Annotated in this window: 93 protein-coding genes, 1 other RNA gene and 5 pseudogenes (2 of these 99 only partly in view); 43 read left to right on the forward strand and 56 right to left on the reverse strand. The window is 61.5% G+C overall.

Going from position 1 to position 115,343, the window contains the following annotated elements; translation table 11 throughout:
* From IMCC21224_RS16900 to IMCC21224_RS16970, 15 genes are all read left to right on the forward strand, one after another.
* Positions 1 to 258 carry the final stretch of a phage tail tube protein gene (locus IMCC21224_RS16900; RefSeq protein WP_047996334.1) on the forward strand. It extends 669 nt beyond the left edge of the window, so only the last 258 of its 927 coding nucleotides appear in the window; its start codon lies off the left edge, out of view; the stop codon is at positions 256 to 258.
* A 58-nt stretch (positions 259 to 316) separates the two neighbouring features.
* A complete protein-coding gene (locus IMCC21224_RS16905) occupies positions 317 to 691 on the forward strand; it encodes a hypothetical protein (RefSeq protein WP_047996335.1) in 375 nt (124 codons plus the stop codon).
* A gap of 53 nt (positions 692 to 744) precedes the next feature.
* Entirely contained in the window at positions 745 to 1,059 is a 315-nt protein-coding gene (locus tag IMCC21224_RS16910) for a DUF1799 domain-containing protein (protein WP_053079021.1), read from the forward strand.
* Positions 1,059 to 4,862, forward strand: a complete 3,804-nt coding sequence (locus IMCC21224_RS16915) for a phage tail tip lysozyme (protein WP_047996336.1) — start codon at positions 1,059 to 1,061, stop codon at positions 4,860 to 4,862. Before IMCC21224_RS16910 ends, IMCC21224_RS16915 begins: the two co-directional genes overlap by 1 nt.
* The gene (locus IMCC21224_RS16920) at positions 4,859 to 5,281 is read left to right on the forward strand and encodes a hypothetical protein (protein ID WP_047996337.1); all 423 of its coding nucleotides are present in this window, start codon (positions 4,859 to 4,861) and stop codon (positions 5,279 to 5,281) included. The genes IMCC21224_RS16915 and IMCC21224_RS16920 overlap by 4 nt, the downstream gene beginning before the upstream one ends.
* Complete coding sequence (locus IMCC21224_RS16925; protein ID WP_047996338.1) at positions 5,278 to 5,802, forward strand: hypothetical protein; 525 nt, start codon at positions 5,278 to 5,280, stop codon at positions 5,800 to 5,802. The genes IMCC21224_RS16920 and IMCC21224_RS16925 overlap by 4 nt, the downstream gene beginning before the upstream one ends.
* Positions 5,799 to 6,224, forward strand: coding sequence for an NlpC/P60 family protein (locus IMCC21224_RS16930; RefSeq protein ID WP_047996339.1), 426 nt, complete (start codon positions 5,799 to 5,801; stop codon positions 6,222 to 6,224). Before IMCC21224_RS16925 ends, IMCC21224_RS16930 begins: the two co-directional genes overlap by 4 nt.
* Positions 6,221 to 9,589 carry a hypothetical protein gene (locus IMCC21224_RS16935; RefSeq protein WP_053079022.1) on the forward strand — a complete coding sequence of 1,123 codons (3,369 nt, stop codon included), beginning with the start codon at positions 6,221 to 6,223 and terminating at the stop codon, positions 9,587 to 9,589. The genes IMCC21224_RS16930 and IMCC21224_RS16935 overlap by 4 nt, the downstream gene beginning before the upstream one ends.
* A 51-nt stretch (positions 9,590 to 9,640) precedes the next feature.
* Complete coding sequence (locus IMCC21224_RS16945; RefSeq protein WP_156178317.1) at positions 9,641 to 13,876, forward strand: hypothetical protein; 4,236 nt, start codon at positions 9,641 to 9,643, stop codon at positions 13,874 to 13,876.
* 4 nt (positions 13,877 to 13,880) lie between these two features.
* Positions 13,881 to 14,702, forward strand: coding sequence for a hypothetical protein (locus IMCC21224_RS16950; protein WP_047996341.1), 822 nt, complete (start codon positions 13,881 to 13,883; stop codon positions 14,700 to 14,702).
* Positions 14,703 to 14,772: 70 nt separating this feature from the next.
* Complete coding sequence (locus IMCC21224_RS27905) at positions 14,773 to 14,916, forward strand: hypothetical protein (protein ID WP_156178318.1); 144 nt, start codon at positions 14,773 to 14,775, stop codon at positions 14,914 to 14,916.
* Positions 14,913 to 15,326, forward strand: coding sequence for a hypothetical protein (locus IMCC21224_RS16955; RefSeq protein ID WP_047996342.1), 414 nt, complete (start codon positions 14,913 to 14,915; stop codon positions 15,324 to 15,326). Before IMCC21224_RS27905 ends, IMCC21224_RS16955 begins: the two co-directional genes overlap by 4 nt.
* Complete coding sequence (locus tag IMCC21224_RS16960) at positions 15,319 to 15,603, forward strand: hypothetical protein (RefSeq protein ID WP_047996343.1); 285 nt, start codon at positions 15,319 to 15,321, stop codon at positions 15,601 to 15,603. Before IMCC21224_RS16955 ends, IMCC21224_RS16960 begins: the two co-directional genes overlap by 8 nt.
* A gap of 129 nt (positions 15,604 to 15,732) precedes the next feature.
* Positions 15,733 to 16,512 (forward strand): hypothetical protein, encoded by a 780-nt coding sequence (locus IMCC21224_RS16965; protein ID WP_047996344.1) that lies wholly within the window; start codon positions 15,733 to 15,735, stop codon positions 16,510 to 16,512.
* Positions 16,487 to 18,418, forward strand: coding sequence for a 7-cyano-7-deazaguanine synthase (locus tag IMCC21224_RS16970; RefSeq protein WP_082135254.1), 1,932 nt, complete (start codon positions 16,487 to 16,489; stop codon positions 18,416 to 18,418). The genes IMCC21224_RS16965 and IMCC21224_RS16970 overlap by 26 nt, the downstream gene beginning before the upstream one ends.
* Here IMCC21224_RS16970 and IMCC21224_RS16975 read toward each other — a convergent pair.
* From IMCC21224_RS16975 to IMCC21224_RS17030, 12 genes and pseudogenes are all read right to left on the reverse strand, one after another.
* Positions 18,343 to 19,407, reverse strand: a complete 1,065-nt coding sequence (locus IMCC21224_RS16975) for a site-specific integrase (RefSeq protein WP_047996345.1) — start codon at positions 19,405 to 19,407, stop codon at positions 18,343 to 18,345. The two genes, IMCC21224_RS16970 and IMCC21224_RS16975, sit on opposite strands and share 76 nt — an antisense overlap.
* Positions 19,385 to 19,891: a helix-turn-helix domain-containing protein gene (locus IMCC21224_RS16980; protein ID WP_047996346.1), complete on the reverse strand. Its 507-nt coding sequence runs from the start codon at positions 19,889 to 19,891 to the stop codon at positions 19,385 to 19,387. Before IMCC21224_RS16980 ends, IMCC21224_RS16975 begins: the two co-directional genes overlap by 23 nt.
* Positions 19,891 to 20,094 carry an AlpA family transcriptional regulator gene (locus tag IMCC21224_RS16985; protein WP_047997233.1) on the reverse strand — a complete coding sequence of 68 codons (204 nt, stop codon included), beginning with the start codon at positions 20,092 to 20,094 and terminating at the stop codon, positions 19,891 to 19,893. Before IMCC21224_RS16985 ends, IMCC21224_RS16980 begins: the two co-directional genes overlap by 1 nt.
* Before the next feature lie 324 nt (positions 20,095 to 20,418).
* Positions 20,419 to 21,044, reverse strand: a pseudogene (locus IMCC21224_RS16990) (transposase); the annotation flags it as partial.
* 120 nt (positions 21,045 to 21,164) lie between these two features.
* A pseudogene (locus IMCC21224_RS28565) lies at positions 21,165 to 21,616 on the reverse strand (transposase); the annotation flags it as partial.
* Positions 21,617 to 21,715: 99 nt separating this feature from the next.
* Positions 21,716 to 28,990, reverse strand: coding sequence for a VWD domain-containing protein (locus tag IMCC21224_RS27230; RefSeq protein ID WP_047996347.1), 7,275 nt, complete (start codon positions 28,988 to 28,990; stop codon positions 21,716 to 21,718).
* 219 nt (positions 28,991 to 29,209) lie between these two features.
* A complete protein-coding gene (locus tag IMCC21224_RS17005) occupies positions 29,210 to 30,379 on the reverse strand; it encodes a site-specific integrase (protein ID WP_047996348.1) in 1,170 nt (389 codons plus the stop codon).
* 436 nt (positions 30,380 to 30,815) lie between these two features.
* Complete coding sequence (locus IMCC21224_RS17015; RefSeq protein ID WP_047996350.1) at positions 30,816 to 31,100, reverse strand: hypothetical protein; 285 nt, start codon at positions 31,098 to 31,100, stop codon at positions 30,816 to 30,818.
* Between the two features lie 87 nt (positions 31,101 to 31,187).
* Complete coding sequence (locus IMCC21224_RS17020; RefSeq protein ID WP_047996351.1) at positions 31,188 to 31,502, reverse strand: hypothetical protein; 315 nt, start codon at positions 31,500 to 31,502, stop codon at positions 31,188 to 31,190.
* Between the two features lie 135 nt (positions 31,503 to 31,637).
* The gene (locus IMCC21224_RS27915) at positions 31,638 to 31,799 is read right to left on the reverse strand and encodes a hypothetical protein (RefSeq protein WP_156178320.1); all 162 of its coding nucleotides are present in this window, start codon (positions 31,797 to 31,799) and stop codon (positions 31,638 to 31,640) included.
* Positions 31,800 to 31,976: 177 nt separating this feature from the next.
* Positions 31,977 to 32,240 carry a hypothetical protein gene (locus tag IMCC21224_RS17025; protein ID WP_047996352.1) on the reverse strand — a complete coding sequence of 88 codons (264 nt, stop codon included), beginning with the start codon at positions 32,238 to 32,240 and terminating at the stop codon, positions 31,977 to 31,979.
* Between the two features lie 285 nt (positions 32,241 to 32,525).
* Positions 32,526 to 32,942 (reverse strand): TniB family NTP-binding protein, encoded by a 417-nt coding sequence (locus tag IMCC21224_RS17030; protein WP_156178321.1) that lies wholly within the window; start codon positions 32,940 to 32,942, stop codon positions 32,526 to 32,528.
* A 325-nt stretch (positions 32,943 to 33,267) separates the two neighbouring features.
* On the opposite strand from IMCC21224_RS17030, the gene IMCC21224_RS17035 reads away from it, so the two are divergent.
* Together IMCC21224_RS17035 and IMCC21224_RS28970 are read left to right on the forward strand one after the other, a co-directional pair.
* Entirely contained in the window at positions 33,268 to 44,763 is an 11,496-nt protein-coding gene (locus IMCC21224_RS17035) for a cadherin-like domain-containing protein (protein ID WP_047996353.1), read from the forward strand.
* A gap of 461 nt (positions 44,764 to 45,224) precedes the next feature.
* Positions 45,225 to 45,344, forward strand: a pseudogene (locus IMCC21224_RS28970) (IS5/IS1182 family transposase); the annotation flags it as partial.
* 112 nt (positions 45,345 to 45,456) lie between these two features.
* On the opposite strand, the gene IMCC21224_RS17045 reads toward IMCC21224_RS28970, so the two are convergent.
* Positions 45,457 to 46,971, reverse strand: a complete 1,515-nt coding sequence (locus IMCC21224_RS17045; RefSeq protein WP_047996355.1) for a YifB family Mg chelatase-like AAA ATPase — start codon at positions 46,969 to 46,971, stop codon at positions 45,457 to 45,459.
* Positions 46,972 to 47,050: 79 nt separating this feature from the next.
* Positions 47,051 to 47,923, reverse strand: a complete 873-nt coding sequence (locus IMCC21224_RS17050; RefSeq protein ID WP_047996356.1) for a glutathione S-transferase — start codon at positions 47,921 to 47,923, stop codon at positions 47,051 to 47,053.
* Between the two features lie 227 nt (positions 47,924 to 48,150).
* Between IMCC21224_RS17050 and IMCC21224_RS17055 the strand changes: the two genes are divergently transcribed.
* Complete coding sequence (locus IMCC21224_RS17055; protein ID WP_047997235.1) at positions 48,151 to 49,029, forward strand: RNA polymerase factor sigma-32; 879 nt, start codon at positions 48,151 to 48,153, stop codon at positions 49,027 to 49,029.
* A 140-nt stretch (positions 49,030 to 49,169) separates the two neighbouring features.
* A complete protein-coding gene (coaBC, locus tag IMCC21224_RS17060) occupies positions 49,170 to 50,381 on the forward strand; it encodes a bifunctional phosphopantothenoylcysteine decarboxylase/phosphopantothenate--cysteine ligase CoaBC (RefSeq protein WP_047996357.1) in 1,212 nt (403 codons plus the stop codon).
* A 130-nt stretch (positions 50,382 to 50,511) separates the two neighbouring features.
* Here the strand turns inward: coaBC and IMCC21224_RS17065 are convergent, their stop codons facing one another.
* A complete protein-coding gene (locus tag IMCC21224_RS17065; RefSeq protein ID WP_047996358.1) occupies positions 50,512 to 52,164 on the reverse strand; it encodes an iron ABC transporter permease in 1,653 nt (550 codons plus the stop codon).
* A 129-nt stretch (positions 52,165 to 52,293) separates the two neighbouring features.
* Between IMCC21224_RS17065 and IMCC21224_RS17070 the strand changes: the two genes are divergently transcribed.
* Positions 52,294 to 53,175 carry a hypothetical protein gene (locus tag IMCC21224_RS17070; RefSeq protein ID WP_047996359.1) on the forward strand — a complete coding sequence of 294 codons (882 nt, stop codon included), beginning with the start codon at positions 52,294 to 52,296 and terminating at the stop codon, positions 53,173 to 53,175.
* A gap of 86 nt (positions 53,176 to 53,261) precedes the next feature.
* Positions 53,262 to 54,008: a YkgJ family cysteine cluster protein gene (locus IMCC21224_RS17075; protein ID WP_047996360.1), complete on the forward strand. Its 747-nt coding sequence runs from the start codon at positions 53,262 to 53,264 to the stop codon at positions 54,006 to 54,008.
* 128 nt (positions 54,009 to 54,136) lie between these two features.
* Here the strand turns inward: IMCC21224_RS17075 and IMCC21224_RS17080 are convergent, their stop codons facing one another.
* Both IMCC21224_RS17080 and IMCC21224_RS17085 read right to left on the reverse strand, forming a co-directional pair.
* A complete protein-coding gene (locus IMCC21224_RS17080) occupies positions 54,137 to 55,282 on the reverse strand; it encodes an alpha-D-ribose 1-methylphosphonate 5-triphosphate diphosphatase (RefSeq protein WP_047996361.1) in 1,146 nt (381 codons plus the stop codon).
* Positions 55,272 to 56,036, reverse strand: coding sequence for a triacylglycerol lipase (locus IMCC21224_RS17085; RefSeq protein WP_197089218.1), 765 nt, complete (start codon positions 56,034 to 56,036; stop codon positions 55,272 to 55,274). The genes IMCC21224_RS17080 and IMCC21224_RS17085 overlap by 11 nt, the downstream gene beginning before the upstream one ends.
* A gap of 63 nt (positions 56,037 to 56,099) precedes the next feature.
* On the opposite strand from IMCC21224_RS17085, the gene IMCC21224_RS17090 reads away from it, so the two are divergent.
* Positions 56,100 to 56,537, forward strand: a complete 438-nt coding sequence (locus IMCC21224_RS17090; RefSeq protein WP_047996362.1) for an NUDIX domain-containing protein — start codon at positions 56,100 to 56,102, stop codon at positions 56,535 to 56,537.
* Here IMCC21224_RS17090 and IMCC21224_RS17095 read toward each other — a convergent pair.
* From IMCC21224_RS17095 to IMCC21224_RS17115, 5 genes are all read right to left on the reverse strand, one after another.
* Positions 56,534 to 57,397, reverse strand: coding sequence for a DMT family transporter (locus IMCC21224_RS17095; RefSeq protein WP_047996363.1), 864 nt, complete (start codon positions 57,395 to 57,397; stop codon positions 56,534 to 56,536). The genes IMCC21224_RS17090 and IMCC21224_RS17095 overlap by 4 nt on opposite strands.
* Positions 57,398 to 57,617: 220 nt before the next feature.
* Positions 57,618 to 59,261 carry a chaperonin GroEL gene (gene groL, locus IMCC21224_RS17100; protein ID WP_047996364.1) on the reverse strand — a complete coding sequence of 548 codons (1,644 nt, stop codon included), beginning with the start codon at positions 59,259 to 59,261 and terminating at the stop codon, positions 57,618 to 57,620.
* Between the two features lie 47 nt (positions 59,262 to 59,308).
* Positions 59,309 to 59,620, reverse strand: a complete 312-nt coding sequence (locus IMCC21224_RS17105) for a co-chaperone GroES (RefSeq protein ID WP_047996365.1) — start codon at positions 59,618 to 59,620, stop codon at positions 59,309 to 59,311.
* Positions 59,621 to 59,863: 243 nt separating this feature from the next.
* Positions 59,864 to 60,304: an N-acetyltransferase family protein gene (locus IMCC21224_RS17110; protein WP_369796048.1), complete on the reverse strand. Its 441-nt coding sequence runs from the start codon at positions 60,302 to 60,304 to the stop codon at positions 59,864 to 59,866.
* Between the two features lie 96 nt (positions 60,305 to 60,400).
* On the reverse strand, positions 60,401 to 61,069 hold the full coding sequence (locus tag IMCC21224_RS17115) for a DUF2161 domain-containing phosphodiesterase (protein WP_047996367.1): 669 nt from the start codon (positions 61,067 to 61,069) through the stop codon (positions 60,401 to 60,403).
* A gap of 60 nt (positions 61,070 to 61,129) precedes the next feature.
* On the opposite strand from IMCC21224_RS17115, the gene IMCC21224_RS17120 reads away from it, so the two are divergent.
* Positions 61,130 to 62,116, forward strand: coding sequence for a TraB/GumN family protein (locus IMCC21224_RS17120; RefSeq protein WP_047996368.1), 987 nt, complete (start codon positions 61,130 to 61,132; stop codon positions 62,114 to 62,116).
* 5 nt (positions 62,117 to 62,121) lie between these two features.
* Here the strand turns inward: IMCC21224_RS17120 and IMCC21224_RS17125 are convergent, their stop codons facing one another.
* The 4 genes from IMCC21224_RS17125 to IMCC21224_RS17140 all read right to left on the reverse strand — a co-directional run bounded on the left by IMCC21224_RS17125 (position 62,122) and on the right by IMCC21224_RS17140 (position 66,981).
* Positions 62,122 to 64,143 carry a M3 family metallopeptidase gene (locus tag IMCC21224_RS17125; protein ID WP_047996369.1) on the reverse strand — a complete coding sequence of 674 codons (2,022 nt, stop codon included), beginning with the start codon at positions 64,141 to 64,143 and terminating at the stop codon, positions 62,122 to 62,124.
* A gap of 95 nt (positions 64,144 to 64,238) precedes the next feature.
* Positions 64,239 to 65,030, reverse strand: a complete 792-nt coding sequence (locus tag IMCC21224_RS17130) for an amino acid ABC transporter permease (RefSeq protein WP_047996370.1) — start codon at positions 65,028 to 65,030, stop codon at positions 64,239 to 64,241.
* Positions 65,031 to 65,077: 47 nt separating this feature from the next.
* The gene (locus tag IMCC21224_RS17135) at positions 65,078 to 65,869 is read right to left on the reverse strand and encodes a transporter substrate-binding domain-containing protein (protein WP_047996371.1); all 792 of its coding nucleotides are present in this window, start codon (positions 65,867 to 65,869) and stop codon (positions 65,078 to 65,080) included.
* A 71-nt stretch (positions 65,870 to 65,940) separates the two neighbouring features.
* Positions 65,941 to 66,981, reverse strand: coding sequence for a molybdopterin-synthase adenylyltransferase MoeB (locus IMCC21224_RS17140; RefSeq protein WP_047996372.1), 1,041 nt, complete (start codon positions 66,979 to 66,981; stop codon positions 65,941 to 65,943).
* 216 nt (positions 66,982 to 67,197) lie between these two features.
* On the opposite strand from IMCC21224_RS17140, the gene IMCC21224_RS17145 reads away from it, so the two are divergent.
* Both IMCC21224_RS17145 and IMCC21224_RS17150 read left to right on the forward strand, forming a co-directional pair.
* Positions 67,198 to 67,536: a hypothetical protein gene (locus IMCC21224_RS17145; protein WP_047996373.1), complete on the forward strand. Its 339-nt coding sequence runs from the start codon at positions 67,198 to 67,200 to the stop codon at positions 67,534 to 67,536.
* Positions 67,533 to 68,180: an HAD family phosphatase gene (locus IMCC21224_RS17150; RefSeq protein ID WP_047996374.1), complete on the forward strand. Its 648-nt coding sequence runs from the start codon at positions 67,533 to 67,535 to the stop codon at positions 68,178 to 68,180. The genes IMCC21224_RS17145 and IMCC21224_RS17150 overlap by 4 nt, the downstream gene beginning before the upstream one ends.
* Positions 68,181 to 68,192: 12 nt before the next feature.
* On the opposite strand, the gene IMCC21224_RS17155 is transcribed toward IMCC21224_RS17150, so the two are convergent.
* Positions 68,193 to 69,308: a class I SAM-dependent RNA methyltransferase gene (locus tag IMCC21224_RS17155; RefSeq protein WP_047996375.1), complete on the reverse strand. Its 1,116-nt coding sequence runs from the start codon at positions 69,306 to 69,308 to the stop codon at positions 68,193 to 68,195.
* Positions 69,309 to 69,538: 230 nt separating this feature from the next.
* Between IMCC21224_RS17155 and ffs the strand changes: the two genes are divergently transcribed.
* An RNA gene (gene ffs, locus IMCC21224_RS27235) (signal recognition particle sRNA small type) lies at positions 69,539 to 69,637 on the forward strand.
* A 359-nt stretch (positions 69,638 to 69,996) separates the two neighbouring features.
* Here the strand turns inward: ffs and IMCC21224_RS17160 are convergent.
* The 4 genes from IMCC21224_RS17160 to IMCC21224_RS17175 all read right to left on the reverse strand — a co-directional run bounded on the left by IMCC21224_RS17160 (position 69,997) and on the right by IMCC21224_RS17175 (position 75,300).
* Complete coding sequence (locus IMCC21224_RS17160) at positions 69,997 to 71,184, reverse strand: ABC transporter permease (RefSeq protein WP_047996376.1); 1,188 nt, start codon at positions 71,182 to 71,184, stop codon at positions 69,997 to 69,999.
* A gap of 5 nt (positions 71,185 to 71,189) precedes the next feature.
* Positions 71,190 to 72,872, reverse strand: a complete 1,683-nt coding sequence (locus tag IMCC21224_RS17165) for an ABC transporter permease (RefSeq protein ID WP_047996377.1) — start codon at positions 72,870 to 72,872, stop codon at positions 71,190 to 71,192.
* A 93-nt stretch (positions 72,873 to 72,965) separates the two neighbouring features.
* Positions 72,966 to 74,069, reverse strand: coding sequence for an extracellular solute-binding protein (locus IMCC21224_RS17170; RefSeq protein ID WP_047996378.1), 1,104 nt, complete (start codon positions 74,067 to 74,069; stop codon positions 72,966 to 72,968).
* A 124-nt stretch (positions 74,070 to 74,193) separates the two neighbouring features.
* The gene (locus tag IMCC21224_RS17175; RefSeq protein WP_047996379.1) at positions 74,194 to 75,300 is read right to left on the reverse strand and encodes an ABC transporter ATP-binding protein; all 1,107 of its coding nucleotides are present in this window, start codon (positions 75,298 to 75,300) and stop codon (positions 74,194 to 74,196) included.
* Between the two features lie 457 nt (positions 75,301 to 75,757).
* Between IMCC21224_RS17175 and IMCC21224_RS17180 the strand changes: the two genes are divergently transcribed.
* From IMCC21224_RS17180 to IMCC21224_RS17190, 3 genes are read left to right on the forward strand one after another with little or no spacing between them, the layout of a single operon-like run.
* Complete coding sequence (locus IMCC21224_RS17180) at positions 75,758 to 76,954, forward strand: M24 family metallopeptidase (RefSeq protein ID WP_047996380.1); 1,197 nt, start codon at positions 75,758 to 75,760, stop codon at positions 76,952 to 76,954.
* A gap of 34 nt (positions 76,955 to 76,988) precedes the next feature.
* Positions 76,989 to 78,152: an acetylornithine deacetylase gene (gene argE, locus IMCC21224_RS17185; protein WP_369796049.1), complete on the forward strand. Its 1,164-nt coding sequence runs from the start codon at positions 76,989 to 76,991 to the stop codon at positions 78,150 to 78,152.
* A complete protein-coding gene (locus IMCC21224_RS17190; protein ID WP_047996382.1) occupies positions 78,149 to 78,793 on the forward strand; it encodes a GntR family transcriptional regulator in 645 nt (214 codons plus the stop codon). The genes argE and IMCC21224_RS17190 overlap by 4 nt, the downstream gene beginning before the upstream one ends.
* Before the next feature lie 111 nt (positions 78,794 to 78,904).
* On the opposite strand, the gene IMCC21224_RS17195 is transcribed toward IMCC21224_RS17190, so the two are convergent.
* Positions 78,905 to 79,690 carry an MBL fold metallo-hydrolase gene (locus IMCC21224_RS17195; RefSeq protein WP_047996383.1) on the reverse strand — a complete coding sequence of 262 codons (786 nt, stop codon included), beginning with the start codon at positions 79,688 to 79,690 and terminating at the stop codon, positions 78,905 to 78,907.
* 232 nt (positions 79,691 to 79,922) lie between these two features.
* Here IMCC21224_RS17195 and IMCC21224_RS17200 point away from each other — a divergent pair, with 232 nt between their 5' ends.
* From IMCC21224_RS17200 to IMCC21224_RS17210, 3 genes are all read left to right on the forward strand, one after another.
* Positions 79,923 to 81,170, forward strand: coding sequence for a Na+/H+ antiporter NhaA (locus tag IMCC21224_RS17200; RefSeq protein ID WP_047996384.1), 1,248 nt, complete (start codon positions 79,923 to 79,925; stop codon positions 81,168 to 81,170).
* 207 nt (positions 81,171 to 81,377) lie between these two features.
* Entirely contained in the window at positions 81,378 to 82,037 is a 660-nt protein-coding gene (locus IMCC21224_RS17205; RefSeq protein ID WP_047996385.1) for an ABC transporter ATP-binding protein, read from the forward strand.
* Positions 82,015 to 83,772 (forward strand): capsule biosynthesis protein, encoded by a 1,758-nt coding sequence (locus IMCC21224_RS17210; RefSeq protein WP_047996386.1) that lies wholly within the window; start codon positions 82,015 to 82,017, stop codon positions 83,770 to 83,772. The genes IMCC21224_RS17205 and IMCC21224_RS17210 overlap by 23 nt, the downstream gene beginning before the upstream one ends.
* A 154-nt stretch (positions 83,773 to 83,926) precedes the next feature.
* Here IMCC21224_RS17210 and IMCC21224_RS17215 read toward each other — a convergent pair whose 3' ends face one another.
* Together IMCC21224_RS17215 and IMCC21224_RS17220 are read right to left on the reverse strand one after the other, a co-directional pair.
* Entirely contained in the window at positions 83,927 to 85,117 is a 1,191-nt protein-coding gene (locus tag IMCC21224_RS17215) for an MFS transporter (RefSeq protein WP_047996387.1), read from the reverse strand.
* A gap of 270 nt (positions 85,118 to 85,387) precedes the next feature.
* On the reverse strand, positions 85,388 to 85,819 hold the full coding sequence (locus tag IMCC21224_RS17220) for a MarR family winged helix-turn-helix transcriptional regulator (protein WP_047996388.1): 432 nt from the start codon (positions 85,817 to 85,819) through the stop codon (positions 85,388 to 85,390).
* 197 nt (positions 85,820 to 86,016) lie between these two features.
* Between IMCC21224_RS17220 and IMCC21224_RS17225 the strand changes: the two genes are divergently transcribed.
* The 7 genes and pseudogenes from IMCC21224_RS17225 to IMCC21224_RS17255 all read left to right on the forward strand — a co-directional run bounded on the left by IMCC21224_RS17225 (position 86,017) and on the right by IMCC21224_RS17255 (position 92,716).
* Positions 86,017 to 86,691 (forward strand): phosphatidylserine decarboxylase, encoded by a 675-nt coding sequence (locus IMCC21224_RS17225; RefSeq protein ID WP_047996389.1) that lies wholly within the window; start codon positions 86,017 to 86,019, stop codon positions 86,689 to 86,691.
* Entirely contained in the window at positions 86,688 to 87,446 is a 759-nt protein-coding gene (gene pssA / locus IMCC21224_RS17230; protein ID WP_047996390.1) for a CDP-diacylglycerol--serine O-phosphatidyltransferase, read from the forward strand. The genes IMCC21224_RS17225 and pssA overlap by 4 nt, the downstream gene beginning before the upstream one ends.
* Before the next feature lie 56 nt (positions 87,447 to 87,502).
* On the forward strand, positions 87,503 to 88,444 hold the full coding sequence (locus tag IMCC21224_RS17235; RefSeq protein WP_047996391.1) for an ABC transporter permease: 942 nt from the start codon (positions 87,503 to 87,505) through the stop codon (positions 88,442 to 88,444).
* A pseudogene (locus IMCC21224_RS17240) lies at positions 88,441 to 89,258 on the forward strand (ABC transporter permease). Before IMCC21224_RS17235 ends, IMCC21224_RS17240 begins: the two are co-directional and overlap by 4 nt.
* The gene (locus IMCC21224_RS17245) at positions 89,255 to 90,883 is read left to right on the forward strand and encodes an ABC transporter ATP-binding protein (RefSeq protein ID WP_047996392.1); all 1,629 of its coding nucleotides are present in this window, start codon (positions 89,255 to 89,257) and stop codon (positions 90,881 to 90,883) included. Before IMCC21224_RS17240 ends, IMCC21224_RS17245 begins: the two are co-directional and overlap by 4 nt.
* Before the next feature lie 28 nt (positions 90,884 to 90,911).
* Positions 90,912 to 91,652, forward strand: coding sequence for an SDR family oxidoreductase (locus tag IMCC21224_RS17250; protein ID WP_047996393.1), 741 nt, complete (start codon positions 90,912 to 90,914; stop codon positions 91,650 to 91,652).
* A gap of 56 nt (positions 91,653 to 91,708) precedes the next feature.
* Complete coding sequence (locus IMCC21224_RS17255; RefSeq protein ID WP_047996394.1) at positions 91,709 to 92,716, forward strand: P1 family peptidase; 1,008 nt, start codon at positions 91,709 to 91,711, stop codon at positions 92,714 to 92,716.
* 105 nt (positions 92,717 to 92,821) lie between these two features.
* On the opposite strand, the gene IMCC21224_RS17260 is transcribed toward IMCC21224_RS17255, so the two are convergent.
* The 21 genes and pseudogenes from IMCC21224_RS17260 to IMCC21224_RS17355 all read right to left on the reverse strand — a co-directional run bounded on the left by IMCC21224_RS17260 (position 92,822) and on the right by IMCC21224_RS17355 (position 112,317).
* Positions 92,822 to 93,619 (reverse strand): SseB family protein, encoded by a 798-nt coding sequence (locus tag IMCC21224_RS17260; protein WP_047996395.1) that lies wholly within the window; start codon positions 93,617 to 93,619, stop codon positions 92,822 to 92,824.
* A gap of 179 nt (positions 93,620 to 93,798) precedes the next feature.
* Entirely contained in the window at positions 93,799 to 95,289 is a 1,491-nt protein-coding gene (locus IMCC21224_RS17265) for a helix-hairpin-helix domain-containing protein (RefSeq protein WP_047996396.1), read from the reverse strand.
* Positions 95,286 to 96,602, reverse strand: coding sequence for a PP2C family serine/threonine-protein phosphatase (locus IMCC21224_RS26630; protein ID WP_197089219.1), 1,317 nt, complete (start codon positions 96,600 to 96,602; stop codon positions 95,286 to 95,288). The genes IMCC21224_RS17265 and IMCC21224_RS26630 overlap by 4 nt, the downstream gene beginning before the upstream one ends.
* On the reverse strand, positions 96,599 to 96,700 hold the full coding sequence (locus IMCC21224_RS28975) for a DUF3039 domain-containing protein (protein ID WP_156178323.1): 102 nt from the start codon (positions 96,698 to 96,700) through the stop codon (positions 96,599 to 96,601). Before IMCC21224_RS28975 ends, IMCC21224_RS26630 begins: the two co-directional genes overlap by 4 nt.
* Before the next feature lie 534 nt (positions 96,701 to 97,234).
* Positions 97,235 to 98,296, reverse strand: a complete 1,062-nt coding sequence (locus IMCC21224_RS17275; RefSeq protein ID WP_047996397.1) for a TerY-C metal binding domain-containing protein — start codon at positions 98,294 to 98,296, stop codon at positions 97,235 to 97,237.
* Positions 98,296 to 98,931 (reverse strand): VWA domain-containing protein, encoded by a 636-nt coding sequence (locus IMCC21224_RS17280; RefSeq protein WP_047996398.1) that lies wholly within the window; start codon positions 98,929 to 98,931, stop codon positions 98,296 to 98,298. Before IMCC21224_RS17280 ends, IMCC21224_RS17275 begins: the two co-directional genes overlap by 1 nt.
* 29 nt (positions 98,932 to 98,960) lie before the next feature.
* The gene (locus IMCC21224_RS17285; RefSeq protein WP_047996399.1) at positions 98,961 to 99,602 is read right to left on the reverse strand and encodes a VWA domain-containing protein; all 642 of its coding nucleotides are present in this window, start codon (positions 99,600 to 99,602) and stop codon (positions 98,961 to 98,963) included.
* 32 nt (positions 99,603 to 99,634) lie between these two features.
* Positions 99,635 to 100,657, reverse strand: coding sequence for a DUF4236 domain-containing protein (locus IMCC21224_RS26635; protein WP_053079026.1), 1,023 nt, complete (start codon positions 100,655 to 100,657; stop codon positions 99,635 to 99,637).
* 53 nt (positions 100,658 to 100,710) lie between these two features.
* The gene (locus tag IMCC21224_RS17295) at positions 100,711 to 101,871 is read right to left on the reverse strand and encodes a TerD family protein (RefSeq protein ID WP_047996400.1); all 1,161 of its coding nucleotides are present in this window, start codon (positions 101,869 to 101,871) and stop codon (positions 100,711 to 100,713) included.
* Between the two features lie 105 nt (positions 101,872 to 101,976).
* On the reverse strand, positions 101,977 to 102,555 hold the full coding sequence (locus IMCC21224_RS17300; RefSeq protein WP_047996401.1) for a TerD family protein: 579 nt from the start codon (positions 102,553 to 102,555) through the stop codon (positions 101,977 to 101,979).
* Between the two features lie 79 nt (positions 102,556 to 102,634).
* Positions 102,635 to 103,213, reverse strand: coding sequence for a TerD family protein (locus tag IMCC21224_RS17305; protein ID WP_047996402.1), 579 nt, complete (start codon positions 103,211 to 103,213; stop codon positions 102,635 to 102,637).
* A 62-nt stretch (positions 103,214 to 103,275) separates the two neighbouring features.
* Positions 103,276 to 104,229, reverse strand: a complete 954-nt coding sequence (locus IMCC21224_RS17310) for a calcium/sodium antiporter (RefSeq protein ID WP_047996403.1) — start codon at positions 104,227 to 104,229, stop codon at positions 103,276 to 103,278.
* 71 nt (positions 104,230 to 104,300) lie between these two features.
* Positions 104,301 to 104,750, reverse strand: coding sequence for a tellurite resistance TerB family protein (locus IMCC21224_RS17315; RefSeq protein WP_047996404.1), 450 nt, complete (start codon positions 104,748 to 104,750; stop codon positions 104,301 to 104,303).
* Positions 104,751 to 104,760: 10 nt separating this feature from the next.
* A complete protein-coding gene (locus IMCC21224_RS17320) occupies positions 104,761 to 105,402 on the reverse strand; it encodes a TerD family protein (protein WP_231582111.1) in 642 nt (213 codons plus the stop codon).
* A 37-nt stretch (positions 105,403 to 105,439) separates the two neighbouring features.
* Positions 105,440 to 106,156, reverse strand: coding sequence for a DnaJ family molecular chaperone (locus IMCC21224_RS17325; RefSeq protein WP_047996406.1), 717 nt, complete (start codon positions 106,154 to 106,156; stop codon positions 105,440 to 105,442).
* Positions 106,153 to 107,064, reverse strand: a complete 912-nt coding sequence (locus IMCC21224_RS17330; protein WP_047996407.1) for an HpcH/HpaI aldolase/citrate lyase family protein — start codon at positions 107,062 to 107,064, stop codon at positions 106,153 to 106,155. Before IMCC21224_RS17330 ends, IMCC21224_RS17325 begins: the two co-directional genes overlap by 4 nt.
* On the reverse strand, positions 107,064 to 108,164 hold the full coding sequence (locus IMCC21224_RS17335) for a cysteine protease StiP domain-containing protein (RefSeq protein ID WP_047996408.1): 1,101 nt from the start codon (positions 108,162 to 108,164) through the stop codon (positions 107,064 to 107,066). The genes IMCC21224_RS17330 and IMCC21224_RS17335 overlap by 1 nt, the downstream gene beginning before the upstream one ends.
* Positions 108,164 to 108,901 carry a hypothetical protein gene (locus IMCC21224_RS17340; protein WP_047996409.1) on the reverse strand — a complete coding sequence of 246 codons (738 nt, stop codon included), beginning with the start codon at positions 108,899 to 108,901 and terminating at the stop codon, positions 108,164 to 108,166. The genes IMCC21224_RS17335 and IMCC21224_RS17340 overlap by 1 nt, the downstream gene beginning before the upstream one ends.
* Complete coding sequence (locus IMCC21224_RS17345) at positions 108,898 to 110,112, reverse strand: phosphoribosyltransferase domain-containing protein (protein ID WP_047996410.1); 1,215 nt, start codon at positions 110,110 to 110,112, stop codon at positions 108,898 to 108,900. Before IMCC21224_RS17345 ends, IMCC21224_RS17340 begins: the two co-directional genes overlap by 4 nt.
* A gap of 6 nt (positions 110,113 to 110,118) precedes the next feature.
* Positions 110,119 to 110,766: a DUF1523 family protein gene (locus IMCC21224_RS17350; RefSeq protein ID WP_053079027.1), complete on the reverse strand. Its 648-nt coding sequence runs from the start codon at positions 110,764 to 110,766 to the stop codon at positions 110,119 to 110,121.
* A 289-nt stretch (positions 110,767 to 111,055) separates the two neighbouring features.
* Positions 111,056 to 112,317, reverse strand: a pseudogene (locus tag IMCC21224_RS17355) (RsmB/NOP family class I SAM-dependent RNA methyltransferase).
* Positions 112,318 to 112,410: 93 nt separating this feature from the next.
* Here IMCC21224_RS17355 and IMCC21224_RS17360 point away from each other — a divergent pair.
* Entirely contained in the window at positions 112,411 to 112,614 is a 204-nt protein-coding gene (locus tag IMCC21224_RS17360; protein WP_047996411.1) for a DUF1674 domain-containing protein, read from the forward strand.
* A 12-nt stretch (positions 112,615 to 112,626) separates the two neighbouring features.
* On the forward strand, positions 112,627 to 113,580 hold the full coding sequence (locus IMCC21224_RS17365; protein WP_047996412.1) for a serine hydrolase: 954 nt from the start codon (positions 112,627 to 112,629) through the stop codon (positions 113,578 to 113,580).
* Here the strand turns inward: IMCC21224_RS17365 and dapB are convergent.
* A complete protein-coding gene (gene dapB / locus IMCC21224_RS17370; protein ID WP_047996413.1) occupies positions 113,577 to 114,395 on the reverse strand; it encodes a 4-hydroxy-tetrahydrodipicolinate reductase in 819 nt (272 codons plus the stop codon). The two genes, IMCC21224_RS17365 and dapB, sit on opposite strands and share 4 nt — an antisense overlap.
* Positions 114,396 to 114,483: 88 nt before the next feature.
* Here dapB and rbfA point away from each other — a divergent pair, with 88 nt between their 5' ends.
* Both rbfA and IMCC21224_RS17380 read left to right on the forward strand, forming a co-directional pair.
* Positions 114,484 to 114,879: a 30S ribosome-binding factor RbfA gene (gene rbfA / locus IMCC21224_RS17375; protein ID WP_047996414.1), complete on the forward strand. Its 396-nt coding sequence runs from the start codon at positions 114,484 to 114,486 to the stop codon at positions 114,877 to 114,879.
* 3 nt (positions 114,880 to 114,882) lie between these two features.
* Positions 114,883 to 115,343, forward strand: the 5' portion of a protein-coding gene (locus IMCC21224_RS17380) for a phosphodiester glycosidase family protein (RefSeq protein ID WP_047996415.1). Its footprint extends 289 nt past the window's final position; the window shows 461 of its 750 coding nt (coding positions 1-461); it begins with the start codon at positions 114,883 to 114,885; its stop codon lies off the right edge, out of view.

The raw sequence follows: 115,343 nt of genomic DNA on the forward strand, positions 1-115,343 counted from the left end.
CAGAGCACCGGCACAGCCGTGCTCAAGGCGACGTCGCTCGCGACGATCAACTGGTTTGCCATCGCTCAGGCGCGCACGCGCGCGGCACTATCGATCGTTCATGGCACCACGGCTGGCAACATCGTCGAGATCACCGCGCCTGAGGTCGAGATCGGTCGTCCAACCCAGGGCGCGACCGACGGCATCGTCAACTATTCGCTGCCTCTGATGCTCTGCCCCGACACGGGCCTCGACGAGATGAAAATCGTCGTCCGCTGACCGGCTCCGGGCGTCAGCGCGCCCGGGGTTTCTGACACCCCTGATCCGGAGAATGTCCATGAATTTTGTCCTCACCGAACAGCAGCTCTACTGGTGGCCTGTCACCGTGCGCATTCCGGATCCCGATACTCCCGGAAAAATTGTCGAACAGCAATTCAAGATCCAGTTCGAGGCGCAGGACCAGGACGAGGCCGTTGCCCATACAGATGGCTACCAGGGACTGACGACCGCCGAAGCGCAAGCCGCACATGAGCGCGCTTGGCTGCGACGCATCAGCCGCAACTGGGACGACGTGGTCGGGCCGGACAAAGCCCCGATCCCGTTCAACGACGCGACCTTTGGCAATGCCTTGCAGCAGACCTGGTTCCGGATCGGCGTTTACGACGCCTATCGTCAGAGCATTAACGGTCAGGAAGTCCGCCTGGGAAACTGAAGGCGGCGGCGCGGGCCTGGGCCTTCGCGTCGCTGGGTCGAAGCGACCGGACTGTGCCGGTCACCGCCGACGACCGGGTGCTCAGTGACTTTGCCGCCATGGGTGTGGCGTTTGAAGCTGAGGCCCCCGGTGACGACGACGGCGACACCTTCGCCGTCTGGGCCTGCAACTGGGAGAGCGTGACCGCATTTCTCGGCTGCCAGACCCAGTGGCGCACCGCCCCACGGAACCGTGGTTACGTGCATCTGGGACTGGACTATGGCGCGGTCGATATCGTGCTGCGCCGAATGGGTGCGGCGGACCGGGTCTTTGAGGATCTGCAGGACATGGAGCTGGCCGCACTGGCCGCATTCGGGGAACTGGTGTAATGGCCGACAAGCAGCTTAACTACTCACTGGTGTTTCGCGGCGATACGTCTCAGGCCAAAACTGCGCTGGCCGATCTGAAGGGCGATGTCGACAAGGCCACGGGTCAGACCGGCAAATCGACCGCTGCGACAAAGTCCCATACCGACGGCCTGGAAAAGGACACTGCCGCCACCCGTGCCGCCGCTGAGGCCGCGCGGGATCTGGCCAGGGCCGAAGAAGAGGCCCGTGCGGCCGCGCATCGCGCAAACGGCGCGCGGCCGCAATCTCTGGCCGTACCGCCGGGTGCGCCAGGAGCCGGTCCCCAGCCCGGCTCGACGCCCGGCCCCGATCCGCAACAGATCGACGATCTGCGGGCCAAATACGCCCCGCTCTATGCTGCCCAGCGGGAATACGAGCGCGAGCTGGAAAACATCAACAAGGCTGAGCAGATCGGCGCGTTGAGCCGCCGGGAACACGCTGAAGCACTGGCGCGCCTGCAAACCGGCTACGAGCGCTCGGTGCAAAGCATCGACCGGAGTGATCGCGCACTGAAGTCCAGCTCGGGAACCATGAAGCTCACGGCATTTGAGGCGCAGAACCTGCGGTTTCAGCTCAGCGATACGTTCCAGTCTCTGGCGCTGGGAATGCCGCCCCTGCAGGTGCTGCTGCAGCAGGGTCCGCAGATCACTGACATTTTCGGCGGGCTTGGCCAGACTTTGCAGGCGGTCAGAGGTTTTCTGACACCGGCCCGTCTGGCCATCGGGGCCACGGCGGCGACCGCAGTGGTCGCGGCTACATCGTTCAACGGATACCTAATCTCGACCAAGGCCGTGACCACGGCCAGCGAGGGACTGGGCCGGGCGACGGCGGGCAGTGCGGCGGAAATGGAGGCGTCGGCGCGGGCGGCGGCAGCGGCGGCGGGCATCTCGATCAAAGCGGCGCGCGAAATGCAGGTCGGGTTCCTGAACACCGGTCGGATTGGATCGGACCATTTCAAAGATCTGATCGCCATGTCCGAAGATTTTGGTGCCACGCTGGGTCTCGATGCGGCGGCGGCGGGCGGTGCGCTCGCCGAGATGTTTTCCGATCCGGCCAAGGCGGCGGACGCGCTCTATCAGAAATACGGGCTGATCGATGCGGCCACCGCCCGCCATGCCCGCAACCTGGCGGCGCAGAACCGCGTCAGCGAAGCGCAGGCCGTTCTGCTTGAGGCGCTGCCAGGGCGGCTGGCTGATGCGTCCGAGGCCACGACGGCTCTGGGACGCGCCTGGCAGGATGTACAGGCCATGGCATCCAATGCAGGCGATGCGATTGGATCGACGATCAACACCGTATTGACCGCAAAAATATCACCAGAGGATCGGCTGAGAGGTCTGGACGCGGAAATCATTAGGGTCCGCAAAAAGGTCACCAATCAAAATACACGAGCCGAACTAGAACGCTTGCGCGCCGAGCGAGCCGAGTTGCTTGCCGAAATCAGCCAGGCTGAAGAAGATGTCCGAAAGAAAGAGGCAGCTGGGCGGGCGTTAGAACAGGCCCGCATTGGGGAAATGTCCCTCGACATTGCCGAAAAGTCTGACGTTAACAAAACTCCGATGCGCGAAGAGGAGCTGCGCAACCAGATCGCAGCGCTTCAGGCCGGGCGCGGAGCGCCGGGTCAGGACGGCACCCAGCGGTCGCGCATCGATGCCGCGATCGAAGGCAAGTCCAACGCGCTTCAGGGCCTGATCGACCGTCAGAAAATTGCGTCGGAACTGGACCGGATCGACATTGCCATCCAGAACGAGCGCAATCCGTTGCTGCGGGCCGAGCTGGAAGCACGGCGCGTCCGGCTTCAGATGGCAGGTGACGAGGTCTCGGCCGCCAAGATCGCAACCGAAGCCGACCGCGCCCGAAACCGGTCGCTTGGCGAAGCGCTGGGGGCAACCGAAGCCCGGATCCAGATGTCGCAGCAAGAGCTGGAAATCCGCCGTCAGCTGAATCGTCAGGTTGCAGCGGGAACGATGACGTCCGAACAGGCAAACCGCGCGCTGCAGCAGGAGCTTGAGCTGCGTCCTTTGATTGCCGCCGCCGCGTCCGCTCAGGGGGCAGAATTGGCCCGGTTGACCGGCATCATCGCGCAATTGCGCCAAAGCTACGCAGGTCTCACCGATCTCGAAAATCGCGCCGCCGCCGATGGCTTCATCCGGGGTCAGCGCGAAACCCTCGAACGGCTGCGGGTCGAGGCCGCGTTGCTTGGCGCCAGCGCCGAACAACGCACCCGCACCATCGCCCTGCTCGAAACCGAACGTGCCATCCGCGAGGCGGGTATTCCGGCCCGCAGCGCCGAGGCTCAGGGCATGCGTGACGCCGCCATGGCCATGGCGGCCGAGACCCGTGAGCTGAACCGCCAGATTGACGCCTGGGACAATGTCCGCTCGGCTGGCGAAAGCGCCATCGATGGCATCGTCGACAAGCTGAGCAACGGCGATCTCAGCGGTGCCTTGCAGGGTGTGGCAAATGATCTGCAGGGCATGCTGCTGGAGATGTCTGTCAGCAATCCACTGAAGAATGCCCTTTTGGGCACCGACATGGGCACCCTCGGCGATGTGGGCGGTTTGGGCGGCATCTGGGAGCGCCTGACCGGCGCATTCACCGGCGAGCGGGTGCCGCAAATCTCTTCGAAATCCATGGACGTCGGCGCAATGACCGTCACCGCCGCCAGCGTTGTCATCAATGGCGGCATGGCTCCTGGACAGGTGGCCAACGTCAACGGTGCAGCGCTTCAGGTGCCCGGCGTCACCTCTGGGCCGCTTCCGGGCAGCCAGGTTGTCCAGGATCAGGCATGGAAATTCTTCGCCGACAAGGGTCTGAAGCCACATCAGATCGCTGGAATCATGGGAAACATGAGCGCGGAAAGCGGGTTCAATCCAGCATCCGTTGGGGATGGTGGTACATCCTTCGGACTGTTCCAGCACCATGCAGGACGCGGCCAGGGGCTTCTCTCTGATATCGGCGGCAAGGGCAACCTGGGCGACGTCAACGCCCAGCTCGAATTCGCCTGGAAGGAGCTGCAGACCTCCGAGAACGGTGCCATGAAACGTCTCATGGCGTCGCAAAATGTGCGTGAGGCTACCGGTGCCTTTGTCGGGTTCGAGCGCCCGCAAGGCTGGTCTGCGGCGAACCCCGAGGGTGCTATGCATTTCGACAAGCGCCTGACGGCCGCCAATCAGGCGATGGAGAAGTTCGGGGCCACCACCACGGATGCGACCAACAACCTGGGCGTCCTGGGCAACGGCTTTGACGTGTTCGGCTCTGCCCTGTCCGGAGCCATCACCGGTGGCGGGGGCGGTCAGGGATTTCAGACCAACCTCTTGGGCGGCCTGGTCGCCGGGATTGCGGGGGCAGCGGGCTTGCCCGGGTTTGACGTTGGCGGTCAGACTGGTGGCACCGATCCTGCGCGCGTTGCAGGCTTCGTTCACGAGAAGGAATACGTCTTCGACGCCAAATCTACCGCGCGGATCGGCGTCAGAAACCTGGACGCCATGCGGCGCGGCGCGATGCGCGGATACCGCGACGGCGGATATGCCAGCGCCGGTCAGGTCTTTCCCGGTTTCAGCGGAAACCAGGCATCGGGCCAGAGCGGCGGGCTGACGGCGGTGAACGTCTACAATTTGACCGGTCAGGCCGTCGCCCAGGAGGAAACTCCTGACGGACGCGGCGGGCGGCAACTATCCATGACCATCGGCGCGCAGGGTGCCGCTGCGGTCAGCCAGCGCGGCAACCCGCTGCCAAGGGCGCTGGAACAGAAGTACTCGCTGCAGCAGCGGGGGCACTTGCGATGACCTATGCCGTTTGGCCCGAGGAGCTGCCCCGTCCGGAACGCAACAGCTGGAAACTCAGCTGGCAGGAGGCGCGGCTGAAGACCCAGAACGAAACCGGCCCGCCCAGTTACCGTCGCCGCTTCAGCAATCCGGCCCGGTCTATCGCCTTGTCGCTGATCCTGACGCGTCAGGAAAGGGCGGTCTTTGACAACTTCTTCGAGGTCACGACCGGCCATGGCAGCCTGCTTTTCTACATGCCTGACCCGACCACCGAAGGGTGGGGGCTGGCGACCGGCGACGGTGCGCCGCTTCTGACCGACGGCGATGTCCCGATTGTCCTGGCCGCGCGGTGGCTGTGCAGCTTTGGCGACACGATCCCCGCCCAAGCGGTCCAGGGCATCGAATTCCGCATGACGTTTTCACTCTGGGTGCTGCCATGAGACGCCTGTCGCTCAATGCCCGCCAGGCGCAGGATGCCCAAGGTTCCGGTCAGATCCACGTGGCACTTTTCGAGATCAGCCATCCCTCCCTCGACGCCCCGATCAGGCTCTCGACCGATAACACGGAACGGCTTTCGGACGAACCCCGGATGTATGGCACGCGATCTTCCTGGCGCGGCGCCAACCCGCTGACCGAACCCTATCACTGGGTTGTGGCATCGGCCCTTCTGCCGTCGGATCTGGAAGACGCGCCCTCCAGTGCCGCTATCGTGCTGGAAGATCTGGACGGCGAGATGGCCAGGCTCATGCGGTCCTTCGGAGATATGGCTTTCGTGCGCATGGCCGATGTTCTGGCATCGTCCCCGAATGAGATCGAAGCCGAATGGAGCGACATGACCATCCAGTCGTCCTCGATGTCTTCGGGGGAGGTGACCTTGGCTCTGGGCCGGGAGGAAATTGAGCAGGAACTGTTCCCGTCGCCTCGCATGTCCCGCACCCGCTTTCCGGGCCTGCACCTGTGACCCATTGGTGCAACAACTTTATCGGCCTGCCATTCGAGGATCGTGGCCGCGACCGGTCGGGTGCCGACTGCTGGGGTCTGACCACAGTCATTTTCCGCGAGGAGCTCAGTATCAGTCTGCCAGACTATCTGGGTTATGGCTCGGTCGAGGAGCATGGCGAAATTGCCAGCCTGATTGTCGGCGCCGAACAGACGCCGGTCTGGGTGCCGGTGTCTGGCAGCGCCGTCTCCTTTGACCTGGCCGTGTTCCGGCGCGGCAAGTTGCCGACGCATCTGGGTGTGGTCGTGCGCCACGGCCTGATGATCCACATGGCGGCGCGCGACTGTGCCAAGCTGGAGGATTACCGTACCGGCAAGTGGGGCAACCGCCTGGCCGGACATTACCGCCATGTCGAGATGATCTCTGCGGGAGCACGCGGATGACCGGTGCGCTCGAACGTCCCATGGTGCCGGTTCTGGTGGCTGCACTCTTTGATCCGGTCACCTGTCGGGTGCGGTTCGACATGCCGCACGGCGCCACCCTGGCCGAAATCGTTCGGCGGGCGCTGCCCGGTCTTTCTGAAGCCGAACTTGAGATGCTGCGGATCACCCTGGTCACCCCCTCTGGCATGCAGATGATCGAGCGGCGCTTCTGGCCGATTGTGCGACCCAATGCCGGTGTGCATGTGGTGCTGCGGGTGATCCCTGCGGACGATGGAGGCCGGTCGATCCTGGGCATTCTCGTCTCTGTGGCGGCGATTGCCCTCGGTGGCGTCTATGGTGCAGCCCTCGGGTCGGCGCTCGGGATCTCCGCCGAGCTGGCGGGCGGGTTGATCACGCTCGGCGTCAATGTTGTCGGATCCTTGCTGATTAATTCTCTGGTGCCTCCGTCCGAACCTGAGCAGGCCGAGAACCGCTATGCGATTTCTGGATGGCGCAACAGGCTCAATCCTGACGGTGCGGTGCCGGTGGTGCTGGGCACAATGCGGTATGACCCGCCATATGCGGCGACGAACTATACTGACATCGTCGGGGATCTGCAGCACGTGGTCAGTCTCTTCGCCTTCGGTATTGGTGAGGTGGAAATCACGGACATCAGGATCGGTGACACGCCGATCTCGGAGTACGAGGACGTCGAGACCGAACTGCGGCTCGGCCTGCCGGACGATTCGCCTGTCACGCTCTATCCGCGTCAGATTGTCGAGGAGGGCATCAACGCCGAACTGACCCGGCCCAAGGCGCGCGACGATCTCGGTGAGATCATCGACGACGCCGATTCGATCGAGACGCCAGTGACCCGGACCACGGGCCGCGATGCCTCGGCTGTCGGGATCGTGCTGGCCTTTCCCGCCGGTCTGTACCGCATGGATGGCGACAGCGAAGCCCAGATCCCCCAGATCCGCCGCGTGAAGATCAAGATTGAATATGCTGAGATTGGCAGTGACGACTGGACGCTGGTGCGCGAGATGTTGATCGGCGCCAAGAAGCTTGAAACCATTTACAGGCTGGAGCGTTTTGCCTTTCCGTCGCGGGGCCGCTGGCAGATCCGGCTGACGCGAATGACCAGCGAGAACACTTCGACGCAAGTCCAGGATCGCACCGTTTGGGCTGCGCTGCAGACCCTGCGTCCGGAATATCCGCTCAACACCGATCTGCCGTTGGCTCTGCTGGCTGTGCGGATGCGTGCGACCTATCAGCTCAACGGACAGCTCGACAATCTGAATGCCATCGTGAAGCGGGTTTGTCTGGACTGGGATCACGAGACCGAGACCTGGATCAGACGAGCGACCAGCAACCCCGCGTCGCTTTATCGCTATATCCTGCAAAGTCCGGGTAATCCTCGTCCCGTCGCGGATGCGGGCATTGACCTTGATCTGCTGGTTGACTGGCACGACTACTGCCGCCTGAAGGGCCTGCGGTATGACGGGGTTCTGGATGACGGCAGCACGACCCTGCGCCAGGCGCTGGCACAGGTCGCCTCAGCCGGGCGGGCTTCGCCGCGTCACGATGGCATGCTCTGGGGGGTGGTGATCGATCGTCCGCAGGAATTACCGGTCGATGAAATCAGCCCGCGCAACTCCTGGGGGTTTTCGATCGAGCGCAATTATGTGACGAGACCGCATGCTCTTCGTGTCAAGTTCCGCAATGCCGAAAACGACTACGAGCCAGACGAACGGCTTGTGCGCTGGCCAGGCTACGAGGGCGAGATTGACCTGACCGAAGTGATGGAGGCACCGGGGAAGGTCTATCCCGATGAGATCTACCGTGAATTGTTGCGCCGCGCCTATGAGATCATCCACCGCCCTGACACCTATCAGCTGAACCAGCTGGGTCCGGTCCGGGTGGCCACCCGAGGTGACCTGGTAAGGGTCAGCCACGGGGTCCTGGATGCGATTCAGAAGGCTGCGCGGGTCGTCGCGGTCGAGGGCACGCTGATCGAACTCGACGACATCATCACCATGAGCGGTGATCGCAGTTACGGCGTCAGGTATCGGGTGTTCTCTGACGCCTCTGATCCAGCTGACACGATTGGGACACCTCTGGTCAGGCAGGTCGTTTACCAAGAGGGGGAACAGACCCTCCTGCGTCTGACAGGTGCCGGGCCGATGCCCGCCGTGGGGTCGCTGGTATTCTTCGGTCTTGCGGGATCGGAGAGCGCACCGATGCGTGTACTGAGTGTGGAAAACGGCAAGGATGACAGCGTGCTGCTGCGCCTGATTGATGAGGCGACGATTATTGACGAACTGACCGACGCCGCAGTGATCCCGCCCTGGACCGGTCGGATTGGTGAGGCGCTCGATGACGATCTGACCGCTCCCGCCGTCCCTCGGATCGTTTCGGTCAGTTCCGGCTACAAAATCAGCATGCTCGAACCCGAGATTGTGCATTTCATCGTGGCACCGGGGTCCGGAGCGATCCCGGTCGAACGCTTTGAGGTTGAGCACCGCGAGACAGGAACGTCGGGCTGGAGCGTGATTGACGTGCCCGTAGCCGACGGAGGTGGCACTATCGAGGTGTATTCCTACGCCACCGGCCTCGATCTTCGGGTGCGGGCCCTGTCGCGGGCGTTAATCCCAAGCGCTTTTTCGGAGATCGTCACGTTTGCGATCGGCGAGCAGGACGAAGATGCGCCGGATTCGGGCGATCTCGCTTCGGTAGATGTTGTGGCGGGTCTCGGTCACGTGACGCTGACCGTGGCCATTGCTTTAGACGCGAGAACCAAGCAACTGCAGGTCTACCGGGTTCCAACCGGCGAGCCGTTGGACCGGGATCTGCACGCGGTTGGGGAGGTGTTCCCGGTCACCCCAGGGCGCACCTTCGTCCTCCGCGACGGCGACACCACGATGGTCAACCTGATCTCAAACGGCTCGCTCGACGACGGCACCGGTTGGGCGGCGACGGGCTGGACCTTTTCCGATGGGGTTGCAAACCTGGCCGCAGGGGTCAACGGCTATCTCAGCCAGACACCGTCGCTGGTTGAGGGTGCGACCTATCGGTTCGCCTACACCCAGGTCAATGCCGGAGGCCTCGGATCGACCGTGTTCCGGATCGTGGGCAGCACGACTGCGGGCAGCGCCAGTGCGCCAGACTCCGGGCTGCACTTTGGCACATTGACGGCACCTGCTGCGCCCGCGAGCGCCGGTATCTTTGGCGGTCTGCCCTTCGAGGGCACCGTCGATGACGTCGTGCTGTATCGGGAAAGCGCTGCCTGTCCTCCTGCGGGGACATACGATTATTATGTCGAGCCAAAGGTTTCAGTGGCCCCGCCCGGACCTATGTCCGGTCCCTTTACGGTGACGATCGTGTGATTCCTTACGAGGAAGCTTTGCCAGGGGCATCGCCAATCGCTTGAGGGCAGCATGACACAAACTCCCGTCCGTTCGACGTACGTGGCCGCAAGTACCTTTCTGGATGATGTCATAGGCAACCGGGACGGCAGCACAGTTCGTGTCAGCGCGGCAAATCTGGCGCAACAGATTGCCGGGACTGGCGCGGTCGCAGATATGCTTCATGCGCTGCAGGACCTGGTTGCGACTGATGCTGCACCGGCGGCAGGCGGTCCGGTCCGGGCGGCGTTCAACCAGAACTCGGTCCTTTCTGGGGATCTCAACTGCGACGGGGTCACGGATCTGGAGGACGGCGACCGGATTCTCGCGCCGCAGCAGACCGACCCTGCCGACAATGGCATCTATGTGGTTAACACTAGTGGGGCCTGGACGCGCGCGAGCGATATGGATAGCGCGGGCGAGGTTGCGGGGACCATCGTCTATGTTTCGGACGGGGTTCAGAACGGCGGCAAGACGTATTTTACACAAAGCGTGGTTGCGACCCTTGGTGCGGATGACATTCTGTTTGTTGAGCTGTCGAATCAGGCGGTTCTGCGTCAGCTGGTAGTGGACCTTTCAGCATCTCTGGCCTTAGTCGCGACATCGGGGGAATACGGTGATCTGACCGGAACACCGTCGCTCGGCACAGCAGCGGCCACCGATGCGACAGCCTATGCCACGGTGGCACAAGGCACGACGGCGGATACCGCAGTGCAGCCCGGCGATCTTGCAGAGGTCGCAACATCTGGCGATTATGCGGACCTTACCGGCAAGCCGACGCTCGGGACAGCGGCGGCTACGGCTGCAACGGCCTACGCCACTGCCGCGCAGGGAGCCAAGGCTGACACTGCCACCCAGCCGGGGGATCTTGGCACCGCTGCCACCACAGCCGTGAGCGCTTATGCCACGGCAGCCCAAGGGGCAACGGCGGACAGCGCAGTCCAGCCCGGCGACATCGGAACGGCTGCCGCCACTGCTGCGACCGACTACGCCACAGCGGCACAAGGCGATAAGGCCGATACCGCCGTGCAGGCCGCCACATTGGAGGCCCGTGCCGCCCGCGCGCAACTCTTGAACATCAGCCGCGCGGAAATCAGGGAGGCATGGACAAGCGCCCTGACTGGTGAGCCGGGTGACAAAGCCGCGATCTCAGAAGGCACGGTAGAAATCACCGACGCAGGCGGCTCGGTTCTGGTCATTTCCGGCAATGAATATTCAGGTAGCATCGACATCGCGCCGCGTCAGGTCTGGGCGGTTGAGCCGGGTCGCGCCTATCAGGCGCGCATGGTCTGCCAGCGCGTCACTGATCCAATTGATCCGTCTGGCCACGCGGTTGAAGTGCGGATGCAGAACTTGTCCAAGACCAAGGCCAGTGTGTCTAACCTCGTGGTTGAGACCCTTGACGGCGATGATGTTACCGAGGCAGCGGGCCGGATCGAAACGGTGTTCACGTTCGGCCATGCCAGCGTTTCTGCGGATTATTCTGTGCCGGCGACCACGCGCTATGCCGTGCCGTTTTTTCGGGTGTACGGCGATGCCCACGAGTTGGCCGTCGAATTGGTGTCTGTCGAAGATGTGACCGGCCTGATCCTGAAAGCTGACGCGAGTGCCCTTGGCACAGCGTCAGCCGAGGACGTTGGGTATTTTGCCACGGCAGCCCAAGGGGCAACGGCGGACAGCGCAGTCCAGCCCGGCGACCTCGGAACAGCCGCAGCCACCGATGCCAGCGATTATGCCACGGCAGTGCAAGGGGCCAAAGCCGATACAGCCACCCAGCCTGACGACCTTGCGGATGTTGCGACTTCGGGAGATTATGACGATCTGACCGGCAAACCGACGCTGGGAACAGCTGCGGCAACTGCATCCAGCGCCTATGCGACTGCCGCGCAGGGCGTCCTTGCCGCCAGTGCGGTGCAACCCGGCGATCTGACGCCGGTTGCTGCGTCTGGCAGCTACGACGACCTGTCCGACAAACCCACGCTGGGCACGGCGGCAGCCACCGATGCCAGCGCTTACGCAACGGCGGCACAAGGGGCATTGGCTGACGCTGCGCCAGCGGCGCTGGTCGTCGAAACCGACGCCCGAACCGATGCCGATGCGGCCATTCGCGCGCAGATCGGCGGCGTAGAGCCGTTGCCGCGCGGTGTCGGTTTGCGCATTCGTGGCGTGGATGATCGCACGTTGCAGGATCTGAACTGGGATCGTGCATCCGAGCAGTATCGCTGGGACGGCCACGCCCTGAGCGGCGATGTGACCGGACTGACGCGTGATGTCGGCGGCGCGGCGCAACTTCCGCGCGGCGTTGCTCTGCAAGTGCGCGGGGTCGATGATCGCGTCGTGAGTCAGATGCTCTGGGATCGTGCATCCGAGCAGTACCGCTGGGACGGCCACGCCCTGAGCGGCGATGTGACCGGACTGACGCGTGATGTCGGCGGCGCGGCGCAACTTCCGCGCGGCGTTGCTCTGCAACTGCGTGGGGCCGATGATCGTGTCGTGAGCCAGATGCTTTGGGACAGAGATCTGGGCAAAGCGCGCTGGGATGGGCACGCCCTGAGCGGCGAGGATCAGGTTTATCGCGCTGGCGAGACGGTAGACGCTGACGTGACCAGCGTGCGTGCCCGGCGGGTTGATATCGACGTCAAGACCGACCCATCCGGCCTTGCCTGGGTGCCACTTCCGCCAGTGCGGACGCCTCATGTGTCTGGCATCAACAGCAGCGGCACTGAGCTCTCGTTCCGCCGCTCCTGGGGGTTGCCGATCAGAGGACGCGACAATGTCGGTGCCTACGATCCCGGGTCGACCGCATCCACGGCAAGCAAGGGCACCTTCACCGACACTCTGGCTGCGGCGGGTGACTACGCAGCGGGTGACTATTTCGAACAGTCAGCTGTCGCGGGCAACACCGTCAATGCCCTCACCTACGCGCAGGGTGATCTGGCAGTCTCGGACGGATCTGATTGGATCAAACAGGCCGCGCCAACCGTGAATCCGCTGTTTGCCGGTCAGTTCGCGACCATCACCGGAGCTGGGTTGTTCAAAGGTATCGCACTGACGGTCGGGGCGCGGCTGATCTTTGCAGGTCGACAGAAAAACAGCGGCGTAACGGATCAGCGGCACTGGTCACTTGCAGACGCTGATCGCGGCGATATCTGCTTGATGGGCGAAACAGCCACGCCGGATGCAGCTCCGCCAACATCGCCCCAGAATGGCGACTTGTGGTTTGTGACGGCCAGCGACGGCGATTTTGTCGCGGGCGACGGTCTACTGCGAGTTGACGGTGCATGGTCGAGACTGCCGGGGTCGCCGGTGACGACGGTTGCGGATGGCGCTGCGGTCTGGCTGTCGTGCGACCGGGCCAGTCAGATCGAAGTGCGGCGGGCCGACACCTCGACCACACAGGCGGCTGTTGCGCTCAAGGGCATGACCGAAACCAAGCGCCCTGTGGTGCTGTCGCGCGATATCTGGTGGGTGGGTGACAGCATGCCCGGATATGCATCTGCGGAGCTGATCGAGCTACTGTCCGATCGCACGGTCACAGTTCAGTCCATGTCAGGTGCAACGTCCTACGAAGTGCTGGCGCATGTTGAGCGCACAATTCGCGACCTTGGCGACCCCTATGCCAACCGGGTGCTGATATCCTGGCACGGCGAAAACAATGGCAACGACGTCGAGCAGGTCAATGAGGTCAACGCGCGGCTGGCTTCCATGTCTGGAACGGTTCAGCAGCGCTGCCTGCTGATGTCGAAGCTCGGTCAATATCAGATGTCGTGGACCGGATCACGGATCGCGGTTGTCTATCACGAGCAACAGATTTCCGCGATTAGCGGTGCCCAGACAACACGGATGCGCAATTTCATCCGCGACAATTACGTAGCCTCGCTCTTCGACACCCGCGCCGAATTGTGCGCGTCCGCAGGTTCGACACCGGACCTGATCCACCCCGGAAACACTGAGGCCGAAACAGCGGCGGCGTATGGCATCGTGCCGTTCTCCTACTTCTTCCCGCTCAATGACATGCCCTGGAAGGCGGCTGACCTTAATTTTGTCGGCTACCGCTCTGACGCGGGCCTGCCTGCGGGCGGGTCTGATCTGGATTACCACATCCGCTCAGTCGCGGATGGTTCGGACGGGGTAGGTCAGTTGATCGTCAAAGAGGACGGGACGTGGACCAAGCGCGACATCACCAACGTCACCCACATGGTGCCTGACGCGGGCAACGTCGCGCTGGCCAACCGCATCAATCTCAAACTCGCAGAAAAAGGATGGTAATCTGATGTCGAGCATTTTGAAACTTTCGGGGCCAGCAGGCCCAGGACTGGCGCTGAGCGCAAACACGGAAAGTGCGCTCAAGATCGCGGCGGTTGACGCAATGGTCGCGGGCGGGGTCAAGGGCTTTGTCTGTCCGACCTTCGGCAACGCGGACAGATTTTATAGCCGCACTGCCTACGCAGCGGACATTCAGGATGAGCTGTTCCCGCACATCTTCTACGAATTTCCCGTCGCGGCGGGTGCGCCAACGGCCACGGCAACCGGTACGGCACCGGCGCTGGCTTGGGATGGGTTGGACGTGCCAAACGGGGCGCGTTCCAATCAGGCGGCGCAAGTCAACGGCTATGATGGCGCTCAACATGTTGACCTCTGGATGATCGCTTGCGTGACGCCGGGCGATCAAGCCGCTGCATCCAGCTATCTTTCGGTGCTGGCTACTTCCGGATACGGCACTTCCATCATCCGTGCCACGTCCAGCAATGCGATCCAATTTACCGTCGACAGCGCTCACACGTTGCCGATCTATACCGAGACCGATCTGGCTAACCCGCACGTTTATTCGATGCGATATGAGCGCGCGACGGATTACGTTCGGACCTATCGGGATGGCGTTCAACAGATCAACCAGTATTTAACAGGCACCCACCCAGACGCTGAAATGCTGACCGGGCCGATTGGTATCGGGGGTGTGGGAGCGTCAGGAACGGGAGCGCCGTTTGCCAATGTAGACGGTCGGTTTCACGTTGGAATCGTCGGCAACGGCATCCTCACGAACACCCAGCACACCGCGATTGTCGATTGGCTCAAAGATACGTTCTCAATCTGAGAGCCCAGACCAGCGGACAGGGCGGCAGCCCTGCCTCACTGAGCAACCACGCCCATCGGAGATGATTTCCATGAGTTCTAACCACCTGAGCACGATCGAATACGCAGCACCGGTGCGCGAGTTTAAGGTCGCGACCAACTATGGCGCGGATGGCCGCTATGACGGTGAAACATTTACCGACCCGACCGACCCGACCGGCGTGATCTGGCCGTGAAGCCACTTCTTCTCTGGATCTGGCATCTCGATACGCGCCTTACCGAGATCGTCCTGGGCAGCGTGACGTTTGCCAGGGGGGCCACGCTGGCACTGCCGGGCGGCATGATGGCGGGAGAATCTTATCGTGGTTTCACCTTCCTGCCCGAAGCGATCTGGGCGGTTGTGTTCGCCGTCTTCGGCCTTGCGCAGCTCGGCGCGGTGGTGATCAACGGTCGCTGGCGTCGCTCCCCGGCAATCCGGGCGACAGGAGCGCTGTTCGGGGTCTGGTCCTTTGCGGCTCTCACAGCGGGATTTGCGGCTTCAAGTGGTCTGAGCCTGGCGTCGGGCCTCTACGGGATACTGACCCTCTGGTCTGCCTATTGCCTGATCAATATCTCCAGCAAGACGGCAAAGCGCACTGATGATTGAGTTTCTAAAGGATACGTTATCCCCGGAGCTGGTTGTGGCGTTCGGCTCAGCATTGGCCGCAGTCATTACGGCTCTGCTTGTGAGGGGAAAGGCGAATTCCACACCCTCGGCCGCGAGTATCGTGCAGCAGGCTATCCGACCGGAAACCGAAGCCGAGATCCGCGCGGCCGACGCCTTGGAGAAGATCGCAGCATCGACCACAAAGATGGCGGAGAGCGTTGATCGGATCGAGCGCCAGACGTTTGTGCTGGTCGATCGTGGCAACAGAAGTCGCTGAGGCGTCAGGAAATGGAGGCGGTTGGCATTTTCCTGACGCCTCAGTTCAGAATTGTTTGGCCAAAGCTGATGTCATTCTTGGCCAAAGCTGATGGCGCGCCACACCTGATCGGAAATTCGGGAGCGATGCATGGGCCACATTAGGCTCGGAACCTTGCCACAGTCCAGGAAATGGCGCGATGTGGTTCGGTTACTGGACTCGTCGGCGCCGCTGGAGGATGTGGCTCAAGCTGCTGCGAGAGCATCTGAGACAGATCTGCGCCGGGCGTCTGACGATCCCAACTTTCAGTTCGTGACGCAATTGCTTGTCCATTTGCCGTTGCTGGCACGCGCGCCGGGATACGAAGCTGCGATGGCGGACCTTGGGATCGCGGCGAGTTCGCTGGACTCGCTTACCGGGCTGCTGGCCGGTGTGAACGACGCCATCGGTCAACATGCATTTGAACAGGGCCGGTCCTCGGACGCCGGAGAGATGGCCAAAGCGGCCTTGATCGAGAGCCTGTCCGCACAGATGCGCGACCGCCTGCCGACGTTGTTTGATCCGACACCGCAGGAAATCCGCAAGGTTCTGGCCTCGTTTGCCAGCGGTCAGAACTTTGCCATTCTGGCACGGCATTTCTTTGCCCGGCTGAGCTATCGTTCACTCGACTATTATCTGAGCCGGGAGCTGGCGAACCATACCGGCGCGGGCAAACGGTTTGCCGACGATGCGCGCCGCACGGAATTCAGCCGCGCCCTGTCGCAACACACATTCGAGGCCTCCCGGACCGTTGAGACGTACGCAGGCGGCTGGTACGGCAAGACGGTCTGGAAGGAGCAAACCCTCAGTCAGGACAAGATCAACGACTTTACGCGCTATGCGTTCAAGAAAATGAGGTCCGAGCTTGGGCGGCGCCGCACCTCTGCCTGAGCTTGTCGTGACCTGCTTCGCGCCGCTCGCAGATCGCGAGGGCGACGAAAAGCTGCGGTTCGAGATTGACGGGAAGGTCAAATCCATCTCGCTGCGCATTAGCCAGATGAGCCGTCAGCTGGTGACGCATCTGCCGGATATGGCAATCGACTTGATCGAACTGGCGGCCTTTGTTTATGGCATCGATTCCAGTGTTAGCCGGGGCGGGCTCGCCGATCAGCAGATGGGCGCCAAATGGCACCGAAGTTTCTTGGTCGAAGTCCCGGTGCGCGCGCTCGACCGCTGGTCCGATCCTGATTTGAAGCGAGAGTTGGAGGAGACGTTGATGTTTCTTTCTGGCGACCGGTTTACGTTCCGGTTTGTTCAGATCCAGGGCGGCAGTTCTGGTCCGACAGGGTATTTCGATTTTGGCCCGAACTCTTCTTGGAAACCAGATTCGGTGCTGATGTTTTCGGGAGGGCTGGATTCCTTCGCTGGCGCGCTGGAGGAAATCATCGACCGCAGGCACCGGGTTGCCCTGATCAGCCACTTCTCGTCCACCAAGATCGCGCCGATCCAGAACGCGCTGCAGAAGCATATGGCCCAAGAACTCGGAACCGAGATGCTGAAACACATTCCGATGCGCGTTCAACTGGGCGGCGGAACCAACGCCGAAGGCACCCACCGCTCCCGGTCTTTCTTGTTCGCAGCCCTAGGCATGGCGACAGCCGTGGCATTTGGCAGGGAACGCGTGTCATTTTATGAGAACGGTGTTGTCAGTCTCAACTTACCGCCGGTGGGCAATGTGCTGGGCACGCGGGCAACGCGGACGACACATCCACAAACGCTGCAACGGTTTCAGAGCCTCTTCAGCCGGATTTTCGACGCCTCGTTGCGCGTCGACAACCCGTTCTTCTGGCGCACCAAGACAGATGTTGTCGAGACGATTGCGCGGCTCGGAATGGCGGACCAGATTGCGTTTACCCGCAGCTGTGCGGATGTCCACAATCAGACCAAGCAACACCCCCATTGCGGTCGCTGCTCGCAATGCATTGATCGCAGGTTCGCCATCATGGCTGCGGACCTCACAGCCTTCGATCCCGAGGAGGCTTACCGCATTGACCTGATGACCGGACGTCGGGAGCGTGTTCAGGACAAGGAGGTGGCGTTGTCCTACGTCCGCAGTGCGCAAGGCTATGAGATGATGTCAGGCACAGATCTTGTCGCGCAATATCCAGCGATCCTGAACGCCGTGGATCATCTTGGAGAACCACCGGACACCGCGCTCACACGGATGGCGTCACTCCTGCGACGGCACGGGCGATCCGTTTCAACGGTAATGCGCAAGGAGCTTGCGGCCCAACGCCCGGATCAGTTTTCCCTGGACAGCTTGGCTCGTATGTTCGGCGATTTGCAGCGGGCACAGGTTATGCCAGCAGAGCAAATAATTGTGTCGAATGTTGACACCATTGAACGTGGAGAACCTGCCTCTCTGGTGTTCGATCGCAAGCGCAAACTCGTTGTAATAAACGACGCGATTACGATCAAGGGTACCGCCTATCGCCTGCTGGACTGTCTTGCCAACGAATTTCTTGCCGGTGCTGGGAAAGGTCTTGATCTTCTGGACTACCCGATGACGGACGCATGGAAACTGGCGAAGTGCGCGGGCCTGTCGGACGATGCAGCCCTGCGTCAAGCTGTGAGCCGGTCCCGCAAGCAACTGGGACTTAAATTTTCCGCAGCGGGGTTCGAGGCCGCTGAAGGCGAAGCGCTGATCGAGAACATCCCATGGAGCGGTTATCGCCTGAACCCGGAACTGGCGAAGATCCGGATGCTTTCTGCAAAGGACAATCATTCGAAGACGTCAAAATCATCCTCCTCCGGCAGCGGCCCCCGCTTGCGGAAACGCGCCAGCAGATCGACCTGACGCCCGGGGGCAACAGATCCGTAGGATCGGAATGTTGTGAGAACGTCATCGTGTCCCATGTTCTGCGACCAGGCCTTGTAGTCCTCTGGCGTGCGGCAATGGTCCTTGGCCAATTCCGCAAGAGTGTCCCGGACGCGATGCGGCGAAAACGGTGGCAGACCGGCATCGACAAAGGCCTGCTTGAACACCCGGGCCGCCGACGAGGGCGAGGCCCAGGGCGCCCGGTCGATCCCGAGGGCAGAAAACTGCCGTGATGTGCCGACACCGACCCGCGTTTTGGGAAGCAGCGGATCGCTGTCCGAGAAGTGGTGCTGCGTCCTAAGTTCCAAGATCCAGTCCCGAACGAACTGCTCGCAGGGTGCGAGCATGGGAAAGAAGGCCGTGGTGAAGCTCTTGCCGAACTTCGTGTCAACAGAGCGCCCATCGAAATGCACGCAGGCATTGGCCAGATCGACATGACCCAGCCGCAACGTGATCGCCGCCCCCTCGCGGGACCCGGTGAGAAAGAGAAAGGCAACCAACGCCCGGTCCCGACGTTGCAACACCGTCTCATCCGGCATCCCGCTGAGCAGCCGAACAACCTGCGCAGGCGACGCGTGTGGTTTCCAGCAGGACGTGCGTCGCGCGTTGTCAGATTTGCGATCCGGACCAAGGAATTCGATGTCGGACCGCGAGATCCGGGACTTGTAGCCGGGCTGATCGGCGAGCCAACTGTAGAAGGTCTGGACTTCGCGCAGGACTCCGTTGACCGACGTCGAGGACAGTTTTGCGCCGGTGCGTTGATTTTGCTGAGAAGAGAGACGGCGCTTAAAACTGCGGGCGCGCTCCGAATGGAAGCTGCGGAAATCCTTGCCGTCGAGAAAGGACTCATAGGTCGAGATCGCGGCGGCGGATTTGTCGACCGAGGCATCCGACAGCCCCTTGGCGTCCTTGCGCCAGATCAGGTATTTGCGCTTAATGCGCAGGTTATCCGAGTTGCGTTTTGTCATGGGTCGAGGCCTCCGGTGTCGAGGTATCATTTGAACGGGGATCAAGCAGAGACACTAATCTTGGATTGGCCTGTTGCACTGCGACCTCAATCTTGGCGCGAATGACCTCCAGATCGGCCCGCTTTACCACCTTGTTAAGGATGCAGCCGCAGGCCGGGCAGAGCGCCTTCAGCATACCGGTGGTCGCCGTCTGCTGGGAGTATTCAGCAAATTTGCCATCCGGTTCCTGCGGTTCCTTGCAGCCGAGGCAATAGAGATGATGCAGCGCCAGACGCGTTCTGACCTTCGCCCGGCGATGGCCGAGGAAGTCCTTCAGATCCGCCCCCCGGATCAGCCAAGGCACGCGGGACTGATCCGCGATCAGCCCCTTGTCCTTGATCCAGCGGATCACAGTCTGGCGATGACGGCCCAGCGCCTCTGCTGCCTCCCAGATGGTGTAGATCTGATGCGTCTTGATCCGGTTCGGTGAGGGAACGCCTGCCATCACGCCCCCTCCACCGGCAGCGGACCAGAGGTGTTCTGGCAGACCTGCGCCGCCTCCCAAGCCTCCACATCCTCTTCGCGATACAACACCCGAGCCCCGATCTTCAGGAACCGAGGGCCCTTGCCCAGCCACCGCCACTGCTCCAAAGTACGCGGCGACATCTGCCACCGCGCCGCCAACTGCTGTTGTGTCATCTTGCCCATGCAAAACCTCTTTGGTTCGGCCCAGACCGAGTTGGTTCGATCCGGTTCGTCTGCAAAGGATGCGTCTTTCGATCCCCAAAGTATGTGAGTTCGGGCACGGAAGACGTGACCACAGAGCATGGTAAGCAACTGAAAACTCTCACTTAAGATCATCAAAGTGTGATCTTTTCCAGAAAAATTGTGATAGGGTTAAAATGAACTGATCTTCATAGCCTCGGCTGAAATTAGTGAATGGACAGGGCGAAAATTTCTGAAAATGCCCCCAAACTTCCATTTCAAGCCGACCGTGGCTTGCGTAATTGGCCAAACTGACTGCAAATGATCGCGGAGCGTTGGCGCATGGGCATAGCGCTCGACCTGTAGCGCAAGACGCGGTGCCAGGCGGTTGTAGTTCTGGCGCAGCGTGATCCCGCCTTCGTCTGCCAAGGCGACAAGCTGAAGACGAGCCTTCTCGTACAGGCGTGCATCGGTTGGGTGGGCGATGTTCTTTTCCATCACCGTCGTGTCCACGGATATACGCGACAGACTGCGGTCCTCGACTGTCCCCGACGCCCGCCCGGCCTCGATGGTCTTGGTGAGCAGCCACTCGGCCCCTTCCTCTCCGATCCGCTTGCGCCACCGTGTCAGCGAGGACGGATCGATCGGCGGGCGGTGCTGGAAGAAAACCTCGCCGGTAAAATGCTGATAATGGGGTTTTCGACCCAGGGGGCGACAACGCCTTCGTCGGAGAGGCGATAGGCGTGCTGGAGATACAGCAGCCCCGCGACCGGGCGCGGCGATGTGGCTGGCCGCCCAGTCGTGGAGGGAAAGAAACCAGCCCATTCCGTCTCGAAGAACTCCCAGTCGATCAGCTTTTCCAGCTTCGCCAATGCGTGGCGCAGATCGATCATGTCGGTCAGGCGGGGGCGCAGGAGGTCATCCTGCTCTTCAGCGCGGGGATGAGGCTTCATCACGGCTCCAGAATTTGCAAGGTTTCAGGATCCAGCATGCGAAATCCTGCAATTTCCCGCTATAGTTTTGGCGGGATCACCAAACAAATTCAGAGGATTGCGAGTTGTTCAGGCTGAACTATCAAGGGTCATCTTTGTGGGCAGGTGTGATCCCTCAATCGTGCGAATGATCTCAAGCTTCTCGGTTGCTGGATACCTCATTCCTCGAACCCCCCAGCCCCTATCATGCTTTTTTTGAGAAGGCGGTTTTCCAAGGCGAGGTCAGCCACGCATTCTTTCAGGGCCATAGCCTCAGATCGCAGATCCTTCACCTCAGGCGATGTCGCCTTACGCGCTGTGTCGCCGGAAAGACGACGCTTTCCAGCCTCAAGCAATTCCTTCGACCAAGTCTAATACAGGCTGTCATAGATACCCTAGCGGCGACATACCGCCGAGATGCTTTCCTCCCCGCGAAATCCGGCCAAAACAATGCGGATCTGCTCCTCTGCCGAGTGGGTCTGGCGGGTCTTGCCGTGGATGTTTTTGACCAGCTTGTCAGATGCGTCTTTCGATGTTCCGGGCTTCTTGTTCATCTTCGCTCCTTAAAGGCTACGATGAACCAGAAACACTCCGTTGTTCAAATCATCAAATCTGTCCCACAGGTGATGACGTCAAACACACCAACAACCCATTTAGCCGATGAATATGAAATCATCCACCGTTAGGTCAGCAGCAGCCACGCCTGTTACCTGAATAATATGGCCGTTGAAGCTCATTGTGACCCCCGTGGCAATTGGACCTGCCCCAACATCGATCAAGGCATCTGTGATGTCTAATGCATTGACACGCCCCTGAAGGCCTTGGCCAGTCACGCCCGTTAGCCTGATCTGGTCCAGCCCATCCTCGAAATCCAAGACAAGGTCGACTTCGCCGCCCGTCAGTTCATTAAAGATAAACAAATCCGCGCCAGCGCCGCCGTTCATAGTGTCATTGCCCGCACCTCCATTCAGGCGATCTTCGCCTCCCCGACCCAGGATCAGATCGTCGCGCCCGCCACCAGCAAGGAAATCGTCGCCGTCTCCACCGTCCACGGTATCGTCGCCTTCGCCGCCGCCTATGGCATCCGATCCGCTGCCGCCGTCGATGGAATCCTGCCCGGTACCACCACCGAGGCTGTCGTTGCCGCCTTCGCCGAGGATTGTGTCCTGTCCGAAGGAGGCGCCAATCGTGTCGTCACCCTCGCCGCCGCGAAGGAAATCGTTGCCATCCCCACCGGCGACTACGTCGTCGTCCCCGCCACCAGCTACGGAATCGTCACCTGCACCACCACCGATCGTGTCGGAGCCGCTCTGCCCCAGCAGGGTGTCGTTGCCGGGACCGCCACCGATATTGTCGCGTCCCGGGCCGCCCTCCACGCTGTCGTTTCCGGCGCCGCCCGAGATGTTGTCGTCTTCAGAACCGCCGAGCAGGGTGTCGTCGCCGTCCTGGCCGATCAGCCCGTCGTCGCCCGCAGCACCGTCGATCATGTCGTTGCCGTTGCCACCTTCGACCCGGTCTTCTCCATCGCCGCCGTTTAGGGAATCGTTGCCTTCACCGCCGACCAGTGTGTCGTCGCCTGCACCGCCCGACACTGTGTCGTCACCCGCGCCGCCGTCGATCAGGTCGTCGCGGTCGGTGCCACGAAGGCTGTCCGCTTCGTCAGCCCCGGTGAGTGTTTCAAGAACATCCGCCTCAGTCACCGGATCGACCTGTGGGTCCGTGGGGGGCACGAAGGCCGGAATATCCTGTGTTGCCTCGGCAAAGGTGACGTCGCCAGACAGAGCCACGTCGAGCACGGTCGCCTCGAAGGCAAAGGTGCCGGGCACCAGACCTGCATTCAGCGCGGCCTGTTCGGCTGCGGCGCGGACATCCGGGTCGAGATCGTCCAGCGTCAATGTACTGGCTGGGAAGCTGAGGTCGGTGAAGGTTGCGGTGCTTTCGCCGTCTTGGTAGTCAAAGAACGACGATTGCTGGTCGATCCGCCAGGCGTCGGCGAAGATTCCGTAGATTTCTTCGGCCACCACGGGTTGGGTCAACACGGTGCCGTCACGTAGCATAAAGTCGTTGGCCGGATCGCCATCGGCATTGCCAAAGATCCCCTCGACCCGCCCGCCGCGATCCGCGCCAAGGAAGTTCTGGATGGTCAGGAAATCGGTGAGGCCGGTGCGCACGCCGACCACCACGCCATCGCCGAATTCATTGGTGATGACGTAGGTGTTGAAGTCGCGGTAGATTGTGCCGTCGCCCAGCACCAGCGTTTCACCAAAGTCGAGCGTGACCGGATTGCCGTTGATGACCAGCGGGATCTCGCGGTCGGCGTAGATACCGACGGTGACGCCGTCGATCATGGTGGCGACGGCAGAATTGACCGACACCAGGTCGCTGCCGGGCAGTGGGGTCTGGCGTACCTGGAATTCGAAGGAGCCGTCGGCGCCCCGGAACATCACGAATTCGCCCACCGCCTGAAAGGCATAGCCAAGGCTGTCGAAGGTCTGGATATGCGGATCGCCAAAAGTGCGGGGAACGGGCGGGATGGCTTCTGGGGAGTTTGAGTCGCCGCCGAGTGGTGATGGTTCCAAAGGCGATTGATCAGACCCCCGAGGAGGTGTATCAGAATTTACTAATTCATCCAGAATTATCTTGCCGACATTTTTCGCTTTCTCGACCCAGCCCGGCACGCGTCCCACTTCTAAATAGCTCGGAGCCTCTAGACGTTCGCCTGAAACCGCCCCCACGGCCTCGTAAACACCTTGCTTTGCTAAGTATGCGCCACGTTCCGCTATCCCAAATCCAACACCCTTTGCACTCGTATTTACCAATGATGTTAGTGGAGTGCCTGCAACGATTGCAGATCCAACGGCTACCGCTCCATAACCCACGGCGTATTTTCCCACGCCAGCAGCGAAATCACCAGCACGCTCGCCAAATCCGTAATTCGCAGCATCTTGGCCAAAAGGATCATTCAGTAAAACTGGAATATTTTGAGCAAATCGATTCAAATTTGACATATCTCCAGTTAACCAAAGCGGATCTTCACTAAGAAACCGTCCTAGCTCGGTGTCATAGCTCCGCGCCCGCATGAACAGCAGGTCGTCTGCGTCTTCAGCCACACCCAGCGCGCCGTTGAACTCAAACACGTTGGCTAAACCCTCGACCTCCAGCAGCTCATCCCCAAAAGGCGTGTAGGCGTAGCTGTTGACCACGCCTCCACCAGCGCCGGTCATCGTTGTCACCGACCCTACCGCATCCGCATCGTAGAATGCCGTTGCGCCGCCGATCTCTGCCGATACCAGCCCTAGACCGTGGGCATACGTCGCGCTGACCGCCCCGCCGGTGTATTCGGCCACCACATTGCCCAGACCCAGCGGATCGACCAGATAGGCGGTCTCGACCCCGGCGTCGGTCTTTGACACCCGGTTGCCGAAAATGTCGTAACCGAACTCCATCACAGTTCCGTCCGGCCCGGTCACCGACACCAGACGGTTCTCTACGTCGTAGACATAGGCCGTCGTGCCCGCAGTATCGGTGCGCGAGATCATGTTGCCATCGGCGTCGTAGGCAAAGCTCGCATCCCCGACTTGGGTGTACTGGTTCAGCGCATTGGCGGAATAGAGCGTCGTCACCCCATCCTCGACCACCTGCGTGCGGTTGCCCGCCGCGTCGTATTCGTACTCCAAGCGGGTGTCGGATATCGCCGGATTGACCGAGACAAAATCTGCCGAGGTCAATTGGCCGATGGCGTCATAGTCATAGCTCCAAGTCCCGTCCTGACTCTGGTTCGTGACACGCTGGCCTGCATCGTCATAGGTGTAGGCGTTGAAGGAATGGATCGTGCTGTCGGCATCCAGATTGTCGATCCGCGTCAGGCGCCCGGCGGTGTCGTAAGAATAGGTCGAGACGGTGCCATTGCCATTTTCCTCTCGCATCAGATTGCCCGCCGCGTCGTAGTCATAGGAGACGATGGGGCCGTCGGCATTGCTCAGCCCGGTCAAGCGGCCCAATGCGTCGTAGGCATAGAACACCTCGTACCCGGCGCCGTCCGAAAGCGAGGCGCGCAGACCGGCGTCGTTGTAGGTGTAGATCAGCGACGTGCCGCCGGGATAGTCGATCTGAGTGACCCGCCCTGCTGAGTCGTAGTCCAGAGTCGTGGCGCCATCGGCCCCGGTGGCCGAAACAAGCAGTCCCGCGTCGTTGTAGCTATAGGACGTCGATCCCGCCGAGCTGTCGGATTCCGACAGCAGACGCCCGCGCGTATCGTAGGTGTAGCTGACATCATCGCCGCGCCGGTTGGTGTAACCGGTCAGGTTGCCTTGGGCGTCATAGTCGAATTCAAGCGCGGTGCCATCCGGCCAGGTCGCCGTTGTGATGCGCCCGCCCGTGTCGTAGGCAAAGCTGCGGGTGTTGCCGCCTGCATCTGTGAAGCTGCTAGGTGCGTCGCCAATGGCATCATAAGCAAAGGCCAGGGTCGCGCCGTTGGCATCCGTCAGTCCCACCAGCCGACCCAGATCGTCAAAGGCAAAGAGGGTTTCAGACCCGTCTGCAGCTCGAACGCCGGTCACACCGCCGGTGTCGTCGAACAAAAGCTGCGACGCCCCACCGGCGCCATCCGTTACCCGACCCAACAACCCGCCCGGTAGCAAGTCGATCTGGGTTGCGGTCCCGGCGCCATTTGTGATCGTCAAACCGCCGGCTGCATTGTAGGCAAAAGCTTCGGTCTGCAAACCGCTGCCATAGCTGGCCGAGGACAGCCGACCCGATGCGTCATAGCTGAACTCCGACAGGATGCCGCCCGGGGCCATATTTGTGACCATATCGCCCATCGTATCGTAGGCGAAGGTGGTCTGTCCCTCCGGTCGCGTTACCACCTGAAGCTGGCTGTTGGCATCATACGCAAAGGCGATGGATTGACCGTCCGCGTCCTCAATGCCGATCAGCGTGCCATCCGCCGCGCGGTCAAAGCTAAGCCCGGCACCATTCGGCCCAGTTAGATCAGTAATCTGCATGGCGCTGTCGTGGCTTGCCACGATCCGCTGTCCGTCGCTCAGATCCATACTCAGAAAGACGCCAGCGATATCGAATTGCAGCGCGCTGCCATTCTCCAACGTCAATGTATAGCCATTCGCCGTCTGTGACAGCGCACCATCAAAGCCTGTGGTGGCCGCGTAGCGCCCGTCAACCTGTCGCTCGAACGTCGCGCGCGCAGGAGAGGTTGCTCCTAGTACAGCGCCTGACAGTGATACCGACCGGTCGGCTGAGCTCGACAACGTGTAAAGTGCCGCAGAGCCCAGCGACAATGCTTGCAGCGCCGCTAGGTCGGTCAGCCCCTTCAATTGGACAGTACCGCCGTCAATGGCCAGTCCTATGTCCGCAACACTTGCCCAGCCCTGACCTAGTGACCCGACCGCTCCGCGTTCTGCCAGCGACCCGTAGTCACCCGCGGCATCAATTGCGTGAGCCAGAGCCGCCGTGGCGCTCGATCCGTTCAGTCCCAGCGACACCAAACCTTCGGAAAAGTTTGCTAGAGTCGAAACCAGACTGCCTACGCTTGACCCAAACTGCGTCGCGAAATTCGTCTCCATCCGGTCTAGAACGCTTGTTTCAACAAAGGCAGGAAGCAGGGCGATCGCCCGTTCCGCGATATCCGACACAGCACTCCTGTCGGCAATCTGAACCCGAGCGCCAAGCGTCGAACTAGGCCCTGCACTGCCACGAATTGAAACATCAAGCGTGCTGATTTGGCCTGTCGCCAAGTTATTAGCTAGCAGGAAAGCAGTCGGACCAAAGCTTTGCCCGAGAGAATCCGCAACGACACCGGCATCGGCGGTGACGGCCAGCAACAAAGGCGAGACGATGCCCGCAACGGGCGTTTCCTGCCCCGCGATTGCGCCAACGTCGATCGTTACACTTGCGACACCGCTTTGACCGGGTGTCAGGCTTTCCGGGAGCGTCAATGAAAGATCGATGGAACCTTGGTTCTCGACATCAAAAGTCGTCAAGTCGATGGACGTATCACCAGACGCAAAGTCGATCTGGCTGATGACGCCTCGGACATTACCGGCGCTGTCGTAAAAATCATCGATCCGGATCACGTCCGTACCGACCTGGACCAGCACATCCTGTGCATTGTTCAGATCCCGAACGATGGTCACACCACTGGACCTGATTGAGTTGTCGAACAGGATGCGCCCGCCGTCGGGACCTGTGGAGTTTTCGTTGATGACGTCGCTGCCGAAACCCGGCCCAAAGACATAGGTGTCAAAGCCGGTCCCGCCTGCAAGCGAGTCATTGCCCCCAACGCCGATCAGCGTGTCATCCAGTCCGAAACCGGTCAGCGTGTCGTCGCCTTCCGTGCCCAGGATCGGGATCTCCAGCGTCGTCAGGTCGATGGACGTATCACCAGACGCAAAGTCGATCTGGCTGATGACGCCTCGGACATTACCGGCGCTGTCGTAAAAATCATCGATCCGGATCACGTCCGTACCGACCTGGACCAGCACATCCTGTGCATTGTTCAGATCCCGAACGATGGTCACACCACTGGACCTGATTGAGTTGTCGAACAGGATGCGCCCGCCGTCGGGACCTGTGGAGTTTTCGTTGATGACGTCGCTGCCGAAACCCGGCCCAAAGACATAGGTGTCAAAGCCGGTCCCGCCTGCAAGCGAGTCATTGCCCCCAACGCCGATCAGCGTGTCATCCAGTCCGAAACCGGTCAGCGTGTCGTCGCCTTCCGTGCCCAGGATCGGGATCTCCAGCGTCGTCAGGTCGATGGACGTATCACCAGACGCAAAGTCGATCTGGCTGATGACGCCTCGGACATTACCGGCGCTGTCGTAAAAATCATCGATCCGGATCACGTCCGTACCGACCTGGACCAGCACATCCTGTGCATTGTTCAGATCCCGAACGATGGTCACACCACTGGACCTGATTGAGTTGTCGAACAGGATGCGCCCGCCGTCGGGACCTGTGGAGTTTTCGTTGATGACGTCGCTGCCGAAACCCGGCCCAAAGACATAGGTGTCAAAGCCGGTCCCGCCTGCAAGCGAGTCATTGCCCCCAACGCCGATCAGCGTGTCATCCAGTCCGAAACCGGTCAGCGTGTCGTCGCCTTCCGTGCCCAGGATCGGGATCTCCAGCGTCGTCAGGTCGATGGACGTATCACCAGACGCAAAGTCGATCTGGCTGATGACGCCTCGGACATTACCGGCGCTGTCGTAAAAATCATCGATCCGGATCACGTCCGTACCGACCTGGACCAGCACATCCTGTGCATTGTTCAGATCCCGAACGATGGTCACACCACTGGACCTGATTGAGTTGTCGAACAGGATGCGCCCGCCGTCGGGACCTGTGGAGTTTTCGTTGATGACGTCGCTGCCGAAACCCGGCCCAAAGACATAGGTGTCAAAGCCGGTCCCGCCTGCAAGCGAGTCATTGCCCCCAACGCCGATCAGCGTGTCATCCAGTCCGAAACCGGTCAGCGTGTCGTCGCCTTCCGTGCCCAGGATCGGGATCTCCAGCGTCGTCAGGTCGATGGACGTATCACCAGACGCAAAGTCGATCTGGCTGATGACGCCTCGGACATTACCGGCGCTGTCGTAAAAATCATCGATCCGGATCACGTCCGTACCGACCTGGACCAGCACATCCTGTGCATTGTTCAGATCCCGAACGATGGTCACACCACTGGACCTGATTGAGTTGTCGAACAGGATGCGCCCGCCGTCGGGACCTGTGGAGTTTTCGTTGATGACGTCGCTGCCGAAACCCGGCCCAAAGACATAGGTGTCAAAGCCGGTCCCGCCTGCAAGCGAGTCATTGCCCCCAACGCCGATCAGCGTGTCATCACCTGCAAGCCCGGAAATCGTATCTGCGTCGGGAGTTCCCGGAAGCTCCTCGGGAGAGGATGTGCCTGTAATATCCATTTGGAAGCCCTCTAAAAAAATAATCTCTACCGATTCTTTTGACTGTATTTCAGACAATCGCACGGGACAAACAATTTGAAGACAAGCAGCGTCTGCGGACATCTACGAGCAGACCTTTGGAATTAAAAAACTTAATTTCAGATACTTATGTTGAAAGTCAACGCTGATGAACCTTACGTACGTTTTTCGCGGGCAGTCGGTTAATTGTAAGTTGACGCATCAATCAATATTTGAGCCTCGAGAACTCAATTTTTCGGCCATTATCTCCGCTGCATCTCTCAGCGGATGATCTGCGATGTGTGCGTAGCGCTGTGTCGTCATCGGATTGGTGTGACCGAGCAGACGGCCAACGATTGCCAGACTCATCCCTCTGGATACAAGCTGCGACGCGTGGGTGTGCCGGTTGTCGTGGATGCGGTAGTCGGTGATGTCGGCCATGGTCAGCAGGGACCGCCAGAACTTCTTGAGGTCAACGATCGGTTTGTCAGCGGATCGGCCCGGAAACACGATATCTTCGGCAGCACTGCTTTGCCTGATCGCTTTCAGCAACGCCACCGCGGCCTTTGACAACGGGAGGTGTTCGGTCCGCTTTTGCTTTGTATGATGCGACGGCTTGGTCCAAACACCCCGCTCCAGATCGAAGTTCTCCCAATGGGCCGTCAGGACTTCGCCAATCCGCGCGCCGGTCAGCAGTTGCAGGCGGATCGCATTGGCCGCGGTCCGGTTGGGATGCTTTTCCAGAGCAACACTCAGACGAGTCAATTCGCCTTCTCCGAGCCAGCGATGCCGCTTTTCCTCGTGGAACTTTCCGACACCCTTTGCGGGATTGTCAGATCGCATCCCCCATCTGATCGACAGTTCGAACATCTTGGACAACAATGAGAGCGCGCGATTGGACTGATAGGGTGTGGCACTCAGGGAATTGTGGAAGGCCTGAATATCCTTGTGCCGGACGTCGGTCACCTTTTTCGAGGCGAATTTAGGCAGGATCAGGCGATCGAGCATGGAGCGGTCATTGGCGACGCTTTTGGGTCGCTTCTTTGGCACGGCGTGTACTTCGAGGTACTGATGGCAGAGATCCTGCATCGTTGGCGCATTGCGGACCTCCTTGGCTTCGGCGACCGGGTCAGCACCTCGAACCACGTCCGAGAGCAAACCTGTTGCGATCGCTCTCGCTTGGGCAAACGACATCAATGGTCCGTGCTGACCTATTGTCTTTCGCCGGGATTGCCCGGAGCTTCGGACCCTGTACTGGACGAGGTACGATTTGGAACCGTTTGGCTTCACTCGGACGCCGAAGCCGGGGAGCGATGCGTCCCAAAAGACTGTCTCGACTTTCGGGTTTGGTATCTTGTCGATGACTGACTTGGATAGACGTTGCTTGGGCATCTTTTGCTTACCTGTCAGACTTGGGTAAGCACAGGGTAAGCTTCAGACGCAGAAAATGATAGTAGGAAAAGTTGACGTCGAGGAGGTGGACCTGAGATTTTTACATATTTTCAGATATTTAAAGTACTGAACAGAAAATCCAAGAAATCTGTAGAAGCGCGGACCGTAAGACTTTTAATCAGTAGGTCTCGGGTTCGGATCCCGACGGGCTCACCATTAAATCTTTATAAATAAACAATTTTCCTAGAATTTACACGGGGCCCGTCCGAGCGTCCGAGTGCGTCCGTCTCGGACGCTACCAACAGCAGCGCTATGATGTATCTACCGTAGTGTTGTGGCGCGCCCTCAGCTTCTGGACGGAATGATATGACCTTCTGGACAAAAATTCTGAACTGAGGCGTCAGGAAAATGCCAACCGCCTCCATTTCCTGACGCCTCAGCGACTTCTGTTGCCACGATCGACCAGCACAAACGTCTGGCGATCGATCCGATCAACGCTCTTCGCCATCTTTGTGATCGATGCTGCGATCTTCTCCAAGGCGTCGGCCGCGCGGATCTCGGCTTCGGTTTCCGGTCGGATAGCCTGCTGCACGATACTCGCGGCCGAGGGTGTGGAATTCGCCTTTCCCCTCACAAGCAGAGCCGTAATGACTGCGGCCAATGCTGAGCCGAACGCCACAACCAGCTCCGGGGATAACGTATCCTTTAGTAACTCAATCATCAGTGCGCTTTGCCGTCTTGCTGGAGATATTGATCAGGCAATAGGCAGACCAGAGGGTCAGTATCCCGTAGAGGCCCGACGCCAGGCTCAGACCACTTGAAGCCGCAAATCCCCCTGTGAGAGCCCCAAAGGACCAGACCCCGAACAGCGCTCCTGTCGCCCGGATTTCCGGGGAGCGCGCCAGCGACCGTTGATCACCACCGCGCCGAGCTGCGCAAGGCCGAAGACGGCGAACACAACCGCCCAGACCGCTTCGGGCAGGAAGGTGAAACCACGATAAGATTCTCCCGCCATCATGCCGCCCGGCAGTGCCAGGGTGGTCCCCCTGGCAAACGTCGCGCTGCCCAGGACGATCTCGGTAAGGCGCGTATCGAGATGCCAGATCCAGAGAAGAAGTGGCATCACGGCCAGATCACGCCGGTCGGGTCGGTAAATGTTTCACCGTCATAGCGGCCATCCGCGCCATAGTTGGTCGCGACCTTCAACTCGCGCACAGGTGCTGCGTATTCGATCGCGCTCAGGTGGACATATTACCGGTTAGGCGAACCGATAGGTCGCACCCTCAACCAGCGACGGTGTCTGGCTGCGATAGCCGTTGACCCCAGCGGCCAGGCTTGCAACCCCAGCGGAAAAGGTCCAGCCCGTCGCCGCCCAACCGGTGCCGTCGTCGAGCGAGCCGTTTGAGATCAGGTTGACCATCGTGGTGTCGCCGTCGCGGAGGACGAAGGTGCGCCCTGTGTGACCGGGAATACCTCCCTAACCGCGTGCAGATCCCGGTCCAACGGCTCGCCGGTTGGAACCCAGTAGACCTGCAGTTGCTTGGTTCTCTCGTCTGTTGCTTGGTTTTCGCGTCTGAAGCAATGGCGACGGTCAGCGTCACGTGTACTTCTTGCGGCCTGTCACGTTGCAATAGAGCGCGAACCCCAGGCTGAGGTGGGTCGATTTTGACGAGCCACGCGGCGCGATGAACTGATCCCGCACACCTCTGTCGCTGGCAAGGATCTCAGGCACACGGGCAAAGGCGTGCTGGTGAAACAGGCTGTGTTCGCCCTTTACGTAGTGCGGAAGATAGGTCTCCATGAAAAACTGGAAGCCGGTGCCCGACCCGCCGGACACGCATTGCGCGCCACGCACGGGCACGAAAGCTGTTTCGGTGTTTGCGGGTGGACTTCAGCGGCCCGTTCGGCCCGGAGGTGATGACCCTGTTGCTGTCCAGCGCCTCGCGCCCGTGAAGACTAAGCTGATACTCGCCCGGCTTGTTGCGAACCAGATATCCACGGCGGACCAGGGCTGCAGCAGTGTCAGATACTGACTTGGTGGTGATGCCCAGGGGCTCGGCCAGGTCCGCCGTGCCGCGCACCGATGCGGCAGAAAACTGACGCAGCAGCCGCGTGGCCTTGCTGATATTGGGAGCGGCCTCCGACATCACGCCGCCTCCGGTACCACGATGGCATTGCCGGAATTACGGTCGCTCATGACAATCTGGCCCTGCATGTCGGCAAGCGTTACGCCGTCTGGCACAAAGTCGGACCTGAGACCAAACCGCTCGCTATGAGCGATGGCCTCAAGGATTTCCCGGTTGAAGCCTCGGCTGACCTTGCACACAAACCGCGCCAGATCGTCCGCCACAGGGACTTCACAACGTCCAGCAATGAGTGCCTTGGTGTCCTCGATCGACGCAGGCAGGAACCGCACCTTGCGCGGAGCGCGGCTTTCAATCTGGGGAAACCGGCGCAGGCTGTCCCGCAGTCGCCTCATGCCAACGAGGATCACCGGGATTTCGTGCCGGTCGGACAAACCGCGCAGGGTTTCCATGATTTCCTTACGGCTGACCGATGCCACGGGTCGTGTGTTGAGCCGCGAGATCGTGCTTGGGCGGTTTTATGTCGTTCGATGCCGCGCGTACATTTCGGCCTGGGGGCCGCCGCCACAACCACTGGCCTGACGATCCGCCGGGCCGACGCACTGTGACCGTCACCGCATGGCCTGATCTGCGAGACGCAGGACAGACGCCGGAACATGCGAAAAATTTGGTTCCGAATTTCGTCGCATCTTTCTGACACATCGGGCATATTCCACCCAGCATGTAGCGGATATTCCGCGTTCGAGGCTGCGGCCTCGTGTACCGACGACCCTGAATTCAGTTTATTTTCTAAAAGGAAACCTCATGACAAAACTCGCACCGGGTGGATTGGCGATACTTGGATTCAACACCACCGGCGAGGGGGCGGATTTTTCCTTTGTGCTGCTTTCGGGCGTGACTGCGGGCACCGAGATCTACTTTACCGATACCGGCACGAGGGACGGAACAAAATCGTTCGACAATACAAATTCTGCTGACGGCACGCTGCTCTGGACGGCGGCGTCCGACTATGCCGCCGGGACCGTCATCAACTTTACCGCAGACGCGGCGGAATTCTCGCAACCGTTTGTCCTGGGCATCGGCGGGACCAATCAACCGTTGGATCTGCGCATCGGTGGCGATCAGCTGATCGCATTCCAGGGTGATATCGTGGATTCCGAGATCCCGGATCCGAACTTTATCTATGCCGCCAGCACTTATCGCGACACCTTTCAGGGCACCGGCGATGGCCGCGAGGGCGATACCTCTTCGGTCAACCAGTCCGGTGTTCCTCTGGGGCTGACCGAGGGTAAGACAGCCATTGCCCTTGGTGGCAGTGCAACCAGCGTCGATTCGGTACTGTATACGGGGCCGACAACCGGTACCAAGGCAGAGCTGCTAGCCGCCCTGGCCATTGCCGGCAACTGGTCGGCAGTCGGCACCACACAGACCCAGATCACCGCCGATTTCACCGTCACCGACGCGGTCGCCAATGCCGACCCCGTCCTGACGCTGCCCGGGGCGGTGACATTGAATGAAGACAGGGGAGACGTGATTGGCGGCATTACCGTCTCTGACCTGGAAGGCGATACCGTCACGCTGGTCCTGACAGCAGAGGCGACGCTGCATGTGACGTCCGGCGGGCCGGGGACCGTCACCGGCAACGGGTCGGGATCGCTGACAATCGTCGGGTCGGCTGCGGATGTGAATGCCCGCGTGTCCAGTCTGTTCCTGGATCCGCCGCAGAATTCGTCCGAGGACATCACCCTGCGCGTCGTGGCCTCGGACAAGGACGGCACCTCGACCACCGGCACGGTGGCGATCACCGTCACGCCGGTCGATGATGCGCCGCAACTGGAACTGGCGGGCGATGCCGGAGGATCGGCGGATCGCAGCGTCACCGATACGGAACTGGCCACCGATCCGCTGGATTTCGCGGCGGATTATCTGATCACCGATCCGGACGGCCCGGCGCAATCACTGAACGGTTTCGACCTGACCGTGCGTTATGGCACGGGCGGCAGCGATGCGGGTGATCTGCTGCAGGTGGTCAACACCCTGGCCGATGACGGCGGGGCCGGTTTCGAGACCGGCATCGACACCGAGGTCAACGGCACCACCGGGCTGACGGATGTCTATATTACGGTGAGTGGGCCCAGCCGTTTTCTGCTCGGCACCATCGACGGGACGGAAAACGGGCAGGCGGGCGCCGATCTGACGATTACCCTGGGGGCCAATGCCGACACGGATCGGGTGCAGATTCTGCTCGATGCGCTGCGCTTTTCCAATCCGGCAGCGACACCCGGCATGCGGGCGCTGGAGATTCAGCTGTCGGGCACCGTCGACGGCGGTCCCGGGGCATCTGATCCGGATACCATCACGGTCACTATCACCGACGGCAATGCCGCACCGGTCCTGGCGGATGTCGTGACCTCTGTCACCTTCGATCCGACCGTGGTGGGCACGACGCCGCAGGTTGTCGATGCCGATGTCACGCTGAGCGACGTCGATTCCGCCGATTTTGACGGCGGCAGCCTGAACATCACCTTTTCTGACTTCCGCCCCGGCGCCTCGACCCTGGGCGAGGAACTGAGCTTTGATGTCTCCGGGCCGTTCTCGATCTCGGGCACCGATCTGTCGTTCTCCGGGGGCGTGATCGGCACCATCGCTTCGGACGGCGTTGACGGCATTGCGCTGAGCGTCGATTTCACCTCGGCCAATGCCACGCCTGCGGTTGTGGAACAGCTGATCGAAGCCTTGCGCTATCGCAACACCGCCAGTGCGCCCGAAACGACCCGCGAGATCAGCATCACGATCGCGGACGGAGATGGCGCGACATCCGTGGCGCAAACCGTGGCGATCAAGGTCGAAACGATCACGCCGCCGACGATCGACCGGGCGGTGACCTATGTCGAAGATCTGGGCGATGTGCTGATCGACGATCTGCAGCAATTCACCGCCGATGGCGCGGATGGCGACCAGACGGTCTATGCCGGCGGGACACTGGACATCACCATGACCGGGGACGCGGCCAGCGATGGCCTGACATTCCCAAGTTCCACGACCGGTGTTTCTGACGGTGACGTCCTTATTTCAACCACCGGAACGCTTGTTCTTCGCGAGAGCATTGCGCCGGGTGGGTATGTCCGTATCGGAACCGTTACGGGTGACGGAACGCGGTCCCTGACCATCACGTTCGAAACCACCGACGGCACCTTTTTCAATTCCGGCGACTTTGTGGGGTTTTCCCGCCGTCCCACAGCGGATGAAGTCGAAAAAGTTGTTCAGACGCTGCAATACACCAACAGTGAAGGCGATATCCCGACCGAAGGCACCCGCACCGTCGAGCTTGTCCTGACGGATGCCGCATTGACCGTGGAACCCACCGAAACCTTCACGGTCGAGGTCGAGGCCGTCGAGGATGATCCGGTCCTGTCGGGCGTCACCGCCACGATCGGGCTGGATTATTCGGGCGGCGTGCCGGTGACGCCTGCGACCTTCAACGCCAGCTTTTCCGTCACCGATCCCGACACCACCAATTTTGCCGGGGGCGAATTCCGGGTGTCGGCGCGGACCACAACCACCGAGGATAATTTCTCCATCATCGACGGCAATGGCATCACCGTTGCGGGCGACCAGGTCAGCTTTGCCAGTTCGGTGATCGGCACGGTTTCGGGCGGCACGGCGGGCAACGATCTGGTCGTGGCGCTGTCGGGCACTGTGTCGGACGCGGCGGTCAACGCGCTTGGCCTGCAGGTGGCCTACCTCAATTCCTCGGCCACGCCGCGACCCGAACGCGACATCACCTATAGCGTCACCGATGGCAACGGCGGTGAATCGGCGGTTGTGCTGCAGACGCTCCAGATCACTGGCGGCCCCACGCTGCAACCGCCGGTGATCGGCGACATCGACACGCCGGTGACCCCGCTAGCCTCGGCGCTGATCGCCGGGCCCGTGGTGCTGGACGCGGCGGTCGATCTGTCGGATGCGGATATGTCCGGCTTTGATGGCGGCAGCCTGCTGCTGAGCTATCAGGCGGTGCGCGGGGCGGTGACGGACCAGTTGTCGATCCTCAGCTCCGGCGTCCCTGCCGGCATCCAGGTATCGGGCGCAAATGTCAGTTTTAATTATGGCACCGTGTTCGGCACAATCGTTCAGGACGGTACAAACGGCGCCGATCTGGAAATCGCCTTTTCGGGCGGCGGCGCCGTGGGAACGGCGGTCGAGGCGCTGATCGAGGCGCTGCAATATCAATCCACCGCGACGGTTCCGACAGGGACTACGGGCCTGTCCCTCACAGTGACCGATGCCGATGGTCAGGTCAGCGACGAGGTGTCGTTTTCGGTCGAGATCATCGATGACGGCATTTCGTTCGACGACTCGGCCAGCACGCGCGAAGACAACGATCTGATCGTCTCTTTTGCGGATCTTCTGTCCAACGATGCCAATTTCGGGGATGGCGTGACGATCACCTCTGTCCAGGCGGCAGTCGGTGGCACGGTGCAGATCGTGGGCAGCAATGTGGTGTTTTCCCCCACCTCTGACACCAGTGGCGCGGCCAGCTTTACCTATACCGCCGGTGACGGGGTCTGGACATCGACCGCGACGGTCACGACCACGGTGACCCCGGTCAACGATGCCCCGGTCGAGAGCGGCATTTCCGGCGATGTCTCGACGGTCATTCAATCCGGTGCGGGGGCGCAGGCCCTGACAGGTCTGGCAGACGCCACCGTGACGGATATCGATTCCGCCGATTTCGACGGCGGCTTCGTGCGCATCGCACAGACCGGCGGGGTGGCCAACGGCACCTTCGGTCTGGGGGTCGGCGTCACCTCGGGGGGGGATTCCGTCCTTGCGGCGGGGGAAACCGTTTCGGTCGGCGGCACGGCGATCGGCCTTGTTTCTGGCACCGGAGCCGCGGGCGCGGCGCTTCAGGTCGATCTTGCCGCGACCGCGACGCCTGCCCTGCTCGAAACCTTTCTGCAATCGCTGACCTATGACATCCCCACGGCTGTCGAGACGCGGAATTTCCAGCTGACACTTGATGATGGCGATGGCTCGGCCGATGGCGGCATCTCGGCGGTGACGGCGACCTTTGCGGTCCAGGTGTCGCCCAATGCGCCGACCATTAACGGGCTCGACGGCGATGCGATCACTCTGGCCTTTGATGCCGCGGCGGCGGTTGCTGTGCTGGGCAATGCGGTAATCACCGATGCCGATGATGCCGATTTCGACGGCGGCGCGCTGGTCATCGCGCGCACGACGGCGCTGTCGGGCGACTTTTCGACATCGGGCACCGTCCTGTCGGGGGGCGATCAGACCTTTGCCGCAGGCCAGACGATCACGGTCGATGGCGTCGCCATCGGGACCGTGGCATCAGACGGTCAGGGCAGCAACGATCTTGAGATTACCCTGTCCGCAGGCGCGACTCAGGCCCGACTGGGCAGTTTTCTACAAACGCTGACCTACCGCTCCACCGATCCTGGCAGCCACGACTTTGACACCACGCTGCGCGATGCGCCCGCCGGGACTGCGGCAGGAACATCCGCGATTGCCAGCTTCTCTGTCGCCGTCGATGCCCCCCCGGTGCTGACCCTTCCGGTGGCGGTGATCCCGGCACCCGACAGCCAGGCGACCACGATCACCGGCATCAGCGTGGCCGATGCCGACAGCACCACTATGACCGTGACAATCGGCATCCCCACCGGACGCGGAGCGCTGGACATGACGGCCCAAGGCACCGCCGGGCTCTCCGGATCGGGCGGCACGACGGTCTCGGTTACAGGCACGCTCGCGGATGTCAACGCAACGCTCGCCACCCTGACGGTGACACCGACCGCCGGCAATGCGGCGGATGTCACCGTCACGGTGACCGCCAGTGATGGATCGTTCGCGATCTCCGGGCCAAACACCGACAGCGGCAGCGTGACGGTCGATGTGCTCAACCGGCCGGAAATCCTGGAGCTCTCCGGCGACACGCTAGCCTATACCGAAGCAGACGGCCCGCGCGTACTGGATCAGGGCACCGCCGCCTCGGTGATCGATCTGGATTCCGCAACCCTGCCCGGCGGTCGCCTGACCGCCAGCTTCCAGGGCGGCGGGACGGCTGATGAAACGCTGAGCTTTGGCGCCGGCGTGACCCTGTCCGGCGCGCAGACGGACGGGGCTGCGGTCCAGGTCGGTGGCGTCACGATCGGCACTCTGGTCGCAGGCCAGACAGGTGTTGCCGGGCAGGATCTGCAGATCCTGCTCTCCGCCGATGCCACCCCTGCCCTGCTCTCCACGGTGATCGGCGCCCTGACCTATGAAACCGCGCTCGAAGATGTTGCGACCACCCGCAGTGTCGCGGTGTCCATCTCCGACGGCGATGCCGGCCTGTCCACGACGGCCGTGGTAACGGTCAATGTCACGCCGGTGAATGACGCCCCAAGCCTGAGCGTGACCCCGGTGCTGAGCAGCCTGGCCGAAGATGCCGACACCTCGGCCCGGATCAAGGTCGCCGATGTCGCGATCAGCGACGATGCCCTCGGGCGCAATGATCTGAGCCTGGGCGGCGCCGATGCCGCCCTGTTCGAACTGGTCGGCACCGAGGTGTTCCTCGCCGCCGGGGCCGCACTCGACTTTGAGAGCCAGGCCAGCCTGGCGCTGCAGGTGATCCTCGACGATCCCGCCCTTGGCACCGGACCCGAGGCAAGCCTGCCGCTGAGCCTGAGCATCACCGACGTCAACGAGGCCCCAAGCCTGAGCGTGACCCCGGTGCTGAGCAGCCTGGCCGAAGATGCCGACACCTCGGCCCGGATCAAGATCGCCGATGTCGCGATCAGCGACGATGCCCTCGGGCGCAATGATCTGAGCCTGGGCGGCGCCGATGCCGCCCTGTTCGAACTGGTCGGCACCGAGGTGTTCCTCGTCGCCGGGGCCGCACTCGACTTTGAGAGCCAGGCCAGCCTGGCGCTGCAGGTGATCCTCGACGATCCCGCCCTTGGCACCGGACCCGAGGCAAGCCTGCCGCTGAGCCTGAGCATCACCGACGTCAACGAGGCCCCAAGCCTGAGCGTGACCCCGGTGCTGAGCAGCCTGGCCGAAGATGCCGACACCTCGGCCCGGATCAAGGTCGCCGATGTCGCGATCAGCGACGATGCCCTCGGGCGCAATGATCTGAGCCTGGGCGGCGCCGATGCCGCCCTGTTCGAACTGGTCGGCACCGAGGTGTTCCTCGTCGCCGGGGCCGCACTCGACTTTGAGAGCCAGGCCAGCCTGGCGCTGCAGGTGATCCTCGACGATCCCGCCCTTGGCACCGGACCCGAGGCAAGCCTGCCGCTGAGCCTGAGCATCACCGACGTCAACGAGGCCCCAAGCCTGAGCGTGACCCCGGTGCTGAGCAGCCTGGCCGAAGATGCCGACACCTCGGCCCGGATCAAGGTCGCCGATGTCGCGATCAGCGACGATGCCCTCGGGCGCAATGATCTGAGCCTGGGCGGCGCCGATGCCGCCCTGTTCGAACTGGTCGGCACCGAGGTGTTCCTCGTCGCCGGGGCCGCACTCGACTTTGAGAGCCAGGCCAGCCTGGCGCTGCAGGTGATCCTCGACGATCCCGCCCTTGGCACCGGACCCGAGGCAAGCCTGCCGCTGAGCCTGAGCATCACCGACGTCAACGAGGCCCCAAGCCTGAGCGTGACCCCGGTGCTGAGCAGCCTGGCCGAAGATGCCGACACCTCGGCCCGGATCAAGGTCGCCGATGTCGCGATCAGCGACGATGCCCTCGGGCGCAATGATCTGAGCCTGGGCGGCGCCGATGCCGCCCTGTTCGAACTGGTCGGCACCGAGGTGTTCCTCGTCGCCGGGGCCGCACTCGACTTTGAGAGCCAGGCCAGCCTGGCGCTGCAGGTGATCCTCGACGATCCCGCCCTTGGCACCGGACCCGAGGCAAGCCTGCCGCTGAGCCTGAGCATCACCGACGTCAACGAGGCCCCAAGCCTGAGCGTGACCCCGGTGCTGAGCAGCCTGGCCGAAGATGCCGACACCTCGGCCCGGATCAAGATCGCCGATGTCGCGATCAGCGACGATGCCCTCGGGCGCAATGATCTGAGCCTGGGCGGCGCCGATGCCGCCCTGTTCGAACTGGTCGGCACCGAGGTGTTCCTCGTCGCCGGGGCCGCACTCGACTTTGAGAGCCAGGCCAGCCTGGCGCTGCAGGTGATCCTCGACGATCCCGCCCTTGGCACCGGACCCGAGGCAAGCCTGCCGCTGAGCCTGAGCATCACCGACGTCAACGAGGCCCCAAGCCTGAGCGTGACCCCGGTGCTGAGCAGCCTGGCCGAAGATGCCGACACCTCGGCCCGGATCAAGGTCGCCGATGTCGCGATCAGCGACGATGCCCTCGGGCGCAATGATCTGAGCCTGGGCGGCGCCGATGCCGCCCTGTTCGAACTGGTCGGCACCGAGGTGTTCCTCGTCGCCGGGGCCGCCCTCGACTTTGAGAGCCAGGCCAGCCTGGCGCTGCAGGTGATCCTCGACGATCCCGCCCTTGGCACCGGACCCGAGGCAAGCCTGCCGCTGAGCCTGAGCATCACCGACGTCAACGAGGCCCCAAGCCTGAGCGTGACCCCGGTGCTGAGCAGCCTGGCCGAAGATGCCGACACCTCGGCCCGGATCAAGGTCGCCGATGTCGCGATCAGCGACGATGCCCTCGGGCGCAATGATCTGAGCCTGGGCGGCGCCGATGCCGCCCTGTTCGAACTGGTCGGCACCGAGGTGTTCCTCGTCGCCGGGGCCGCCCTCGACTTTGAGAGCCAGGCCAGCCTGGCGCTGCAGGTGATCCTCGACGATCCCGCCCTTGGCACCGGACCCGAGGCAAGCCTGCCGCTGAGCCTGAGCATCACCGACGTCAACGAGGCCCCAAGCCTGAGCGTGACCCCGGTGCTGAGCAGCCTGGCCGAAGATGCCGACACCTCGGCCCGGATCAAGATCGCCGATGTCGCGATCAGCGACGATGCCCTCGGGCGCAATGATCTGAGCCTGGGCGGCGCCGATGCCGCCCTGTTCGAACTGGTCGGCACCGAGGTGTTCCTCGCCGCCGGGGCCGCACTCGACTTTGAGAGCCAGGCCAGCCTGGCGCTGCAGGTGATCCTCGACGATCCCGCCCTTGGCACCGGACCCGAGGCAAGCCTGCCGCTGAGCCTGAGCATCACCGACGTCAACGAGGCCCCAAGCCTGAGCGTGACCCCGGTGCTGAGCAGCCTGGCCGAAGATGCCGACACCTCGGCCCGGATCAAGGTCGCCGATGTCGCGATCAGCGACGATGCCCTCGGGCGCAATGATCTGAGCCTGGGCGGCGCCGATGCCGCCCTGTTCGAACTGGTCGGCACCGAGGTGTTCCTCGTCGCCGGGGCCGCCCTCGACTTTGAGAGCCAGGCCAGCCTGGCGCTGCAGGTGATCCTCGACGATCCCGCCCTTGGCACCGGACCCGAGGCAAGCCTGCCGCTGAGCCTGAGCATCACCGACGTCAACGAGGCCCCAAGCCTGAGCGTGACCCCGGTGCTGAGCAGCCTGGCCGAAGATGCCGACACCTCGGCCCGGATCAAGATCGCCGATGTCGCGATCAGCGACGATGCCCTCGGGCGCAATGATCTGAGCCTGGGCGGCGCCGATGCCGCCCTGTTCGAACTGGTCGGCACCGAGGTGTTCCTCGTCGCCGGGGCCGCACTCGACTTTGAGAGCCAGGCCAGCCTGGCGCTGCAGGTGATCCTCGACGATCCCGCCCTTGGCACCGGACCCGAGGCAAGCCTGCCGCTGAGCCTGAGCATCACCGACGTCAACGAGGCCCCAAGCCTGAGCGTGACCCCGGTGCTGAGCAGCCTGGCCGAAGATGCCGACACCTCGGCCCGGATCAAGGTCGCCGATGTCGCGATCAGCGACGATGCCCTCGGGCGCAATGATCTGAGCCTGGGCGGCGCCGATGCCGCCCTGTTCGAACTGGTCGGCACCGAGGTGTTCCTCGTCGCCGGGGCCGCACTCGACTTTGAGAGCCAGGCCAGCCTGGCGCTGCAGGTGATCCTCGACGATCCCGCCCTTGGCACCGGACCCGAGGCAAGCCTGCCGCTGAGCCTGAGCATCACCGACGTCAACGAGGCCCCAAGCCTGAGCGTGACCCCGGTGCTGAGCAGCCTGGCCGAAGATGCCGACACCTCGGCCCGGATCAAGGTCGCCGATGTCGCGATCAGCGACGATGCCCTCGGGCGCAATGATCTGAGCCTGGGCGGCGCCGATGCCGCCCTGTTCGAACTGGTCGGCACCGAGGTGTTCCTCGTCGCCGGGGCCGCCCTCGACTTTGAGAGCCAGGCCAGCCTGGCGCTGCAGGTGATCCTCGACGATCCCGCCCTTGGCACCGGACCCGAGGCAAGCCTGCCGCTGAGCCTGAGCATCACCGACGTCAACGAGGCCCCAAGCCTGAGCGTGACCCCGGTGCTGAGCAGCCTGGCCGAAGATGCCGACACCTCGGCCCGGATCAAGGTCGCCGATGTCGCGATCAGCGACGATGCCCTCGGGCGCAATGATCTGAGCCTGGGCGGCGCCGATGCCGCCCTGTTCGAACTGGTCGGCACCGAGGTGTTCCTCGTCGCCGGGGCCGCCCTCGACTTTGAGAGCCAGGCCAGCCTGGCGCTGCAGGTGATCCTCGACGATCCCGCCCTTGGCACCGGACCCGAGGCAAGCCTGCCGCTGAGCCTGAGCATCACCGACGTCAACGAGGCCCCAAGCCTGAGCGTGACCCCGGTGCTGAGCAGCCTGGCCGAAGATGCCGACACCTCGGCCCGGATCAAGGTCGCCGATGTCGCGATCAGCGACGATGCCCTCGGGCGCAATGATCTGAGCCTGGGCGGCGCCGATGCCGCCCTGTTCGAACTGGTCGGCACCGAGGTGTTCCTCGTCGCCGGGGCCGCACTCGACTTTGAGAGCCAGGCCAGCCTGGCGCTGCAGGTGATCCTCGACGATCCCGCCCTTGGCACCGGACCCGAGGCAAGCCTGCCGCTGAGCCTGAGCATCACCGACGTCAACGAGGCCCCAAGCCTGAGCGTGACCCCGGTGCTGAGCAGCCTGGCCGAAGATGCCGACACCTCGGCCCGGATCAAGGTCGCCGATGTCGCGATCAGCGACGATGCCCTCGGGCGCAATGATCTGAGCCTGGGCGGCGCCGATGCCGCCCTGTTCGAACTGGTCGGCACCGAGGTGTTCCTCGTCGCCGGGGCCGCACTCGACTTTGAGAGCCAGGCCAGCCTGGCGCTGCAGGTGATCCTCGACGATCCCGCCCTTGGCACCGGACCCGAGGCAAGCCTGCCGCTGAGCCTGAGCATCACCGACGTCAACGAAAACGAGCTGATCGTGGGCAGCCCGGAGGCCGAGTTCATCGACGGCCGCGAGGGTGAGGACACATTGGCCGGGCTTGGCGGGCCTGACACCCTGATGGGGGGCACCGGCGACGACCGGATTTCGGGCAGTACCGGCGATGACGATATTTCAGGCGAAGACGGCAATGACACGATCGGCGGCGGCCCGGGCAAGGATTCGATCAGCGGCGGCTCGGGCAACGACAGCCTGCATGCCGGCATGGACGATGACACTGTCAGCGGCGGCGACGGCAATGACACGATCGGCGGCGGCCCGGGTCAGGACAGTCTTGACGGCGGCGATGGGGATGACCTGCTAAAAGGCGGGGATGGCGACGACACGATCAACGGCGATGCGGGCGATGATTACATCAATGGCGGCACGGGCGACGATGCTTTGACCGGCGGCAGCGGCAATGACACGTTGGGGGGCGGTATTGGCGCCGATACGATCGACGGCGGCGATGGCGACGACATCATCGGCGGTGGCGCCGGTCAGGATTTGCTGCGTGGCGACGCGGGCAGTGACACGATCGGAGGGGGCCTGGGCAACGACACGATCGAAGGCGGGCTGGATGACGACCTGCTTTATGGCGGTGGTCGGAACGATCTGCTGGACGGGGGGGACGGCGATGACATCCTGGTCGGCGGACGCGGGGATGATACGCTGACCGGGGGCGAAGGTGCGGACACCTTTGTGTTCAACTTCCAGAGATCAAACGATGCCGATGTGGTCACCGATTTCGACCATGGCGTCGACATGTTAAGTGTGGCCGGTGTCATGACCGCACCCGGAGCCGACGCACAGGACAGGTTCGACGCGCTGGACATCACGGATGTGACAGGGGGTGCCCTGATCTCGTATCAGGGCAGTACGATTCTGATCGAGGGCACCGCCGCCGCAGACCTGGAGATTGATGTGTTCCAGTTCATCTGATGGGGCCGCCGGGGGGGCGATGCTTGAAACGGCATCGTGATCCCAGCCTCGGAAAGGACAGATTTCCAGAACTCCTTGAGATCAACGATCGGCTTGTCTCCAGATCGGCCCGGAAAGACCTGGGAGTGATCGACTGCGTCAGTCCTGACCCCGATCAGCAATGCAACAATGTCCGTTGAGAGGGGCAGGTCTTCTAGTTACTTCTGCTTTGTATGACGTGAAGGCTTGACCCAGATAGCGCGATCCATGTCGAAATTGTCCCAGCCGGCCGTCAGGACTTCACCAAGCCGCACGCATCATCCATCTGATCGGAAACTCGAACATCTTGGACAAAAGTGATAAGGATGATTGGCTTGATAGAGCGTCGCACGCAGCGAATTATGGAATGTCGGGACGTCCTTGTCGCGGACATCGTCGTTGCGTTGCGGATTTCCCTTGCGTCTGCCACCGGGTCCGCGCCACGGACGCGTCCACGCGCAATCCTATCGGGATGGATCGCGCTTACGCAATACGGCCCGTACAAGACGCTGTACAACCGGTGGAAGCGATGGAGCTATAAGGACGTCTTCACCCAGATGATGATGGTGGGCAGAGGTCTTCCTCTCCATTGTCACTCTCGCCGCAACCATCATCAAATAGTTGCGAGCTCTGACGCTAAGCGTGACCAGACCTGATCTTGGCTGTGGCGGAAGGTCAGGCGTCTTTTGCCGACATCAGCCGATAGCTGAGCGCCTCTGCCACATGCGGGCGTTCGATATCCGGGGCGTTGTCCAGATCGGCAATGGTGCGGGCGACGCGCAACACGCGGTGATAGCCGCGCGCCGAAAGGCCGAGCCGTTCGGCAGCCCGTACAAGCAGGTCACGGCTTTCACTATCGAGCTGTGCGATCTCGTCAAGCTTGCGTCCGGTGGCGTCGGCATTTGTGCGCATCCCGGCATGCCCCTCAAAACGGTGGGACTGCACGGCCCGTGCGGCCGAGACACGGGCAGCCACTGTGGCAGAACTATCCCCCGAGGCGGGCAGATCGAGGTCTGAAAACGCCACTGGCGGCACTTCGACCCGCAGATCGAAACGATCCATCAGCGGGCCCGAGATCCGGCCCAGATAATCCTCGCCACAGATCGGCGCACGTGAACAGGCCCGCGCAGGGTCGGACAGATAGCCACATTTGCAGGGGTTTGCGGCCGCGATCAGCATGAACCGGCAAGGATAGCGGATGTGGGCATTGGCGCGGGCGACCATGATCTCGCCCGATTCGATCGGTTGGCGCAGGGTTTCCAGCACAGTGCGGGGAAACTCTGCAAACTCGTCCAGAAAGAGCACACCGTTATGGGCAAGGCTCACCTCGCCCGGTCGGGCACGTTTGCCTCCGCCCACAATGGCCGCCATTGACGCAGTGTGGTGAGGATCGCGAAAGGGTCGGATCTTGGAGATTCCGCCATCCTTGAGCAACCCGGCGAGCGAGTGGATCATCGAGGTTTCCAGCGCTTCGATAGAGGTGAGCGGTGGCAGGAGCCCCGGCAGGCATGCCGCAAGCATGGATTTACCCGAGCCGGGCGTTCCGATCAGCATCATGTGATGGCGACCCGCAGCGGCAATTTCAAGCGCGCGTTTGGCGCGTTCCTGACCTTTGACATCGCGCAGATCGCGGTCGGTTGGGGTGGCAAGCACCTCGCCCGCGACGCAGGGCGACAGCAGGGCGGCGCCGGTGAAGTGGCGCACGATATCAAACAACGTGTTTGCCGCGATGACAGTGCAGCTGTCGACCCAGGCAGCCTCGGCACCCGAGGCGCGCGGACAGAGCAGCATCCTGTCCTCTTGCGCTGCGGCCATGGCGGCGGGAAGCGCGCCGATCACTGGCATCAGGGTGCCGTCCAACCCCAACTCTCCCAGCGACACCGCCTCGGCCACCGCGTCACGGGGCAGCGCGTCGAGCGCCGCCAGCAATGCCAGTGCAATGGGGAGGTCGAAATGCGAACCCTCTTTGGGCAGGTCGGCCGGGGCGAGGTTCACGGTGATCCGCGACGATGGCAACGCGATGCCCATCGACGTCAGCGCACTACGTACACGGTCGCGGGCCTCGGACACGGCCTTGTCCGGGAGGCCGACGATCGAAAACGAGGGCAAGCCGGGCGTCACAGCGCATTGCACTTCGACCGGGCGGGCCTCGACCCCGTCAAACGCGACGGTATGGGTTTGTGTGACCATGCAGACCCCGTTTCTGGCGACGGGGCAGCTTGGGCACCGCGTGGTTAGTGAAAGGTTAACACGACCCGGTACGCATTAATTATTTTGCCAGCAGCGCCATAAAGGCAGGCCAAGCTTCGGGATCGGCAATGGTCTTGTCGCGGCAAAACGCATTGCAAAAGCCAAAGATGCGGCCCTGGATGGCCAGAAAATGGGTCACTGGATCGCCCGAATACGGGCAGGTGTCATTTTCAGGCGTTCCGTGTTCCGTTGCGCTGGCAGGCAGCGGTGTCGGTCCCGGCCAGGGCACCCGCGCATAAGGCTGCGCATAGCGGGCGAGGTCATCCCCCCGCACCAGCCCCATAGCACGCCAGCGCCGCAGCGCCGGATCAGTCAGGTGCGCCTGGACATAATCGCGCGCCGTATCGGACATGGGCAGATCATAGCCAGCAAGACGCATCGCCATCGGGGCAAAAGCCACATCAGCCACCGAATATGCACCGCAAAGCCATGGACCGGCGGTACCAAACCCCTCACGCGCATAGGTCCAGAGCTCTTCGATCCGCTGGATATCCGCCAGAACCGCGTCCGCAACATCCACCCCGGTATACGCCAGGCGCAGGTTCATCGGACACGCGCTGCGCAAAGCGCCAAAGCCTGAATGCATCTCGGCAGCGAGACTGCGGGCACAGGCGCGTGCCGCCGGGTCCGTCGGCCAAAGGCCCGCCTCGGGGTGGCGTGTCGCCAGCTCCTCGGCCATGGCGAGGCTGTCCCAGATCACCGACCCTTCGGGGGTGATCAGTGTCGGCACAGTGCGCGCGGGCCGGATCGCTGCCATCTGTTCGGCAACCGATCCGGCGTTGAAGTCCACCAGATGAATGTCGACGGGAATGCCAAAACGCCGGAACGACAGCCAGCCACGCAGAGACCAGCTCGAATACGAATAGTCGCCAAGATACAAGTGATAGGTCATGCCATGCTCGCTTTTGCACCAGATGGGTCAAGGTTTAGCCACCGGAACGGCATCCGGAAAGTCGCGATTTGTGGACATGGTGATCACAGTTGATGATCGATGGGTCGCGACAAAGTGACCGGATTCAAAATTTTTTCGAAACCTTGTGCGATCTGGGCGCGTTTATAATTTGTGTAGTCGGGCAGGCACAGATTTCTGCCAAATGGCAAACGAATTGGGGAGACGATATGGCACGTGATAATTTCAACGACCAGACGATGTCCCGCCGGGCCATGAAGGCCGAAATGCTGGACGCCGAAACCGAATTGCGCCTGGCTTATGCGTGGCGCGACCAAAGGGACGAAGTTGCTCTGCACCGGCTGATCACCGCCTATATGCGGCTGGCCATTTCGATGGCCTCTAAATTCAAACGCTACGGTGCCCCGATGAACGACCTGATCCAAGAGGCCGGACTGGGTCTGATGAAGGCCGCCGACAAGTTCGATCCAGATCGTGGCGTGCGATTTTCGACCTATGCGGTCTGGTGGATCAAAGCGTCGATTCAGGATTACGTGATGCGCAACTGGTCGATGGTGCGCACCGGCTCGACCTCGTCGCAGAAATCGCTGTTTTTCAACTTGCGGCGGGTGCAGGCGCGGCTGGAGCGCGAAGCCGAGGCGGATGGCCAGACGATGGACCGGCACCAGTTGCGTCAGTTGATCTCGACCGAGATCGGGGTGCCCCTGCATGATGTCGAGATGATGGAAGGGCGGCTGTCAGGGTCGGATTACTCCCTCAACGCCACACAATCGTCTGAGGACGAGGGGCGGGAATGGATCGAAGCCCTGGAAGATGACGGAAAACAGGCTGCCGAGATCGTTGAGGACAGCCACGACAGGGCGCAAATGCGGGAATGGCTGCTGTTTGCGATGCAAGCCCTGAATGACCGCGAACGATTCATCGTTCGCGAGCGCAAGCTGCGCGACGATTCGCGCACACTTGAAAGCCTCGGGACTGAACTGGGGCTGTCCAAAGAACGTGTGCGCCAACTTGAGGCTGCGGCCTTTGTCAAGATGCGCAAGACGCTTGAGGCGCAGTCTGGCGAAGTTCACGCCTTTCTGGCCTAGCACATGACATGCACCGATCCCCTGATCCCCTCAGCTGGGGTCAAACCAAGGTGGCGCCAGTGACACCGGCTCCGACGATTGAGTTTTCCACGCGGGCTGCGTAACAGTGATGCCACACGGAATTGCGGGCGGGGCGCAACATGCTGGACGGCAAACGCATTTTACTGATCGTCGGGGGCGGTATCGCGGCCTACAAGTCGCTGGATCTGATACGGCGGCTTAGGGAACGTGGCGCGTCGGTTACTCCGGTGATGTCCCGGGCAGCGACAGAATTTGTTACACCGCTGTCGGTGTCGGCATTGGCTGGGGAAAAGGTGCATACCGACCTCTTCGATCTGACGAACGAGGCAGAGATGGGCCATATCCAGCTAAGCCGGGTTGCCGATCTGATTGTGGTGGCACCCGCGACGGCGGATCTATTGGCGAAAATGGCGCAAGGCAGGGCGGACGATCTGCCCAGTACGCTGTTGCTGGCAACGGATACCCGGGTATTGGTCGCCCCGGCGATGAACGTGCGGATGTGGCAGCATTCAGCGACACAGCGAAACCTTGCGACTCTGCGCAGTGATGGCGTGCTGTTTGCCGGGCCGAACGATGGCGACATGGCCTGCGGCGAATTTGGGCCGGGCCGTATGGCTGAACCGCTCGAAATTGTCGCGGCGGTCGAGGCGGTGCTGGTCAGAGCGCTCAAAGGGCCGTTGCACGGGCGGCGTGTGTTGGTGACATCTGGCCCAACGCACGAGCCGATTGATCCGGTGCGCTATATCGCCAACCGATCATCCGGCGCACAGGGAACGGCGATTGCGCAGGCATTGGTCGCGATGGGCGCAGACGTGGTCTTTGTCTCTGGCCCAGCCGATGTCGCGCCGCCCGAAGGGGTGACCCTGATCCAGGTTGAGACGGCGCGACAGATGTCGGATGCGGTGCAGGCCACGCTGCCGGTTGACGTCGCCGTATTTGCCGCAGCTGTGGCGGACTGGCATGTGGTCGGGCCAACGGCGTCGAAAATCAAAAAGGTGGCCGGGGCCATTCCGTCGCTTCAGTTTGCCGAGAACCCCGACATCCTCGCTGGTGTGGCGCAGATGCCCAAGGGTCGGCCACAGCTCGTGGTGGGTTTCGCCGCCGAGACTGACGATGTGGTCGCACATGCCACGGCCAAGCGAACGCGCAAGGGCTGCGACTGGATCCTCGCCAATGATGTGAGCCCGGCGACCGGGATCATGGGGGGGACGGAGAATGCAGTCACGCTCATCACCGAGCGAGGTTCCGAAGTCTGGCAGCGAATGAGCAAAGCCCAAGTGGCCGAGCGGCTGGCGCAGCGGATCTCTGACGCGCTGAACCATCCGGGCTGACTGGCAGGAGTCAGCGTCTGTCGCAGCGCCGGATTGTGCGTATTTAGAAAGAGAAGAAGGGCAAGCTGTGGTCGATGTCACCGTGATACCGAGCGGTCGGTGGGATGCTTGCCATTACCGGGGCGACGGGTCAGCGGTTCGCCCGCGCCAAAAGTCCGACGGCGCAAAGCCCGACCAGAATCACCAGTAGCGCCGGGGGGGAGGCTGCGCCGATATTCTCGAGGCTGGCCTGACCGTGGACCCGCGTCGCCAGCGTTTCGAAATTAAACGGACGCAGGAGCAGCGTCGCGGGCAGTTCCTTGACACAATCGACAAAGACCAGCAGCAGCGCCGACGCGATCGAGGCGCGGATCATAGGATAGTAGACCGCCACCAGTGTCTGCCCCTGATTGCGACCCAGCGACCGCGCCGCCAGTGCCAGATTGGGGGAAACCCGCCCCATGGCCGCATCTGCAGCCCCCTGAGCGATGGCAAAGAACCGCACGCAATAGGCCAGTACCAACGCAAAGGCGGACCCAGTCAGCACCAAACCGATGTCATATCCCGTGACATTCTCGACAAGGTCGGCCAGCCCATGATCAAGCCCCGCAAGCGGCAACAGAATCCCGATGCCCAGCACCGCCCCGGGCGCCGCATAGCCGATCGTGGTCACTGGCAGCAGCAGCCGGGGCAGTGCGCGCCCCGACAGACGCACACCGTACACCAGGAAAACACCTGCCGCGACTGTGACCAGGGCCGCAATCCCCGCCACCCTGAGCGTATTCAGTGTCGCACGCAACAGAGCCGGGTCGCGCCAGAGCACCGCGTTGTCCAGCGCGTGGCTCAGAATAACGCCGACCGGTAGGACAAACCCGGCAAGGAACGGCAAACCGCAGATCGCCAGTGTGGCCCAACCAGCGATTCCGGGCAGCGGTTGGCGTATCACCGGCCGATGCCGCGCGGACAGGTTGAAAAACCGCATCCGCCGCCGACTGCCCTTTTCCAGGGTCACCAGCAGGATAACCAGCACCAGAACCACACAGGCAAGTTGCGCAGCACCCCCGGCATTGCCCGCCTGCAACCAGACGCTAAAAATGCCGGTGGTCAGCGTCTGCACCGCAAAATAATCCACCGTCCCGAAATCATTGACGCTTTCCATCATCACGATGGCGACGCCCGCGGCGATGGCGGGCCGCGCCAGTGGCAAACCTACACGCCAGAACCGGCCAAGGGCACCGGCGCCCAGCGATCGCGCTACCTCTTCGGCGCTACCGGATTGTTCGCGAAAGGCGGCACGCGTCAGCAGATAAACATACGGATAGAGCGCGGCACCCAACACCAGCACGGCGGCACCCATCGACCGGATTTCGGGAAACCAGTAATCGCGGGCCGAGGTCCAGCCAAAGGTCGCGCGCAACCCGGTTTGCACCGGACCCGCGTATTCCAGGAAATCCACCAGCGCGTAGGCGCCCAGATAGGCCGGAATCGCCAGCGGCAGCAGCAACAGCCATTCCAGCCAACGCCGTCCCGGAAAATCGTAGCGCGACACCATCCAGGCGCAGCCGGTCCCGACCACGGCGGCCAGCAGACCCACACAGCCCATCAGAATGCCGGTGTTGGCCAGATACCGCGGGAGCGTCGTCGACACGAGATGCGGCCAGATATTGTCACTGGGAAAGGCCGCAATCCAGACCACCGACAGGATTGGTGCCAACACCACCGCCGCGATCAGCACCGCCCCGAACGACCACAGGCTGGGCCAGGACAATCGTCGCGGGGGAGCGCGCGTTTCAGTCACCGCCACGACGGGACCACGCAAGGCAGTTTTGGGCGGCGATTCAGTGTCACGATGGCCAGAGCCCTTGGGAAAAGCGGTTTCATAGGCAGGAAAAGCCCTTATAGTGCAGAGACAAAGCAACAAAAAGACCCTCCGATGCAGGTAATTCTTCACACTGGCGTGCATTGCACGGATGACGACAGGCTGCTCAAGGGCCTTTTGCGCAATGCCGATGCGCTCCGCACAAAAGGCGTCGCGGTTCCCGGTCCGGGTCGCTATCGCGCCCTGCTGACCGAAGCTGCGGCCTCGCTCGGGCAGAGCAGTCCGTTCCCAGAGGCGCGCGAGGTGCTGCTGGATGCCATCCTCAGCCAAGACCCCGATCAGGTCGGGCGTATGCTGCTGAGCCACGAAAACTTTTTTGCCGTACCCAAGCTGGCATTGACCGGTGGTCGCCTCTACCGCAACGCCGAGGCGCGACTTGCCGGGGTTGCCCAGATGTTTCGCGGCGACGAAATTCAGCTTTTCATGGGTCTGCGCAACCCGGCGACCTGGCTGCCGGCGATGTATGCGGCGACCCCGCACGCCAACCTGGACGATTTCCTGCAAGGCCACGACCCGATGCATCTGCGCTGGTCGGACCTGATCCGGCGCATCCGCGACGCCCTGCCCGACATGCCGATCACGCTGTGGTGCAATGAGGACACGCCGCTGATCTGGGGCCAAATCCTGCGTGACATGGCGGGGGTCGAACCGGGTCGCAAGATTACCGGCGCCTTTGATCTGTTGCAGGACATCATGAACCCCGAAGGCATGCAACGGTTCCGCGCCTATCTGCGCGATCACCCGCAGATCAACGAGCGCCAGAAACGTCGGGTGATGATCGCCTTTCTAGACAAATACGCCATCAGCGACGCAATCGAGGAAGAGCTGGATTTGCCCGGCTGGGACTCTGCCTATGTCGATATGCTGACCGAACTCTATGAAGATGACGTTGACGAGATCGGGCGCATTCCGGGCGTCACGCTGCTTAGCTCCTAGGCATCGGGATTGCCCTGCTGCGCAGTGAGCCGCAAATCCTGGCTGCCAGTGCTTGTCATTCACCTCAACAGCGCCATAGTCGGGGCATGCAACTCCGCCGCCCCGCGCCCCGCCCCAATGATCTGCCCGCCCTGCGGGCGCGCGTCGCTGCGCTGCGGCTCAAGGGACCGTCGTCGCCGCAGGTTGAGCAGGCGCGCAAATTACTGCTACTCTATCTCGATACAGCCGCGGCCCATGCCGTGCCATTCGCCGACATGGCCCGCGATCTTCGCTCGGGTTTGCCAGCGCTGCGCATTGCCGGCGCGCAACTTGAGCAGCAGGCAACCGACCCCTCCGGCCCACTGACACAAGCTGCGTGTGCCAGTGGCTGTGCCTTTTGCTGCATCTTGTCGGGGACGGATGGCGGCACGATCCTCGAAGCCGAAGCCCGCGCGTTGCATGACGCGCTGCAACCGCTGGCAGGTCAGCCCGACGGGCGGGACTGGCACCCGCGCGCCTGTCCCGCGCTGGATCCTGCGACACGCAATTGCCGGGTCTACGCAACGCGACCGCTGATTTGCCGCACCTACGTGTCGTCTGATGCCACTGCCTGCGCAGAGATCGCAAAAGGCACCCCAGCAACCGGCGCCGGTGTGCTCGGTGCGCAGGGTTTGATGCTGGCGGTGCAAGCACTGGCTCGCGCCGCGCTTGACGGGGTCACTCAGGTTCCAACCTATTCCATGGCCCGGGTCGCGGCCGCGGCCATCGCCGGTAAAGCTGCGAAAGACACGTTGCGCTCAGCACGACACCCCCCGCGAACCCTTGATGACGAGCGTTTGCGGCTTGGCGGTTGACCGGCACTGCCGGGGTTCCTCCCTCTTCAGCGAGATCTACAGCCACTTCATGCGAACGGCGTCACGCACGCAACCGGCAGCGTATTGCCTGCTAAACCGCAGCTGACGGTAGACTTTCAGATGCTGGGTCACCTCAGAAACCGTTCGGCCACTGCACCGGTCATAAACGACACCGCGCCAGCGGCGAAGCACGCCGCGACGCGATGGGTTTTGGGGTCCAGTACGACCAGATCGGCCCGCAGGCCTGCCTCGATCCGCCCACGATCGTCTAGACCCAGCAATCGCGCCGGACCTTGCGACACCATTCCCCACGCCCGGACCATATCGCAGACCCCAAGATCGGCCAGCCGCCACGCCGCGCGCAATGGCGACGGATAGTGATAGTCCGACGCCAAAGCATCGCACCATCCCGCCGCCACCAGATCCAACGCCGACGCATTGCCGGCATGGCTGGCCCCGCGCACGACATTGGGCGAACCAAGCACGACAGATTCGCCCGCGTCCCGCGCGGATTGTGCGGCACTGGCGGTCTCGGGGAATTCAGACACAGACACACCGCGCCTGCGCCAGACCTCGCGCGCGGTTGAATCGTGGTCGTCATGGCTTCCCAGCACCACACCGCGGTCACGCAACCGCGCGGCCAGCGCCGTCACTGCCCCCCGCACCTCGCCACTTCGGGCATGCAGGTCCAGCATCATGCGAAAATGCGCCTCTGGGTTGCGCCCGCTCTTGAGCGCCTGACCGGTCAACCGCGGTGGATGCCGCCCCTCGGCCAGACGCGCATGCGGCAGATGATCGTTGAACACCACATAATCAATGCCGAACCGCGCCACTGCCGCTTCGGCGCGGGCGTAATCATCCAGCAAATGCGTCTCTAACCGCAGCTGCAGCCGCAGATCGGTGGGCACACCCGGCGCAACTTTGGCCACGGAAGCAAAGACATGCTCGGCAAAATCTGGTCCGCGCATCCCCCCTTCCCAACTGAAGAATTGCGCCAGAACAGCGGTGGTAATGCCATTGGCTGCCAGTTCGGCAGCACAGGCCGCCACCCCATGACTGGCCTCGCGCAGCGCGCCCCGCCGTGGCGCCATGTGACGTTCGAACCCGTCTCCATGCGCGTCTACAATGCCCGGCAGCACCTGATAGCCGCGCAGATCAACCTGCCGCCCCACAGGCAAGTCGCTCAGCACGCCATCGGACAGCGCCAGCGGGCCGTCATCCCAGCCATCGGGCCGCAATACCTGCGCGCCGGTCAGTGTCAGTTCAATTGCCATCGGCACACATCCCCAGCAGGCAGGCAAACTCGGGCGCGCCAAAACGTGTGGTCCAGTCCAGATCGGGATCGAACCGCCCTTCGTCCAGAAACAGCAACACCTGCGCCATCACCGACGGCGCCTGCATGATAAACGTGTGCGTGACCGGCATAACGATCCGCGCTGCCATGCCGTCAACGCCGGTCGAGGCAACCGACACCTTGCCGTCATCCACGCCCGGAATCAGCGACGAAAACACCGGGTTCAGCGACCGCAAACCGGCGATCACCCCCAGCTCGAAATTAACCGGCGGCAAACGCGCGGGCAGATCATCCGCCCCGGTGCCCAATTGCAACCCGGCCGGACCGTTGAGCCATTGGAACAGATCCAGCCCGCCCAAATCATCCACCAGCTCGCTGCCGTGGTTGGGCGGGGCCAGCATCACCACCCGACCCAGTTGCGCGGGTCGGGTCTGCGCCAGCCAGACCCGCAACAGGATTCCCCCCATAGAGTGGGTCACAAAATGCACCTGTCGATCGCCGCACTCTGCCACCGCATGCGGCAGCGTCGTCTGAACCAGCGTCTGAATCCGGTCCGAGGTCGAAGCATACCCCGGCACCACGGTATGATAGCCCTCGACCTCCAACACGCGCGCCAGCAGCGCGAACGAATATTCCGTCCGCGCCAATCCGTGCAACAGCACGACGCAATCCCCCTCAGCCGCGCGGGCCGGGGGGGTGATCATCACCAGCAAGAGGGCAAGCATCAGACGCATATGGGTTGAGATACCCCGCCCCGCGCCCGTAAGAAAGAGCCAGTCCCGCAAACCGGAGTCACCATGCCCCCACGTCTTGCCGTTCGCGCCGTACTACTGCACGAAAACCGGCTGTTGCTGGTCAACGCCTGGCCCGGCGATCAATCAGATCTGTGGTGCGCACCGGGGGGCGGCGTCGAAAGCGGTGCCCCGCTGCCCGACAACCTAGCCCGCGAAATCCACGAAGAATGCGGCCTGACAATTGCGGTCGGCGCGCCCTGCCTGATCAACGAATTCCACGATCCAACCAGCGGCTTTCACCAGGTCGAAATCTTTTTCCGCTGCACCCTGCTGGGCGGCAATCTGACCGCGGCGTGGCGCGACCCCGAGAATGTGGTGACCCGCCGCCGTTGGGCCACTCGCGATGAAATGGCGAAGCTGCGCCATAAACCGGACAGCCTGCCGCAGATCGCTTGGGGGCATGGGCTGGACTACGATCCGCTGGAGACGATCGTCCGCTAATTGCGTCGCGCAGTGCTACCCGTCGGCATGACCGACACAAACACGCCGCCCAGAACCAGCGCCGCCGCCAAAGCAAACTCGATGCTTGGAACCTCACCCAGAAACACCAGCCCGCCGACCAGGGCAATCACCGGCACCGTCAATTGTGCCACGGCGGCGACGCTGCGTTCCAGTTTCGGCAGGACGCTATACCACAAGGCGTACCCCAATCCCGACGTCACAGCCCCCGCCACCACCGCCAGCAGGATTCCGTGCGCGTCGGCCACCAGGCCACCGGAATCGACGGTCGTTAGAAAAACCAACATCACGCAGAGCGGCACGGCCAGAATGAAATTCGCGGCAGTCGCCTGAAGCGGATCTGACGCATTGCGCCCGCTGAGCGAATAGATCCCCCAGCCGACACCGGCCGCCGCCATCAACGCGCCGTGAACAGGACTAAGCACCGCGCCCTCGCCGGGCCAGAGCAGCCAGGCCAGCCCCAAGAATGCCAGCGCAGCCCCAACCGAGCGATGTATCGGCGGGTGTTCACCGCCAAGTAGCGCGCCAAGAAACATGGTAATCTGCACAACGCCAAACAGGATCAGCGCCCCCAGGCCGGCATCAAGGACGACGTATGCGGTTGAAAAGCCGTACATATACAACAGCAATGACGCCACACCGATCAAACGGCCCCGCCCACCCAAGGTCAGGCTTTGGCGCAAAACCAACATCAAGACGGCAAGCATCGCCGCCCCGGCCACCAGCCGCACGGTGCCAAAGCTCATCGCGTCAATGCCGCCCCCCACCAGCGCTAGCCGGGTCAGGATCGAATTGGCTGCAAATGCCAGCATGGTCAGAGAGGTCAACAGAAACAGTCGCATGCCCGGTCTGTACGCCGCTTTGAAGCGCCGCGAAAGAGCCGATGGCGCACGGCATGTCACATCAACGGCACTGCGGCCCAGTCGTGCGATCCTTGTGCTTGGAACGCAAAAGGGGCCGCCCAAAGGCGACCCCCAAACTTGCTGCGGTGTGGCTGACATCCCGTTTGCAGGGCAAATGCGTCTGCCGCCACCCGTCGCGTCCGTTCGGACAGCGACGGTATTACATCATGCCGCCCATGCCGCCCATGTCGGGCATGCCGCCGCCGCCGCCAGCGCCTTCTTTGGAAGGCTTTTCAGCAACCATCGCTTCGGTGGTGATCAGCAGGCCAGCGATCGAAGCAGCATCCTCGAGCGCGGTGCGCACGACTTTGGCCGGATCGATGACGCCAAACTTGAACATGTCGCCATATTCGTCGGTCTGTGCGTTGTAGCCGAACTTCAGGTCCGAAGATTCGCGGATCTTGCCTGCGACGACGGAACCGTCGACACCAGCGTTCTCTGCGATCTGACGCAGCGGCGCTTCGAGCGCCTTGCGCACGATGGTGATACCTGCGTTCTGGTCGCTGTTCGCGCCTTCGAGACCGGCAAGAACCTTGGCCGCCTGGATCAGAGCAACACCGCCGCCAACGACGATACCTTCCTGAACCGCTGCGCGAGTCGCGTTCAGGGCGTCGTCGACGCGGTCCTTACGCTCTTTCACTTCGGTTTCGGTCATGCCGCCAACGCGGATGACTGCAACGCCGCCTGCGAGTTTCGCAACACGCTCTTGCAGCTTCTCACGGTCGTAGTCGGACGTGGTCTCTTCGATCTGGTTACGGATCTGGGCAACGCGTGCCTCAATCTCGGCCTTCTCGCCCGCGCCGTCAATGACGGTGGTCTCGTCCTTGGTGATCGTGACCTTTTTGGCCGAACCGAGCATGTCCATGGTGACATTCTCGAGCTTCATGCCCAGATCTTCGGAAATCACCTGGCCGCCTGTCAGGATCGCGATGTCCTGCAGCATGGCCTTGCGACGATCACCAAAGCCCGGTGCCTTGACGGCAGCGATCTTCAGGCCGCCGCGCAGCTTGTTGACCACGAGGGTTGCCAGTGCTTCGCCTTCGACGTCTTCGGCAATGATCAGCAGCGGCTTTTGCGACTGGATCACCGACTCGAGCAGCGGAACCATCGGCTGGAGCGAGGAGAGTTTCTTCTCGTGCAGCAGGATCATGCAGTCTTCGAGGTCTGCGATCATCTTGTCAGCGTTGGTGACAAAATAGGGCGACAGGTAGCCACGGTCGAACTGCATACCTTCGACAACATCGGTCTCGGTCTCGAGGCCTTTGTTTTCTTCGACGGTGATAACACCCTCGTTGCCGACTTTCTGCATCGCGTCAGCAATCTGCTGGCCGATGTCTGCTTCGCCGTTTGCAGAGATCGTACCGACCTGAGCAACTTCAGCAGAGTCGTTCACGGGACGGGCAGCAGCCTTGATCGCAGCAACCACTTTAGACGTCGCGAGGTCGATACCGCGCTTGAGGTCCATCGGGTTCATGCCGGCCGCAACCGATTTCATGCCTTCTTTGACGATGGCCTGAGCGAGAACGGTCGCAGTGGTGGTGCCGTCGCCAGCTTCGTCATTGGTGCGGGAAGCAACTTCCTTGACCATCTGTGCGCCCATGTTCTCGAACTTGTCCTCCAGTTCGATCTCTTTGGCGACAGATACACCGTCTTTGGTGATGCGGGGCGAGCCGAACGACTTGTCCAGAACCACGTTGCGGCCTTTGGGGCCCAGCGTCACCTTGACCGCGTCGGCCAGGATGTTCACACCCTTAAGCATACGCGAGCGGGCGTCGGTCGAAAACTTTACGTCTTTAGCAGACATGTGGATTTCTCCTGTTAATCAGTGAATGGGGTCAGCGGATGTGACGCTCAGGCTGCCTTGGCAGCGGCGTCGTCCGTGATGATTCCCAGAATGTCGGATTCTTTCATGATCAGCAGCTCTTCGCCGTTGACCGTGACTTCGGTGCCCGACCATTTGCCGAACAGAATTTTGTCGCCAGCCGAAACACCCATCTCGATCAGCTCGCCGCTGTCCTTGCGGGCGCCATCGCCACAGGAAACAACGATACCCTCGGCGGGCTTTTCTTTCGCGCTATCGGGGATGATAAGACCGCCCTTGGTCTTTTCTTCGCCTTCCACACGGCGGACCAGCACGCGGTCATGAAGCGGTTTAAATGCCATCTTCGAGGCTCCTTCGCTCAAAGTTTTCCTCCGGGCCCCCCGTCCTCGGGAGGGCCGTTAGCACTCATCTATGTCGAGTGCTAACGGCGCATAGGTATGGAGGCGACCCATTTCTGTCAACACGAGAATCGGGAAATATTTTCCGATTTGCCGAACACATGATGCGGTTGCACGGATTCGTATGACATCGCAGGGTTTCGTTTCCCGGCTACTGCCGAATCCGCAACGCCTGACAATGGGGCTTTAGGGTTTGATGTCGTATGTCACCCATGGTGTGCGGGTCGCAACCCGGTCATAGACCGCGCGGCCACGATAGTTATTCTCGGCGGTGATCCACCGGACAACCGACCAGCCGTTGTCGGCAGCCACCGCACGGACACCATCGATCAGCGCCTCTGCCACGCCCTGCCCCCGCGCCTCGGGTGCGACAAACAGATCGTCGAGGAAACAGCCCGTGGTTGCGGCAAGCGGCCTTGCGAACGGCCGGTATTGGGTCAATCCGACCAGCCGACCGCCTGCACCTTGGGCGACCAGGCCGCAGGTTTCTTTGCTGTCATCATGCAGCCAGGACCAAACGGTATCGCGCATCCCCTCTGTCTGCTCGACCCGGTAAAACCCGGCATAGCCACGATAGAGCGCGTCCCACTGCGCACGATCTTCGGGTAGGACTGGGCGTATGATCACATCCGTCAATAGTTGTCTCCCAATTGCAGTCGCAGGCCGTGTATTTAGCCCAATCAACGTGACGCGCCAACCGGGATCCGTCAGTCTGTTGGTGCCTCAGTCCTCCCAGCTTTCAGCCCAATGCACCAGGCCGCGCCGCCCATCAGCGGTCAGGTCGTAGATGCCCTTGGACGCCCTCTCGAACCAGCCGTAATGATTGTCAGCCATGATCCGCGTGGCGGTTTTGACCCCCACTGCTTTGGCGACAACCGCGCCTTTGCAGGGGCCGTGCTGCGCCAGATGGGCGGCACAGCGCAGCGAATCCTGCCGGTAGCCGGTCACAATGCCATAGCGCGTCGCCCCGCCCTCGTTGGGATCGCCGCGCAAGCGGTCATATGCCCGCAGCAGCCGCGCCTTGGCCGCCTTGTTTTTGCGCGGGGCATACGGGCCGGGATCACACAGCACTTCAACCTGACGATCCTCGCGCACGGTGATGAACCCCAGCCCCAAACGTCGGCACAGTGCCAGATTATCCTTGAGTCCGCGACGCGCCTGCGCGCCCGTGGGACGCGGCACTGCGATATAGACCAGATCGCTGATCGATTGCCGCGCGACGGCCTGATGAAACAGCGTCAGCGTGATTCGCAACTTTAGCTCGACAATCACCGGATCTTCGCCGCCACGAATTGCCACAAGATCAGCCGCTCCGACCTCGCCCTTGACCTCATAGCCCTGACGCTGCAACAACGCCTTGACCGGGCCATAAAGTTCGCTTTCCCTCTTCATGACCGCTATCTTTGCCCGGCCCTGCCCCTGCGGGCAACCCACCCGGAACCGGAGTTTGCCATGCGCCTCCTGCCTGTCCTGACCATCTGCCTGAGCTTTGCCACCAGCGCCGCACTGGCGCAATGCGCGGGCACCGACCTGCGCGCCACGTTACCAGACGACGATGCCGCCACCGTGGCGCGGGTGCTGGCCAACACGCCCTACCCCGCTGGCAACCACTGGCTGGCCACGCGCGGCGATGAACGCATTCACCTGATCGGCACCATTCACCTCGACGACCCCCGCCTTGGTGCCATCGCCGAACAACTCCATCCGGTCATCGCAGGCGCGAACAAACTGCTGCTGGAAATGGACAAGCCGCAAGAGGCCGCGCTCAAGACCGCGTTGGCCAGCGATCCCGGCATGTTGTTACTGACCGACACCACCCTGCCCGAGCTGATGGACGAAGCCGACTGGCAGGCGCTGGCCAAGGCAGCGCAGGCCCGCGGTGTGCCCGCTGTTATGGCGGCGAAATTTCAGCCCTGGTATCTGACGATGCTGCTGGCCGTGCCCCCCTGCCTGACAGGGGATCTGGCGAATCGAAACGGCTTGGACCACCGGCTCGAAACCATTGCGCGGGCCGAAGACGTGCCCACGGCCGCGTTGGAATCCTTTGACACGATCTTTGAGCAATTCCGCAATTCCCCGCTGGATATGCAGGTCGAGATGATGACGTCCTCCATTGTCGACGACAAGACCAGCGAGGACATGATCGCCACCCTTCTGGGCAGCTATTTCGATCAGGCCCATGCCGAAAGCTGGCAGGTGTCCAAAGTGCTCTCGCGCAGACTGTCTTCGCTTGATGCAGCCCAATCGGACGCCGCCTTTGCGGCGCTGGAACAGGTTTTGCTGATCGACCGCAACCGCGCCTGGATGCCAGTGATCTTGGCCGCCGCCGAAGAGGGGCCAGTGGTCGCCGCCTTTGGCGCGGGCCATTTGTCCGGGCGCGACGGCATTCTGGAACTGCTGGAGGAAGAGGGTTTTGCCCTCTCCCGCCAACCGTTCTGATCGCGTCAGGCCGCCAATCCGCGCCCGCGCAACAGGGCCTCGACACCCGGCATCCGGCCCCGGAACGCAGTATAAAGGTCCTCAGCCTCGACCGAGCCGCCCGCCGACAGGATAAATTCTTCGAGCCGCGCCGCCGTGGCGGGATCGAATGCGCTGCCAGCTTCTTCGAACGCGGCAAAAGCGTCAGCATCCATCACCTCGGACCACATGTAGCTGTAGTAGCCCGACGAATAGCCGTCCCCGGAAAAGACATGGGCAAAATGCGGCGTCGCGTGGCGCATGGTGATCGCGGTGGGCATGCCGATTTCTGCCAGCACCTCGGCCTGTCGCGCCATCACATCCTGTGGCACGGCGCCCTCGTGAAACGCCAGATCCACCAGCGCCGAGGCGACATATTCCACGGTTGAGAATCCCATGTCAAAATTTGCGGCCTTCAGCACCTTGTCGAGCAGCGCCTGCGGCATCGCCTCACCCGTTTCGGCATGCGTGGCGAATTCCTGCAACACCTCGGGCACTTCAAGCCAGTGTTCGTACAATTGCGACGGCAACTCGACAAAGTCCCGCGCCACGGACGTACCTGCAACCGAACCAAACTCGACATCAGACAGGATCTGATGCAACGCATGGCCAAATTCGTGGAACAGCGTCCGCGCATCGTCATATGACAGCAACGCGGGCTGTCCCGTGGACGGTTTGGCGAAGTTGCAGACGTTGATCACGATGGGCGTCTTGGCCTCGGGCCGCTTGGCCTGCATCCGCATCGCCGAACACCACGCACCCGAGCGTTTGGACGCGCGGGCAAAGTAGTCACCAATGAACAGCGCCTTATGCTCGCCGCTGCGCAGCACCTCCCACGCGCGGGCGTCGGGGTGATAGAGCGGGACATCCACCGCCCGGAATTCCAGGCCGAACAACCGCGTGGCGCATGAAAATGCGGCCTCGATCATCCGGTCGAGTTGCAAATAGGGCTTGAGCACCGATTCATCGAGATCATGCTCGGCCTTGCGCCGCTTTTCCGCATAGAACCGCCAGTCCCATGGCTGCAACGGGCCATTGATGCCGTCACCCTGCATCATCTGCTCCATCACCCCGGCATCCGCCAGCGCCTGCCCCCGTGCCGGTTCCCAGACCTGCATCAGCAGATCACGCACACGTTCTGGGTTGCCGGCCATCTCGGGCTCTAGCTTATAGGCGGCAAAGCTGTCGTAGCCCAGCAGCCGCGCGCGTTCGTCGCGTAGTGCCAGTACCTCGGCTGCGATGCCGCGATTGTCGGTTTCACCACCGTTTTCACCGCGCGCCACCCAAGCCCGCCATGCCCGTTCGCGCAGATCGCGTCGGGTCGAGAATTGCAGAAATGGCACGATCAGCGACCGGCTCAGCGTAAGCACTGGCCCGTCCAGGCCCAGATCTTCGCCCGCGGCGCGGGCCGAAGCGCGGACAAACTCGGGCAGTCCCTCCAGATCAGCCTCGGTCAGCGCCATGTGCCAACCGGATTCGTCCGCCAGCAGGTTCTGCGTGAACTGCGTGCCCAGCACCGCCAACCGCGCCTTGACCTCTGTCATCCGCGCCGCCTCGGCACCGGTCAGTGCCGCGCCCGCCCGCACAAACCCGCGATACGTCAGCATCAGCACGCGCGCCTCTTCGTCCGACAGGTTCAGGTTGTCATGCTGTTCCCACAACGCTTTGATCCGCGCGAACAGCGCAGCATTGCCGTAAATCGCCGAGGAGTGCGCCGAAAGCTTGGGTGAAAAATCACGTTGCAACGCCTGCCGTTCCGGGTTGCTGTCCGCACCGGAGACCGTGAAGAATACCGACAGCACCTTGTCCAGCGCCGCGCCGGCCCCCTCTAGCGCCTCGATCGTGTTGACGAAATCTGCGGGTGCCGGATTGTCGGCAATCGCGGCAATTTCCGCCAGATGCGCCGCCAGCGCCGCATCCAGCGCAGGGGCAAAATCAGCATCCGTCACGGCATCAAACGGGGCGAGACCAAACGGCGTGGTCCAGTCGGCAATCAGCGGGTTGGTCATCGGGGATCTCCTTTGTCCTCAGACCTAAGCCCCCGCCCGGAACCTTGCAATGGCGCACACCGGCCAACCGCAGTGCCAATCGGGCCAAAACTCGGTCAGCGCCGTCGCCGCAATCGAACCTCAAGCCGCCGCAACAGCATGGACAGACCGATGGTCATGCACAAATAGATCAGTGCAACCACGTTGTACGTTTCGAAATAGCGGAAATTGCCCGCCGCCGTGACCTTGCCCAATTGCGTGACATCCAGCACCCCCAGCACCGACACCAATGAACTGTCCTTGATCATCGCGATAAAATCGTTGCCCAGCGGCGGCAGGATCGTGCGTATCGCCTGTGGAAACACCACCAGCCGGAATCGTTGAACGCGGCTGAGGCCCAGCGCGTTTGCCGCCTCGATCTGGTCAGGATCGACCGACAGCAGACCGGCGCGGAAGACCTCGGCGATAAAGGCGGAATAGCCGATCATCAGCGCAATGATCGCCCGCCACAGCAACGAGAATTCCCGCGACCGGATCGGCTCGGCCCCAAGAAAGCCCAACAGCCAGTTGCGACATTCCACCAGCGCCGGGGCCAGGACAAAGGCAACGTAAAGCAGCAGTACCAGGATTGGCACGCCCCGTACCACTTCGGTATAAAACCGCGCTGCCTGCCGCAGGACCAGCGACCGCGACAGCGACGCCAGCGCCACCAGCAAGCCGGTGATCGCCGCAAGGGTGAAGCCCACCAGCGTGACAAAAATCGTGACTTCTACCCCCCGCAACAGGGTGTTCAGGATCTGCGAGGACAGATCATCTGCCAGCACTCGCCAGAACAGCACCGCGCCGATGGATGCAACGGCGACCAGCCACCAGGGAAAATCGTCCTTGCCGCTGCGGTCAGGCCCCATGCCTGCTCCGGGGCCATGGCTGGGAACAGCCCCGCCGCATCGTTACCTCAGCCACCCAGCTTGTAATCCAGAAACCAGGTTTTGTTCAGCGCATCGAGTATACCGTCTGCCTTCATGTCAGCGATGGCTGCGTTGATCGGCCCGACCAGATCCGACCCTTTGGGAAAGATAAATCCGAAATCCTCTGATCCCATCTTGTCACCAACGATCTTCAGGTCACCATTCGACGCCTCGACATAACCGGCACCCGCAGTTCCGTCGGTCAGCACCAGATCAACATCGCCGGTTTTCAGTGCCTGCACGCCTGCGCCAAATGTCTCGAACAGTTTGATGCGTGGATTGGCCTCGTCGCCGTCCAGCACCTCGTAGACCCCAACATAGAACGGCGTCGTGCCCGGCTGCGCCGCCATCAGCAGGTCGGCATCGACCGCAAAGCTTGCGGCGTCGGCAAACCGATCCTCATCTCCGCGCACCAGCATCACCATTTCGGACCGCATATAAGCGTCCGAAAAGTCGACCTTTTCCGCACGGTCTTCGCGGATTGTAATGCCGGTCATACCCAGATCATACTGCCCCTCTGACACCGCCGGGATCATCGCATCCCAGCTTGTCGTCTCATAAACCACCGAGATATTGAGCCGCGCGGCGATCTCGGCCATTGCGTCATATTCCCAGCCAATCGCCTGACCCGACACGGGGTCCATGAACTGCAACGGCGGATAGGCGTTCTCGGTCACAACGACGACCTCGCGCCCCTCCAGATCCGGCAGATGCCCCGCCGCCATGCCTTGGGTCGCGACCAGCGCCAGCGTCGCCATGCCCGTCCAGATCACTTTCATCCCAATCTCCCATCGTTGCTCATGCGCAAGTTGCCGCGCCAGTATCGCCGCCCCGCCCGACTTGGCAAGCCTCAGCCGCCGCAGACCGGACAGCCTGCGCGCGGTTTCAGCGCGATCTTCCGCGTCTCGCCCCAGAGCGCGTCGTAAATCAGCATCTCGCTGCGCAGGGCGGCACCGGCACCGGTCAGCACCTTGATCGCCTCAACGGCCATCATTGCGCCCACCACCCCGGGTAGCGGACCCAGCACGCCCGCCTCGGCGCAGGACGGTGCCAGCCCGTCGGCGGGTGCTTCTGCAAAAATGCACTGGTAGCAAGGGGTTCCCCGCACCGGATCAAAGACCGACAACTGCCCCTCCCACTGGCTTAGCGCGCCAGAAATCAGCGGGACGCCCAGCCCCGCCGCTACCCGGTTCACAAGATAGCGCGTCGCGAAATTATCGGTCCCGTCAAGGATCAGATCGTATTCGGCAAACAATGCCGCCGCCGTGTCCTCGTCCAGCCGCCGGTGATAGGACTGTACCGTGACATACGGATTCTGCGCCTCCATCGCCGCCTTGGCCGAGACCACTTTGGGCAGACCGATGTCCTGATCGCGGTGGATGACCTGACGTTGCAGGTTCGCATTCTCGACCACATCATCGTCAATGACACCGATCGTACCGACCCCGGCGGCGGCAAGGTATTGCAGCGCAGGCGCGCCCAGCCCCCCGGCACCAATCACCAGAACCCGCCCCTGCCTGAGCCGTTTCTGCCCAGCGCCGCCCAGCTCGCGCAGCACGATATGGCGGGCATAGCGCTCCAACTCGACGTCGCCAAAGCGGCCCGGTTCAGGCGCTGGCGCAGCCGGGCGCTGCGCCATGGCGCGCGCCTTCAACCTGGCCAGTCCGGCGCGGTAGATCATAACCAGCGCGACAAACCCGCCCAAGAGCAGCCAATATGCCGCCGATTCCCCGGTTGCCAGTCGCAGCGGATGACCATCGGGCAACAGCAGATGTAGCGCCAACACGCCGCCATACAGCCCCCCAAGCATACAGAGCCGCGCCCGACGTGGCATCCCAACAAGATGCCCGCCCCCCCAAAGCAGCGCCGCCAGAGCCAGAACCAGTATCATCGCCCCCCCTCGGGTTGAGCCGTTTCCACCCACGCCACCCTGGTGGCTGATACCTTGGGCCGGAAATCACACAAGTCGCGGTCATTGCTTGCATATCCGCCGCAAAAGAACCAGCGCCGAAATGATGCCCGAACCAAGGCGCGCCTCGCTCTCGACACCCGGCGGTCCGCGTGGTCTATGCAATGTTGCTCATTGCGTGCCAAAGGATCCCTTAAGATGCTGAAGTTCCTCGCTGGCGGGATTGTTGCCGCCCTTGTCGCCGCCTGGCTCACCAACCCGTCACAGGCGGTTGCCGAGGCCGGGTTGCGGACCGAACTGTTGCGCGCCCTCGATGATCAGGAAAACAATACACAAGATCCGGCCATGGCCGCCATCGTGCTGGGGTGCCGTCTGGGGCCTGACGCCTGTTACGAATTGCTGCGGGCCGGGCTGGATATCCGGTTCGATGACCGGATCTTTTATTCGGTGCTGAGCGTTCAGGGATTTGGCCGCAAAGCGCGCTGCTATGGCGCCTTTAACTCCTTTGCCTGCCCCGGCGGGGTGACCCCGGAATGAACGCCGCCGCAGTCCTGTTCGACCTTGACGGCACGCTGCTCGACACCGAACGCAGCGCCCTTGCTTCGGGCGCCGAAGCGTTTGCCGCCATGGGCATCCCCCTGCCCGATGGATTTCTGCTGCAACTTGTCGGCAAGGATCACGCCACCTGCATCGGTATCATCCACGATGAGCTGGGCGATGTGGATACCACCACGCTTGATCGTCATTGGGCCGCCGCCTCGCGCCGCAGGTTGCAAGCCGGTGTCGACGCCAAACCCGGCGCGTTTGAATTGCTCGACCATCTGCACAGGCTTGGATTGCCGTTGGGTATCGTCACGTCGTCCGTCAGGGACAGCGCCGACCTCAAGATATCCCGCAGCGGGATTGGCCGCTATTTCAGCACTGTCGTTACCGCCAGTGACGTGCAGCACCCCAAACCCGCGCCCGAACCCTATCTGCTTGCGGCGGCACGGTTGGATCTGGCCGCTGGTCGCTGCGTGGTTTTCGAAGACAGCGAGACAGGCGCACAGGCCGGTCAGGCCGCAGGCATGCGAGTGGTGCAGGTTCCGGATATGCTGCCATCAGAGGGGCGCTACGCCACCCACCTTGCGCCTAGCTTGCTGGATGGTGCGCGCGCTGCCGGTCTATGGCCTCAGAGCTGAACAGCGGGATCGCTATTTCAGCACGCCGGTCTGATAGAGCCGCACCTTCAGCCCGCCATGCGGCACCACTGGTCCCACCGGTTTGAACGGCAGACCAGTGGCGCGAGCGAACCCGGTCTCGGTCGTGACAATCCCGACGCGCCAGCCCTTAAACCCTTCTTTCAGGCGCTGGCCCAGCGTCGCGTAAACAGCGTAAAGCAGTGCCTTGTTGCCGATCCGCGCCCCGTAAGGCGGATTGACGATCACCAGGCCGGGCGGCCCCTCGGGACGTTCCAGTTCGGCCACCGCCCCTTGCTGAAAGACCGTCCAGTCCTTCACACCGGCACGTTCCGCATTCTCACCGCTCATACGGATGGCGCCGTCGTCGCGGTCTGATCCGCGAAACGTCACCGAAGGAGTCTGCGAGACGTCCACCCCACGCATCGCAGTCCATGCCTCGGCGTCGAAGCTCGCCAATTGCTCAAAGGCGAACTCGCGCGAGCGACCGGGCATCAGCCCCGCGGCCCATTCCGCGGCCTCGATGACAAACGTCCCCGATCCGCACATCGGATCCAGCACCGGTTCGCGCCCGTCATAGCCGCACTGGCGCAGAAACAGCGCCGCATAGGTTTCCCGCATCGGCGCCTTGCCCACGGCAGGTTTGTGACCGCGTTTGTGCAGCGGCGCCCCCGAGGTATCGAGGCTGAAGGTCACCAGATCATCTGCGATCCGCACACGCAGACCCAACGCCGCCTGCGGCGTCACTGTCACGCCCAGTTCCTCGCGCAGCGCCGTCTCGATACGCTGCGTGGCAGCCCCGGCGTGGTAGATCCGCGAGGCGTGGCAGGTTGTCTCGACCTTGACCGGAACGTCAGCGCGCAAAACCTCGGGCCATGGAAACTTCCGCGACCTCTTGTCTAGCTGCGCCAGATGCATCGCCCGAAAACTGCCGACCCGCGCCAGCACCCGGTCAGCGCCCCGCAGCGACAGATTGGCACGCCAGACCTCGGGCCAGCCCCCACGCAGAGTGACGCCGCCGGGAACCACTTCGGCCCCATCAAAGCCGACTTCGGACGCCTCGGCGCGCAGCGCAGGTTCCAGCCCCGGGGCTGTTTGCAGGAATATCTCGAATGGGTCGGTGTTGCTCATACCGCCTGCATAGCGGCGAATGTTTGCGACGACGAGGTCAATTGCACCCGCATCAGGCTTAACGCGAGCGGATTGGTCACACCATCGCCCGCAACTGGGCACACAGACGGCAATCCTTGGCCTAGGCCAACCGGACAGCGGTTGAATACCCTGGCCGCGCCGTCAGATTTCAAACCGGATCACCGCTGACACCTGTTGCATCTGCGTCGCCGACATACTAAATGCAGTTCCGAGAGGTTGGCGCGGGCGAGCGCCTCGCCAACCCGGTCAGGTCCGGAAGGAAGCAGCCGTAACGAGCCCCGCTTGGGTCGTTGTCCAGCCTCTCACCTTTCTTCGATCTGTTCATCCAAGATCAGGGCGGCTCTGGTGTGTCGGAGTCTGAGCCATAGCCCATCTGAACGTCGGCGGGACGATGCCAAACAGCGAAGCTCTTGATTGGCGTGGCGCGCTCCTGCTTGGAACTCAACACTTCGATGGCCTGCCTCATAGATTTTCAGAATTTTAGTCGACGGCGGGAATGCGGATACCGGGAATATCGACCAATCCGGGTCATCAGGTTGGGGCCGTCTGGGTCATGCGGTTCGTCGCCGCGACTGTCGCCAATCCATCTTTCGATAAAATGAACGCGGCCCCGCATGTTCTGCAGAGCCACGCCAAATTCTGAAACGATCCGTGTAAGCCGGGTCTGTCAGCCCGGGCTCATCCCGCGCAGCCGCTCCGAGCGGCGGCGCAACATCTCGACCAGCGTCAGCAGCAGGATCGAAATGCCGACCAGAATCGTTGCCGCTGCCAGAATCGTCGGGCTGATCTGTTCGCGCAGGCCGGTGAACATCTGCCAAGGCAATGTCTGCAATTCGGCTGAACCGATGAACAACACCACCACAACTTCGTCGAATGAGGTGATAAAGGCAAAAAGTGCGCCCGAGATCACGCCGGGCAGGATCAGAGGCATCTGCACCCGGAAGAAGGTCGTGATCGGGTTCGCCCCCATGTTGGCTGCCGCCCGCGTCAGTGATTTATCAAAGCCGACCAGCGTGGCCGTGACCGTGATGATCACAAACGGGATGCCCAGCACGGCATGGGCCAGAACGACGCCCCAATAGGTGCCGACGATACCGATCTTGGAGTAAAAGAAATACATCCCGGTAGCAGAAATGATCAGCGGCACAATCATCGGTGAAATCAGGATCGCCATGATCACGCGCCGCCCGGGCACGTGGCTCTGACTCAGGCCGATGGCGGCTAATGTCCCCAGCGTGACCGACAGGAAGGTCGCCACCGGCGCGATCCGCAGCGAGTTCCAGACCGCGTTGGTCCATTCGGTGTTGGTCAGGAAGTCGCGGTAATGCTTGAGCGAATAACCCGCCGGATCGAACCGCAGCATCTCGGGCGTGAAGGTAAAGAAGTCCTGAGCGTTGAAGCTGAGCGGCATGACCACGATGATCGGCGTGATCAGGAAAACAAAGATCGCGCCGCAGATCACCCGGAAGGCATAATGCCAAAGCACCTGCCCTGCGGTGAGATAGGGAACAAGATGCGCGCGATAGCGCCCCTCACCGATCCAATAGATGAACCAGCCAAAGAACCAGCCAAAGAGCCCGCCGAGGACCAGTCCCGGCGCCCCGCCCAGCAACAGGCCCAGCACAGCAAAGGCCGCGATCAGACCGTAGCGGACCGGTTTCTCAAGCTCCGGCGCCAGTACCTGCATAGCGACAAAGGCCAGCCCGGCCAGCAGCGCGGCACCAATCACGATGCCCAGCAGGCCAGACCCCTGCGCCGTGCCGACAAAGAGCCCGGCAAAGGCACCCGCGGCCGCAACCACAGGCAGGGTGAAGTTCAGAGGTTTCTTTTCGATCTGTGTAAGAATGGCTGCCATGTCTGTTATCCCAACTTCACGTTGTCGATGCCGACAATCTTGTCATAGGCCCAGTAGAGCAGCAGCACCGCCGCCAACAGGATCGTGCCGAGCGCGGCCGCCAGACCCCAATTCAGGCTTGATGAGATGTGATAGGCGATCCGGTTCGAGATGAATGTTCCGGTCGTGCCGCCGACGATCTCGGGTGTGATATAGTAGCCAATCGACAGGATGAAGACGAGGATCGACCCCGCGCCAATCCCCGGCACCGATTGCGGAAAATACACCCGCCAAAACGCGGTCCAGTTGGTGGCACCCATGGATTTCGCCGCGCGCAGATAGGTCGGCGGGATCGTCTGCATCACCGAATAGAGCGGCAGGATCATGAATGGCAGAAGGATATGCGTCATCGCGACAATCGTGCCAAACTGGTTGTTGATCATCACCAGTCGGTCGCCATCGGACACCAGACCCAGCCAGACCAGCGTGTCGTTGATCACACCCTGCTGTTGCAGCATCACCTTCCACGCAGACGTACGCACCAGCAGCGAGGTCCAGAATGGTAGCAGCACAAGGATCATCAGCAGGTTCGCGGTGCGGGACGGCAGGTTCGCCAATATCCACGCCACCGGATAACCCAGTGCGATACAGCTTAGCGTGATTACCATCGACATGAACAGCGTGCGCTTGAACAGCAGGCCGTAGATCCGTTCGTTGTCGTCCCGCATGGCCGGACCTTCGGGCGTTTTCTGCATGTCGACGGCATTCAGAAAATAGCCGTTGGTGTAATTCGGACTGTAGGTCTTGATCGTCTGCCAGACCTCGTGATCGGCCCAATCTTCGTCAATTTCGCTAAACCCTTCCTGAAAGGTGACACTGTCGAAATCCGCCACCGCAGCATCCGCCGTCTTAAGCATGTCGGCATGCGGACCACTATAGCCAGACACATCCTGCGCCATCAGATCCTGATACAGCGCGGTCTGCACCGTCCCCCAGGGTTTCGTCTTGATCGGGCTTTTCTCATCCTCGACCTGTGTGAAACGGGCAAAGTTCTGATAGGCGACCGAGGTGCGGGGCAAAAGATCATCCATGCCATCGCTCAGGACAAAGCGCGGCAGCTTGCCGTCAGCCTTGGTCCATGCCGCTTGTTCGGTGAGCCATTCGGGATCGCCCATCAGTTCGGCCCAAGGCTGCGCCTTGTCCCAATCCTTGTTCAGATCCTCGAACTGGTCGAGGTAGACATCGCTGATGTCATCCAGCCCGCGCCCAGATTGGCGAAACAGCGACGACAGGCCAGTCTGCTCGTAATTGAGCCGACTGCCGAGACGTGTGTGCAGCTTGGCCTCGGCGGCCAGCGACATGTCGTAAAACAGGGCCTCATAGACCGCTTCGGGCGGGAGGTTGCCGGTGGTCGCGTCCCAATCCGCCAGCGCCTCGGTTGTGCGGGGCAGCGTGTCAGACACAATCTGGTTTTCAACCGAGCGAAACAGCATGTCAGCAATCGGCGCAACAAAGGTGATCACGACAAACAACAGCAAGGGAGCAACCAAACCAAGGGCACGCAACTTTTGACGTCGCAGCGCACGGCTCAGGCTTTTCTTGAGCGGCGTGCCGTCTGCCGCCAGCATCAATTCGGGCCGTGCATCCGCAGATTTGTTGGCCGAAGATGCGCTGTTTGGAACCGGCCCGTCCTGTGTCGTCTCGCTCATGCCATCATTCCCCGTTCCGGTCTTGTTATCAAAGTGCCAAACGAATGAAAAAACGGGGAAGGGCCGTTTTGGCCCCTCCCCTCATTTTCCGTCTTACTGAGCGAGCCAGGACTGGAATTTCGCGTCGATATCGTCGCGATAATCAGCCCAGAACTCGTAGTTGTAGAGGAAGGTGTTTGCAGCGTTTGCCGGATCGGTCGGCATGTGCATTTTCATGTCCTCGGGCACCAGCGGCGCGGAAGACGCGCGGGCCGGACCGTACGAGATGTACTTGGCCTGATCCGCCAGACGCTGGGTGTCGGTGGCGAACATCAAAAAGTCCTTTACGCGGGCAAGACGATCCTCGGGCAGACCGGCGGGAATGATCCAACCGTCAAGGTCGAACACCTGTGCGTCCCACATCATGCCAACGGGCTGCTTCTGATCAACAATGACGCTGAACAGACGACCGTTATAGGTCGAACCCATAAAGATTTCGCCATCGGCCAGCAGCTGGGGCGTATCGGCACCGGCGGACCACCAGATCACTTCATCCTTGATGGTGCCAAGTTTCGCCAGAGCCTGGTCCTGACCTTCGTCGGTTTCCAGAACGTCATAGACGTCCGCCTTGGCCACGCCGTCACAAAGCAGCGCCCATTCCATGTTGTTGATCGGACGCTTTTCCAGCGCGCGCTTGCCCGGATATTTTTCCAGATCGAACACGTCGCAGATCTGGCTCGGCGCTTCGACGCCTTCGGGAACCATGTCGGTGCGATAGCCGAATGTGGTCGAATACACGATCTGCGGGATATAGCAGTCGGACACGATCAGGTCGCCAAAGTCGTCCGACGCGCTGGTGCCATCGGGGGCTGCGGCCAGCAGTTCATCGGGATCATATTCCATCGCCAGACCTTCGTCGCACAGACGAATGGCGTCCGCCGCTACGACGTCCACAAGATCCCAAGTGACATTGCCGGCTTCGTTCATGGCGCGCAGCTTGGCGACGGCCTCGGCCGAGGATTCATCCCAGGTCGAGCTGACCTCGGGGTGCATCTCAAGGTACGGCTCGACATAGGCCTTTTGCTGGCTGTCCTGATAGGCGCCACCCCAGCTAACCAGGGTCATGCTGTCCGACATGCCGTGGGCTGCGGCAAACGCAATCGTGCCGGTTGCCACGGTCAATGCCGTTGTCGCCATCATTGTCTTGCTGAATTTCATTGTATTCTCCCTAGAATAGCCCGTGTGCACGTTGGGGTCCGCATGACGGGCTAGCACGACCGGACCCTTGTTCACCGCCGGGCAGGGCGTTTCACCCCGACCCGAACGATATTCGGTTGTTACGTTATGCCGACGGCGCATCCAGCGCGCGGCAATCCTCGGGCAGCCAGCCGATCTTGATCTTTTCGCCCGGTGTCAGCCGCACCTGATCGGCACGGTTGCGCGTCTTGACGACAAAATCGTCCTTGCCCGCCACCTTGAGGCGCGTGCGGAACACGTCGCCCATATAGATGAATTCAAGAACCTCGGCTTCGAGTGTATGCGCATCGGGGCCCAATTCAGGATTGAACTCAACCCGCTCGGGGCGGATCGACACGCGGGTGCGCTCGCCCTTTTCGGTGACGTTGACCGGGATCGCGTCGATCAGTTCACCGCCATCCAGACGCACGGTACAGCGACCGCCTGCAATCGTTTCGACCCGGCCCTCGAGCGTGTTGTTCTCGCCAATGAACTGCGCGACAAAGCTGTTTTTCGGCTTTTCGTACAGCTCGGCCGGCGGGGCCAGCTGTTGAATGCGGCCATCCTCGAACACCGCGACGCGATCCGACATGGTCAGCGCCTCGGTCTGATCGTGGGTCACATAGACCACGGTGATGCCCAGATCATCCGCGATCCGCTTGATCTCGAACTGCATATGTTCGCGCAGCTGCTTGTCCAGCGCGCCCAGGGGTTCGTCCATCAGAACCAGCTCGGCCTCGAACACCAGCGCGCGGGCCAATGCGATCCGCTGCTGCTGCCCGCCCGACAATTGTGCCGGACGGCGGCCGCCAAAGGCGCCCATCTGCACCATGTCCAGCGCGCGCTTGACCTTGGCCTCGCGGTCGGACTTGCCCATCTTGCGCACCTCGAGCGGGAAGCTGAGGTTTTCGGCCACCGTCATATGAGGAAACAGCGCGTAGTTCTGGAACACCATGCCGATGCCGCGTTTGTGCGGCGGGATGTTGTTGATACTGACGCCGCCCAACTTGATCTCGCCATGGGTGGCAGTTTCAAATCCGGCCAGCATCATCAGGCAGGTCGTCTTGCCCGACCCCGACGGACCAAGCATGGTCAGAAACTCGCCCCGCGGCAGGCTCAGGTTCAGATCTTTGACGACAAGGTTTTCGCCATCATAGCTTTTCTGCACACGTTCGAAGGCCACGAACGCATCGTTCTTTGCCAAATCAGCCAATCGCTGGCTCCCTGTTTTTGTCGCGGATTTGCTCCGCTGTCATCGTACTATAACTAAACCCCGTGACCGACCGTGTTGCAACTGCCTTGCGCAAATTCCCAAGGCTCTTGGGCAGATACGGGAAAAACGACCAGAAATTCGCCATTATACGGGCAAAAACGCCGCCAAAATGGCAAATGCAGTCGATTCTCATACGCTCACCTTAGGGCAGGCAATACGTCAGCGCCCTTAGATCCGGCGTTTTCTACAAAACAAGTCCAGATTCGCGGCAAATCCCCCTGGCATGACCAAGTTGTGCACAACTTTTGCCCGGTCGCCGCCCATACGTCTTATTTTTACGCCAAATTGCGCCAACAGCAGGAATGCGTCTCTCCATGTCGGTTTTGGCCGGGCGCAGTTGTACACAATCACGCATCCTCTGGGGTCAGAACGCCCCATGTGTGCAGGAATATCCCCCATGCCAAATCATCGCTTCACCAAGGACCTGCCGTTTTCCGATGCGGAATATTGGCGCCGTCTGATCAAGACTCGGGCCGCAATGGCACAGCAGGGCCTGGACGCGCTGTGGGTTACTGACCCGTCAAACATGGCGTGGCTCACCGGCTATGACGGCTGGTCGTTCTATGTGCATCAGGGGGTGCTGGTTTTGCCGGACGCCGACCCGATCTGGTGGGGCCGCAATCAGGACAGCAACGGTGCGTTGCGTACCGTCTGGATGGATGACGACCGCGCGATTGGCTACGCTGACCACTTTGTTCAATCGACCGAACGCCACCCGATGCAGGATCTGGCGGGACGTATGGCCGATCTGGGTCTGGGCAAAGCCCGCATTGGGGTCGAACTGGACAATTACTATTTCTCGGCCAAGGCGTTCATGACCCTGCAGTCAGAACTGCCCCATGCCGCGCTGATCGACGTCACAGCATTGGTGAACTGGCAGCGCGGCATCAAATCCGAAGAAGAGCTGGTGTTCATGCGCCGCGCTGCCAAAATCTCGGAAAAGATCATCGCCGGGCTGATAGAGCGGGTTGAACCTGGCGTCGCCAAGAATGCAATTGTGGCTGAAATCCAGCGCGATGCCATCCTTGGTGCTGATGGGCATTGGGGGGATTATGCCGCCATCGTGCCGCTGCTGCCCTCTGGTTCCGACGCCGCCGCGCCTCATCTCACCTGGGATGGGGAACCCTTCAAAACCGGCGAGGCAACATTTTTTGAAATCAGTGGCTGCTATCGCCGCTACCATGTTCCGCTGTGCCGCACGATCCACCTGGGAAAGCCGTCAGACATCTTTGTGCGCGCCGAGGCCGCCCTGCTCGAAGGGCTTGAATCCGGGCTCGACGCCGCGCGCGCCGGCAATCGCGCCTGCGACATTGCCGTGGCACTGGCTGCGCCGCTGGAACGCGCTGGGATCGAACGCGGCGCCCGCTGCGGCTATCCCATCGGTCTGAGCTATCCGCCGGATTGGGGCGAACGCACCATCTCACTCCGGGCTGATGATGAAACCGTGCTTGAACCCGGCATGACGTTCCATTTCATGCCCGGGCTTTGGATGTCAGACTGGGGGCTAGAGATCACCGAATCGATTCTCATCACCGAAGATGGCCCGGCACAGACCTTCTGCGATGTCCCGCGCAACATGTTCATCAAACCCTGAGGCATCCGCCCCTATCGCCCACAAGGAGCCCCGCATCTTGGACCTTCTGACTCAGACCGAAGATCACCTGCGCGATCTCATCAGCTTTGCCACAGTGTCGTGCGATCCCAACCTCGACATGATGCATCATATGGCGAACCGGCTCGAGGATGCGGGCGCACGTGTAGAAGTCTTTCAGGACGAAAGCGGGAAAAAGGCCAATATTTTTGCCTCAATCGGCCCCGATTGTCCCGGCGGCTTGCTGCTGTCGGGCCATTCCGATGTGGTGCCGGTGACGGATCAGGACTGGACTTCGGACCCGTTCGAACTGTCGGAACGCGGCGATCTGCTGATGGGGCGCGGCACCTGCGACATGAAAGGGTTTATTGCCGCCTGCCTGACCTACGCCCGCCACTATGCCGAACTGACTCTGCGTCGGCCGATCCATTTCTGTTTTACCCATGACGAGGAAACCGGATGTCTGGGCGCGCAGGCGCTGGTGCCAGAGCTGAAGAAACGCGGCATTGCCCCTTCGATTGCCATCATTGGCGAACCGACCGAAATGCGCATCATTGAGGGCCACAAGGGCTGTTGTGAATACACCACCCGATTTTCCGGCCTCGAAGGGCATGGCTCAAACCCGGATCGCGGCGTCAACGCGGTGGCCTATGCGGTGAAGTACGCCACGCGCCTAATGGAACTTGCCGAAGACCTCAAGGGCCGTGCCCCGCGCGAATCCCGGTTTGATCCGCCATGGACCAGCATCAGCATCGGGCGGCTCAACGGCGGTCACGCCCATAACGTGATCCCGGCCAAAGCCGAGCTCGATTGGGAAATGCGTCCGGTGCAATACGGCGACGCGGAATTCGTCAAAGATGCCCTGACGCAATACATCGAAACCGAATTGCTGCCGTCCATGCGCGCCGTCAGCCCCCGCGCCGACATATCGACCCAGATCATCGGCGAAGTGGCCGGCCTCGAACCGATGGATGTGAACATGGCCCGCACGCTTGTCGCCACCCTCACCGGCCAGAACGCGGTCGATGTCGTGCCATTCTGCACCGAGGGCGGGATTTTTCAACAGATGGGGATGTCGGTTGTGGTGTGCGGTCCCGGCTCGATCGCGCAGGCGCACAAGGCGGACGAATATGTGTCGCGTGCGCAGCTTGCCGAATGCCTGACCCTGCTCGACGGTTTCGGCCACAGCTGCGCAGCATGAGCGACGCGATTGACAGGTTCCAGCGCCTGCACATGACCTTGCGGGATCGCATTTGCCTGCTCGATTACCCGCCGGGCGCCAAACTGTCAGAAGAGTCGCTGGCGGCCGAATTCGGAACCTCGCGCACACCGCTGCGGCGTGTGCTCGCCCGGTTGGAAACCGAAGGCCTTGTGATTTCGCGCCACGGGGTCGGCACCATCGTCACAGATGTGGACATCGTTGAAATGGCGCAGGTCTACGATCTGCGGTTAGAGCTGGCGCAACTTGTCGGCGTCTTATCCCCCTGCCTGATAACGCCGGACATTATCACAACAGGCGCTGAGTTTGTGGCCCGTGGCACCGCGCTGGCCCGGGCACCGGCTGCCCGCGCCTTTGCCCGGCTCAACATGGAATTCCATGATTTTGGTCTGACCCTAACCACAAACGCGGCACTGCGTGACACGGCACAACAACTGTATCTGCGCACCACGCGAATCTGGCTCAAGGCGATTCCCCAGATGGACCTGGCCCGGGAGACGGAGATTTTTCTGGATGAGATGCGCCAGACGCATGGCGCGTTAGAGAGTGGCGACATGCGGGCCGCCGCACTGATCCGCAAGGCGCATATCTCGATGAGCTTTCATCGTCTGTCCGGGTTCTAAGGCCCGTCAGGACAAGGTGTCACCCCCCTCGGGACGGCGCTCAATAGCGCAGAGGCCTCGGATCGCTCCGAAGCCTCTGGCAGGTCTTGTGATGATTGCCGACAGGCTGCGTCAGGCCGATCCGTCCGGATACCAGTCGCCCATCTTGACCTCGACACTCTCACCAACCAGCGCAGCGAATTCCGCCGGATCCTGTGTGCCGCCATCGCGGCCACGGTAGTGATAGGGGTAAACATAAGACGGCTTGAAATCGGCCACAGCCGACGCCGCCGCAGCGACATCCATGGTGAACGGCAGGTTCATGCACAAAAAGGCCAGGTCGATGCCTTCGAGTGCGCGCATCTCGGGAATATCTTCGGAATCGCCCGAGATATAGACCTTGAACCCGTCAAAGCTTAGCACATAGCCGTTGTCGCGGCCCTGCGGGTGAAAGTTGGTCCGCCCTTCGGTGGTGTTATAGGCCGGGATCGCGTCAATCCCGACACCGGAAAATTCTGAACTTTCGCCGTTGCCGATGGCACTGGCACGCGCCTTAAGATCCTCGGGCAGCATGTCCAGGACCGCCGGGTTGGTGATCAGCACGGTGCTGTCCCCCATCAGCGCGGCAAGCGTTTCCGCATTGTAATGGTCGCCATGTTCATGAGTGACGAGGATCAGGTCCGCAGGCGGCAGCGACGCATACTGCGCCGGATCACCGACCGGATCGGAGTAGATGACCCCGGCAGGCGTTTCCATCACGAACGACGCATGCGCGACAGGATGAACCGTGATCTCGCCTGCTGTGGTTTCAAAAACATCGCCGCCATGTGCGGCGGCGCTAGCGGTAAAAGGCAGCAATGTGACTGTCCCGGCGGTTGCGGCGGCAGTGACCAGGAAATGTCGGCGAGTCTGGGTCATTGTCTTTCGATCCTCGATTGCGAAAACGTCCGGTATCAGCCCGGTGCCCCCATGGTAGAGCCCGGCGCGCCGGTTTCAATCGGCGATCACACCCCTCAGATCAACATTCAGGCATCCCAGGTCATATTTCCGACATCTTCGGGTGACGCCGACAGCGCACTGCTTGCGTTGCCCCACACTGTGCTTTGAGCTAAGCGCGACAGAGCCAACACAGAACGCCACCGGAGAGCAAATGTATCGCGTCTGGAATTTTCTGACCAACTATTCGCTTCTGCTGATTCTGGGCGCGCTTATCGCGCTGATCTGGGCGAATACCGATCCGTCCAGCTATCATCACTTTGTTGACTTTGTGATCTGGGACAATGCACCGGTCGGCCATCTGCATGACGGCCACCGAACACTGACACTGCACTATTTGGTCAACGATCTGCTCATGGCTTTTTTCTTTGCCATCGCGGCCAAGGAAGTCTGGGAGGCGGTGATCCTCTCAAACGGGTCACTGCGCGGCAAAAAGGCGGCAACTCCGCTGTTTGCGACGCTTGGCGGTATGCTCGGGCCGATCACCGTCTATCTTGGCCTTGCGCTGATCATGGGGTCGGACACCTATTCTGCGGTTGCCAATGGCTGGGCGATCCCGACGGCGACCGACATCGCCTTTTCCTATATTGTCGGACGGATCGTGTTTGGCGCCGGACACCCCGCCGTGCGGTTCCTGCTGCTGCTGGCGATTGCGGACGATGCCGCAGGTCTGATCATTCTGGCGGTGTTCTACCCGTCGGGCGATCTGGCACCGCAATGGCTGCTGCTGTCACTTGGGGCCGCAATCACCGTATATATGCTGGCGAATTGGCTGCCTCGCAAGCTCGACCGTGGCAATCAGACACGCCCGACCTCGACCTGGGTGCGCAAGAGACTGAACTTCTGGCCCTATCTTTTGGCTGCCAGTGCCAGCTGGTACGGATTCATGCAATCGGGCCTGCACCCGGCGCTGGGACTGCTGCCCATCGTACCGACCATCCCGCATGCCGACCGCGCCTTTGGTATCTTCGCAGAGGCCGAGCAGTATCTGACCGACCTGCTGAACCAGATTGAGCACGCGCTGAAACACCCGGTCGAGGTTATCCTGTTCTTTTTTGGTCTGCTCAATGCGGGGGTCGAGTTTTCGTTCATCGGTGATGCCACCTGGCTGGTCCTCGCGGGTCTGCTGATCGGCAAACCGCTGGGGATCTTCGTCTTTGGCTGGCTTGCGGCGGTGCCGATGCGACTGGGCATTCCCGAGGGTATGCGGATCATAGACCTAGTGGTGATCGGCTGCGTCGCGGCCATCGGTTTTACCGTTTCGCTGTTTGTGGCCTCAGTCGCGTTTGACGCGGGCCCGGTTCAGGACGCGGCCAAGATGGGCGCGCTGTTCAGCTTTGCCGCAGCGGTTGTGTCGATCGCGGTTGGCAAACTGCTCCGGGTCGAGAAAACCACCAACTGATGCTAATGCGCGGTGTGTACGATGGCGCGCCTCGCAAGACCGCGCACCCCGCACGATGCCCCGCGCGCAACGCAATTTCGTGAACACCGGATGCTAAACAGTGTCTTTTGTTTCCGGATCGGGCCATACTCTCGCCAATATTCGCCCTTAACACGCTGACAAGCCACCTGATGTATACGTGTGGTCCCGCAGTGCCGAGGCAAGTGGATGCTCGAATTCGACAATGTCAGCAAGTCCTTCTGGACAGGATCACAACGCAAGGTGATCCTGGAGCGCGCGTCGTTCCGTGTCGATCTGGGCGAATCGGTGGGCATTCTGGCGCCCAATGGCACTGGCAAGACAACCATCATCCGGATGATGGCAGGCCTGGAAAAACCGGACGAGGGCGAAATTCGCCGTGGCTGCCGCATCTCCTTTCCGCTCGGCTTTATGGGGGGGGTGATCAACAAACAGTCGGGGATGGAGAATTGCCGCTTTATCGCGCGTCTCTATGGGCTGGACCCCGATTATGTCGAGGCGTTCTGCCGCTGGCTCTGCGGTCTAGGTGAATATTTCGACCAGCCATTGGGCACCTATTCGTCCGGGATGCGGGCACGGTTCACCTTTTCGCTGATGCTGGCACTGGACTTTGACATTTATCTGATCGACGAAGGTATGCCAAATTCCACCGACGCCGAGTTCAACAAGAAGGCCGGCGATATTCTGGCCGAACGGCTGCGTACGACAACGATCATCATCGTCTCGCACCAGCCCGCGATACTCGAAAAATTCGCCCGCAAGGCGGCGGTCCTGATGGACGGCAAGCTGCATATGTTTGAAACCTTGGAAGAAGCGAAACAGCTCTATGACTACGAAACCCAAGGCTAAGAAATTCCGTATCCGTCGTCCCGACGCGTCAGAGACCGTTGCCGAGACGCCCCAAACTGCTCCGCAGGGTACATCCGCGCGTGCGCCCTCGTCTGCTCCGGCACCCCGGCCAGACACTGCCGCACCGCCTCCCGCAAATACACCCGCCGCAGGCGCGCCCACACCACGCGCCCCACAGCGACCGACGTCCGGCGCGACGCCAGCGCCCACCCACGCCGAAACGCCCGCCACCGCCCGCACCGGCGCGGTTGATTCAGCGGCACAGGTCGCAGGTGAAACCGATCTGAACGCCATCCGGCAAGAGGGGTTGACCGGTCGGCAATTGCGCATGGCGCGACGTGTGGCGCAAAAGAACGGACTGGACCCGACGTCGGATCTTGACGCCGTTCGGCTGCTACGCGCGCGCGGCATCGATCCGTTCCAACGTACCAATATGCTCGAACTGGTGGTACCCAGCGAAACCCGTCCCGCCGCTGCGCCAGCCAATGTCGGCCTGGCCGTGCCTCAGGCTGATCAGGCCAAGTTGCCGCAGACCGTCGCCCTGAACAAAGCCGGCCTGCCTTCGACCAATGTGGCCAGCCCCGCCGAGCGCCGCATGGCGGAAATCGCGCGGATGCAAAAGGACCTTGCCCAGCGCCGTCGCCGCAAGATGATGCTTTTGCTGACCCGATTGTCCTTTTTCGTGCTGCTGCCAACAATCCTCGCCGGGTATTATTTTTATGCCGTGGCAACACCAATGTACGCCACCAAATCCGAGTTCCTGATTCTCAAAGCCGAGAGCGGCGGCAGTGGCATGGGCAGTTTTCTGTCCGGCACACAATTCGCCACCAATCAGGACGCGATCGCGGTGCAATCCTACCTGACATCCAAGGATGCAATGCTGCGCCTCGACAGAGACGCCGGGTTCAAGGCGCATTTCACCCAGCCCAGCATCGACCCGATTCAGCGACTGAGCGACAACCCCTCGAACGAAGAGGCCTACAAGCTCTACAAGCGCAACGTCGAGATCGGCTATGATCCGACCGAAGGCGTGATCAAGATGGAGGTCATCGCCGCCGAACCCGAAACCGCCGCCGAATTCAGCCGCGCGTTGATCCGCTATGCCGAAGACCGCGTGGACAATCTAAGCTTGCGCAAACGCACCAACGGCGTGCTCGACGCCGAGCAGGGCCTGTCCGAAGCCGAAGCCGCCCGCCAAGTAGCACAGGAAAAACTGGTGCGTCTGCAACAGGATGGCGCAATCGTCGACCCCGAGGGGCGAATCGCCGCGCTGCGCGGGCAGATCAACAATGTCGAAATGCAGACGCAAGAGAAGCAGCTGCAACTGCAGGCGTTACTCGACAACGCTCGTCCGAATTCCAGCCGGGTTCAGGGCGCCGAAGGCGATGTGCGCCGCTTGCAGGCGCTGCTTGACGACCTCAATGCGCAAATGACCACCGCCGCTACTGGCGAAAATTCCCTGGCCGAAATTGCGGTGCAGATACAACTGTCACAGGCCGATCTCGCGACCCGCGATCTGATGTTGCAATCGGCGCTGGAGCGGCTGGAAACAGCACGGCGCGACGCCGAAAGTCAGGCGCGCTACCTGACAACATCCGTTGTGCCGGTGGCCTCCGAAGATCCGAGCTATCCGCGTAAATTCGAAAACACGATCCTGTGTTTCCTGATCTTCTCTGGCATCTATCTGATGATTTCACTGACCGCATCCATCCTGCGCGAACAGGTCTCCTCCTGACGCCGGTTTTCGCGACTATTTACGCCCCTCGCGACAACGCCGAGGGCGTAAACCTGGGTTGAGACAGTGGAATTCCCGGATATACGCAAAATCAACATCTTAGGGTCCGGCCCCATTGAAACCGCCCGAGATCTGAGGCTTGGGGACGGGCCCGTTAAGTGTCGTCGATCCGCGGCAGGAACCACGCCAGCAATCCCGCCAGAGGCAGGAACGAACAGAAACGATACACTGCCTCGACGCCGTAACTGTCCGCCAGAACACCCAAAAATGCAGCCGCCACGCCGCCCAGACCAAAGTTCAGCCCATAGAACAGACCTCCGATCAGGCCGATTCGGTCGGGCAGCAGATCCATTGCGTAGATCAGGATCGAGGCAAAGGCGCTGGCCATGATCAGATTGATCAGGATCGTCAGGATGCCGGTCCAGAACAAATCCACATAGGGCAGCATCAGCGTCAGCGGCAGCGGCCCCAGCACCGAGACCCAGATAATCCGGTAGCGCCCGATCCGGTCGCCGACGACCCCACCAATCAACACACCGACAGCCGATGCCATCAGGAAAACAAAAAGCATCATCTGCGAAGCCGGGATCGACAGGCCGAACCGTTCGATCAGGTAGAAAATGTAGAAAGAGCGGAAACTTTCGGCATAGGCATTCTTGGTAAACATCAGCAGGGTCAGCACCACAAGGCTGATGCCGATGGTCAGCGGCGCGTGCCGGACCGTCACCTTGCCGTTTTTGCTGCGCGCCACCATCGACGAGAATTCGGCGCTGATCTGCCGCTGCTTGCTGCCAATCCAAGTCAAAAGCATCATCGCCAGAAGTGCGATAACCGCGAACCACGCAAGGCTCGGCTGGCCCCACGGGACGATGATCAAAGCGGCAAACACCGGCCCGAGTGCCCCACCAGCCTGTCCACCGACCTGGAACATCCCTTGCGCCAGGCCCTGCCGACCACCGGCAGCGTAACGTGCCATCCGCGTCGCCTCGGGGTGAAAGATTGATGAGCCGATGCCGATCAAAGCCACAGACACCAGAATCATCGCATAGCTCAGGGCAAAAGCGAGGCAAACCAGCCCCGACAAGGTGAACATCATCCCCACCACCGGCGAATAGGGTGCGGGATGCCGATCGGTCACCATGCCGATCACAGGTTGCAGCATGGCCCCCGCGATCTGAAAGGTCAGGGTGATCATGCCGATCTGGACGAAATCCAGCGCGTAGGCCTCTTTCAGGATCGGATAGGCCGCCGGGATCAGCGATTGCATCAAATCGTTCAAAAGATGCGTCAGACCCAAAACCGCAAGCACGGCCAGATGGATTTTGGGTCGGGATGTGATTGTCATATCAATTATCTTGCAGGTTTAGGTGTTTCAGGCAGGATCGGGGTCAATTGCGCATATCTTGCCAGTGGTCGCAATGGGCACGAACGGTCGGATCGTCGGAAGTATGGTTCATCCGTAGGAAACAACAGCGCCGAGCGGACATAAGGTTTTAGCAAGCCCCCTGACTGAGCCTGAGACCCGGCGATCATCACCCGGCAGATTGCCCGCCCCAGCAACCCATGTAAAAAGTCATCGCTTCAAACCGCTCTCGGATTCGGGGGCAGTAGCCTGTTAGATCTGCATGCGCGCGGCAAGCGCCAGTAATGACTCGCGTAGAGCATCAGCGGCGTCCTGTGTCAGGCCGGTCTGGCAACTCACATCATGCTGAATCCGGGCGACGACCCGCTCTAGCGCAGCGCCGGCATCGGTCAACGCCATCAGCTGGACCTGATGGTCAACCTCGTCCTGATGCCGCCGTATCAGGCCACCGCGTTCCAACCGTTCAACGGTGGACGCGATAACATCGGGTTCAAGGCTTAGCCGGTGGGTAAGGTGATCCCGCGTGCTCGCCCCGTGCTGCCACAGCACCAACAGAACCAGATATTGCGGGTAGGTCAGGCCCACCGCCCTGAGCTGTGGCCGATACGCCTGTGTCACGGCATTGGTCGCAGCATAGAGCGCAAAACACAATTGATCGTCTAGGGTCAGTTTCTCAGCATCCAATGGTCTGTCTCCGCAAGAGGTGGTGTCTATCACCCAAACGCATTCTCGCTGGAATTGGTTCATGTATGATTGAAAAGCCCGCGACAGAAATTTCGGCATATTGCTGGCGTTTTCCGGCTCCGCGCTGCGTCCCGCTTGTATCCGCGGTGCCTCTCAACTAACTCGGGGGCTATATTTCCCCGACCAAGGATCCTGCGATGCGTATGCGCGACACGTTCATCAAGCCGATGCACCCCGAGGGCCGCAAGTTTGTCGGCATCTTCGCCGCGATCACCCTGGTGCTGTTTCTGATCTGGAATCCGCTTGGCTGGATCGGGGTCGGCGCGACCGTTTGGTGTTACTATTTCTTCCGCGATCCCGAACGGGTGCCGCCCGCACGCCCCGGTCTGGTGATCAGCCCTGCGGATGGCATCGTGTCGCTGATCGAACCGGCCGTCCCACCCGCTGAACTAGGTCTGCCCGACGTGGCCCTGACCCGTGTCAGCGTGTTCATGAACGTCTTTAATTGTCACGTAAACCGGACGCCTGCACCGGGTGTGGTCACGGCCACCGCGTATCGCCCCGGTAAATTCCTCAACGCATCGCTCGACAAGGCGAGCGTGGACAACGAACGCATGAGCCTTGCGCTGACACTGGACGACGGGCGCAGCATCGCCTTTGTGCAGATCGCCGGGCTGGTTGCACGGCGCATCGTCTGCTTTACCAAACCCGGCGCGCGGCTGGGCGTCGGCGAACGCTTTGGCCTGATCCGATTTGGGTCGCGAGTGGATGTCTACCTGCCCGACGGCGTCGAACCGCTGGTTTCGATCGGCCAGACCATGGTCGCCGGTGAAACCGTCCTGGCCGATCTGACCCAGACGCAACCCGTATGACTCAGCCCCCCGCCCCCAAGCCGATCCAGCGCAAGCCGCGCAGCGAATACGCGCTGATCCAACTGCTGCCCAACATGCTGACCGTCGCGGCGATCTGTGCCGGGCTGACCGCGATCCGCTTTGGCGTCCAGGGCAACTACCTGAATGCCGTGCAGCTGATCCTGCTGTCCTGTGTGTTGGACGGAATTGACGGGCGGCTGGCGCGCATTCTGCGGGCCGACAGTGCCATGGGGGCCGAGCTGGACAGCCTGGCGGATTTCCTAAACTTTGGCGTCGCGCCGCCGCTGCTGATTTATTACTGGGCGTTGCAGGATGCGCCGCGACTGGGCTGGCTGTCGGTGCTGGTCTTTGCGGTCTGCTGTGTGGTGCGGCTGGCACGGTTCAACGTCTCGACCCATGCCGGCGACCCCAAGGACGTGGCCGCCTATTTCACCGGCGTCCCTTCTCCTGCTGGTGCGATGTTGGTGATGCTGCCGATGTATCTGAGCTTTGCCTTTGACGACGCCCAGCTGCTGCCGGATCTGGTGCTGTGTCTTTATATGGCGGGGATCGGGCTGTTGCTGATCAGCCGCATCCCGACCTGGTCGTTCAAAACGACCAAGGTATCGCGCGAGAACGTGAAATATTTCCTCGTGGCCTTTGCCTTTGTCGCGGCGGCATTGATGAACTATGCATGGCTTACGCTGATCGCCCTGTGCCTGGGCTATGTCGCGACGGTGGTTTGGGCCCTGGTGACGCAGCCCCGCAAGGGCTGAGCGCCGCCCAGTTACGACCGCTGGACCCCGGGCGCAGCGCATCCTAACGTGGTGTCATGCTGCGCTATGCCCTCACGCGATTTGGTTCTTTGGCGATCAGTCTGCTGATCGCATCTCTGGTCATTTTTCTGGTGGTCGAGGTCGCCCCCGGTGATCCCGCCAGCTATATGCTGGGGCTGAATGCACAGCCCGATACGCTGGCATCCCTGCGTGCCGAGCTAGGCCTGGATGTGCCCAAGATTCAGCGCTACCTCAACTGGGTTGGCGGCATGGCATCGGGGGATTTTGGCACCTCTTACACCTATCGCACACCGGTTGCACAGATGATCGCAGACCGGCTGTGGGTGTCGCTGCCGCTGGCGCTCTATGCACTGGGTCTGTCGGTGCTGCTGGCGTTCCCCGCCGGGCTGTTTGCCGCCGCCCGGCGTGGTCATACTGGAGATGTCGCGGTAATGTCTGCCACGCAGCTGGGTATCGCGCTGCCGAATTTCTGGTTCGCCATGCTGTTGGTGCTGCTATTCGCGATCAAGCTGCGCTGGTTCAGCGCGGGTGGTTTTCCCGGCTGGAGCAACCCGGCACTGGCGATGAAATCCCTGACCCTGCCCGCGATTGCGCTGGCCCTGCCGCAAGCGGCGATCCTGACCCGTGTGTTGCGGTCAGCCCTGCTCGACACCCTGGCCGAGGATTACATCCGCTCCGCCCGCGCCAAGGGCCTGTCACGGCGTCAGGCGCTTTGGCGTCATGCGTTGCGCAATGCGTTGATCCCGGTTCTGACCATCATCGGGCTGCAATTTTCGTTTCTGCTGGCCGGGGCGATCATCATCGAACAGGTGTTCTTTCTGCCCGGCCTCGGACGGCTGATCTTTCAGTCCATCGGCCAGCGCGATCTGATCGTGGTGGAATCGGTCGTCATGCTGCTGGTGTTTGCCGTGATCCTCGTCAATTTCATTGTCGATCTGGCCTATGCCGCCGTAGATCCAAGGCTGCGGGCGCGATGACACAGCGCAGCCTGCTGATCGGCACGGCGCTCACCACGCTGTTCCTAGTGGCGGCGCTGCTGTCGCTGATCTGGACGCCGTATGACGCCACAGCCATTCACATCCCGTCGCGCCTGCGCACGCCAGATGCGGCGCACTGGCTGGGCACCGACCACTTTGGCCGCGATATCCTGAGCATGATCATGGTGGGCGCGCGCACCTCGATCTCGGTCGCGCTGGTGGCTGTCGGTATCGGCATGGGCCTTGGTGTGCCATTGGGGCTGGCTGCTGCCGCTCGCTCTGGTGGCTGGCTGGACGAGGTTATCATGCGCGGCAACGATCTGATCTTTGCCTTTCCCAGCCTTGTCATCGCAATCCTGATCACCGCTGTCTTTGGCCCCGGTGCTGTGAACGCGATCATCGCCATTGGTATTTTCAACATTCCGGTCTTTGCCCGACTGACCCGTGGCGGGGCGCTGTCGCTCTGGCAGCGCGACTTTGTCCTCGCCGCGCGGGTGGCCGGCAAAACCGCTGCCCGCATCAGTGCCGAACATATTCTGCCCAACCTCGCCAATCTGCTGATCGTGCAGGGGACCATACAGTTCAGCCTTGGCATTCTGGCCGAGGCGGGGTTGTCCTATGTCGGTCTGGGCGCGCAACCCCGACCCCGTCCTGGGGGCGGATGCTGGCCGATGCGCAGACCATGGTGTCGATCGCGCCGCATGTGGCGATCGTGCCCGGCATGGCCATTGTTCTGCTGGTTCTGGGGCTGAACCTGATGGGTGACGGACTGCGTGACCGGTTGGACCCTAGACTACAGGTGGTGCGGACATGAGCCTGTTGTCGATCCGCAACCTGTCGATGGGCATCCACAACCGCCCGATCCTGAGTGACATATCGCTGGATATCGCAGCCGGAGAGATCGTCGCCCTGACCGGTGAATCCGGGTCGGGGAAATCCATGACCGCGCTGGCCACCATGGGCCTGCTTCCCGATGGGGTCAGGGCCACCGGCCAGATCCTGTTGAACGGCACCGACCTGCTGACACGGACCGAGCGGCAGCTGTGCGCCCTGCGCGGCGATGCGCTGTCCATGGTATTCCAGGAACCGATGACAGCGCTCAACCCGGTACAGACCATCGGCGCTCAGGTCTCCGAAGCCTTGCGGCTGCCACGCGGCGGCGCGGTGGCGATGCCTCGTGCGCAGGTGCGGGCCCGGACACGCGAAACCCTCGAACGGGTCGGCCTGCCTGCGGATCGCGTGCCCCCCAACCGCTATCCGCACCAACTCAGCGGCGGTCAGCGCCAGCGCGTTGTCATCGCCATGGCTATCGCCCGCCGCCCGGCCCTGCTGATCGCGGACGAGCCGACCACCGCGCTGGACGTGACGACACAGGCGCAAATCCTGGATCTGCTGCGCGATCTTGTCCGCGAATACGACATGGGCCTGATGATGATCACCCATGATCTGGCTGTGGTCAGCGACATGGCCGACCGGCTTGTGGTGATGCAGAACGGCGCAATCGTCGAACAGGGGCCGACGCTCCAGGTCTTTGCCCAGATGCGCCACCCCTATACCCGCGCGCTGTTTGCCGCCTCGGGTCACCAGGCGACCCTAACGCCGGTGCGGGACAACGCGCCTCTGCTAGAGGTCCGCAATGTCACCCGCAGTTACCCGCTGCCGCGCCCGTCACTGTTTGCCCGACGGCCCCTGTTTCACGCGGTCAACAATGTCAGCTTTGACATCCGCCGTGGTGAACGGCTTGGCCTTGTCGGAGAAAGCGGCTGCGGCAAATCCACCCTCGCCCGCGCGCTGCTGGGGTTAGAGCCGATTGTGTCCGGCAGCATCACCCTGGGCGGGGTGCCGATCATTGCCGCTGATCACACCAACCGCGCTGTTCGGCGTCGAATGCAGGTGGTGTTTCAGGATCCCTTTACCTCGTTCAACCCGCGCCACAAAGTCGCGCGGCTGATCACCGAGCCATTTCACCTGCTCGATACACCACCCACGGGTGCCGCCCGCGACGCCGCCGTGGCCGAGGCGCTGAGGGCTGTCGGCCTTAGCCCGTCGGATGCCGGGAAATATATCCACGCCTTTTCGGGGGGGCAGCGGCAACGCATTGCCATCGCCCGGGCGCTGATCACCCGCCCCGACCTGATACTGTTTGACGAGGCCGTCTCGGCCCTCGATGTGCGGGTGCGGGCGCAGATCCTTGACCTGCTGGCCAATCTGTCCCGCCGCTACGGGCTGACATATCTGTTCATCAGCCATGACCTGTCAGTGGTGCGCGGCATCACCGACCGCGTGATGGTGATGCAAGCCGGCGAGATCGTCGAACATGGCCCGACCGAGCAGGTCTTTGACGCGCCGCAACATCCTTACACCCAGCGCCTGATTACTGCCGCCCCGCGCCTGCCTGATCTGACGCAAGATACAGGCGTTGCCCTGACCAAACCATGACAGCCCATCGAACAAAACGGAGAACATCATGAGATTACACGGCAAAACCGCCATCGTCACCGGCGCCGGCTCTGGGTTTGGTGCTGGCATCGCCCGACGGTTTCGCGCCGAAGGGGCCGAGGTGATCGTCGCAGACATCAATGCCGACGCCGCTCGCGCTGTCGCGGACGACTGCGGCGGCACTGCGCAGACGGTCGACGTGGCAAATGGAGACAGCGTAGCCGAGATGATCGACGCCGCGATCCGCACCATGGGTCACGTCGACATCCTTGTAAACAACGCCGGGATCACCCATCTGCCCAGCCTGATGGAGGACGTGTCCGAAGACGACTTTGACCGCGTCTTTGCGGTCAACTGCAAATCGGTCTACCTGACCGCCCGCGCCCTGCTGCCACATCTGAAACATCGCGGCACCGGCGCAATCCTTAACATCGCTTCAACCGCTGGCGTGTCGCCCCGCCCCAAACTCAACTGGTACAATGCCTCAAAGGGCTGGATGATCACCGCCACCCGCGCAATGGCGGTGGAACTCGCGCCGATGGGCATCCGGGTCAATGCACTGAACCCGGTGGCGGGTGAAACGCCCCTGCTCAAAAGCTTTCTGGGTGAGGATACCCCGGAAATGCGCGCCAAATTCCTGTCCACGATCCCGCTGGGCCGCTTTTCCACCCCCGAGGATCTGGCCAATGCCGCGCTTTATCTTTGCTCGGACGAGGCAAGCATGGTCACTGGCGTTTGCATGGAGGTCGATGGCGGCCGCTGTATCTGACACCTCGCGCTGTACCATCGCGACCAACCACCACAGCACAGAAAGGACAGGTTCCAATGCAGCCCGGCCCGCTGAACCTCATCACCGATGTCACCGGCCTGCGGGTCGGCAATGCGCAGGACGGCGCGCTGAAATCCGGAACCACGGTACTGACGGCAGATGCGCCGTTTGCCTGTTCCTATGCCGTTCAAGGGGGCGCACCCGGCACCCGCGAAACCGATTTGCTAGAGCCCGACAAATCCGCGCCGGGGGTGGATGCGCTGGTCCTCTCTGGTGGCAGCGCCTTTGGTCTCGCGGCGGCGCAGGGCGTGATGGACGCGCTGCACGCTGCGGGGCGCGGGTTCCCCGTGCTTAGCGCCCGTGTGCCGCTGGTCCCGGCGGCGATCCTGTTCGATCTGCTCAACGGTGGACAAAAGGACTGGGCCGCCAACCCGTATCCCGCGCTGGGACAGACCGCGCTGGCTGCGGCGGACATCCGGTTCGCCCTCGGCTCTGCCGGGGCGGGAATCGGAGCGCAGACCGCACAACATAAGGGTGGGCTTGGCTCGGCCTCACTGGTGTTGGAAGGGGGCATCACCGTCGGCGCGCTGGTGGCGGTAAACCCGCTGGGCAGCGTCACCACCCCGTCGGGTCGGCATTTCTGGGCGGCGCCTTTCGAAGTAGCGTCTGAATATGGCGGGCTTGGCCCCGATCCAGCCGTCGGGCTTCAGCCTCTGCCCAACAGCCGGAAATCCGCCGCCATGGCGGCGCAGGGCAACACCACAATTGCCATTGTCGCAACCAACGCCGCACTCGACAAGGCGCAGCTGAGACGGCTGGCGGTGGCGGCGCATGACGGCATGGCCCGGGCCATCGTGCCCGCACATACCCCCCACGACGGGGATCTGATCTTTGCCCTCTCGACAGCCGCGACGCCACTGATCGACCCGATGCTGCAACTAACGACAATCGGTCACGCCGCCGCGCTGTGCCTGTCCCGCGCCATAGCCCGCGCGGTGTGGCATGCGTCGCCAGAACCCGGCGACACGCTGCCCTGCCTGCGCGACACGCTGGCTGCGCGGTGATCTCTGAGAGGGTCGGCGGGGATTGTTGGTGCCGCGAGCGTCCTTACAACAGCAAGGGCCCGTACCAGTCGCGCGACACACCGAACAACGACGGAGTGGCGTTGGCTACCTCAGGATCGGGGGTTTGTCGGGGTTCATGCCGGGGGCGGTCGCAGTCACTCTCTCGGGTCCGGTCGCCTCGGGTAGGTCAAAGCGCAGCCCGACGCGCGCCAAACGTGCGGTCAGTGGATCGCTATCCGCCAGAAATACCACATCCAGCGCACCGGCCTCGATGCCCGAAAACACCAGCGCCTCGTTGATGGCGCGGGCCAGCGCCGGTTCGGCACCCGATTTGGTTCCGGTGAGGCCAAGTAGATGACCCCGGCTGTCGTCGTCATACGTCACAGCCACCAGATAGGCTTTGCGCGCCAGTCCCGCCGCGAGTCCCAGTTTGGTATCGAGCGCGCCAAGCAGCGCCTCGGGCAGGCCCGCGCCGGGGGCACCGACCTCGACCGGGCGGGCTTCGGCCTCTTGCGGGGTGTGACCAAGGGTCTGCGCCAGCCAGGTCACCGCCTCGGGCGGGATCAGAATCGACGACGGGGCCACGTCCAGGTTGACGCCCAGGCCAATTGTCTGACCGGCCAGCATCCCGGCGATGGTCCGACCAGGCAAGGCGGCATAGGGCGACGCCTGTCCGGTAAAGCGGGTCAGGCGCTCTTCGCGGTCAAATACCAGCACAAAGCGGCTGTCAGGCAGCTCGAACAGCTCAGGCGTGATCTGATCGCCATCAGCCTCGTCCTGCAACAGCAGGAAAAGTTCGGAATCCGTCAGCCTCTCGTAAAACCGCAGGCGGGCGGCCTCGTCACCTGGCGCGGCCTCCATCGCGGCATGGGCCCTGTCCAGCGGCGTGATCTCATCAGTCATTCAGCACCTCCTTGGTTCTGGCGCGCAAGATCGGCAGCCGATCGACCGCGCACCAGCGATGTTTCCTGATCCCTGCGGTATTGCGCCAGGGCAATCGCGGCAAGGGGGGCAGATGGTCGCGCCAGCCCCGCACGAGGGCCATCATGCCCACAGTGCGGACGTGCCTGCCCGAACCCGACCTAAGCGCCCGCCATCTGAACCTGAATCAGCCGCCCACCCTCTTGCGGCGATAACAGAATCTGTGTTCCGTTCTCAAGCTTCACAGATCCGCCAATGGCAACGTCCTGCCCAGTCGAGACATTCTTCATACCGGGCATCTTTTCGTTGACCAAAAACCAGTTCCCCTCGTGCAGCTGGAAATAGCCGACCCGTTTTTTCAAAGCCGGATCAAGATGTTCGTTCGGAAACACCTTGCGGTTCACATGCCACTCAAAAAGCGACTGCCCATCCCAGACCATGACGCGATGGTTGTCGGGGTGAAAGCTGCCTTTGGTCCGGCTGGAGTAGAGATTGAGCACTGGCAACTTGCCACGATAGGGCGTGCCGCAATGGGGACAAACCGGCGCACGCGTGTTGTCAAAAACAAACCAACCCATTTCACAGGGTGCCGAACAAGGCTGGATCATGTCCAGCGTGCGCACCAGCGCATTCTCCCACTCCGCAGGCGACGGGCGCTTGCCCGGGTTGTGCAGCCCCTCGATGAAAGCGCGATCAAAAAGTTCCTTTAACAGCGGTCCGGCCATGCTGTAGGGCCGCGCGACCGGATCCCCCCAGGGCAGCGACTGCGGGCGCAGATCGTCCGGGCGCACACGGTTGCTGGCATCAGTGGGGTGTTCAACAAACAGCGCCTGTTCGCCCATGCCCAACTCTTCGTCGCGGGTTGGATCGGCATCAAATACCTTGCGCCCCCGCAGCGGGTGTCGAAAGAACAGATACATGTAAATCAGCACCGCAAGTGCATGACGGTCGGTTGTTCTGGACGGCAGCACACGGGCCTTATCGTCCTTGGACAGATTCTGAGTGGCGATCACCTCTGGCGCAATAAAATCCGGCGTACCTGCGACGTCGGGCGGGAATTTGCCCGGCACGACTAGGCCGTCGATGTCGATCAGGCACGCCTTGCCTCGCGTGGGATCCACCAGCACGTTCTTGTAGCTCAGATCGGAATGCGCCAGCCCGGCCATGTGCAGCCTGCGCACTGCGCGCGAAATCGACAGGCAGATTTGCAGATGCGTCAGCCAGTTGCCCTTTTCGCGCGTATCCAGAAATTTCTCGCGGTTCGAGGCAGAGGCAAACCATTTGCCCTCTTTGTCCTTGCCCCGGATGTTTAGCATGTCGTCATTCTTTGAACCGAATTCAAAGAAGAAATGCGACGCGTAAAATGGCACGACGACGCCAATACGGCCGTCGTGCTGAACGGTATCAACCGGCCAGCAGAAATAATCCTTCCAGAAGTCGCCACCGTCCTTGTCGAACAGATTGCTACGGTAGCGGGTGGTAATTTCGCGCAGGCGCTCCTTTAGCGCTGCGTCAGGGGCATCCCTGAAAAAGCCCACCACATACGTCTTGTCGGTGCTGACATATATGTCCTTCATCGCGCCAGAGGCGATGACCTCGTCGACAAAGGACACGGGCTGACCGGTGTCGGACGTCAGGCTGACCACATTCATGTGTCCGCCGCCCCGGAATCGTCGGCCTGATCCGCCACGCTGACTTCGGTCGCCTGCGTTTCCCCGGCATCGGCGGGCGGCTCGGGTGGGACCGGGATCATCAGGGCAATGGTTCTGTCATCATGATTGCCACGCGACCAGAAATCGAGCCATCCCAGCATCTCTTCCTTCAGGTTCGGATTGTCCGGGTGCAACCACACCTGCGGGCAGAGATCGTCATCCCAAAAGGCTGTCCAGCTATCGGCCTTTGCCAAGAGCGCATCTGTCGGAAATTTCGGATCGGTGATGCCATCTGTCATCGCAGCAAGCACGGTAAAGCCGTGCCTGAGATCAACGAATAAACGTTCGAGAACGTCTTTTGCTTCGCGAAACTCTGAAGTGGCCAGAAACCGGGTTTGACCGGCAAACTCACCGCTGTCGGGACGACAGAGCACGTCGACCCGCGCCGCCTCGGCATCGAACACTGCAACGCCGCCGTCCCCGACGGTAAAGCTCGCCGTGAACCATTTATCCGCAACCTGTCGGGACACGGCGATCACGATCGTTGTCGCAAATTCTTGCGCCGGGCGCTCGTGACCGGCGGCCTGTTTCTCGATGGCATGCGCCGCATGCAGCGCGGCCTTGGGCAGAACGGGATATAGCAGCGCCTTGGTGGACTGAAACCATGCCGATGGTTCGGATGCCGTGTCAAAATCTGCCACAATACTGTCGAGGTTGGGATCGACGAGATCAGCCAACAACTGCGGCAGAACATCCATAACCGTGTCACAGGCAATCCGGCTGCCTTCACGGCTAAGCTCGGCGGACCCGGCCCCATCCGCGACAACAAGGATATGCCAACCGGTTTCGGTATTCGCACAGATGCGGAAGTGATCGTCGCGATACTTGCCCTCCTGGGCGTGGGACCGACCCCGCTTGCTCGCCGCGATGATCACGGCGTCGGCGGCCTGACTGTCAAAAGCCTCATCAGGTTTGGCCAGTGCCGCGTTCTGATCTGACGGGATATTCTTCCACAAATCACGTGGGTCAGCGATGATTGACACACGCGCCCGCAAGCTGACGGATTGCCCGAACCTAAGCGCGTCGAGCATCATGGTATACTCACCCGCCGGGAGCGGCCCGCCCGACACAGTACCGTCGAGCGCAATTGTCAACCCCGTGCCGCCATCATCGCGCAGGACGATGTCGTTATAGCCCTGGATCACATCCACATAGGGCTGACGCGTGCGGCCGTTCCTTAGGTTTATCCGTTCGGGATCGGGGCGAGTGTTTGCGGGTCCAACTTTCGGGATGCCGCCGGGGCCTATGATCATGCTGCTATCCTCTTGCAATCCCGAATCGTCGGTCGGGCTTTGGGCTGGCGCGTCGCCTGCCATATCTTCGCGCACAGGTCCGTCAGGGGCCTCGTCATCAAGCGTCAGTTCAACCGCAGTCTCGTCTGTGGTGTTTGCCGCCGGTGGCGTTACCTCAGGCTCTGGCGACACATCCACAGAGGCGTCATTCCCGCCTTCTGGCAGTTCAGGGTCCGACGTCATGCTGGCCATTTCGGACGGCAGGCCCCTTGCCTCATCCGCCCCGATTTCGCCATCCTTTGGTGCTATTGCCAGTGTCTGGGCCACCGGCCCGGACCCAGCTTCGTTGCCGGTCCGCCCATCCGCGAGAGCGGCGTTCGGTAGATCGTCGTCGGATGTCGGCACGCCAATTGCGCTCACTAGCGCAGCCAGAGGTTCGGCGGACGCTGCACCGGCTTCTGGCTCATCATCAGTTTGCGCCCTCCGGCGGGACGATACATCCTGAAGGTAGGCCAGAACCGTCAGTTCGCTTTCCGTCAGGTTTTCCATCCCATCCGGCACATGCTCCGGGACTCGGGGGCCCGTGTGGCAAAGTATCTTCACCATATTCTCAAACGCCAGGTCGTCATAGGTCCGCTCGTCAGGGTCGGGGCTCATCCGCGGCCCCTGCCGATATCAAAGCCTCCGTCCGAACCATCAGAGACACCGTAGGTTGCGGTTTTGCCGCACCAGGGGCAGGTCGCCTCACCATCGCCACTGACGCAGTGGATTCCGCCACAGCCACAGACGGCCATACCGAATTGCGCATGGCAATGCGGACAGTCAGGCTGTCCGATAAGCTGTGTCGAGCTGACGCTGTGATCCGTTTTTGATCCGTCCGAAAGTTCGAAATAATCCTGCTGTACGGGAACCGCCGCTTTCAACAGGTATTCGCGGGTCTTGAACAGCTCGGCGAGGTGCGGATCCTGTGCGCCAATGCGATTCATATGGCGTTCGTATTTGACCACATAGGGCGCCTTAGTGTCGGTGCAGCGGCCCACAAACACCGCGTACCGGTCATCAAGCGCCTCAAACGGCATCCCGCCTGACCCACGGCCCGAAACATCGTCACCGATCTTGGTCAGGGTGATGCCACCGCCCGCCGTGACGCTGCGGGTTGAGCTTTTGACCGAATTGGTGATCCACGTGATGAATTTTTTGAACGCCCCATCCACGGTGTCGTCAAACGGAATGATGTCATTGGTCAACCGGGACAGGATCGCCTGATCCCCGCCGCCGCCGATCGAGACCGCCACAAGCGCCACACGATGGGCGTATTTCTCTTTCCAGCGCCGCAGCGCCGATTCGGCATTGTCCGTTGGCACACCGTCCGTCATCAAAAAGACCAGCGGTTTCCAGTCGCCCTTTTGTTCGGGGCTGCTGGGGGTCACGCTGCGGTCTATCTCGTCCATCAGATGCACCAACGCACCGCCAAGCCCGGTCCCGCCACCAACCGGCAGGTGCGGCGGCACAAATTCCGTGAGTTCGGTCAACGGAACCAGCGTTCTTGCCCGCCCGGCAAAGGCGATCACCGAAAGCCACGCAGTTTCAAGCGCATAGGGATCCTGCATCAGATCCGCAGTGATCTGGCGCATACCGCTTTCCAGTTGGACAAGCGCGTCACCCGCCATGGATTCAGAAACGTCGATTAGCAGAAAGATTGGAAATTTACGCATCACAGCACCACGTTGATTTCAGGAGGCGGCGGCGGCAGGCTCTTGGTGTCATTGGTGCCAAGGCTCTTGTTGCCAGATGCGATGACTTCGGAGACCCACTTGAACAACTTGCCAAAGGCGCTGCTGTCCATCGTATCCAGACGCACGATGTGATCGCACAGCGCCTTTAGATCCGCCTCGCGGGCTTTGGGTCCGGCCGCACAGCCGATGATGCTGGCAAAGCCCAGTTTGCGCATCGCCGCACATTGTTCCGCATATAGCTGCGTGTCAGACGGCTTGCCGTCGGTCATGACAAAAAGATACGGGGCCCAGTCGCCCTTGGCCTCATCGGTGCCCTTTTTGACATCGGCCCTGACCTGCACGCCTAGCGTCTCAAGCGCCAGACCTAGATGGGTGGGGCCGGAGCGGGGCGTCGTGATCTGGGGCAGAACTACATCCTCAAGCGGAGTCAGAGGGACAATCGTCTTGGCCTCGGCATCAAACGTGATCACCGTCATATACACAGTTTCGAGCGCATAGGGATCCTGTCGCAACGCGGCGATCAACGTTTCCATCCCGGCATTCACCGCCTCGATAGGCTCACCTTGCATACTGCCGGATGTATCGAGCAGCATGTACACGGGAAGTCGTCTCATATCCGTCCCCTCCTTGTTAAGATCCTGGATCAGGGTTTTGTCAGGTTTACGCCCGTCGGAGTCGGCGGAAGTTCATCAACACCACCGACATCATTCTTGCTCAGGTCGATCTTGCGCGACGACGTGGTGATCGACGCCGACACCCATTTAAAGAACGATGCGATTGTCGCACCATCCGTGGTATCCAAAGTCACCACAATTTCCGAGATTTCCCCGAGCACCTTGACGTCCGCGCTGGGGCCGGCAGCACAGCAGATCACCATGCCGGGTTTTGCGGCGCGAAACGCCTTAAGACCCTTTTCCCAACTGTCGGTCGGCGCACCATCGGTCATCAGGAATACCAGCGGTTTCCAATCGCCTTTGGTCACGGGATCGGATTTGCGCACCTCGCGCGTGATGCAATCAGCCGCCAGCGACAGCGCCTCACCCAACGACGTCGCGCCATTCGCCTCAATACTCGGGGCCTGAAAATCCGTAAGCTCGGTCAGTGGCACAACCTGTCTGGCGGCGGTGTCAAACGTGATCACCGACAGATAGGCGGTTTCAAGAGCATAGGGGTCCTGGCGCAGCGTACTGACCAGCAGATCCAGACCGTCACGGACGGCGTTGATCGCCTCACCGCGCATAGAGGTCGAGGTATCAAGAAGCAGGTATACCGGAAGTCTTCGCATAAATTTCCCTTTCTAATCGTCAACACCCCAGGTCAGGCGCGTTTTCTAAGGCGATCCGCAACATCGGCAAAAGATTTGTCATGGGCATAAAGACCCGAAAGTTCCTGCCGGCAGCGCGTGCGATCCCCGGTTTCTTCGAATAAAAGCGCCCTTTCATACCAAGCGAGCTTGTGCACATCCTCGGGGGTGTCGTCGTCCAGCATGGCGCGGGCATAGCTATCTATCGCTTCGGTCAGTGCGCCACCGCGCGCCAATGCACGCGCCCGCATCACATCGCGCGCCCATCCAAGCCCCGAAACCGGCGCCGCCCGGTCCAGAATAGCGACAAGATCCGACATCTTCATCTTGCGACCATCATTCGCCTCAAAGGCGACCTCGGCCAGAGACAATGCCACAACCAGATCTTCCGGCACCTGATGGATCATCGACTTGAGCACCCGCAGCGCCTCGCTTAGCTGCTGACCAGCCTGATACGCCTCGGCAAGAGCGAGCCGGGCTGATCGTGAGTCCGGGCCGATATGCGCCGTCACTTCCGGGGTGATCGGATAGGCGATCTCAATTGAGACGCCGTTTCGCGCGCATATCTGCCCGAGGTCATCCTGGTTCTTCAACGCCGCTTCGAGATGATCAGCCGCCGAAATCCAGTTGCCATCGCGCAACTCGATCACACCTGCCAGCCAGGATGCATCCGCGATTCCCGGCATCTCATCCAGCTTGGCAAGCGCTTCGCCCGTGTTGCCGCCCTGAAACGCGACCACAGCGCGCAGAAAATCCCGGTCCAAGGTCGCAGATGCGGCAGCCGTATCGACGCGGTAGGTTGGCTGCGGTGCCTGTGCCGGGGCCTGCGATTGCCCCGCGCGTGCCTTACGGCCCTTTCCGTGGCGGACCGTGTAATTCAGCCCGGTGCCCGGCAATCCCAACGTGGTTCGGCTGCCGCGACCACCAATAGTATGTTTAAGGCCGCGCGGACCAATCGACAACGACGGTCCCGATTTGCTCATGTTGAGCGTCACACCGGGAAAGAGCTTTTTTCGGGTAAAAAATCTGAAGCTCATGAACGCTGCTCCCTCTCGTCGCTAATTCGACTGACTAACCTTGTGATCCGCGCTTATTTCCGCCCTGCTCGCCAGCGCATGCCCCAGCCATATGCATTGTCCATCGGTTCATGCCCGGCGAAAAAACGGACCTCGCGGTTTACACGGATCTGATTGTTCTGGTTCTCCAACAGCGCTACGGCGCACATACCGTCACGATTGCTGGCACCCAACTCATTCATCCTGACTTCGACTTCGGGCTGGCCGGGGACCATAAGCCGGATGACACCGTCGGTTTCCTGCCAGTTGGCCACACCTTCGTAAATGAATGCAAAGATCAGAACGCGGCGAAATTTGGACCAGGCATCACCGTTGATCTCTAGCCATTCACCGTCCGTCGATGTGCCGGTCCGGTCATCCGCCATCAACTTCGTATACGGCAATGCGCCAAGGTCGCCAAAACAGTTCCCAAGCGCCTGCACGACCCCGAATTCGCCGGTCTGGAATTCAACGAACGCCCCAAGATCAAGGTCGATCCCGCGCTTGCCCATCCCGAACAGACCGCCAGACTTTTTCTTTTGATTCCAGTTCAGATTGACGCGGATGCGACCAAACTTGCCATCGTCCTTTTTGAGCGAAATCGTGCTTTCGTTCTTGGTCAGAGAGACCTTGGTCAAATTGACCGATGGTTTGGACGCGGCGGGTTTCGGGGCCGGTTTCGGGGCGGGGGCCGGTGCCGGGGCGGGCGCGGCGACTTCGACGCCGAAATGTTCGGCCAATGCCTGTAATCCGCCATTAAAGCCCTGGCTCACATTGCGAATTTTCCACTGGTTGTTGCGCTTGTAAATCTCGCAAAGGATCAGCGCCGCCTCTGATCGTCCAGCGGTGGCGACTTGCATCTCGAGTCCACCCGTCCCTGACAGCCGCAGCCCGCTGACCTGACTAAAGGCACCAACATCGAGAGTGGCATTCACAGCTATCTTTTCCACATCAGCGCTGATCTTGCCAAGGTCAAAGGAAAAGCTTTGCCTGTCACCGCTGACATTCAGGGATACCGCGCCACCACCGATGGAGGTTTGATTGAAAAAGCACATGTCGCCGTCACCACGCACCTTGCCGTCAGAATACAGCTGCAGGGCGGTGACATCGATTGCGCTCCCCTGCGGAAGGTGCACGTCCAGTGTGAATTCCGGCGATGACAGCGGCGCGTTTGCGCCCATGGCAAGTGTCGTCAATGATCCATCTCCCGTAGATCGGCGCGAAACCTGACATGCGCAGGTCGCAGCAAGGGCAAAGGGCGCACGCGGAGTGTGATCACTCCGCGTGCTATCACTTGGGGCTTAGCCCAGGTTCACACCATGCGAAGATGCGAGCGGCCCAAGACCACCTTCAAAGCCGGCGCCGATTGCCTTGAACTTCCACTCTTCGTTGTGGCGGTAGACTTCGCCAAAGATCATCGCCGTTTCGATCGAATAATCCTCGGACAGGTCATAGCGCGCAAGTTCTTTGCTGCCATCCTGGTTGATGACACGCATGAACGCGTTTGCCACCTGACCAAAGTTCTGGCTGCGCGATGCCGCTTCGTGAATGGTCACAGCAAAAACCAGTTTTTTGACGTCGGCGGGAACCGCACTCAGATCAATTTTGACCTGCTCGTCATCGCCTTCACCTTCACCGCTTCGATTGTCGCCGGTATGTTCGACGGATCCATCCGGGCTCTTGGCATTGTTGTAGAAAATAAAGTGCTGATCAGACAGCACTTTACCGTCTGCGCCGCAGACAAAGACCGACGCATCAAGATCGAATTCGGCGCCATCGGTGACGCGCGGGTCCCAGCCTAGGCCGACAGTGACCTTGCTCAGGCCTGGTGCCTCCTTGCTCAGAGAGACGTTGCCGCCTTTTTGAAGTGATACAGCCATTTTGATTTCCTTTTTGACACGGTTCGCAGGTGCCGGCGCAGCCCGCGCCGACGTCGTTGTTATAGTTCAAAAGTTGGGGTTAGCCGATATTCAGCCCGTATTGACGGCACATTGCCGCCAACCCGCCATTGTAGCCCTGGCCAACGGCACGGAACTTCCAATCGCCATTGTGCCGATACAGCTCTCCAAAGACCATCGCCGTCTCGGTCGAGTAATCCTCGGTCAGGTCATAGCGCACCACTTCGTTTCCGGTCTCATCGTTCACAACGCGGATAAAGGCGTTTGCAACCTGGCCAAACGACTGACGCCGCGCCTCAAAATCATGGATCGTAACGGTGATGGCAACCGTCTGGACATCCTGCGGAACCTTGGAGAGGTCGACCTTGATCGACTCATCGTCGCCATCGCCTTCGCCTGTGCGATTGTCGCCGGTATGACTGACCGAGCCGCAAACCGAATTCATCTGATTGTAGAAAATGAAATCTGCATCACTGCGCGCCTTGCCCGAGGCATTCAGCAGAAACGCCGAAGCATCAAGGTCAAATTCAGATCCATCTGTCTGACGCTCATCCCAACCAAGGCCAACCAAAACCTTGGTCAGGCCGGGATCTGTTTTGGTCAGAGACAGGTTTTGACCTTTGGAAAGCGTAAGTGCCATTGTTTGTCCTTTCGTAGAGTAGAGTTTTGAGCAGTTGCTGCGAAAAAGGGATCAGAGCCGCGTTAATAGAGGTACTGAACCGCGATGAAGACCAGATAGCCTGCGGACATCAGCGCACCGGCGACACGCCCGATCTTGCCAGTGAACAGCAGGAAAACGGCAAAGAGCATCGTCACAGCAACCACGATCGGCATGTCAAACTGCGCGAACCGGGTGTCGATGATCAGCGGTTTTGCAATCGCCGAAAATGCCATGACCGACAGAATATTAAAGATGTTCGACCCGATGATGCCACCGATGATCATATCCGAATGACCCTTGCGGGCCGCCGCCACGCAGGCAGTAAGCTCTGGCAGAGAGGTTCCAAAGGCGATCAGAGTCATACCAATAACCGCCTCTGGCACGCCAAGCGCCACACCACCGGCAACCGCGCCTTGAACAAGCAGCTCAGAGCCGACAAGCAGCGTCAAGATGCCGACACACAGCATCAGACCAGGCATGGTCGTGCCTGCGTCGTCCCCGTCGTCGTCATCATCGACTTCAAGTTTGGACGCTTTGTATTGATACAGCACATAGGCGACAATCGCCGCGACCATGGCAAAGCCGCCCCAACGCGGCACAAGTCCATACAGGATGGCCGCAGTCATCGCGGCGGTGGCACCGATCATCACCAATGTGTCCACACGCACTTCGGCCCGATCAAAGACAATCGGCGCAATGATCGCCGAAATGCCGATCACCATCAGGATATTCGCAATATTCGAACCAATCACATTACCAACGGATATCCCGGGATAACCCGAGAGGTTGGCGTTGACCGACGTGAACAGCTCGGGCGCGGAGGTACCAAAAGCCACAATTGTGGCCGCGATAAAGAGCTTGGACAGTCCCGATTTTTCGGCAATGACCACCGCGTTGTCTACGGTCCAGTCGCCGCCCTTTACCAGCAAGTAAACGCCAAAAGAAATCGCGCCGAGTGCAATGACAATCAGCTGATAGGACTCAAGTTCGTGCATCATATTTCCTGTTTGGACAATTCGGGCGAGTCACAAGACCCGCCCATGCATTTGATTAACTTATCGATTGACTAGAGATCAAATTCGGCAGGATTTAGCCCAAGTTCGCGCGCAATTTCGGCAACCATGGCTTTTTCCTGATCATCAAAATCGCCGTCGGCCGCGCCGATGGCACAGACCACGCGAACCAGAAGTCGCGCCTGATCTTCGTTGCCTTTAATCTTGCCGATCACCTTCAGCGCGGACGCCTTGCCAATCATATGATCGAATTCAAAATCGCCAGCGGCCTTTTGAAAGACCTCGATCACCTGACGCATTTCGAAATGCTTCAGCTCATCCGCGCGCTCAAGAAAGCCAGCCATCTTTTGCTTTTCGGATGCATCAATGGTGCCATCCGCCGCAGCCACCAGGGCACAGCCGTTTACCACAGCTTCCATAAAAGCGCGGTTCTTGAATTTCGACGCTTCGGCCGTTAGCTTGGTCCGGGCCTGTTCGGCATTCTGTTTCAACCAGTTAAGCATATCGTTCTCCTTAAATTTCTGCCATGGCCGCGCCGACAAGTTCCTGTGCGGTGCGTCCGTTGGTGGGGGTTCCATGAGCCGTCATCTGCCAGCCCGAAGAGGTCTTTTCCATCGACGCCATGACGACGCCGGTGTGGCGGCCTTTTTCTGTCAGGGTGTACCGGCAGATTTCTGATTTAGTGCTGTCGTCGACCAGACGCGCAAAAGCATTGTCCACTTCGTCAAAAGTCTGGCCACGGAAACTGTTGACGGTGAAGACAAGGTACTTGGCCCGGGAATCAAGGGATCTGAGATCAACATAAATGGTTTCGTCATCTCCATCGCCTTCACCGGTCAAATTGTCTCCGCTGTGCTGAATCGATCCGTCGTTGGATTTCAACTGTTTGAACCAGACCAGATCAATCGCCTGCTTGCCGTCGTCAAAGACGATCACCGAAGCGTCCAGATCAATATCATCCGCGCCACCGCCGCCGAACAAGCCTCCGAGGAAGCCTTTCTTTTTCGGTTGCGCCGGATCCCATCCGCACCCCATAAAAATCTTGGTAAGGCCCGATTTCTTTTCGAGGGATAGTGTCTGTCCCTTGGCCAGCGAAATGCTCATTATTTTCTCCCTTTTGCGCAAGCTCACGTCAGCGAGGTATTCAGAATCCACCCCGTTACAAGGTGGAAGGACGGGAAAAGCGCTGACATTAGATTTCCCGTCCCTGAAGATGGATCCGAGAGCCGGACTTGATCTTCGCTATTTCTTCGTAGGCGTCATTAAAGTCTGCAAGCCGGGCGTTTGCCAGCTCGATCATTTCCTTTGGCAGTCCGTTTGCGATCAACTGATCTGGGTGATTCTCGCGTACAAACTGCTTTCTGACCGCGCGCAAATCGTCCAGCGACACATCGGTAGACACTCCCAATATTCGGTACGGATCCCGCAGCGCGGGCACGTGGCGCGCCCTGAGAACCAGATAAATGTCGTCACTCAAGCCAAATATTTCTGTCACCCGTCTTAGGAATGCAGACTCGGCCGGATGATATTTGCTATCGGCCACGGCAATGTGAAACAGCCCGTCCAGAACATCCTGCCGCAGCGTATCACCACTTGGCGTGCGCGGCAGCACATTTGACAATTGACGCGCATAGGCTTCAAAGCCGGTTGTTTCCTGTCGGCAAAGGTTGAACACGCGCGCCGCATTGGCCTCTTCCTCGGGCGGGATATCAAAAACCCGCCGGAACATCGTGACCTCGTCCCGGGTCACAATGCCGTCAGCCTTGGCCATCTTGGCTGCAAGGGCAATGAAGGCGATTGAGAACGCCACCGTGTCAGTGGGGGCTCGCGGTTCAAGGGATTTGCGAACCGCCTGACCGGCGGCGTCGAGATAAGCGAGAATGCGCTGCCAAATGCTCGTTGTGGTCATGCTGAACTCACGAATTCAAAATCCCTCTGAACACCAAAAACCTTGGCTCTAGCAAGAATTCGCTTGGCCCAGGCAGAGTGTGTCGATGGCTCGCACATCATCCCACCGATCTGGAACACCGCACTGGCGCGATTGTCCAAGACAGCTTTGGCCTGCTCGATCTCTGCCTCGGATACGCGGAACGCATCCAGAATATAGTCGACCTGCGCGGGATGAATTGCGGTTTTCGAAATGAACCCGGCCGCCACATCCTGCGCAACCTCGCGTTTCAGCGTCTCCATGTCCCCGATGATGTCGAAAACCGGCGCTGCCACGGGATATCCCGCAGAAATCAGCATCGAAGACGCCATCGCCAGCACCCAGGCCAATGGCCCTTCCCAGGATGTAATCCCGTGCTGTCGCCGCAGGGCCATTGCCGCCAAAAGATCGTTTCCGCCTAGCCGAATTGCCGCGATCCGACGCTTGTCGTGATCGTCAAGAATGTCCCGCAGCGCTGTGATACGCCCGGGATCGAAAAACTGCGAGCTCTCGACTGTCGGCATGATCCGCAGATCCGCCGCCTCTGCCAAGGTCATCCAGGCCGCAGCGGTTTCGGGCAATATCTTGGGGGCGACAAAGCCTTCGATCTGTTCGATTCCCGCAAACTCGGCCAATTGCAGCCCCATCTCAAGCGATCGGGGCCGGACGAATATGCGCGTGCCGGACGCCACCAGGCCCCGCCTGAGAAGCGATTTCAGCGTGGCAATCCCGCGCGCCACATCATCCGCGGCCAGCGCATCCTCGAGGCACAGAACAACCGACGGCGACGGAAAATCAACTTCGCCGCACAGATACGCCGGGACGCGGTGATGAACGATTGGCATATAAAGCGTGGCGCCAAGCGCGTAAGATGAGAAATCCCACTGCATCAAGCGACCTTTTCAATCAGTGTAATCGCGCGGTAGGGGCCGAGTAGAGCCTGATCTTGGATCATATCGACGCAATCCGTCCGGCACAAATGGATCAATGCCGCGAGATCGGGGTCATCGAATGACCGCACAAAGACCTTTTGGGGCCGACGCCGCAGGATTGCCCGCGTGGCCTCGGCGATCCCCGGCTTGATCCGGTTGAGATTGGTCACTTCGAACTGTTTGGCGATGGCATGTACGGCGGCAAGGGCGCGCGCCTGCCGTGCGTTTGCGCCAACCGGCTGATCTGCGGGCACAGGCGTCGTCCGGTAACGGTCCATGTGTCGCGTAATCTGATCGACATAATCCAGCGACACATCGATGTCGTTCAGGTGATCCACGGGAATTGATCCGTGAAAATCGTCGGGACCGATCACATCCGGGTTCAAAATCGACCGGCTGATCAAACCCGAGACATTGGCCCCAAGGATCCCGGACGGAATCAACCAGTCGTCGTGCGACCCCGACATCGTCGCAAAGCCGCACGGATCAGCCAGCACGACCAGCTCGACGGTGTTTCGCCCGGTGATCGCCTGCCAGGATTTTTGCAGCTCGGTTGCGATGGCCCCCTTGCCGGTCCAGCCGTCGACAAACACGACGCCATCCTCTGTGCGCCTGTCGAGGATGTAGGCCATCGCGTTATGGTCCAACCCGCGATCGCGAATGATCGACACGCCAAAGTGGTGGGTGTCGACCCCCAGCGCTGACAATTCGCGCTGTAGCAGAACACCATAAGGGACACCTGCCCGCACCAGCGAACACAAGGTGAGCTGCGGCGCGAGCGATCCCGCAACGACTCGGTCCGCGATGCGCCGGGCCAGACCGGATATCTCACGTGCGATCCGATCCACACCATTGCTGCGGGCCGCCCCAAAGATTTCCAGATATCGTTCGTCCGGACGGCGTTCCTGCGAAATCATCTCTGAATAATGCGCCGCGCCGCTCTGAATCAGGCGCTCTTTTGTGGCTATATCCGTCGGGATGATCTGCACTGGCTTGAGCAGAAAAGTAACATCCTCGGGATTGTAGGAACCGGTGATCATCTGCGGTGCCGGGGGCATCACAGCCCCCCGGAGCGCAGGATTTCACGGTCAATCTGCGAATGCCGCGGAATGACCAGCATGTCGCAGGTCGCCATAAACGGCAGGTCGGTCAGACTGTCGCCCATGCCAAACACAGGCACCCTGTCACCGCTCAGCAGTTCTTGCGATAGGTATTCGACTGCGGCCCGCTTTGAAATTCCCACAGGCGTGTAGGATAGGTTGTTGTCGTTGCGGTGTCGGACCAGCCCGGCGCCTGCAATGGCGCCTAGCCCATCCTCGATCTCGTCTAGCGCGGCGGCGTCGCTGTTGGATTTGACGCAGAAATAAAACCCGGTGCCGAATTCTTCGACGACCCAACACCTGTAGCGATCCGGCATTGTTTCGGTTCGCACAAAGCCAATCAGGTCCTCAAGCGCGCCGGTCGCAGCCTCTGCCTGCCGCCGGGTCTGCTCGAACCAATCGGGATCGGGGGTGCCGTCAGGCAAAAGGATAACCGCCCCGTTGGTGCAAATCTGATAGTCCGTGAACGGTACGCGACACCGCCTTAGCGCCTCGGTCGAGCGGGCGGTGACGGGGATAAACCGCGTCGATCCCAGCAGCCAGTCCATCATCAATGCCTGAGACTGCGACATATAGGAATGGCTACCATTCAGCGCTTCTGAGGCCAGCCTGTCATCCTGCGGCGCATCCCGCATCTTGCGTGCGGTCTGAAAAATCGTGTCGTCAAGGTCGCTGAAAACGATGGGACGCGTCATGCCGGTTGCTCGGCAGCCGTCAGAACCGACACGGTACCCGCACCGTCGATCACATCGACCCGACCGAGCCAGTTCACGAACTCGTCGGGCAATCCGTCGGTGCCCGTTTCGGTAAACAGCAGGATGCGGTCCCATTCGGACGGAACGACGTTGTGCATGTACATCCAGAATCCCTGTCCATAATGGTCCGAAAACGAGACTTTGTGGCGAATGGTTTCGCCCCGCAGGATCGGAGAGCGGGTTGTCGTGATGAACCGTGTATGGACGCCGCGGGCGCACAGCGCCTCTGCTGCCAACATCGGTTGCCAGACATGCTCGCCCGCGCCGACAACCAGAACCCTGTCGGTTTCACGTGGAGGATAAAACCCCGCCTGCTCGATCCGGGTCAGGATATCTTCGCCTGACTGGCGTGGCTCCGACGCAGCGATGCCGGTGCGCGGCGCGGCAAACACCTGCTCCACCTCGGGGCGCCAGCGTGAACAGCAGGTTTCACATCTGCCGGGCAGTCCCGAGTGCACCCAGTCCCGTTTCGGCGCCCAGTCCCACGCCCCCTGCTGCAAGGAGACACCACAGACGTCGGCATCCTGAAAGATGCCGCTGACCGCCGCCACTGCGCGACCGTCGGACCAGTCGGTAAGAGTCACCAGCACAACACGCCCGAACTGCAGACCCTGCGCGCGCAGCCCCGACGCCAGTTCGGCAAAGGTCTTGCCAGTGGTTGTTTCGTCATCGACCAGCACCAGCGTCGCATCCGGCCCGTGTTGCAGAACGCCCGGTCGCGGTTCAAGGATGATGTGATCGACGGCATGCGAATGGCTTTCTTCGATTGTGAACCAGTCGTCGGCCCCTTCTGGCGAAAACCGCGTTGTGGTCAGATATCCCATGTCGCGGTCGCCATGCGACATCCTGAGGCAGTCAAAGACCCCCGCCCCGATCCCCACAGCCGTTTCTGCAAATCCCATGACAAAGACCGGACCGGGCAAAAGATGTCCCGAAACGCCATCTGCCAGCGCCCTAAGGGCGGCCCGATGTTCGAGTGGGTGAACCGGAATATGTCTGCCAAGCACCGTAGACACAAAAAGAAACGCCCGTTTTGGATTGATGCGCTCGGCGACACGAAACAGCTCCCGCTCCAACACCTGGGTGGTTTGCAGGGTAAGCGCCCCAGCCTCAAGATAGTAGGTGCGGGTGGTCTCGGCCTTCGCCTTCATGACGGATCAATCTTTCTTGTCGCCGCCAGAGTTCAGAAAATCGTCAATATCAGCCCGGCCTTTCTGCGCATCTTCCCGAGACCGCTGTGCGGCGGCGTCTGCCTCATGGGCCGCAGCAGCCTGACGGTCCGCACGATCGGTCTCGCGCTGGCGACGGTTCTCGGCCCGGCTTTGCGTGACCCGATTGAGACGACGGACCCCCAAGAAGCCAAGAAACCCAAGAACGAGCAATACCACAGTGTTGAATACAGGAATGTGACGATAGCCCTCTTCGACCGGCCAGGCCTTGACCGCGTTGGGAAAGGCCGAGAACAGGGTCAGCCTCCATCCGTAGTGCCGCAGTGCCACAAGCTGCTTGTCAGTCGCAAGCGATTGAATTTGCGCCTGAAGATTGGCAGAATCGAACTTACCATACAGGAAATTATCCTCGTTCCGGTAGACGCGCGGTTGCCCGCTCGGTGTCTCCATCTGAAGCTGGTAAACATCGCGGGTGCGCTGCTGCCCGGTTTCGGTTTCGCTGATGTCAACGCGCTTGATCTCGACTCCGACGGCTCGCACCACATCTACTTGCGGCAGCGCATAGTGCAGCCCCACCAGCAGGATCAGCACAGGAATCGCAATCACAAGATTCCGAAGGGTCACAAATTTCTTCATCAAAAGTCCTCACAATTCATTTTGGGCCAGGATTTCCAGTCGTCGGATCAGAGTGGGCGATTTCCCCCCCCTGTGTCCGTCCACCACAACAAGATCCCGATCTGATGACGTCTACGTAATTATTGGTGTCGGTCTGGACAAGCGAACCAGCCACGAAGTCGCCAGTTTTCCTGACGCCGGATGTCCTCGACCGGCTCGCAAGCCTCTCCAGAGCAAAGATCCGCCGAACAGACCGGCACTGTGGACCGATTTGTGCGACAGACCTTTCACCGCACAGTGCAAACCGTTGTTACGCCTTGTGCAGTACCGCCATATAAAAGCCGTCCATCCCGCCCAGATCGGGCCAGAAATCCGGGCGCAGGCGCAACCCACCCTCGGATGTACGCCACTCTGGCGCGATCCAGGGCGCGTCAACATGCAGCACCTCAAGCCCCGGATGACGCACAACCGCCTCTTCAACCTGGCATTCACCTTCGTCGGGCAGAAGCGAGCAGGTGCAAAACACCAACCGACCACCCGGCGCCAGCAGGTCCAGCGCATGGTCGATCATCTGCGCCTGCAAACCGATCAGTTCGGCAATGCCGTCACCGATTCTGGCATGCGGCAGATCGGGATGGCGGCGGATCGTGCCGGTGGCGGAACAGGGGGCGTCCAGCAGGATGGCATCATAGACCCCCTGATGATCCAGCGCATCGCCCGTGACCATTTTGGCGCTCAGCCCGGTGCGAGCAAGGTTTTCGGCCACGCGTTCAAGCCGCGCGGGCGACAAGTCCAGCGCGGTCACGTTGGCCCCGCCCGCCGCCAGTTGCATCGTCTTGCCGCCCGGAGCCGCGCACATGTCCAGAACGTCGCGCCCCGCCACGTCACCCAGCAACCGCACCGGCAGTGCAGCAGCGGCGTCCTGCACCCACCACGCACCCTCAACAAATCCCGGCAGTGCAGTCACTTGCCCGGCGCCGGTCAGCCGCACCGAACCTGTGGGCAGCAACACCCCCCCAATTCCGCCGCCAGCGCCGTCGCATCGCCCCGCACTGTCAGATCCAGCGGCGCACCGGCAAAATGTGCCGCCTCCATCGCCATGACCGCCTCGCGGCCCCATGCCTCGATCAGCGGCGTACGCAACCAGACCGGCAGACGCGGCACCCGCAGCTTTGGCCACTCGGTCGGACCATGCGCCACGACTTTGCGCAGAACCGCGTTGACCAACCCTTTCATTCCCGCGGTGCGCCCGCCGCGTGCGACGATTCCCACCGCCTCGTTGACGACACCATGCGCCGCGCCGCCGCCGCACAGCTCGACTGTGGCCAGGCGCAGCACGTTCATCACCCGCAGGGGCGGCTCTTTCTTGAGAAAGGGTTTCAGCACCCGGTCCGCCCGCTCTAGCCCGCGCAGAACATCGGTGGTCAATCGCTGCGACGCTGCACGGTCGCCGGGAGGCATGGCTGCCCAATTCTCACCAGCCATCAACTCGGTCATCAGCCGCCCGTGGCCCAAAATCTGGTCCAGCAGATCCACAGCAGCGTGGCGGGCGGAAAGAATTTGCGGCGACATCGGCAGGCTCCGTTGCGGGTCAGGGCACAGGGGCGCACTTGCCCCCGATCAGTCGGCGCGTATATCAGGGGGATCAGAGCAAGGGAACAGCCGATGCCAGACGACACGCAAGACGACGCCCCGCGCGACCTGCCCCCCGCAGCCCTGCGCGCCCTGGCCGAAGCCGCCGAACGCCGCGCCCTGGCCGAAGCCGAGGCCCGCGCCAATCCGCGCCCCCCCGAACTGGGCGGTCGCAACGGGTTGGAACCAGTGCGCTATGGCGATTGGGAGAAAAAGGGTCTGGCGGTCGATTTCTGAGCCCCCGTGACGATGCCACCGACCACCTCCCCCACCGGCCCACGCCATTCTGCATGGATCACCGGGTCTGGTCATTCTGGAACCGTCGGCGATGCCACGGCCTTGTTCCCGTACTGGAGCTTTACCAAAACGGTCATTGCCATCTGCGCATTGCGACTGGCCGAGGTTGGCACACTCACCCTGAATACCCGCCCCGACGACATGCCGTGGACGTTGAGCCAACTGCTGCAACACAGCGCGGGCCTGCGCGATTATGGCCAATGGAACGACTATCACCGGGCGGTCGCGAACGGGGGCACGCCGTGGCCCCGCGATGACGTGCGGGACAGGGCGCTGTCCGCAGGCCCGCTGTTTGCGCCGGGTGACGGGTGGTCCTATTCGAACGTCGGATACATCCTGGCGATCGAGATGATCGAGGCCGCCTCGGGTAAGCCGCTATCCCAGCTGATCGCCGACCTGATCACCGTGCCGCTGGGGTTGCGCAGCGTCAGGTTGGCCAGCACCTGCGCCGACTTTGCCAACCTGCACTGGCCTGACGCAGCCCGATATGACCCCGGCTGGGTCTATCACGGCTGTTTGACCGGCACGGCACCGGATGCAGCCCGCCTGCTGGATGCGGTGATGACCGGCGCTTTGCTGGCGCCACCCTCTTTGGCAGCGATGAACGATGTGGTGCCGCTCGGGGGGGCAATCCCGGGACGGCCCTGGAAGACCTGCGGTTACGGACTGGGTTTGATGTCAGGCACTGTCGCCCACGCCGGTCGTGCCATCGGGCACTCTGGCGCTGGTCCGTTCTGCGTCAACGCAGTGTATCATTTCCCCGACAGGGCAGACCCGATCACCGTGGCGAGTTTTGCCAGCGGCCATCAGGAAGGCGAGGCAGAACACACCTGCACCGCGCTGGCCCTAAAACTGGCCCGCGACCACAACACTGACCAACAGGCGGCGCCGCGTCCCCGTCCCTAGTCGCCCGACAGCCCAAGCACATCGAGCATGTCATATTCGCCCGGTTCCTGATCCTGTCCCCAAATCGCGGCGCGCAGCGCGCCACGTGCAAACAGCGACCTGTCCCCCGCAAGGTGACGCAGCACGATACGTTCCCCTGCTGTGGCGAAGATCACATCATGCTCTCCCACCACGTCACCACCGCGAATCGCGCTAAAGCCGATGTCGCCCGCCTTGCGCGCACCTGTGATGCCGTCGCGGCCCCGGTCCGAGACCGCCGCCAATTCGACGCCGCGTCCCTCGGCAGCGGCCTCACCCAGCATCAGCGCGGTGCCTGAGGGCGCGTCGACCTTGCGATTGTGGTGCGTTTCGACGATTTCGATGTCCCAATCGTCCCCCAGCGCCGCCGCCACCTTTTTCGTAAGCAGCGTCAGCAGATTCACGCCAAGGCTCATGTTCCCGGCACGTACGACGACCGCATGATGCGACGCCGCGCGGATTTTCGCCAGATCGTCGTCGGACAGACCGGTGGTGCCGATCACATGCACCGCCCGCGCCTGCGCCGCCAGTTCAGAAAAGCCGACGGTCGCAGCGGGTGTGGTAAAGTCGATCACCGCCTGCGCAGAGGCAAACGCCTCAAGCGCGTCATCCGTCACCACGACACCCAGGGCGGCACCCCCCATACAAGTCCCTAAATCGCTGCCGACCCAAGGGTGCCCCGCCCGTTCGACCGCGCCCGACAGGCGCAGCCCGTCGTGGGCGGTTATTTCGCGCACCAGCATCTGACCCATGCGGCCCGATACCCCTGTCACCACCACGCCTGGCTGCCCACTCATTGCTCGTCTCCGCTAACTTTTTGCTTCGCGTGTCTTACCCGACGTGCCCCCGCTTGGCAAAGGGCCGCAGACATCCTAGATGGGGTGTATGGCCAAGAACAGATTCCACGAAAGCGCCGGACCCAGCCAGCGCCAGTTGCGCGTCGGAGAGCTCATCCGCCGCACCCTTTCCGATGTGCTGAATCGGGGGGATATCCATGACTCCGACCTGAACCGGTATTCGGTGACAGTTGGCGAGGTGCGGGTGTCGCCGGATCTGAAAATCGCCACCGCGTATGTGCTGCCTTTGGGTGGCAAGGGCCAGGACGAGATTGTTGGCCTGCTTGCGCGCAACAAATCGGAACTGCGCCGCGCCGTCTCCAAGGGGCTGACGTTGAAATTTGCCCCTGATCTTCGGTTCCGGCTCGACGATACGTTTGATCGCATGGATGACACTCGCCGCCTGTTTTCACAGGACGACGTACGGCGCGATCTGGACGACTAAGGCATGTATCGCCTGTGTCTGCTGCTTGCCCTGCTGATGATTCCATTTATGCCGTCCCGCCCGGCCAGCGCGCTGACATGCAACACGCTGGAACATGATGGCAGCCGTTACACCATTTGCCGCGTGGATATGGCGCAGGACGATCTGCGGCTGTTTCTGAACGACACTTCGGGCAAACCCTTTGGCCAGTTTTCGCAGGTGGATGCCGCGCTGCGGACCCAGGGCGAACGACTGGCGTTTGCCATGAATGCCGGGATGTATCACAACGACCGCGCGCCCGTCGGCCACTATGTCGAGGGAGGAAGCGAAGTGATGCGCGTCATTCCCAACGCCGGACCCGGAAATTTTGGCCTGCTGCCCAACGGCATCCTGTGCATCCGGCCCGGCCGCGCCGACGTGATTGAAACACTGCGCTATGTCGATGAGGCGCCAGCTTGCACTTTTGCCACGCAGTCCGGGCCGAT

It is taken from the genome of Puniceibacterium sp. IMCC21224 (assembly GCF_001038505.1).
Taxonomy (GTDB): domain Bacteria; phylum Pseudomonadota; class Alphaproteobacteria; order Rhodobacterales; family Rhodobacteraceae; genus Puniceibacterium.

What these genes read in the sequence shown, in the direction of transcription:
- IMCC21224_RS16905 (WP_047996335.1), top strand. Translation starts at nt 317, where the DNA reads ATGAATTTTGTCCTCACCGAACAGCAGCTCTACTGGTGGCCTGTCACC.
- IMCC21224_RS16915 (WP_047996336.1), top strand. Translation starts at nt 1,059, where the DNA reads ATGGCCGACAAGCAGCTTAACTACTCACTGGTGTTTCGCGGCGATACG.
- IMCC21224_RS16920 (WP_047996337.1), top strand. Translation starts at nt 4,859, where the DNA reads ATGACCTATGCCGTTTGGCCCGAGGAGCTGCCCCGTCCGGAACGCAAC.
- IMCC21224_RS16925 (WP_047996338.1), top strand. Translation starts at nt 5,278, where the DNA reads ATGAGACGCCTGTCGCTCAATGCCCGCCAGGCGCAGGATGCCCAAGGT.
- IMCC21224_RS16935 (WP_053079022.1), top strand. Translation starts at nt 6,221, where the DNA reads ATGACCGGTGCGCTCGAACGTCCCATGGTGCCGGTTCTGGTGGCTGCA.
- IMCC21224_RS16945 (WP_156178317.1), top strand. Translation starts at nt 9,641, where the DNA reads ATGACACAAACTCCCGTCCGTTCGACGTACGTGGCCGCAAGTACCTTT.
- IMCC21224_RS16950 (WP_047996341.1), top strand. Translation starts at nt 13,881, where the DNA reads ATGTCGAGCATTTTGAAACTTTCGGGGCCAGCAGGCCCAGGACTGGCG.
- IMCC21224_RS27905 (WP_156178318.1), top strand. Translation starts at nt 14,773, where the DNA reads ATGAGTTCTAACCACCTGAGCACGATCGAATACGCAGCACCGGTGCGC.
- IMCC21224_RS16960 (WP_047996343.1), top strand. Translation starts at nt 15,319, where the DNA reads ATGATTGAGTTTCTAAAGGATACGTTATCCCCGGAGCTGGTTGTGGCG.
- IMCC21224_RS16965 (WP_047996344.1), top strand. Translation starts at nt 15,733, where the DNA reads ATGGGCCACATTAGGCTCGGAACCTTGCCACAGTCCAGGAAATGGCGC.
- IMCC21224_RS16975 (WP_047996345.1), bottom strand. Translation starts at nt 19,407, where the DNA reads ATGACAAAACGCAACTCGGATAACCTGCGCATTAAGCGCAAATACCTG.
- IMCC21224_RS16980 (WP_047996346.1), bottom strand. Translation starts at nt 19,891, where the DNA reads ATGGCAGGCGTTCCCTCACCGAACCGGATCAAGACGCATCAGATCTAC.
- IMCC21224_RS16985 (WP_047997233.1), bottom strand. Translation starts at nt 20,094, where the DNA reads ATGGGCAAGATGACACAACAGCAGTTGGCGGCGCGGTGGCAGATGTCG.
- IMCC21224_RS27230 (WP_047996347.1), bottom strand. Translation starts at nt 28,990, where the DNA reads ATGGATATTACAGGCACATCCTCTCCCGAGGAGCTTCCGGGAACTCCC.
- IMCC21224_RS17005 (WP_047996348.1), bottom strand. Translation starts at nt 30,379, where the DNA reads ATGCCCAAGCAACGTCTATCCAAGTCAGTCATCGACAAGATACCAAAC.
- IMCC21224_RS17015 (WP_047996350.1), bottom strand. Translation starts at nt 31,100, where the DNA reads ATGATTGAGTTACTAAAGGATACGTTATCCCCGGAGCTGGTTGTGGCG.
- IMCC21224_RS17020 (WP_047996351.1), bottom strand. Translation starts at nt 31,502, where the DNA reads ATGCCACTTCTTCTCTGGATCTGGCATCTCGATACGCGCCTTACCGAG.
- IMCC21224_RS27915 (WP_156178320.1), bottom strand. Translation starts at nt 31,799, where the DNA reads ATGGTCAACCTGATCTCAAACGGCTCGCTCGACGACGGCACCGGTTGG.
- IMCC21224_RS17035 (WP_047996353.1), top strand. Translation starts at nt 33,268, where the DNA reads ATGACAAAACTCGCACCGGGTGGATTGGCGATACTTGGATTCAACACC.
- IMCC21224_RS17045 (WP_047996355.1), bottom strand. Translation starts at nt 46,971, where the DNA reads ATGGTCACACAAACCCATACCGTCGCGTTTGACGGGGTCGAGGCCCGC.
- IMCC21224_RS17050 (WP_047996356.1), bottom strand. Translation starts at nt 47,923, where the DNA reads ATGACCTATCACTTGTATCTTGGCGACTATTCGTATTCGAGCTGGTCT.
- IMCC21224_RS17055 (WP_047997235.1), top strand. Translation starts at nt 48,151, where the DNA reads ATGGCACGTGATAATTTCAACGACCAGACGATGTCCCGCCGGGCCATG.
- coaBC (WP_047996357.1), top strand. Translation starts at nt 49,170, where the DNA reads ATGCTGGACGGCAAACGCATTTTACTGATCGTCGGGGGCGGTATCGCG.
- IMCC21224_RS17070 (WP_047996359.1), top strand. Translation starts at nt 52,294, where the DNA reads ATGCAGGTAATTCTTCACACTGGCGTGCATTGCACGGATGACGACAGG.
- IMCC21224_RS17075 (WP_047996360.1), top strand. Translation starts at nt 53,262, where the DNA reads ATGCAACTCCGCCGCCCCGCGCCCCGCCCCAATGATCTGCCCGCCCTG.
- IMCC21224_RS17080 (WP_047996361.1), bottom strand. Translation starts at nt 55,282, where the DNA reads ATGGCAATTGAACTGACACTGACCGGCGCGCAGGTATTGCGGCCCGAT.
- IMCC21224_RS17085 (WP_197089218.1), bottom strand. Translation starts at nt 56,036, where the DNA reads ATGCGTCTGATGCTTGCCCTCTTGCTGGTGATGATCACCCCCCCGGCC.
- IMCC21224_RS17090 (WP_047996362.1), top strand. Translation starts at nt 56,100, where the DNA reads ATGCCCCCACGTCTTGCCGTTCGCGCCGTACTACTGCACGAAAACCGG.
- IMCC21224_RS17095 (WP_047996363.1), bottom strand. Translation starts at nt 57,397, where the DNA reads ATGCGACTGTTTCTGTTGACCTCTCTGACCATGCTGGCATTTGCAGCC.
- groL (WP_047996364.1), bottom strand. Translation starts at nt 59,261, where the DNA reads ATGTCTGCTAAAGACGTAAAGTTTTCGACCGACGCCCGCTCGCGTATG.
- IMCC21224_RS17105 (WP_047996365.1), bottom strand. Translation starts at nt 59,620, where the DNA reads ATGGCATTTAAACCGCTTCATGACCGCGTGCTGGTCCGCCGTGTGGAA.
- IMCC21224_RS17115 (WP_047996367.1), bottom strand. Translation starts at nt 61,069, where the DNA reads ATGAAGAGGGAAAGCGAACTTTATGGCCCGGTCAAGGCGTTGTTGCAG.
- IMCC21224_RS17120 (WP_047996368.1), top strand. Translation starts at nt 61,130, where the DNA reads ATGCGCCTCCTGCCTGTCCTGACCATCTGCCTGAGCTTTGCCACCAGC.
- IMCC21224_RS17125 (WP_047996369.1), bottom strand. Translation starts at nt 64,143, where the DNA reads ATGACCAACCCGCTGATTGCCGACTGGACCACGCCGTTTGGTCTCGCC.
- IMCC21224_RS17130 (WP_047996370.1), bottom strand. Translation starts at nt 65,030, where the DNA reads ATGGGGCCTGACCGCAGCGGCAAGGACGATTTTCCCTGGTGGCTGGTC.
- IMCC21224_RS17135 (WP_047996371.1), bottom strand. Translation starts at nt 65,869, where the DNA reads ATGAAAGTGATCTGGACGGGCATGGCGACGCTGGCGCTGGTCGCGACC.
- IMCC21224_RS17140 (WP_047996372.1), bottom strand. Translation starts at nt 66,981, where the DNA reads ATGATACTGGTTCTGGCTCTGGCGGCGCTGCTTTGGGGGGGCGGGCAT.
- IMCC21224_RS17145 (WP_047996373.1), top strand. Translation starts at nt 67,198, where the DNA reads ATGCTGAAGTTCCTCGCTGGCGGGATTGTTGCCGCCCTTGTCGCCGCC.
- IMCC21224_RS17150 (WP_047996374.1), top strand. Translation starts at nt 67,533, where the DNA reads ATGAACGCCGCCGCAGTCCTGTTCGACCTTGACGGCACGCTGCTCGAC.
- IMCC21224_RS17155 (WP_047996375.1), bottom strand. Translation starts at nt 69,308, where the DNA reads ATGAGCAACACCGACCCATTCGAGATATTCCTGCAAACAGCCCCGGGG.
- IMCC21224_RS17160 (WP_047996376.1), bottom strand. Translation starts at nt 71,184, where the DNA reads ATGGCAGCCATTCTTACACAGATCGAAAAGAAACCTCTGAACTTCACC.
- IMCC21224_RS17165 (WP_047996377.1), bottom strand. Translation starts at nt 72,872, where the DNA reads ATGAGCGAGACGACACAGGACGGGCCGGTTCCAAACAGCGCATCTTCG.
- IMCC21224_RS17170 (WP_047996378.1), bottom strand. Translation starts at nt 74,069, where the DNA reads ATGAAATTCAGCAAGACAATGATGGCGACAACGGCATTGACCGTGGCA.
- IMCC21224_RS17180 (WP_047996380.1), top strand. Translation starts at nt 75,758, where the DNA reads ATGCCAAATCATCGCTTCACCAAGGACCTGCCGTTTTCCGATGCGGAA.
- IMCC21224_RS17190 (WP_047996382.1), top strand. Translation starts at nt 78,149, where the DNA reads ATGAGCGACGCGATTGACAGGTTCCAGCGCCTGCACATGACCTTGCGG.
- IMCC21224_RS17195 (WP_047996383.1), bottom strand. Translation starts at nt 79,690, where the DNA reads ATGACCCAGACTCGCCGACATTTCCTGGTCACTGCCGCCGCAACCGCC.
- IMCC21224_RS17200 (WP_047996384.1), top strand. Translation starts at nt 79,923, where the DNA reads ATGTATCGCGTCTGGAATTTTCTGACCAACTATTCGCTTCTGCTGATT.
- IMCC21224_RS17205 (WP_047996385.1), top strand. Translation starts at nt 81,378, where the DNA reads ATGCTCGAATTCGACAATGTCAGCAAGTCCTTCTGGACAGGATCACAA.
- IMCC21224_RS17210 (WP_047996386.1), top strand. Translation starts at nt 82,015, where the DNA reads ATGACTACGAAACCCAAGGCTAAGAAATTCCGTATCCGTCGTCCCGAC.
- IMCC21224_RS17215 (WP_047996387.1), bottom strand. Translation starts at nt 85,117, where the DNA reads ATGACAATCACATCCCGACCCAAAATCCATCTGGCCGTGCTTGCGGTT.
- IMCC21224_RS17225 (WP_047996389.1), top strand. Translation starts at nt 86,017, where the DNA reads ATGCGTATGCGCGACACGTTCATCAAGCCGATGCACCCCGAGGGCCGC.
- pssA (WP_047996390.1), top strand. Translation starts at nt 86,688, where the DNA reads ATGACTCAGCCCCCCGCCCCCAAGCCGATCCAGCGCAAGCCGCGCAGC.
- IMCC21224_RS17235 (WP_047996391.1), top strand. Translation starts at nt 87,503, where the DNA reads ATGCTGCGCTATGCCCTCACGCGATTTGGTTCTTTGGCGATCAGTCTG.
- IMCC21224_RS17245 (WP_047996392.1), top strand. Translation starts at nt 89,255, where the DNA reads ATGAGCCTGTTGTCGATCCGCAACCTGTCGATGGGCATCCACAACCGC.
- IMCC21224_RS17250 (WP_047996393.1), top strand. Translation starts at nt 90,912, where the DNA reads ATGAGATTACACGGCAAAACCGCCATCGTCACCGGCGCCGGCTCTGGG.
- IMCC21224_RS17255 (WP_047996394.1), top strand. Translation starts at nt 91,709, where the DNA reads ATGCAGCCCGGCCCGCTGAACCTCATCACCGATGTCACCGGCCTGCGG.
- IMCC21224_RS17260 (WP_047996395.1), bottom strand. Translation starts at nt 93,619, where the DNA reads ATGACTGATGAGATCACGCCGCTGGACAGGGCCCATGCCGCGATGGAG.
- IMCC21224_RS17265 (WP_047996396.1), bottom strand. Translation starts at nt 95,289, where the DNA reads ATGAATGTGGTCAGCCTGACGTCCGACACCGGTCAGCCCGTGTCCTTT.
- IMCC21224_RS26630 (WP_197089219.1), bottom strand. Translation starts at nt 96,602, where the DNA reads ATGATCATAGGCCCCGGCGGCATCCCGAAAGTTGGACCCGCAAACACT.
- IMCC21224_RS28975 (WP_156178323.1), bottom strand. Translation starts at nt 96,700, where the DNA reads ATGACGAGGCCCCTGACGGACCTGTGCGCGAAGATATGGCAGGCGACG.
- IMCC21224_RS17275 (WP_047996397.1), bottom strand. Translation starts at nt 98,296, where the DNA reads ATGCGTAAATTTCCAATCTTTCTGCTAATCGACGTTTCTGAATCCATG.
- IMCC21224_RS17280 (WP_047996398.1), bottom strand. Translation starts at nt 98,931, where the DNA reads ATGAGACGACTTCCCGTGTACATGCTGCTCGATACATCCGGCAGTATG.
- IMCC21224_RS17285 (WP_047996399.1), bottom strand. Translation starts at nt 99,602, where the DNA reads ATGCGAAGACTTCCGGTATACCTGCTTCTTGATACCTCGACCTCTATG.
- IMCC21224_RS26635 (WP_053079026.1), bottom strand. Translation starts at nt 100,657, where the DNA reads ATGAGCTTCAGATTTTTTACCCGAAAAAAGCTCTTTCCCGGTGTGACG.
- IMCC21224_RS17300 (WP_047996401.1), bottom strand. Translation starts at nt 102,555, where the DNA reads ATGGCTGTATCACTTCAAAAAGGCGGCAACGTCTCTCTGAGCAAGGAG.
- IMCC21224_RS17305 (WP_047996402.1), bottom strand. Translation starts at nt 103,213, where the DNA reads ATGGCACTTACGCTTTCCAAAGGTCAAAACCTGTCTCTGACCAAAACA.
- IMCC21224_RS17310 (WP_047996403.1), bottom strand. Translation starts at nt 104,229, where the DNA reads ATGCACGAACTTGAGTCCTATCAGCTGATTGTCATTGCACTCGGCGCG.
- IMCC21224_RS17315 (WP_047996404.1), bottom strand. Translation starts at nt 104,750, where the DNA reads ATGCTTAACTGGTTGAAACAGAATGCCGAACAGGCCCGGACCAAGCTA.
- IMCC21224_RS17325 (WP_047996406.1), bottom strand. Translation starts at nt 106,156, where the DNA reads ATGACCACAACGAGCATTTGGCAGCGCATTCTCGCTTATCTCGACGCC.
- IMCC21224_RS17330 (WP_047996407.1), bottom strand. Translation starts at nt 107,064, where the DNA reads ATGCAGTGGGATTTCTCATCTTACGCGCTTGGCGCCACGCTTTATATG.
- IMCC21224_RS17335 (WP_047996408.1), bottom strand. Translation starts at nt 108,164, where the DNA reads ATGCCCCCGGCACCGCAGATGATCACCGGTTCCTACAATCCCGAGGAT.
- IMCC21224_RS17340 (WP_047996409.1), bottom strand. Translation starts at nt 108,901, where the DNA reads ATGACGCGTCCCATCGTTTTCAGCGACCTTGACGACACGATTTTTCAG.
- IMCC21224_RS17345 (WP_047996410.1), bottom strand. Translation starts at nt 110,112, where the DNA reads ATGAAGGCGAAGGCCGAGACCACCCGCACCTACTATCTTGAGGCTGGG.
- IMCC21224_RS17350 (WP_053079027.1), bottom strand. Translation starts at nt 110,766, where the DNA reads ATGAAGAAATTTGTGACCCTTCGGAATCTTGTGATTGCGATTCCTGTG.
- IMCC21224_RS17360 (WP_047996411.1), top strand. Translation starts at nt 112,411, where the DNA reads ATGCCAGACGACACGCAAGACGACGCCCCGCGCGACCTGCCCCCCGCA.
- IMCC21224_RS17365 (WP_047996412.1), top strand. Translation starts at nt 112,627, where the DNA reads ATGCCACCGACCACCTCCCCCACCGGCCCACGCCATTCTGCATGGATC.
- dapB (WP_047996413.1), bottom strand. Translation starts at nt 114,395, where the DNA reads ATGAGTGGGCAGCCAGGCGTGGTGGTGACAGGGGTATCGGGCCGCATG.
- rbfA (WP_047996414.1), top strand. Translation starts at nt 114,484, where the DNA reads ATGGCCAAGAACAGATTCCACGAAAGCGCCGGACCCAGCCAGCGCCAG.